This is a genomic window from Bradyrhizobium iriomotense (genome assembly GCF_018129405.1).
In the GTDB taxonomy this organism is placed as follows: Bacteria; Pseudomonadota; Alphaproteobacteria; order Rhizobiales; family Xanthobacteraceae; genus Bradyrhizobium; species Bradyrhizobium iriomotense_B.
The window spans coordinates 57672-173014 of record NZ_JAFCLP010000001.1; the positions used below are offsets into that span (position 1 = coordinate 57672).

General features: G+C 64.6%; 98 protein-coding genes (1 of these 98 only partly in view). 29 read left to right on the forward strand and 69 right to left on the reverse strand.

Annotated features, from left to right (window positions below; genetic code table 11):
- Nucleotides 1-4514, reverse strand: partial view of an LEPR-XLL domain-containing protein gene (locus JQ592_RS00185; RefSeq protein ID WP_211400916.1) — the beginning only. 23980 nt of this gene lie to the left of the window's left edge; only the first 4514 of its 28494 coding nucleotides appear in the window; the start codon lies at nucleotides 4512-4514; the stop codon falls past the left edge of the window.
- Between the two features lie 1043 nt (nucleotides 4515-5557).
- Complete coding sequence (locus JQ592_RS00190; protein WP_211400917.1) at nucleotides 5558-5917, reverse strand: helix-turn-helix domain-containing protein; 360 nt, start codon at nucleotides 5915-5917, stop codon at nucleotides 5558-5560.
- Between the two features lie 510 nt (nucleotides 5918-6427).
- Here JQ592_RS00190 and JQ592_RS00195 point away from each other — a divergent pair.
- The gene (locus tag JQ592_RS00195; RefSeq protein WP_433996383.1) at nucleotides 6428-7057 is read left to right on the forward strand and encodes a hypothetical protein; all 630 of its coding nucleotides are present in this window, start codon (nucleotides 6428-6430) and stop codon (nucleotides 7055-7057) included.
- A 206-nt stretch (nucleotides 7058-7263) separates the two neighbouring features.
- Here the strand turns inward: JQ592_RS00195 and JQ592_RS00200 are convergent, their stop codons facing one another.
- Both JQ592_RS00200 and JQ592_RS00205 read right to left on the reverse strand, forming a co-directional pair.
- The gene (locus JQ592_RS00200) at nucleotides 7264-8622 is read right to left on the reverse strand and encodes an HlyD family type I secretion periplasmic adaptor subunit (RefSeq protein ID WP_211400918.1); all 1359 of its coding nucleotides are present in this window, start codon (nucleotides 8620-8622) and stop codon (nucleotides 7264-7266) included.
- 9 nt (nucleotides 8623-8631) lie between these two features.
- On the reverse strand, nucleotides 8632-10344 hold the full coding sequence (locus tag JQ592_RS00205) for a type I secretion system permease/ATPase (protein WP_211400919.1): 1713 nt from the start codon (nucleotides 10342-10344) through the stop codon (nucleotides 8632-8634).
- 981 nt (nucleotides 10345-11325) lie between these two features.
- Here JQ592_RS00205 and JQ592_RS00210 point away from each other — a divergent pair.
- Nucleotides 11326-13695 carry a S8 family serine peptidase gene (locus tag JQ592_RS00210; protein WP_211400920.1) on the forward strand — a complete coding sequence of 790 codons (2370 nt, stop codon included), beginning with the start codon at nucleotides 11326-11328 and terminating at the stop codon, nucleotides 13693-13695.
- 99 nt (nucleotides 13696-13794) lie between these two features.
- On the opposite strand, the gene JQ592_RS00215 is transcribed toward JQ592_RS00210, so the two are convergent.
- The 3 genes from JQ592_RS00215 to JQ592_RS00225 all read right to left on the reverse strand — a co-directional run bounded on the left by JQ592_RS00215 (nucleotide 13795) and on the right by JQ592_RS00225 (nucleotide 18020).
- The gene (locus tag JQ592_RS00215; protein ID WP_211400921.1) at nucleotides 13795-16815 is read right to left on the reverse strand and encodes an SdrD B-like domain-containing protein; all 3021 of its coding nucleotides are present in this window, start codon (nucleotides 16813-16815) and stop codon (nucleotides 13795-13797) included.
- A gap of 329 nt (nucleotides 16816-17144) precedes the next feature.
- Nucleotides 17145-17501: a hypothetical protein gene (locus tag JQ592_RS00220; RefSeq protein WP_211400922.1), complete on the reverse strand. Its 357-nt coding sequence runs from the start codon at nucleotides 17499-17501 to the stop codon at nucleotides 17145-17147.
- Between the two features lie 66 nt (nucleotides 17502-17567).
- On the reverse strand, nucleotides 17568-18020 hold the full coding sequence (locus tag JQ592_RS00225; protein WP_211400923.1) for a hypothetical protein: 453 nt from the start codon (nucleotides 18018-18020) through the stop codon (nucleotides 17568-17570).
- A 229-nt stretch (nucleotides 18021-18249) separates the two neighbouring features.
- On the opposite strand from JQ592_RS00225, the gene JQ592_RS00230 reads away from it, so the two are divergent.
- Nucleotides 18250-18699, forward strand: a complete 450-nt coding sequence (locus JQ592_RS00230) for a hypothetical protein (protein ID WP_211400924.1) — start codon at nucleotides 18250-18252, stop codon at nucleotides 18697-18699.
- 31 nt (nucleotides 18700-18730) lie between these two features.
- Here the strand turns inward: JQ592_RS00230 and JQ592_RS00235 are convergent, their stop codons facing one another.
- Nucleotides 18731-18949 carry a hypothetical protein gene (locus JQ592_RS00235; RefSeq protein ID WP_183241653.1) on the reverse strand — a complete coding sequence of 73 codons (219 nt, stop codon included), beginning with the start codon at nucleotides 18947-18949 and terminating at the stop codon, nucleotides 18731-18733.
- A gap of 50 nt (nucleotides 18950-18999) precedes the next feature.
- A complete protein-coding gene (locus JQ592_RS00240) occupies nucleotides 19000-19275 on the reverse strand; it encodes a hypothetical protein (protein WP_211400925.1) in 276 nt (91 codons plus the stop codon).
- A gap of 649 nt (nucleotides 19276-19924) precedes the next feature.
- On the opposite strand from JQ592_RS00240, the gene JQ592_RS00245 reads away from it, so the two are divergent.
- Nucleotides 19925-20446 (forward strand): ParB N-terminal domain-containing protein, encoded by a 522-nt coding sequence (locus JQ592_RS00245; RefSeq protein WP_211400926.1) that lies wholly within the window; start codon nucleotides 19925-19927, stop codon nucleotides 20444-20446.
- Between the two features lie 154 nt (nucleotides 20447-20600).
- Entirely contained in the window at nucleotides 20601-21224 is a 624-nt protein-coding gene (locus JQ592_RS00250) for a hypothetical protein (protein WP_211400927.1), read from the forward strand.
- Between the two features lie 16 nt (nucleotides 21225-21240).
- Here JQ592_RS00250 and JQ592_RS00255 read toward each other — a convergent pair whose 3' ends face one another.
- Both JQ592_RS00255 and JQ592_RS00260 read right to left on the reverse strand, forming a co-directional pair.
- Nucleotides 21241-22266 carry a glycoside hydrolase family 5 protein gene (locus tag JQ592_RS00255; RefSeq protein ID WP_211400928.1) on the reverse strand — a complete coding sequence of 342 codons (1026 nt, stop codon included), beginning with the start codon at nucleotides 22264-22266 and terminating at the stop codon, nucleotides 21241-21243.
- 18 nt (nucleotides 22267-22284) lie between these two features.
- On the reverse strand, nucleotides 22285-23571 hold the full coding sequence (locus tag JQ592_RS00260) for an O-antigen ligase family protein (protein ID WP_211400929.1): 1287 nt from the start codon (nucleotides 23569-23571) through the stop codon (nucleotides 22285-22287).
- A 229-nt stretch (nucleotides 23572-23800) separates the two neighbouring features.
- On the opposite strand from JQ592_RS00260, the gene JQ592_RS00265 reads away from it, so the two are divergent.
- The gene (locus JQ592_RS00265) at nucleotides 23801-24937 is read left to right on the forward strand and encodes a GNAT family N-acetyltransferase (RefSeq protein ID WP_211400930.1); all 1137 of its coding nucleotides are present in this window, start codon (nucleotides 23801-23803) and stop codon (nucleotides 24935-24937) included.
- Between the two features lie 20 nt (nucleotides 24938-24957).
- Here the strand turns inward: JQ592_RS00265 and JQ592_RS00270 are convergent, their stop codons facing one another.
- Entirely contained in the window at nucleotides 24958-26181 is a 1224-nt protein-coding gene (locus tag JQ592_RS00270) for an FAD-dependent oxidoreductase (RefSeq protein WP_211401724.1), read from the reverse strand.
- A 434-nt stretch (nucleotides 26182-26615) separates the two neighbouring features.
- Here JQ592_RS00270 and JQ592_RS00275 point away from each other — a divergent pair, with 434 nt between their 5' ends.
- Nucleotides 26616-27962 carry a lipopolysaccharide biosynthesis protein gene (locus tag JQ592_RS00275; RefSeq protein WP_211400931.1) on the forward strand — a complete coding sequence of 449 codons (1347 nt, stop codon included), beginning with the start codon at nucleotides 26616-26618 and terminating at the stop codon, nucleotides 27960-27962.
- Between the two features lie 7 nt (nucleotides 27963-27969).
- Here JQ592_RS00275 and JQ592_RS00280 read toward each other — a convergent pair whose 3' ends face one another.
- Nucleotides 27970-30066: a GumC family protein gene (locus JQ592_RS00280; protein ID WP_211400932.1), complete on the reverse strand. Its 2097-nt coding sequence runs from the start codon at nucleotides 30064-30066 to the stop codon at nucleotides 27970-27972.
- Between the two features lie 278 nt (nucleotides 30067-30344).
- Between JQ592_RS00280 and JQ592_RS00285 the strand changes: the two genes are divergently transcribed.
- The 3 genes from JQ592_RS00285 to JQ592_RS00295 all read left to right on the forward strand — a co-directional run bounded on the left by JQ592_RS00285 (nucleotide 30345) and on the right by JQ592_RS00295 (nucleotide 34084).
- Nucleotides 30345-31535, forward strand: a complete 1191-nt coding sequence (locus JQ592_RS00285) for a glycosyltransferase family 4 protein (RefSeq protein ID WP_211400933.1) — start codon at nucleotides 30345-30347, stop codon at nucleotides 31533-31535.
- A 29-nt stretch (nucleotides 31536-31564) separates the two neighbouring features.
- The gene (locus JQ592_RS00290; RefSeq protein WP_211400934.1) at nucleotides 31565-33100 is read left to right on the forward strand and encodes a glucosamine inositolphosphorylceramide transferase family protein; all 1536 of its coding nucleotides are present in this window, start codon (nucleotides 31565-31567) and stop codon (nucleotides 33098-33100) included.
- Nucleotides 33101-33223: 123 nt separating this feature from the next.
- Nucleotides 33224-34084 (forward strand): alpha/beta hydrolase, encoded by an 861-nt coding sequence (locus tag JQ592_RS00295; protein ID WP_211400935.1) that lies wholly within the window; start codon nucleotides 33224-33226, stop codon nucleotides 34082-34084.
- Between the two features lie 128 nt (nucleotides 34085-34212).
- Here JQ592_RS00295 and JQ592_RS00300 read toward each other — a convergent pair whose 3' ends face one another.
- From JQ592_RS00300 to JQ592_RS00345, 10 genes are all read right to left on the reverse strand, one after another.
- Nucleotides 34213-34524, reverse strand: a complete 312-nt coding sequence (locus JQ592_RS00300) for a Rieske (2Fe-2S) protein (RefSeq protein WP_433996384.1) — start codon at nucleotides 34522-34524, stop codon at nucleotides 34213-34215.
- Nucleotides 34517-35221, reverse strand: a complete 705-nt coding sequence (locus tag JQ592_RS00305; protein ID WP_211400937.1) for an ABC transporter ATP-binding protein — start codon at nucleotides 35219-35221, stop codon at nucleotides 34517-34519. The genes JQ592_RS00300 and JQ592_RS00305 overlap by 8 nt, the downstream gene beginning before the upstream one ends.
- Complete coding sequence (locus JQ592_RS00310) at nucleotides 35214-35996, reverse strand: ABC transporter ATP-binding protein (RefSeq protein WP_211400938.1); 783 nt, start codon at nucleotides 35994-35996, stop codon at nucleotides 35214-35216. Before JQ592_RS00310 ends, JQ592_RS00305 begins: the two co-directional genes overlap by 8 nt.
- Complete coding sequence (locus JQ592_RS00315; protein ID WP_211400939.1) at nucleotides 35996-37042, reverse strand: branched-chain amino acid ABC transporter permease; 1047 nt, start codon at nucleotides 37040-37042, stop codon at nucleotides 35996-35998. Before JQ592_RS00315 ends, JQ592_RS00310 begins: the two co-directional genes overlap by 1 nt.
- On the reverse strand, nucleotides 37039-37911 hold the full coding sequence (locus JQ592_RS00320) for a branched-chain amino acid ABC transporter permease (protein WP_211400940.1): 873 nt from the start codon (nucleotides 37909-37911) through the stop codon (nucleotides 37039-37041). Before JQ592_RS00320 ends, JQ592_RS00315 begins: the two co-directional genes overlap by 4 nt.
- Before the next feature lie 310 nt (nucleotides 37912-38221).
- A complete protein-coding gene (locus JQ592_RS00325; RefSeq protein ID WP_211400941.1) occupies nucleotides 38222-39376 on the reverse strand; it encodes an ABC transporter substrate-binding protein in 1155 nt (384 codons plus the stop codon).
- Between the two features lie 77 nt (nucleotides 39377-39453).
- Complete coding sequence (locus JQ592_RS00330) at nucleotides 39454-40638, reverse strand: xanthine dehydrogenase family Fe-S subunit (RefSeq protein WP_211400942.1); 1185 nt, start codon at nucleotides 40636-40638, stop codon at nucleotides 39454-39456.
- The gene (locus JQ592_RS00335) at nucleotides 40635-41471 is read right to left on the reverse strand and encodes an FAD binding domain-containing protein (RefSeq protein ID WP_211400943.1); all 837 of its coding nucleotides are present in this window, start codon (nucleotides 41469-41471) and stop codon (nucleotides 40635-40637) included. Before JQ592_RS00335 ends, JQ592_RS00330 begins: the two co-directional genes overlap by 4 nt.
- Entirely contained in the window at nucleotides 41468-43861 is a 2394-nt protein-coding gene (locus JQ592_RS00340) for a xanthine dehydrogenase family protein molybdopterin-binding subunit (RefSeq protein ID WP_211400944.1), read from the reverse strand. Before JQ592_RS00340 ends, JQ592_RS00335 begins: the two co-directional genes overlap by 4 nt.
- Nucleotides 43862-43870: 9 nt before the next feature.
- A complete protein-coding gene (locus tag JQ592_RS00345; RefSeq protein ID WP_211400945.1) occupies nucleotides 43871-45148 on the reverse strand; it encodes an amidohydrolase/deacetylase family metallohydrolase in 1278 nt (425 codons plus the stop codon).
- Nucleotides 45149-45332: 184 nt separating this feature from the next.
- On the opposite strand from JQ592_RS00345, the gene JQ592_RS00350 reads away from it, so the two are divergent.
- From JQ592_RS00350 to JQ592_RS00360, 3 genes are all read left to right on the forward strand, one after another.
- A complete protein-coding gene (locus tag JQ592_RS00350) occupies nucleotides 45333-45827 on the forward strand; it encodes a MarR family winged helix-turn-helix transcriptional regulator (protein WP_246820071.1) in 495 nt (164 codons plus the stop codon).
- A 266-nt stretch (nucleotides 45828-46093) separates the two neighbouring features.
- Complete coding sequence (locus JQ592_RS00355; protein WP_211400946.1) at nucleotides 46094-47512, forward strand: cytosine permease; 1419 nt, start codon at nucleotides 46094-46096, stop codon at nucleotides 47510-47512.
- A 4-nt stretch (nucleotides 47513-47516) separates the two neighbouring features.
- Nucleotides 47517-48455, forward strand: a complete 939-nt coding sequence (locus JQ592_RS00360; RefSeq protein ID WP_211400947.1) for an acetamidase/formamidase family protein — start codon at nucleotides 47517-47519, stop codon at nucleotides 48453-48455.
- 28 nt (nucleotides 48456-48483) lie between these two features.
- Here JQ592_RS00360 and JQ592_RS00365 read toward each other — a convergent pair whose 3' ends face one another.
- The 13 genes from JQ592_RS00365 to hydA all read right to left on the reverse strand — a co-directional run bounded on the left by JQ592_RS00365 (nucleotide 48484) and on the right by hydA (nucleotide 64069).
- Nucleotides 48484-49467: an ABC transporter ATP-binding protein gene (locus JQ592_RS00365; RefSeq protein ID WP_211400948.1), complete on the reverse strand. Its 984-nt coding sequence runs from the start codon at nucleotides 49465-49467 to the stop codon at nucleotides 48484-48486.
- Nucleotides 49464-50453 (reverse strand): ABC transporter ATP-binding protein, encoded by a 990-nt coding sequence (locus JQ592_RS00370; protein WP_211400949.1) that lies wholly within the window; start codon nucleotides 50451-50453, stop codon nucleotides 49464-49466. The genes JQ592_RS00365 and JQ592_RS00370 overlap by 4 nt, the downstream gene beginning before the upstream one ends.
- An 18-nt stretch (nucleotides 50454-50471) precedes the next feature.
- Entirely contained in the window at nucleotides 50472-51395 is a 924-nt protein-coding gene (locus JQ592_RS00375; protein ID WP_211400950.1) for an ABC transporter permease, read from the reverse strand.
- Complete coding sequence (locus tag JQ592_RS00380) at nucleotides 51392-52333, reverse strand: ABC transporter permease (protein ID WP_211400951.1); 942 nt, start codon at nucleotides 52331-52333, stop codon at nucleotides 51392-51394. Before JQ592_RS00380 ends, JQ592_RS00375 begins: the two co-directional genes overlap by 4 nt.
- A gap of 17 nt (nucleotides 52334-52350) precedes the next feature.
- Nucleotides 52351-53955 (reverse strand): ABC transporter substrate-binding protein, encoded by a 1605-nt coding sequence (locus tag JQ592_RS00385; RefSeq protein WP_211400952.1) that lies wholly within the window; start codon nucleotides 53953-53955, stop codon nucleotides 52351-52353.
- Between the two features lie 155 nt (nucleotides 53956-54110).
- On the reverse strand, nucleotides 54111-55781 hold the full coding sequence (gene nikE, locus JQ592_RS00390; protein ID WP_211400953.1) for a nickel ABC transporter ATP-binding protein NikE: 1671 nt from the start codon (nucleotides 55779-55781) through the stop codon (nucleotides 54111-54113).
- Nucleotides 55778-56626: an ABC transporter permease gene (locus tag JQ592_RS00395; protein ID WP_211400954.1), complete on the reverse strand. Its 849-nt coding sequence runs from the start codon at nucleotides 56624-56626 to the stop codon at nucleotides 55778-55780. The genes nikE and JQ592_RS00395 overlap by 4 nt, the downstream gene beginning before the upstream one ends.
- Nucleotides 56623-57654: an ABC transporter permease gene (locus tag JQ592_RS00400; RefSeq protein WP_211400955.1), complete on the reverse strand. Its 1032-nt coding sequence runs from the start codon at nucleotides 57652-57654 to the stop codon at nucleotides 56623-56625. Before JQ592_RS00400 ends, JQ592_RS00395 begins: the two co-directional genes overlap by 4 nt.
- Before the next feature lie 31 nt (nucleotides 57655-57685).
- Nucleotides 57686-59305 carry an ABC transporter substrate-binding protein gene (locus JQ592_RS00405; protein ID WP_211400956.1) on the reverse strand — a complete coding sequence of 540 codons (1620 nt, stop codon included), beginning with the start codon at nucleotides 59303-59305 and terminating at the stop codon, nucleotides 57686-57688.
- Nucleotides 59306-59424: 119 nt separating this feature from the next.
- Nucleotides 59425-60861 carry an NAD(P)-binding domain-containing protein gene (locus tag JQ592_RS00410; RefSeq protein WP_211400957.1) on the reverse strand — a complete coding sequence of 479 codons (1437 nt, stop codon included), beginning with the start codon at nucleotides 60859-60861 and terminating at the stop codon, nucleotides 59425-59427.
- On the reverse strand, nucleotides 60858-61607 hold the full coding sequence (locus JQ592_RS00415) for an SDR family oxidoreductase (RefSeq protein ID WP_211400958.1): 750 nt from the start codon (nucleotides 61605-61607) through the stop codon (nucleotides 60858-60860). The genes JQ592_RS00410 and JQ592_RS00415 overlap by 4 nt, the downstream gene beginning before the upstream one ends.
- Nucleotide 61608: 1 nt before the next feature.
- Nucleotides 61609-62583 carry an NAD-dependent epimerase/dehydratase family protein gene (locus JQ592_RS00420; protein WP_211400959.1) on the reverse strand — a complete coding sequence of 325 codons (975 nt, stop codon included), beginning with the start codon at nucleotides 62581-62583 and terminating at the stop codon, nucleotides 61609-61611.
- Nucleotides 62584-62599: 16 nt separating this feature from the next.
- Nucleotides 62600-64069 carry a dihydropyrimidinase gene (hydA, locus tag JQ592_RS00425; RefSeq protein ID WP_211400960.1) on the reverse strand — a complete coding sequence of 490 codons (1470 nt, stop codon included), beginning with the start codon at nucleotides 64067-64069 and terminating at the stop codon, nucleotides 62600-62602.
- A 56-nt stretch (nucleotides 64070-64125) separates the two neighbouring features.
- Here hydA and JQ592_RS00430 point away from each other — a divergent pair, with 56 nt between their 5' ends.
- The gene (locus JQ592_RS00430) at nucleotides 64126-64788 is read left to right on the forward strand and encodes an aspartate/glutamate racemase family protein (protein WP_211400961.1); all 663 of its coding nucleotides are present in this window, start codon (nucleotides 64126-64128) and stop codon (nucleotides 64786-64788) included.
- Here JQ592_RS00430 and JQ592_RS00435 read toward each other — a convergent pair.
- The 13 genes from JQ592_RS00435 to JQ592_RS00495 all read right to left on the reverse strand — a co-directional run bounded on the left by JQ592_RS00435 (nucleotide 64785) and on the right by JQ592_RS00495 (nucleotide 80448).
- Nucleotides 64785-65444, reverse strand: a complete 660-nt coding sequence (locus tag JQ592_RS00435) for a flavin reductase family protein (RefSeq protein WP_211400962.1) — start codon at nucleotides 65442-65444, stop codon at nucleotides 64785-64787. The two genes, JQ592_RS00430 and JQ592_RS00435, sit on opposite strands and share 4 nt — an antisense overlap.
- Before the next feature lie 5 nt (nucleotides 65445-65449).
- Nucleotides 65450-66382 (reverse strand): N-carbamoyl-D-amino-acid hydrolase, encoded by a 933-nt coding sequence (locus JQ592_RS00440; RefSeq protein WP_211400963.1) that lies wholly within the window; start codon nucleotides 66380-66382, stop codon nucleotides 65450-65452.
- A 103-nt stretch (nucleotides 66383-66485) separates the two neighbouring features.
- On the reverse strand, nucleotides 66486-68168 hold the full coding sequence (locus tag JQ592_RS00445) for a long-chain-fatty-acid--CoA ligase (protein WP_211400964.1): 1683 nt from the start codon (nucleotides 68166-68168) through the stop codon (nucleotides 66486-66488).
- Nucleotides 68165-69460, reverse strand: coding sequence for an aminotransferase class III-fold pyridoxal phosphate-dependent enzyme (locus JQ592_RS00450; RefSeq protein ID WP_211400965.1), 1296 nt, complete (start codon nucleotides 69458-69460; stop codon nucleotides 68165-68167). Before JQ592_RS00450 ends, JQ592_RS00445 begins: the two co-directional genes overlap by 4 nt.
- An 11-nt stretch (nucleotides 69461-69471) precedes the next feature.
- Nucleotides 69472-71052: a hydantoinase B/oxoprolinase family protein gene (locus tag JQ592_RS00455; protein ID WP_211400966.1), complete on the reverse strand. Its 1581-nt coding sequence runs from the start codon at nucleotides 71050-71052 to the stop codon at nucleotides 69472-69474.
- On the reverse strand, nucleotides 71049-73058 hold the full coding sequence (locus JQ592_RS00460) for a hydantoinase/oxoprolinase family protein (RefSeq protein WP_211400967.1): 2010 nt from the start codon (nucleotides 73056-73058) through the stop codon (nucleotides 71049-71051). The genes JQ592_RS00455 and JQ592_RS00460 overlap by 4 nt, the downstream gene beginning before the upstream one ends.
- Before the next feature lie 426 nt (nucleotides 73059-73484).
- Nucleotides 73485-75077 (reverse strand): PLP-dependent aminotransferase family protein, encoded by a 1593-nt coding sequence (locus JQ592_RS00465; RefSeq protein ID WP_246820072.1) that lies wholly within the window; start codon nucleotides 75075-75077, stop codon nucleotides 73485-73487.
- A 4-nt stretch (nucleotides 75078-75081) separates the two neighbouring features.
- On the reverse strand, nucleotides 75082-75612 hold the full coding sequence (locus JQ592_RS00470; protein ID WP_211400968.1) for a flavin reductase: 531 nt from the start codon (nucleotides 75610-75612) through the stop codon (nucleotides 75082-75084).
- Between the two features lie 8 nt (nucleotides 75613-75620).
- On the reverse strand, nucleotides 75621-76874 hold the full coding sequence (locus JQ592_RS00475) for a Zn-dependent hydrolase (RefSeq protein ID WP_211400969.1): 1254 nt from the start codon (nucleotides 76872-76874) through the stop codon (nucleotides 75621-75623).
- 3 nt (nucleotides 76875-76877) lie between these two features.
- Complete coding sequence (locus JQ592_RS00480; RefSeq protein WP_211400970.1) at nucleotides 76878-77759, reverse strand: alpha/beta fold hydrolase; 882 nt, start codon at nucleotides 77757-77759, stop codon at nucleotides 76878-76880.
- A gap of 11 nt (nucleotides 77760-77770) precedes the next feature.
- Nucleotides 77771-78916: a pyridoxal phosphate-dependent aminotransferase gene (locus JQ592_RS00485; protein ID WP_211400971.1), complete on the reverse strand. Its 1146-nt coding sequence runs from the start codon at nucleotides 78914-78916 to the stop codon at nucleotides 77771-77773.
- A gap of 7 nt (nucleotides 78917-78923) precedes the next feature.
- Nucleotides 78924-79703, reverse strand: a complete 780-nt coding sequence (locus JQ592_RS00490; RefSeq protein WP_211400972.1) for an SDR family oxidoreductase — start codon at nucleotides 79701-79703, stop codon at nucleotides 78924-78926.
- A 67-nt stretch (nucleotides 79704-79770) separates the two neighbouring features.
- On the reverse strand, nucleotides 79771-80448 hold the full coding sequence (locus tag JQ592_RS00495; protein ID WP_211400973.1) for a GntR family transcriptional regulator: 678 nt from the start codon (nucleotides 80446-80448) through the stop codon (nucleotides 79771-79773).
- 263 nt (nucleotides 80449-80711) lie between these two features.
- Between JQ592_RS00495 and JQ592_RS00500 the strand changes: the two genes are divergently transcribed.
- Genes JQ592_RS00500 through JQ592_RS00525 form a run of 6 tightly spaced genes read left to right on the forward strand, consistent with a single transcriptional unit; the run spans nucleotide 80712 to nucleotide 86279 of the window.
- Nucleotides 80712-81575: an ABC transporter ATP-binding protein gene (locus JQ592_RS00500; protein WP_211400974.1), complete on the forward strand. Its 864-nt coding sequence runs from the start codon at nucleotides 80712-80714 to the stop codon at nucleotides 81573-81575.
- Nucleotides 81572-82363: a class II aldolase/adducin family protein gene (locus JQ592_RS00505; protein ID WP_211400975.1), complete on the forward strand. Its 792-nt coding sequence runs from the start codon at nucleotides 81572-81574 to the stop codon at nucleotides 82361-82363. The genes JQ592_RS00500 and JQ592_RS00505 overlap by 4 nt, the downstream gene beginning before the upstream one ends.
- Nucleotides 82364-82386: 23 nt before the next feature.
- Nucleotides 82387-83403, forward strand: a complete 1017-nt coding sequence (locus JQ592_RS00510; RefSeq protein WP_211400976.1) for an ABC transporter substrate-binding protein — start codon at nucleotides 82387-82389, stop codon at nucleotides 83401-83403.
- Entirely contained in the window at nucleotides 83400-84215 is an 816-nt protein-coding gene (locus tag JQ592_RS00515; protein ID WP_211400977.1) for an ABC transporter permease, read from the forward strand. The genes JQ592_RS00510 and JQ592_RS00515 overlap by 4 nt, the downstream gene beginning before the upstream one ends.
- Nucleotides 84212-84970: an ABC transporter permease gene (locus JQ592_RS00520; RefSeq protein WP_211400978.1), complete on the forward strand. Its 759-nt coding sequence runs from the start codon at nucleotides 84212-84214 to the stop codon at nucleotides 84968-84970. The genes JQ592_RS00515 and JQ592_RS00520 overlap by 4 nt, the downstream gene beginning before the upstream one ends.
- Nucleotides 84971-84974: 4 nt before the next feature.
- On the forward strand, nucleotides 84975-86279 hold the full coding sequence (locus JQ592_RS00525; RefSeq protein ID WP_211400979.1) for an LLM class flavin-dependent oxidoreductase: 1305 nt from the start codon (nucleotides 84975-84977) through the stop codon (nucleotides 86277-86279).
- On the opposite strand, the gene JQ592_RS00530 is transcribed toward JQ592_RS00525, so the two are convergent.
- From JQ592_RS00530 to dapA, 11 genes are all read right to left on the reverse strand, one after another.
- Nucleotides 86276-87202, reverse strand: a complete 927-nt coding sequence (locus tag JQ592_RS00530; protein ID WP_211400980.1) for a dihydrodipicolinate synthase family protein — start codon at nucleotides 87200-87202, stop codon at nucleotides 86276-86278. The genes JQ592_RS00525 and JQ592_RS00530 overlap by 4 nt on opposite strands.
- 9 nt (nucleotides 87203-87211) lie before the next feature.
- Nucleotides 87212-88000 carry an amino acid ABC transporter ATP-binding protein gene (locus JQ592_RS00535; RefSeq protein ID WP_283816061.1) on the reverse strand — a complete coding sequence of 263 codons (789 nt, stop codon included), beginning with the start codon at nucleotides 87998-88000 and terminating at the stop codon, nucleotides 87212-87214.
- Nucleotides 87997-88728: an amino acid ABC transporter permease gene (locus JQ592_RS00540; RefSeq protein WP_211400981.1), complete on the reverse strand. Its 732-nt coding sequence runs from the start codon at nucleotides 88726-88728 to the stop codon at nucleotides 87997-87999. The genes JQ592_RS00535 and JQ592_RS00540 overlap by 4 nt, the downstream gene beginning before the upstream one ends.
- A 19-nt stretch (nucleotides 88729-88747) precedes the next feature.
- Nucleotides 88748-89584, reverse strand: coding sequence for an ABC transporter substrate-binding protein (locus JQ592_RS00545; RefSeq protein WP_211400982.1), 837 nt, complete (start codon nucleotides 89582-89584; stop codon nucleotides 88748-88750).
- 122 nt (nucleotides 89585-89706) lie between these two features.
- A complete protein-coding gene (locus JQ592_RS00550) occupies nucleotides 89707-90009 on the reverse strand; it encodes a DUF4286 family protein (RefSeq protein WP_246820073.1) in 303 nt (100 codons plus the stop codon).
- An 11-nt stretch (nucleotides 90010-90020) separates the two neighbouring features.
- On the reverse strand, nucleotides 90021-90974 hold the full coding sequence (locus JQ592_RS00555; protein WP_211400984.1) for a dihydrodipicolinate synthase family protein: 954 nt from the start codon (nucleotides 90972-90974) through the stop codon (nucleotides 90021-90023).
- The gene (locus JQ592_RS00560; protein ID WP_011086090.1) at nucleotides 90971-91402 is read right to left on the reverse strand and encodes a MaoC family dehydratase; all 432 of its coding nucleotides are present in this window, start codon (nucleotides 91400-91402) and stop codon (nucleotides 90971-90973) included. The genes JQ592_RS00555 and JQ592_RS00560 overlap by 4 nt, the downstream gene beginning before the upstream one ends.
- 3 nt (nucleotides 91403-91405) lie before the next feature.
- Nucleotides 91406-91813 (reverse strand): MaoC/PaaZ C-terminal domain-containing protein, encoded by a 408-nt coding sequence (locus tag JQ592_RS00565; RefSeq protein WP_211400985.1) that lies wholly within the window; start codon nucleotides 91811-91813, stop codon nucleotides 91406-91408.
- Between the two features lie 11 nt (nucleotides 91814-91824).
- Nucleotides 91825-92988 (reverse strand): acyl-CoA dehydrogenase family protein, encoded by a 1164-nt coding sequence (locus tag JQ592_RS00570; RefSeq protein ID WP_211400986.1) that lies wholly within the window; start codon nucleotides 92986-92988, stop codon nucleotides 91825-91827.
- On the reverse strand, nucleotides 92985-94175 hold the full coding sequence (locus tag JQ592_RS00575) for a CaiB/BaiF CoA transferase family protein (RefSeq protein ID WP_211400987.1): 1191 nt from the start codon (nucleotides 94173-94175) through the stop codon (nucleotides 92985-92987). The genes JQ592_RS00570 and JQ592_RS00575 overlap by 4 nt, the downstream gene beginning before the upstream one ends.
- 14 nt (nucleotides 94176-94189) lie before the next feature.
- A complete protein-coding gene (dapA, locus tag JQ592_RS00580; RefSeq protein WP_211401728.1) occupies nucleotides 94190-95098 on the reverse strand; it encodes a 4-hydroxy-tetrahydrodipicolinate synthase in 909 nt (302 codons plus the stop codon).
- Nucleotides 95099-95282: 184 nt separating this feature from the next.
- Here dapA and JQ592_RS00585 point away from each other — a divergent pair, with 184 nt between their 5' ends.
- The 6 genes from JQ592_RS00585 (at nucleotide 95283) to JQ592_RS00610 (ending at nucleotide 100894) form a co-directional block, all read left to right on the forward strand.
- Nucleotides 95283-96365 carry a LacI family DNA-binding transcriptional regulator gene (locus JQ592_RS00585; protein ID WP_211400988.1) on the forward strand — a complete coding sequence of 361 codons (1083 nt, stop codon included), beginning with the start codon at nucleotides 95283-95285 and terminating at the stop codon, nucleotides 96363-96365.
- Between the two features lie 3 nt (nucleotides 96366-96368).
- Nucleotides 96369-96737, forward strand: a complete 369-nt coding sequence (locus JQ592_RS00590; protein WP_211400989.1) for a tautomerase family protein — start codon at nucleotides 96369-96371, stop codon at nucleotides 96735-96737.
- Nucleotides 96738-96752: 15 nt separating this feature from the next.
- Nucleotides 96753-97895 carry an acyl-CoA dehydrogenase family protein gene (locus JQ592_RS00595; RefSeq protein WP_211400990.1) on the forward strand — a complete coding sequence of 381 codons (1143 nt, stop codon included), beginning with the start codon at nucleotides 96753-96755 and terminating at the stop codon, nucleotides 97893-97895.
- A gap of 16 nt (nucleotides 97896-97911) precedes the next feature.
- Nucleotides 97912-99495, forward strand: a complete 1584-nt coding sequence (locus tag JQ592_RS00600; RefSeq protein WP_211400991.1) for an acyl CoA:acetate/3-ketoacid CoA transferase — start codon at nucleotides 97912-97914, stop codon at nucleotides 99493-99495.
- A gap of 9 nt (nucleotides 99496-99504) precedes the next feature.
- Nucleotides 99505-99987 carry a MaoC family dehydratase gene (locus JQ592_RS00605; protein WP_211400992.1) on the forward strand — a complete coding sequence of 161 codons (483 nt, stop codon included), beginning with the start codon at nucleotides 99505-99507 and terminating at the stop codon, nucleotides 99985-99987.
- Nucleotides 99988-100057: 70 nt separating this feature from the next.
- On the forward strand, nucleotides 100058-100894 hold the full coding sequence (locus tag JQ592_RS00610; protein WP_211400993.1) for an ABC transporter substrate-binding protein: 837 nt from the start codon (nucleotides 100058-100060) through the stop codon (nucleotides 100892-100894).
- A gap of 213 nt (nucleotides 100895-101107) precedes the next feature.
- Here JQ592_RS00610 and JQ592_RS00615 read toward each other — a convergent pair whose 3' ends face one another.
- The 9 genes from JQ592_RS00615 to JQ592_RS00655 form a co-directional block, all read right to left on the reverse strand.
- Nucleotides 101108-102439 carry an MFS transporter gene (locus JQ592_RS00615; protein ID WP_211400994.1) on the reverse strand — a complete coding sequence of 444 codons (1332 nt, stop codon included), beginning with the start codon at nucleotides 102437-102439 and terminating at the stop codon, nucleotides 101108-101110.
- Nucleotides 102440-102511: 72 nt separating this feature from the next.
- Nucleotides 102512-103318 (reverse strand): enoyl-CoA hydratase/isomerase family protein, encoded by an 807-nt coding sequence (locus JQ592_RS00620; RefSeq protein ID WP_211400995.1) that lies wholly within the window; start codon nucleotides 103316-103318, stop codon nucleotides 102512-102514.
- Nucleotides 103319-103348: 30 nt separating this feature from the next.
- Nucleotides 103349-104893, reverse strand: coding sequence for an AMP-binding protein (locus tag JQ592_RS00625; RefSeq protein WP_211400996.1), 1545 nt, complete (start codon nucleotides 104891-104893; stop codon nucleotides 103349-103351).
- Nucleotides 104886-105404, reverse strand: coding sequence for a (2Fe-2S)-binding protein (locus JQ592_RS00630; RefSeq protein WP_211400997.1), 519 nt, complete (start codon nucleotides 105402-105404; stop codon nucleotides 104886-104888). The genes JQ592_RS00625 and JQ592_RS00630 overlap by 8 nt, the downstream gene beginning before the upstream one ends.
- On the reverse strand, nucleotides 105401-106216 hold the full coding sequence (locus tag JQ592_RS00635; protein ID WP_211400998.1) for an FAD binding domain-containing protein: 816 nt from the start codon (nucleotides 106214-106216) through the stop codon (nucleotides 105401-105403). Before JQ592_RS00635 ends, JQ592_RS00630 begins: the two co-directional genes overlap by 4 nt.
- Nucleotides 106213-109212, reverse strand: a complete 3000-nt coding sequence (locus JQ592_RS00640; protein WP_211400999.1) for a xanthine dehydrogenase family protein molybdopterin-binding subunit — start codon at nucleotides 109210-109212, stop codon at nucleotides 106213-106215. Before JQ592_RS00640 ends, JQ592_RS00635 begins: the two co-directional genes overlap by 4 nt.
- A gap of 143 nt (nucleotides 109213-109355) precedes the next feature.
- A complete protein-coding gene (locus JQ592_RS00645) occupies nucleotides 109356-110195 on the reverse strand; it encodes a helix-turn-helix transcriptional regulator (protein ID WP_211401000.1) in 840 nt (279 codons plus the stop codon).
- Nucleotides 110196-110319: 124 nt separating this feature from the next.
- The gene (locus JQ592_RS00650; RefSeq protein ID WP_211401001.1) at nucleotides 110320-111741 is read right to left on the reverse strand and encodes a UbiD family decarboxylase; all 1422 of its coding nucleotides are present in this window, start codon (nucleotides 111739-111741) and stop codon (nucleotides 110320-110322) included.
- 28 nt (nucleotides 111742-111769) lie between these two features.
- Complete coding sequence (locus tag JQ592_RS00655; protein WP_211401002.1) at nucleotides 111770-112390, reverse strand: UbiX family flavin prenyltransferase; 621 nt, start codon at nucleotides 112388-112390, stop codon at nucleotides 111770-111772.
- Between the two features lie 176 nt (nucleotides 112391-112566).
- Between JQ592_RS00655 and JQ592_RS00660 the strand changes: the two genes are divergently transcribed.
- From JQ592_RS00660 to JQ592_RS00670, 3 genes are all read left to right on the forward strand, one after another.
- Nucleotides 112567-113529 (forward strand): LysR family transcriptional regulator, encoded by a 963-nt coding sequence (locus tag JQ592_RS00660; protein WP_211401729.1) that lies wholly within the window; start codon nucleotides 112567-112569, stop codon nucleotides 113527-113529.
- Nucleotides 113530-113634: 105 nt separating this feature from the next.
- Nucleotides 113635-114453, forward strand: coding sequence for an AraC family transcriptional regulator (locus JQ592_RS00665; protein WP_211401003.1), 819 nt, complete (start codon nucleotides 113635-113637; stop codon nucleotides 114451-114453).
- A 105-nt stretch (nucleotides 114454-114558) separates the two neighbouring features.
- Nucleotides 114559-115245: an O-methyltransferase gene (locus tag JQ592_RS00670; protein ID WP_211401004.1), complete on the forward strand. Its 687-nt coding sequence runs from the start codon at nucleotides 114559-114561 to the stop codon at nucleotides 115243-115245.
- Nucleotides 115246-115343: the final 98 nt, after the last annotated feature.

Here is a 115343-nt window from a genome sequence, read left to right on the forward strand (position 1 = left end):
CCGGACTCGGAACTTGCGGAGGAATTGCCGCTATTGGTGTTATTGCTGGCGGACTCCATCGACCGGTTGCCGCCGTTGTTCTGCGTATTCGAATTGTTGTTGGTGCTGCTGTTGGCCTGAGAATCCGCGTCGTCGCCGGAGGAGTCGCCTCCGCCCGCGCTGGCGTGCGCTTCCAGCGAGTCGACGATCGTCAGGTCCGCGATGAGAGAGACGGCTCCGCCCGTCGAGTGAAGACTGCGGGCCACGTGCGCCTTGTTGTCATCGGTGACGTAATTTACGCCGACCGAGGCGCCGACCGCGGCATCGTCGCCTTCCGCCTTCGAACTCACCTTGGTCTCGATGATGTTCGAGTGCGTGGCAGTCACGCTGTCGAGACCCGCGGTGTTCAACGTGGCGCCGGTACCGATCTCGGCTGTCGTGTCCGCATCGGAGATGGCCACCGCGATCGCCGCGCCGACGCCCGTGCCTCCCTTGGCACCATTGCTCGCTTCAGTCGAGGTGCGGTGCCGGCCGGTGGCTGCGACATCGAGACTATCGGCGGTTCCGCCGCTGATGTCGGCGCCATTGGTGATCTGTGCCGTGGTGTCGTTGAAGTTCATATTGAGCGCAAAGGATGCGCCCACGCCGACGCTGTCGGCGACGGCGCCATCACCCGCGGGGAGCGCCTTGGCCGTGTCGTCGGACGTCGATTGCGCGTGCACGATCACCGCGCCGATTCCCGGACCACCGTCCGCACCGTCGGCCAGCACAACGTCACCCGTAACTTCCGCCAGGGTCACAACGGCAGCACGATTGATCGCGGCGGATCCGGCAACGCCGACATTGTCACTCCCGGCGCCCGAGACCGAGCTCGCATATATGCTGTGCGTGGCTTCGGTCAGCGTGTCGTCGTGGGTGGCGTCATCGTCCGACGTCAGCTTGATCGCCTTGCCCGCCAGGGCATCGTCGCGTGAGGCGGCCAGCTGGACATGGGTGTCGTCCAGCGCGATGACGTAATAAGTATGTCCGTCCGTCAGCCCGCCGATCGGACTGCCGGCGCCCTTGTGATAGGCGACCTCGTCACCGGTCCTCAGGCCGTGCGCGTCGTTCGTCTGGATGACGCGCATGTTGTTCGGGTCAGGGTCAAATCGAACCTTGCTGCTATCCAGGGGGTTCTCGATTTCGCCGACCAGCGGCACGTCGATGTAAGTGCCGAAGCTATGGTCGCTCCCCGCGCCAGGCCCTGTCAGATCCGCAAGTCCAGTTGCACCGCCCAGCTTTGCATCAACTTCATTGTCGTACAGCTTTATCTTGCCGCCACCTGCGTCAAATACGAAATACTCCTTGCCGTCGACCAGGCCGCCGACCTCGGTGCCGCCACTGCCTTTGTGATACTTGACCTTCTGACCTGTCGTTAAGCCGTGGCCGGTTCCAAGGAAGATCGTATCGTCGGACTCGTCCACGATCTTGATCGTGCCCGTCTGGAGATCGATCGCGCGATCGAGCATCAGGGCCTCGACCACCAATCCGTCGGCGGCCGACACCGTTGCTGCGACCCGCGCCGTGTTCTTGGCGTCGACGGAGTTGACCGACACGGCGGCGCCGACCGCGGCCGAGCCGCCTTCGGCCGCCCTGCCGTCCGCCTCCGCAGAGCCGTTGATATTGCTTCCGGACCTGACCGTCAGCGCACCGCCGGACGAAATCGTCACGCCGGCCGGAAGCTCGGATCGCGCTTCACTATCCACGATGTTGATGGCAATCGCCGCCGCGACCGCGATGCTGTCGCCGCCGCTATTGCTGCTCGATGATGTCTTGGCTTCTGCCTTTTTGTCGGTTCCCGAACCTGTCGCACCGCTCTTGCTGGCGCGATCATTGGCGGCACCGCGCTTACTGTCGCCCTTGGCCTGCGCGTCCTCGCCGTCATCATTGGCGCCGCTCGCACTCGCCTTGGCGAAAGTGCTCGTCTTTCCAATCGAACCGGAAATGAACGCTGCCGAACCCGTCGCCGCGATATCTCGCAGCGTGGTCGCAATCACGGTGTCCTTTTCATAGGCAAACGCAAGTGACGCGCCCACCGCCGCGGTGCTTCCGGCCGCTTCGCCGTCGGCGAGCGTCGTGACTGAACCGATGTGCAAGGCGGTTGCCGATAGAGCGCCCGATATGGTCAGTTGGGCGCCCGTGCCGATGCGCGCTTCGGTGTCGTAGGTCGCGACCGAGACCGCAGCGATCGGCGTGACGGCCGTCCCGCCAGTCGTGCCGCCCTTGGCGTCCGTTTCCATCACATGCTTGGATTCCGCATCCAAGGTCAGATTCTTGGCATTGGTCAGCGTCGCGCCGTCCGTCAGCAGGGCATTCGTATCGTTATCGGCAACGTTGATCGCCACCGAAGCCCCGACGCCCGTCGCGTCGCCGCTGCCGTCGACCGTCGCCTTCGCCACGGCCGTACTCGTCGTGCTCGATTCCGCCATGAGAATGACGTTGGCGCCGTTAACCTGCACCGCGCCATCAACCTTGGCGTATACGTTGAGGACCGCGACATTGAGCGCCAGCGATCCGGCAACGCCGAGGTTGCTTCCTCCGCCCGCACCGGAAGTCGACTCCGCCTCGACCTTGCTATCCGGTATGAGGGCGGTGACATTAACGTCAGTACCATCCACGTTGGCCGTGCCGCCGAGCAGCGCAGTCACCGTCGGTGTCACCACATTGATCGCGACGGCAGCACCCACCGCTGTCGCTCCCGAATCGGTTTTGCTCGAGCCGTCCGCGGTGGTGACGACCTCGACCTTGCCGCTGGCAGTAAGATCGAGATTGCCGGCCGAAGCCGCGACCGACCCGCCCGTGATGCTGGCCGTGGTGTCCCCGGTGAGCACCGACACGGCCACTGCGGCCGCGAAGGTCACGTTGCCTTCGTCTGTACTCGCCTTGTCGCTCGTGTCTCCATCGTCATTGGGATCAGCGAGTCGCTTTTCGGATTCGTTGCCCGCGTTCTCAGTAGCGCCCCCCGCGGTTGCCCTGGCCAGCGTGGTGGCAGTACGATCGCTAGTGGCGGAGATCGCGATGCCGGCCGCATCGATGGTGCCGTTCGTGACGCTTGCCGTCGTGTCTCCGGTGAACAGCGTGAAGGCGACAGTGGCACCCGCATCGCCCAGCGAGCCATCGGCCGTCGTGGTCGCATTTATGGTGTTTGTCGCTTTCAACTCCACAGTTCCGACCGCGTCGATATCGCCGCCGGAGACCGTCAATGACGGATCGCTGTGCAGTATGGTGGTGGCGATCACCGCGTCGGAATCTGGGCTGGAGGACCCCTTCGGCACGATGGTGTTGCTCACCGTGATGTCCGACTTTGCCTCCGCGGTCAGATTTCCGGTAAGGTTGATGTCGGCGGTGTCACCAATCTTGATCTCAGGTGTATTGAACACCGTGACGACGACTGCCGCTACAGTGGCTCCAGGATCGCTGGCGGTCGCGGTGATATCGGTATGAATCTTGGCCTCGAGATTGGCATCCTTTGCCGTAATGGATGCCGTGCCTTTTACGTCGACGAGCGCGCCCGATATGCTGAGCACGGCGGTGCCGGAGAAGCTGCCGCTGAAGTACGTGTCGCCATTCTCGACGAAAGTGGCGTCGGAATGGGCCAGCAATGCCACAGTGCCGCCCACCGCGGTGAGGCTCGAACTATCGAGCGTGACCTCGCTTTTCGCATCGGCCAGCAATCCCTGGAACAATCCGCCCGTGCTCTTCGCATCGGCCTTCAAGGTGATGTTGGTCGCGTTGATGGCCGAGCCGTTGTCGATGGTGACCTTCGAGTCCGACACGAGCTCAAACGAGCCGCCTGCATTCGTGATCTGCAGACCGCTCGCGTCGTTGACGATATCCGACGAGCTGTGGAGCGAAAAATCATGGCCGGTGAATGTGCCGCCGTTGCCGGTCATCACGACCTGGTCGTTGGCGAGCGGAAGCGGAAGCGTAACGCCTATCAGCGAGCCGATGTCGATATCCTTGCCGCCAGCGAAGTCGACGTTGATCTTGTTACCGGCAAACTTCGTGTTGAGTACGGAGAAGCTGTCGGTGTCGATCGTGACCTTGTCGCCGACGAAATCGATCAGGCTGAGTTTGTCGTTGAACACGCCGAGATCGTCGCGCTTAATGTTGACGCTCAGATCGCCGATTGTCGTGATCTGTTTCGAAGCAGCAATCCCCGTGTCACCGGCCCCATCCAACCCAGTCCCGTGGAGGTTCCAAAACACGTCGCCATTGCCGTTAGCCTCGGCTTTGAGCACGAAGGTTGTTGACGTCAGAGTCGCAACATAGCTGCTGATGTCACTCGCATTGGTGACACCACCCGGGACGCTGCCGGGAGCACCATAGGTCAAATCCGCCGACAGCAGCAGACGCGGCTCTATCGCTTCCAGCGTGAAGTTCTGCCGCCGTGGCTTTGCCGCCGAACTCGCGGCACTGCCCATGCGGCGGCGCCTTCTACTGTCCCGCCCGGGAATGATCTCGCGAATGACCTTATTGAGGAGGGTCTCGAACACGGAGCGCTTGTGAGCTTCCTTGTTCCAACGCCAGGCTATACCCATCGGAATGCCCCATCAAAGAATGGACCGAACGGCGAGCAGCAAATTCGCGTACGCAAAGGCGGCTCAAGCGCTACGCGCTTGAGGAGAAAGGCTAGTGGTGTGCGCCGGGGAGAGATCGAGTGTCCGTGCCGTCGACAGTACGCGACAGAGGACGAGCAAAATTCCAAATGCTTAAGGTGCTAAAATTTTTATTCATTGCATCGCCTCCTTCGAATGACGAGTTGGCGGCTTAAACGAAATTTACGCGCAGCTTAAATCGGCTTTAACTACGAAAGTATGACACGGCCTCAGATTGGCTACAAGCGCTTTACTCCTCGCAGTTTATCGACAACTCGCTGAAATAAATTCCGGTTGAATCACGACCGAGGTTACAACCCGACACACTTGACGACGATCAGTTCCACCCGGGAGGCGTTTGCCTCCTCAATAACTTAAGCGCGGAGCCCGGCTGAAATTTTGCCCGAATATGCAACTCCACCTTATGTAGCCTGAGGTTGCAAATGATGCTTATGCCACGAAACGAAAGCATGCGTTGCGTCAGGGCAGCTCCGATACTGCGCTGCCTCGCCGTTTTTTTATCGAGCGTGAGAGACCGGGAATCTTTTTGGCCGGTCGTGCGGCGTCCCGGATGCCACTGCACCCAGGGCACCACGCCGCGACGTTCAGGCGTTACAGACCCATCAGCGAAGAGCTGCGCATTTGCGCTGGATGATGCTGCAAGTTGAACGCTGCCTCGCCAAACTCGGCCGAGGAATGCTCGTCGAAGCGCGAACGTGACGTCGGTGACGTCGGTGACGGACGGGCGACAGCGACCTTTGGACCGGCAAACGCCGCATCAAAAATTGCCGGACTCACGGAGCCGTCTGGCGCAAGCGAGTCACCCGCGTTAATTGCAGCCTGGCCGATTTTCGCGGGTTTTAACACGAAGATGGGTAAAGGAGCTTGGCGCGGCTCGCCAATATTCCATGCGGAGATACGGCGCGCTTCGCCTTCCAGATCTACCGATCGCCAGCCGAAGTGATCCGGACGTGGAAGCCTTTCGCCTCAATGGCGCGGATGAGCTGTTCGAGACTCATCTCGTCCGGCCGCATCGAGAGCTGGTCCGAGGGACCTTGATCCTGAGTATTCACAATGTGAACACCGTCCTCGAGAAACTCGGCGCTGACGTTAAGTACCTTTGCCACGGCCTTTATGGTGGCGGGCTTGGGCACCCTGCCGCGCTTCTCCCAATGCCAAATCGCAGGCGGAGTCACGTCAATCCGTCGAGCCAGCTCCGTGATGGTCATCGACCGCTCTTCCCGCAGCTGTTTCAAGCGCGAACCGAAACTGGCAATCGTCTTGTTCTTGAATTTAGGCACCTGTAAATTCCATTTGCATGCGTGGGAATCAGCGTTAACGACAATGGGTAGCCGAGATTACGGCCCCGTTCGTTTTCAAGTCAATCATCGATCCATCGGTTTTCGCCTTCCGAAACCGGTGCGGCTCGTCGCAATCCCGTGCAATCGGTCAGCCCAACTGCCCTCTTCGGTTTCGTTCAGCCGGCCAGGCATGCAAGGGCCGAGCCACAACTGGAAAGACAATCTCGCTCAGCGTCATGCGTTCCTAACTCCATGGCTCGACGCTGGCGTGACAGGTGACCGCGGCTGCGGACGGCGGCTCCGCCGAGGGAAAGGGCGCCTGCCAGTCGGTTAAAGCCCTGTAATGCCTCGGCGGCGTTAAGTAAACAGGCAAGGCAGCCCCCACCGGCCCCTTCGCTCGATTGATCCGTGGTCGCTCCAATGTCACTATGAGCCGGATTGAGGCGGGGTAAGAGTTTGGCCGGACGGGCTTTTCTGCGGCGCGGGACACAGCCCGGCAGAGGGGATTGCGTGACCATTTGGCGGCGTTTTTTATGTTGGTTGCGGCCCGGGCTGTTGCTGTCGACCGGGGCGCTTTTTGCCCTTGCGGCGCCTTGCGTGGCGCAGACGGCGGGGACCCGTCCGGCAGCAGAGCAAAGTCCGGACGCTCCCAAGCGCATCGAGCATCGTCAGCCTCTCATCGACATCCTTGCACACATGTCAGGCAAGTGCACGACCCTCAAGATTGCGGGTCGCAGCTACGCCTGCAAGGCCGTTGCCTACGCTCATAACGAAGCCGGGCGTGTGAGCTTCGCGGTGGCTATCGACGATCCGGCGGACGACGGCCACGTCGTGTCTTTCTCCGGTGAGAAGGGAAGGCGTTTCGACGACAATTCCTACGAGCTTCCGATCGATCGGATGCTCTTGAATTCCAGGCATCGGCCGAAGGTCCATGGGCTGCCGGTACCCTCGGAGGAGGCATCGACCGGCATCTGCCGCCAGTTCGGCAACTTTGCCGCGCGGCGGGTCTCGAGTGTCACCTGTACCGCAACGGACTCTCGCGGACAGAGCTACGAACTGCTGTTCGTGTCGGACGGCTCTCCCATCGGCGTTCGACGCGTGAGGCAGTCAGCAGCGTCGATCGACGACCCGTTTAAATAGTCCGACAGCTAAATAGTCCTACAGCGACGCGGGCAGGTTTTCTGCGCTGCCCTTGGGCGCCAAGATTTGCGCCGGTGCCACGCCAAGCGCGTTCAATGGCAATTCGGAGAATTGCCCCCGAGCCGGGCACACGCATCCGAATTGGAAGCCCGCCACCGGGCCACGGCTCGCGGGCTGCGTCCCTGCCCTTCCGACCGCGCTGCATCCTATTTCTGGCGGAAGGACTGATTGAAGGACATGATCAACGGGCCGACGAGATATTCAAATGCCGTGCGCTGGACAGTCGGGATCATGACGGTCGCCGGCATTCCCGGATAGAGCTTGATGTTCGGCATAGCCGCAAGCTCGTCCTGATCAATTCGCACGAAGGCCGTGTAGTACGGGTTGTTGCTCTTGGGGTCGGTCAGACGATCTGCCGAGACCTGGATGACGTCACCATGAATGATCGGCACGATCCGCTGCTTGTAAGCCGTGAGGTGAACTTCCGCACGCGTGTTGGGATGCACGTCGCTGATGTCCTCGACCGCCACTTGCGCTTCGATTGTCAGCCCATCCTGCTCCGGGACAATGTCCAGGATCTTGTCGCCGCGCTGGATGACGCCGCCGACTGAAAAGACGTTGAGGCCGACCACCTGGCCGCTATAGGGAGCTCGGATCTCCATGCGCCCCAGGACCGCTTTGGCATTCATGGCTTTGGGGATGACCTCCAGGATCTTCGCTTGCGTGTCACGAAGGTCCTTGGTCACGTCGGTCATTCGATCATTATCGAGCTGCGCCATTTGCTGCTCTTGCTCGGCAATTGCCTGGCGGGCTTTGGCGATGTTGGCGTTGGAATCGGCGATCTGACCTTCGAGGCCGTAGGCGGTACGCTCCAGCTGCAGAATGCGCGGGCGCGCGATCAGGCCCCGCTCGACCAGAGGCGCGATATCCTTTGCCTCACTGTGAACGGAATTGATCTGGTCGGTAAATGATTTCACTTGCGCCTGGGCGCCGACGATCTGCGAGCCGAGCTGGTTGATCTTCTCGCGAATGACGCTGCGCTGTCCCTCCAGCGCGGCCCGGCGGCTCTCGAACTGGCTGACCTGCCCGTTCCAGACGCTCTTGAGGTAGGGATCTTCGGAACGCGCCTTCAGATCCGACGGCATCACGAGCTCGGAGCCATGATCGAGCTCGGTGAGGAGCCGAACCTCCGTGGCACGAAGCACGGCCCATTGCTGCGTCAGCACTTCGTATTCGGCGCGCGCCTGGGTCTCGTCCAGCACGATCAGGAGGTCACCGGAGCGGACCTTGTCGCCCTCCCTGACCCGCAGCTCCTTCACGATGCCGCCGTCAAGGTGCTGGACGCTCTTGCGATTGCCCTCGACCTTGACGACCGCGTTTGCCACGACGGCGCCGTTGAGCGGCGCGGTCAGCGCCCACGCACCAATCCCGCCGAAGAATACGGCAACAATGACCCAGCCGGCGAGAGCGATGCGCCTGATCGAGTCGCTGGGCGGCCCAGCGGAAAGACCGGCCCGGCTGCCAACAGCGGCGAGATTCTTGGGTGTTCCATCGAGAATGGCCATTGGGCGAGCCTAGCTGCTGGAGCCTTGCACGGCGTGCACGGGCACAGGACGGGTCAGCCGGGCCATGATCTCGGCACGAGGCCCGAACATCTCGGCGACGCCATCTCTGAGAACGAGAATCTTGTCGACGACCCCGATGGTCGCCGGCCGATGCGAGACAATGACGACCGTCGTCCCGCTCTTTTTCAGTTGCACGATACAATCTGCCAGAGCGACATCACCTTCGGCATCGAGGTTCGAGCTCGGCTCATCGAGCACGACGAGGCTTGGGCTGCCATAGACGGCGCGGGCCAGACCGATCCGCTGGCGGAAGCCGCCGGACAAAATAGCGCCGCCTTCTCCGACCTGGGTGTCGTAACCGTGCGGAAGCCTCAGGATCATTTCGTGCACGCCGGCGAGCTGGGCGGCGAGGATGACGTCCCTGTCGCTGCCCTCATCGAAGCGGCCGATATTGGCGGCGATCGTATCCGAGAACAGCTCGATATCCTGAGGCAGGTAGCCGACATGGTCGCCGATCGCCCGCTTGACCCAGGTCGCGACATCGGCGCCGTCCAGCCGCACGGCGCCCGCCGAGGGTGTCAGCACGCCAACAAGCTGGCGCGACAGGGTCGATTTCCCGGCCCCGGATGGTCCGATGACCCCGAGCACCTCTCCTGCCTCGACGGCAAAGGTGATGCCGCGCAGAATGGCCTTGGAGCTCCCCAAAGGAGCGAAGGTGAGCGCCTCCACCGAAACTTGCCCCTTGGGCCTGGGCAGCGTCAGGCCGGCATCGAGAAGAGGATGCGCCGTCAGCAGCTCGCGGATGCGCAGGAACGCAGCACGCGCCGACACGAGACTGCGCCACGATCCCACGATCTGCTCGACCGGCTGCAGCGCGCGGCCTAGCAGAATGCTGGCCGCGAACATCGAACCGACCGTCGTGACCCGCTCGATCACGAGATATGCGCCCAGTCCCAGGATCAGCGATTGCATGGCGAGACGCAGAAAACGGATCAGGCTCTGGATCGCGGCGGCGCGGTCGCTTGCGGCCACCTGGCGCTCGAGCATCCGGTCGCGATCCCGGCTCCAGCGTCGCAGCAGACCGCCGGTCATGCCCATGGCACGCACGACCTCGGTGTTGCGCAGGCTCATTTCGGTGAAGCTGTAGCTGCGCGCGGCGGCCTCGTTCGATTCCGTGAGCGGCAGCTTCACCAGCCACTCGCTCAGCAGCGCCATCAGCACCAGGATGACCGAACACCCCAGCGCAAAGGCCCCCAGGAACGGATGAAGGACGAAGATCACCGCGATGTAGATAGGAGCCCAGGGCAGATCGAAGATGGCGTGGATGCCGGTCCCGGTGACGAACTGGCGAAACGTATCGAAATCGCGGAGCGCCTGGCTGCGGGCGCCGCCTGCGCTCGCCGAACGATCGATGATTGCCGTCATCACCCGCGAGGCGATCTTCCGGTCAAGGCGGATGCTGGCGCGGGTCAGCACCCTCGCGCGAACTGCGTCGAGGCCGGCCAGCGCCATGAACGCCAGCAGCAGCGCGATCGTGAGCATCAACAACGTGATCTCGCTGGCGCTCGAGATCACGCGGTCGTAAACCTGCAGCATGTAGAGCGGGCCGGCGAGGTAAAGCAGGTTAATGGCAAGGCTGAAGATGCCGGCCGTCACGAAATAGCCCCGGCATGTCTGCAGGAGCCGCCGGAGCTCGTCCGGCCTCTTAAAAGGCGCGCTCACACAATCCGGCGGATGCCCCCGCCCCCTCTAATCAAAAATGACCGCCGGAGTGACAACGCCCGGCCGAATTAAAGACCTACTGGCAGCCGTTACAAATCTTGTCTAATCGAGCACAATGTTTAGCACAGCCGCCGGGCGCGCGAAATAATACTCGCTGGAAGGTAAAGGTGCCCGTAGAGCTACGGGCCCTTGCGCGTTTTACGATATTTATCTTGACTGACGCACGGCTAAATGCGGCGGGTGAAGGGGGCACCAGCGGGAAGTCCGACCAAGAACCCAAACAGCGGACATGGGTTCGCATTCCCGCGGCGCAACATGCCCGAGCTCAGGCTGGAAATTCCCTTTCCCGGAGGAAAGGGCCCAGGGAAGTCCGAGCGGCCGGCCGGCACCCGCAGCCCCTGTGCGGAGAAAGTGCGCACGGGGTGGTTCACAGGTGAAACCGGCATCCCGGTCTTCCCTGCGCGGATGGTTTTAACGGTGTCCTTCGCGCTCTCCCCCGGGGACACGAGTTCCATTGCCCCCGTCGCCACGGGCCGGGATGGCAATGGACATACGCCAATCCGCAATTTCGGCAACTCAGAATATTTTGACAATACGAATTCTTCGGCGCATTGCGCGCCTGCCATCGCACAGCATATGCACGCAACCGCCAAGCGCATCGGATCCGACGCCCCGCGGCCCGACCTCATCATCGCGCGCGGAAACGAGGCTCCGTCACAAACGGATTCAAGTCATCGTCATCCTGTCACGTCCCGGACGATCCTACCGCCTCGAAACGGCTCGGCCTAACGGGCATAAAATCAGATTTATGCGCCGTTAAAGAGATTGCGAAACTTGGATTGCCGCCGTCAGCGCTCTGGAACCGCTGATCCCAGTTTAACGGCTCAATTTACCCGCCTTTAATTTGCCCCGTCGTCCGATCTCCGCACCAACGCGCGACACGACGCGCTCTTTCTTCCGTCGCACAGGCAAGGAGATTCAATGGCCAAGCGGGGCGTGAATGATCAGTACGGGATTTTCTCTGAAGCGAATGCAAATGCTCTGGAATGGGAATTCATCGGACTGAACATCGCCTCGGCAAACGCCGGATCGATGGACACTCCGGCGGTGGCCCAGGTGGAGCGCCACGCTGCTCAGCCAGACGTTTCGGTCCCGGATGGTAACGCGCCCGAGAGCTTCGCCGCGAAAAAGGGCGGAGGCGGAACAACGGGCGGGAGCAGCAAGGGCGGCGGAAGCACATCGAGCGGCGGCAGCACGACAACGTCTACCTCGGCGCCGGACGTCTATCCGACCATTCCCATCACGTGGCACGCACTTGCCCCGCCCACCGGAGATACGGCGCTTCCGACGGATCCTTACTTCGCCAATTGGCAGTGGGGACTCACGAACCCGACGACCGGAATTAACGTCGTTTCCGCCTGGACAAACTATACCGGTGCCGGCGTAAAGATCGGGATCGTTGACGATGGTGTCGACTACAACCATTCGGACTTGAATTCACGCTACCTCTTGGGCCTCGACTACGACGCGACAAATGGCGGCGCAGACGCCTACGGCACGGCCGCCGATGGTCACGGCACTACGGTCGCAGGCGTCCTTGCTGCAGCCCATAACGGATATGGCATCGCGGGCATTGCGTACAATTCCGGAATCGCAGGATTCAGGATTAGTTACTCGAGCGGAGGCGCGAGTCAGATAGCCGATGCGTTCAACCACCTGGTTGCGAGTGGCATGGACATCGCGAACGCCAGTTGGGGCTACTCCACCGCTTTCCAGGACAACTTCGGCACCGGCTCCGCCGCCAGAACCGCCATTCAGGCCGGCGTTACCAGCGGCCGCAACGGCCTGGGGACGGAGTTTGTGTTTGCGGCTGGCAATTCGAGAGGCTCCGGTGACGACGTCAACTATCACAACTACCAGAACAGTCCGTACGTCATTACGGTAGCTGCGATCGACTACGATGGGCATTTCGCATCATTCAGCACGCCTGGCGCGGCCTTGCTCGTCGCGGCTCCGGGAGTCGGCAATACGACCGACGATAGAACAGGCTCGGCCGGCTATTCGACTGGGGACCTTACGTCAGCTTCGGGCACATCGTATGCCGCGCCGACCGTCGCCGGAGTGATTGCATTGATGCTGCAGAGCAATCCGGACCTCGGCTATCGCGACGTCATGGAGATTCTGGCATACTCGGCAAAGAATACCGATCCAACGAGCGCCGGCTGGCAGACAAATGGAGCCCACGACTGGAACGGGGGCGGACTGCATTTCTCGCAGGATTATGGCTTCGGGTTGGTTGATGCCACGGCGGCCGTGCGCTTGGCCGAGAGCTGGCAGAAGCAATCGACTTACGCAAACTTGTCCATACAAAGCTCAAGCCATCTCGACAACGCAAGGATTCCCGACGGGAGTGGCAGCCTTCAAAGCACCATAACCCTCGCCTCGTCCGAGCGTCTCGACAAGGTCGTGGTTGACCTCAACATCAGCCATCCTCATGTGAGCGATCTCACCGTCACACTGACGTCCCCGAGTGGAACGACTGCCACCCTCATTAACCATCCGGCAAACGGCACTGGCGGCGGCATCGTGTTCGAAACGACCGCGAACACATTCTGGGGAGAGGATGCAAAAGGAAATTGGACGCTTAGCGTCACCGATAACGTCACCGGAAACGCCGGGACGCTCAACAGCTGGACCTTGACAGCCTTGGGCGATGCACCGTCGACTCCAGCTACGTACATCTACACCGACGAGTTTGCGACCTCGAGCGGATCATCACGTTACGTTCTCAACGATAGCAGCAGCATGGTCACCATCAATACCGCCGCCGTGACGACGGGCTCCTATCTCGACCTGCATGCGGGTGCTGTTGATTCGGTCGCCGGGAAATCTCTCCAGCTCGGAGCAAGCACGATCATAAAGAATGTCTGGGCCGGCGACGGCAACGACATCATCATCGGCAATGACCTCGGCAATATCATCCAGGCTGCACGCGGCAGCGACACGGTCGTCGCCGGCAAAGGTGCGGATACCATCTACGGTGGACCCGGGAACGATATATTCGCCTACAACGCATTCTCTTCGGCTACGGATACGATCTGCGACTTCCAACCGGGAAGCGATGGCCTCGATCTATCTAGGCTCCTTGCCTCACTCGGCTATGCAGGAACGGATCCGCTTGCCGACCATTGGCTGGTTCTAGAGCAGACCTCCAGGGGCACAGATTTCGTGATTGATCCCCACAATGGCCAGGCTCCGGCGACGGTGGTTAGCGTCCTGAGCATCGCGCCAGCCGAGCTCCGTGCGGGCATCGATTACTGGACAACAGCTCACACGGGATTGCTCGTCTGACATTCGAAGCTCGCCCGACGGCACCGTGGCGTCGTCGAGCGATCGAAAACGAGAGAGGGGCCCGAACAGGGCCCCTCGTCATTGCCAAATCCGATGAGCCTAGGCGGCGGCGGATTGCAACATCATCTGGTATTGATGTTGTTGATCCGAGCAGAAATCGCCATCGAAAGCATAGAACACGCCGTTGATGGAGCCATCATTGTTGTACGAGTCGAGCGCAGTATGGATGACGCTGCCAGCAAGGATTTCATATCCATCGCCGACGTTGTGATTGGTGTCGATTCCCTTCTGCCAATCCGCGCTGTTCGCTTTGACCGCCGGGTTCCCCAACTCCGTGGCCGTCAATGTACCATCGTGATTCTTGTCGAAGTTCTGCAGCCATAGGATCGCCTGATCCAGATAATGCTCCGGACTGTTCGGATCACTGGGGTCGCCGCCGGGATTTCCTGCCAACAAGTTCAATTCAGTGGCAATCGCGTCCCGCGCCAGGTTCCAGCTCGTATCGTTCTTCGGCGCTCCGCTCAAATTGATGAACTTCAGCGCATCGCTGAGAGTGATCTTCAGATACGGCCCGGAGTCACCTGCCGTCGACCCGTCGCCATTGTCGTCGCCCAGTAGAATATAGGGATTGGCGATCAGGGCCTTGCCCGGTCCGGCTCCATCCGCATCGTTGTAACCCAGGAGCTCGCCGTCGGGGAAACAAGGATCGCCCGCATGGGCTTCGTTTCCGATGATGCCATCCCAGTACGTGCCGCCATTGGTCGGGTTCTGCCAGAACCCGGGCGTACGTACACCGGGACCTTCGATGAGATGGTTGCCGAAGTTGAGCACCTCGGTTTCGCCGAGATCACCGTGCTGGTCGACGCCGCTCTGCGCGGTGAAACTGGTCGTACCGTTGTAAGTTTGGGTCCACCCGTTCTGCTGCTGCTCATAGACATAGTATGAGCCCGGTCCCAGATCGCTGAACACATAGTGACCATCAGCATCCGTCGTCGCCGTGGCGAGGACGCCGTTAGCGAAGTTGTTGTCATCGTCGAGATAGATCGTCCACCCCTGAATTCCGAGTTCACCCGCACCCAAATCCCAATGGCCATCACCGTTGAGATCGGCGAACTTGTAGCCGGAGACGTCGATGTTCTCGAAGTTGCCGAAGTTCAGCGGCTCGGTCTGCCCGAGATCGCCGTGCTGGTCCACCCCGCTCTGCGCCGTGAAGCTGGTTGCGCCGTTGTAGGTGTTGGTCCAGCCGGTCTCGGACTTCTCGTAGACGTAATAGGTGCCGGGCCCGAGGTCGTTGAAGTGATACTGACCCGTCGCGTCCGTCGTCGTCGTGGCGAGCACGCCGTTGCCGAAATTGTTGTCGTTGTCGAGATAGACCGTCCAGTTCGCCTTGACCGGCTCGCTCCCATCCCAGCTGCCGTTGCCGTCGGTGTCGACGAACTTGTAGCCGGAGACGTCGATGTTCTCGAAGTTGCCGAAATCCAATCCAGTAGTGATGTCATGATCGGTTATGCTCACCGCGTAACCGTACTGGCTCAGCGTATCCGCCACGCCGTCGCCGAGCGGGTTAACCAGCGTCATGCCGGCTGACGGGGTCAGCGACCACCCCGCCTGGTTTCCCTCGACGATGATGTAGTTGCCGGTAGCAAGGTCAGTGAATGAATATGCACCGCTTCCAGTGGTCGGCCCGCTGCTGGCGACCAGCGTGTCGGCAGCATCGAGCGTCCCCGTGATTCCGTTATCCTTGTAAAGGTAGAAGGTCCAGCCAGACAGCGGGGCGTCCGTGGGATCCTTGACGCCATCACCGCCGGCGTCTTCATACTTCACACCGGAAAGCACAAAGGTCGGCTCGGGCGGCAGCTGGATGTCGGCGCCCTTTATCTGGTTGTCCTGCGAGCCCAGCGACGTCCCATCGATCGAACGCAGGTTGAAGTGGTAGGGACCCCCGCTGATCGCAGACGAGCCGAGATTGGTGCCCCAGCCTGCGTCGCCCTCGCCGAGGGCAAGATGCCCGGCGAGCTCGACCATGATTTGCGTGTTCGTCGTAACGGTGCCCGCAAAATCAATAAGGAGCTGATAGTTGTTATCAGAATCTCCTGTATCGCCGCCGTTCGCGACGGAGTGACTTAGCGTGAGAGTGGCTGATGTGATCGCCTGATTGGAATAGACGCGTATGGTGCGATTACCATAAAGCGATTCATAGGCGTCAATCCTGTCTTGCGTTGAGCCATCCTTGCTGATGAAGGGATCGTCGGGAACGACCACGTCTATGTAGTAGACAAATCCGTCCGTGCCCGGGGACCTCAGTTCGACGACAGTATCATCCAGCGTATTCGGAGGACCGATCGCACCATCGCTCGCCTCGGCGAGCGTAAGATTGTATTCCGTGCCGACATGGAGGCTGTTCTGGTTGGGATCGACCTGAGTATTGTCGAACGGCACGCCATAGTCGTTCGCCTCGGCGATAGCCTGATCCCAGGACGTCAGCCAGTCATAGGCGTGGACGCCACCCTTGGTGGCCTGGGTCGAGAAGTTGAGCGTGATGTTTCCATCGTTGCCGCTGTCGGTAAACCCGGTGAGCACCACGCGCTGCATCACCGACATGCCCTCGTAGTAGACCGAGTTGCTTTGCTGAATGATGCTGTTGATCCAGTCGATGTCGCCCGTACCGCCCGGCTCGCCGTTGTTGTTGGCTGCCTGCTTGAAGTCTACGATGAGTTGGTCCGTGAAGCTTGTGGTCGCGATTCCCGCCGCCGCCGGATCGCTCGCAGTGAGAAGGAAACTCTGGCCAAATGCGTCGTCGTTGACGTACCAGGATGTGATGATGCTTCCATTGATCGCACCGTCAAGATCGCCGGCCCCGCCGTCGACCACGATCCAGGGCGTGCTGCCGCTCAAAGGCGTTCCCATATCGTCGTCCAACGTTCCCCAGACTCCGTCGAGCCCTGGACCTGAGGAATGGAGGACGCTGAACTGCACAGCACCGCCGAGAGTGACGTTGGTCGCCGTGATAAGCGCTGTAGATCCTGGCGAGTAGTCGGCGAGGTTGGTCGAGACAGTAAGGAGTGAATCGCTGGAAAGTACGTACGTTCCGCTGGCCGGATCCCAAACGTATGTCGCCATGATCAATTCTCCAAAAAAGTCGCAAAAAATCCTAGAAGCCGCTCGGCCAGAGGTCGGTTCGCAATCGTCAGCTGCGCAATAACAATAAAAAAGCCGGCTCACGCGCACACGCGTGCCGGCCTACGCAACGTCCCGAATACTAAAACTAATCAAAACAGCCTCTGCCCAAAACGAGCCCAGTCGGGAAATTTAAGCAACTATTTACAATTAACGCAACCTTTAGTCGGTAAATTGATGCTGACCAACTTGGCCAACACCGGGAAATCTCGGCAATCACCGTTCCCGGAGGTGGAAAAATACCTCTCGATGGAGCCGGATGAGCGGAAGGATCAGCCTGCCTTCAGCTCGGCACCGGCCGGCGGAGCCATCGCCACAGCCCTCGACTGCGCCGCGCCGTGCAGCTCCCACGCGCGCTGCATCCGCTCGGGTTGCGTTTCCTTCAGCAGCCTTCCCCAGGCTGCGCTGAAGGCCCTGATCGCCGTATCCCTGTCCTGGGCGGCGCCCCTCGCCCATGCCGGAAGTCCCATGGGGATCAGAACGAACCACTCCCACGAACGATCGGGCTCGCTCACATCGGGCGCGTGCCGGATCCTGCCGATCTCGCGGCCTTGCGACCAGACCGCGAAGTGATCGGCGATCTCGGGCCATTTCGGACGAATGCTGAGGGTGATCGCGTTATTTATCATCGTAAATTCTTGCAATAACGGAGTTTAAATGACGCGGGGCCAACGCTCCACGGGGTGACATCTGGTTTAACTCTTGGGGGTCGCCCGCTGCGCCAGCAATGCATCGGCGCTCTTGGTGAGCCCGCCGGCCAACTGTTTCGCAGCGTCCGGCGAGAACGCGTAACCGGCCTGCCCTTCCAGCCGGTGATTGAGGATGAAGAGCACAAGACCGCGGCCGCTGGTGTCCGCGGAAATCGTGCAGTTCTTGGGGATCTCGAACCTCACCTCGCCGGCCTTGCCGGTCGCGCCCGGTTTGGTCAGCGCTGCGGCTTCAGCACTGGGGGCGGCTGCTTCGGAGGCAAGCGCCGGTCCCCCGCCATTCGACGCCGCCGGCTGCGCATCGCCTCGCACCCTTGTCAGCGCCGCGATCAGATCATCGACGCAGTCACTGGCGAATCTCAGCTCCAGTGCACCGGTATATTTGCCCGTGGTCTGGACGATGAATTCCTTCTTGTCATCCGACATGGTGGCGGAACTCACCGCCGCAATCCTGATCGCCATTAGTGCAATGCCCCGAAATATGGTCGGGGGCTCGTCGGCCCCTCTTGCCCAACTATGTGCCGATTATACCGCCCAGGGCGACCTGGGACAGCACCTCCGCTGGTCACCCAAAGATCCAGGCGATGGATTGACCTTGACGCATCCGCCTTGCCGCTTCCACGCGAGCGACCTAGGATAAAGCCATGTTACGGTCAATTCGCATTGCAACATGATGAATATCAATCCCGCGCCCCGGATCATTACAGAGTTGCGGCCGAAGTACGAGATCAAGATCGACCTCGACGAACGATGCTTCCTGTTTCCGGCCGGCAAATCGGTCAGCCAGCTGCTGCTGCTGTCGGACGGCCATACCATCCTCATCGACGCCGTGTTTCCGTTCAACCAGGCGCGCACGCCACCGCGGCTCGTAGCGCTCGATCTCGACGATGCCAGGGAGTTCGGGCGGCGGCTGGTCGAAGCGGTCCATACGGCGCGCACCCAGCTGGTGGGCACGAACGGCATCAGGATATCCATCAACGTGATCGCCAACGGATATCACCTCCAGTTTGGCGACATGAACGCCGCGACCGAATTGTTTCTCGGCACCGGCTGCATCTGGCGGGTCTGCCAGGGTCTGCTCCGCATCGTCGACCTGATCGCGCCGATCGAGTCCAACTGAAGCGGTGCCGGCGCGGGCGGCGACGGCCGCTTCAGGACGCCGTCTCGACCAGCGGCTCCAGATAGCTGCGATGCAGCGTTTGCGGATGCTTGTGTCCGTCCAGAATGACCCGCAGCGCGTTCTTGGTGTGGGCAAAGCCGATGACCCGTCCCGTCCTCCCGTCCAGACGCTTGCTATGCTTGCCGAGGGACTTCACCCGGAAGCGGCTGCCGATCGCAAGATCGAGCAAGAGCGCGTCGTTTTCATTCATGGCGATCAACTCTTCATCAAATGTCTCTAGGACAGGATCACCCGGTCGACCTACAGGCTACGCTTCTCCACGAGGCTGCTGCAAAGCCGGCGATCATCCTCCGACATGCCGGGCGGCGCCTCCCCAGATTTGAAATAGGCCAGGATATGCGCGAGACGGGCAGCGTGCTCGACGGCGCCTCGCCTTTTCGCACGCTGCCAGGCAGTGCGCTGGTGCCCACTCATGGCGAGCTTTGTGGCCGTCTGCACCTCCATGGACAACACCGAGATCAGCGTGCTGCGATCGACATCAATGAGCGAATTCAACAAGGCCTCTACGTCACGCATTCAGTTCAGTCCACCACCCGCATATCGCCGATCCGGGATTGCAACCGGAGCGGACGGCAACTCCGCCGTCGCGTCGCGCTCGAATTGAAAGGATTGGTGCCGCAGGCCGTTCGGCAAAAACCTGTCGGTGTGGTTCAAGACGCCACCGTAAATAGTTAAAAATGAATTAAATCAATTTTGATTACCATTCCGAAGTTCCCGCGAAAAGTAGGGACGAACGTCCTGCGCGAGTTTTCAGCACCGTAATTAATCCGGACCGCGGGCGGCGAAAAACCCGGCGCAAATCCGCGTCATGCAATTGAAAAAGCTTCTGAATTCCAATCCACACAGCAAGTTTTGTCGTTTATCCGAACACGACCTCCGCCATCGAAAAGGAACCGGATTAAACCGAACCAGACGGTTTCTACAACTTGGCGTTCAGACTGCCGCGAGCACTCTCGGTCCCGGATCGCTGAAGCGCACCGCACGTCCGACAAGAACTTTCAGCCACCGTCGGCACGCCTGCATCAAGGCGCTATTCCCCAGTCTCCCGTGCGCCATGCACAAGGCGAATGGAAACTGGTTGCTTCACGCGCCCGCCCGCTCCTAGGATGGCTGCCCCCCCTCGCCTCGCCGCGCGGCGCCGGGATCAAGTGCCGGAGCAGAAGCCATGCCCAAAGCGGAAAACCTGCCGATCGACAAAATTCGCGTTCCGCCCAAGAGCAGAAAGACGCTCGACCCCGGACTCGTTCAAAAGATCGCGGAAAGCATCCTGGAGATCGGACAGCAAGTTCCTATTTCCGTTCGCCCCGAAGATGATCAGTTCGTTCTGGTCGACGGACTGCATCGGCTCGAGGCCTGCAAGGCCCTTGGTGAAATGTCCGTCATTGCTGTCGCGGTCGCAGCGGAGAGTCCTCAGCACCGAAAGCTGCTGTCCGACAGCACCGAACTGGAAGCCGAGCGCAACAAGATGGCCCGATTGAAGCAACTGCGACTCGAGAGGGAGACCGCCGAAGCAATCGCGGCTGCGCCGGCGAAACCCGGCTTGAACCGGCACCCGGAACGAAACGCTGGGGCCAAACCGACCGCATCATCGACGCGAACCAGCAGGACGGCAGCAGCATTGGCGCCGCGACCGAAAACGCTGTCGCAATGGATCGCTCAACAGAAAAGCGACGGTGGCCGTTATTGACCCTTCGGCCCGAGCGGCGCCATTTCCAGCGTGCTACCGGGGACTAGCAAATTCAAACGATTGGACATACCCTTTGGGTGCATTAGCTGAACGAGGGCAGCGCGCTACATTGAGAATCATCGAGCGGGCGTAGAGTGCGACCACGACGGATGCAATGAACGACAGCCAGAACACCTCTTGGCCTGCCATCATAGGAGACGTGCAAGCCGATTATCCCGAGCATTTCGACTGGGGCGCGCTGGCGGCGTTGCGGACGAAGTCGGTACCGGCTGCCGCGACCGACGCGGCCGATGCCTCTTCGGGGCGCAGCGGCGCATTTCGGGCTGGCCGGACCTCTGCTCAAACCGTGCCGGCCGTCGTTAAGCCGGATTTTCAGCCTAGCATTGAACCAACATCCTTACCGGTCGAACCCGCCACCGCAGCGGCAGGCGCGACCGATCCCGCGCCCGAGGCTCGTGCTACGCAGAGTGACGCCGGCCCGCTCTCAGGACCGCTTGCATCAGAGGACTCCATTGCAATCGGCCAAGGTCCATTGCCTCTCGTGACAATATGTCGGCCGCCACTCCCCTTGCCGGAAGACGGCATTTTGCGGTTGCGATTTTCCGATGTCGGTGAACCAAGCGAACCGGGCGAACACCGCTCGCACTACGGACTTGTCGCAATTACACGAAGTGATCTCGCTGTCTGGAAGGCGTTTCCGGACGCGGTCTTCACGGTCATACAACCGTCGCCCTACTCGAACGCGACGATCTTCCGACTTGGGACTTTCGAGGTTTGACCGACCAGCAGTCTCGCTAACGCGAGGGCGGGATCAGCGCCCGCAGGATGTCCGGCTTCCAGGCCTGGCGCGCGCTGTCGAAGGCCGCGAAATCATGGTCGAACTGCCAATAGGCCCATGACCAGCCTAGCCTGTCGGCGCTTCTCGCGACGTACGACAGGTATCGCGTGCGACTATCGGACGGCGCGCGCTCGTACACGCCGAACTCACCGAGATAAGCCGGGCGCTTCTCCTTCTCAGCCCAGAGGCTCATCTTCCTGAAATCGGCCGCCGCCTTCGCTTCGTCGTCCTGCGAGCCCCAATCCAGCGGACCGATCCGCGAAAACGTCGGAGACCACGGCGCCCCCTGATGCGTAAACCGCAGGGGCGCATAATAGTGAAAGGTGACGATGAGATTCCGGTCGTCTGCCGGCAGAACCAGCTCGTCGACGGGATTGTCATCGGTGTTGAGAACGGCGGCAATGACCGGCCGCGCGGGATTGGTGCGACGGATGATGCCGAGGCATTCGTTGAGCAGCGAATTCCACTCGGCCGACGTCATCTGTCCGCCCGGCTCGTTCAAGACCTCGAAGACAAGCTTCGGATACTTCCCGGTATAGCGCTCGGCGATCTGCCGCCAGAACGCCTTCAGCTTTTCCGCGCATCCAGCCACGTCGCTCTGGCAGACATGGGTATCGTGCTCGTCGAGAACGGGAATGAGATTGCGCGCGAGGACCTCCTCGATGACGGCATCGAGCCGCCTCAGGACGATCTCGTCCAGGACATTCCCCGGACCCATGAACTTGAAGCCGAAGAAATTGATCCTGACATGCGCGAACCCAGCCTTCTTGATGACCGTCAGATTGTCCAGGCGGAACGGGGCGTTCTGACCGCCTTCCCAGATCCCGTCATAGCCGAGAATGTTGATGCCGCGCCCCAGTTTCGGCACGCCATAGGAAGCACCCTGCGCGGTGGCGAGAGATGACGAGCAGAGCGCCGCGAGGAAGAAGAAAGCTGCCGCGAGATTGCGACTCTTCGGCCAGCGAGCACGGATGACGGTCATCTGCTTCCATTCCAGAGACTAGAAATCTGTCTGTCGTACCGGTCTGCATGTCGCAAAGAAGAACCCGACCAGCAGCACCGACGTGAACATCGTCGAGCGAAGGAATGTCGTTTCCGTGAAATTGGTCTGGAAGCTCAGGACGACAAATCCGATGATGAGGGCGCAGTGCGACCGATCGATCGACTGGGCGGAAATGAGATGCAGAACCTTGTTCGAGAACAGAAGGACGCTTGCCGTGAAGAGCATATAGCCCAGAAAGCCCGTTTCCATCAGGATCGCGATATAGCCGCTGTGATAGTTGTCGAGCACCCAGCCATGGTTCTGCTCAAAATAGTCGTAGATCGACGGAATCGTCCAGAAGCCGTTGATCCCGAAGCCGAGCAACGGCGCGTCGTCGAAATGGCTTATGGCGTAGTGCCAGATGAAGGTTCGCTCGGTGAAATCGATACTCGCGTCACCGATGTGGATCGCGTCATATCCGGTCGTGTAGAAATAGAGGAACAGCGCGCCGGCTGCCAGGCACATGACGAATGGCAGGACCGCATAGAGCCTCATGCAGGTGACAGACCACATCGAGGTCACCAGCAGTGCGCAGGCGGCCAGGGCGACGGCACCGGCGCCTCGCGATTCCGAGGCAAGCACGCATGTCGACGCCAGAAGGAATGTCGCGAGGAACGCCGGCCAGCTCTGCCCCCTCATCTTCAGGTAGCAGGCAAAGAACATCAGATAGGCGCCGACGAAGCCAAGCGTCTGCTTCGATTCATAGATGCCCTGCCATTGACCGCTGTGCATCCAGCTGCGGTCGATCCCGATGTCGGGAACAGCGACCGCAAAGAAGGCCGATGCGGCGACCAGGACGAAGAGTCCAAGGGCCGTGGCTCCTACAATCTCATCGATGTCGATGCGCGTGACGAGACAGAATGCGCCGAAGGTCGTCATCGCAAGCGCCGCACTCTTCATCAGCGCCGCGACGTTCAGGCTGGACCAGAACACGGAGATGACGGCGAAACCGTAGAATGCGACCAGCACGATCAAATCGGGATTGAACTGCAAGCGCAGGCGCGGCCGCACGAATGCGCTCGCATAGATCAAGACGCCCCACATCAGGATCGCGACGGCCTGCTGCAGATAAGTCAACTCCGCCGGCAGCAGCCCGCTGTTGAGGGTGCCCATCGACGCAACGACGTTGATGGTGATCGAACAGCGGATTGCGGCCCTGGCAATCTTCTCGATGCCAACGCTGCGCGTCTGCCAGATCGCGCTCTCGGGTAACCCGGAGTCCGCATCGGTCTGTAGGCTGGCCATGAGCCGACCTTCCTTCAACACGGTTAATTGTTCGCTAGCGCAGGTTGATCGCCATTGTCCGAGCGCCGACGACCGCGAGACGTTAAGAATTCCGTAACGATACGAACCGGGCTCGATGCGTTAATGCAAATCGTACCGCCTCGGTATCTCGATTGTCACTCCCCTGCTATAAAACCTCGGTTCCGGCTCGATCGACCATTCCCGAGTGACATGATTTCCCTGGTCACGCATGACGACGTCTAGCAATACGTTCGATATCGCCGTCGAGCCGGCATTCGACTTTCTCGCTCCGGAATATGCAGAGCTGTTCGACGGTTCGGCCGCCACCGCCTTCCAGCATCCGCTCTGGCTGCACAGTCTCTACACCAGGCTCGCATCCCATGCCGGCGCGACCCCGCTGGCCGTCGTGGCTCGTCGCCGTGCGACCGGCGCCCTTGCGATGGTGCTGCCCTTGCTGCGGGTCCGGCGCGGCCCGATACGAACCGTCGAATTCGCGGACCTGCGCGTCTCCGACTATCTGGCGCCCGTTTGCAGCCCGCAGGTGTTTTCCGAGTTACTCAGAGATGCAGACGCATGCGCGGAGATCCGGCATCTCGTCCGCCCCTTCGATCTGCTCCGCATGACCAAGCTGCCGGACGGGCGGCTTCCGATCGAGAGCCTCCTGGACGCGCCCCGTCGGGTGGCGATGGACAGCAATGCCTATGCGACCGTTCTCGTCGCGCCATTCGAGCAATGGCGGGCCAGCGCGATGGATCGCTCCTACCAGAAGGAGCTCGCGAAGAAATATCGTCAGCTCCAGAAGAAAGGCGCGCTGAGCTTCTCATGCTGCGATGACAGCGCCTCGGTCCTGAACGCTCTGGACGTGATGCGGAAATTCCGCGGCCCGCGCTTCCAGTCGCAGGGTGATGGGGACCTGCTCCAGCGCCCCGAATATTACGACTTCTATTCCGACGTGGCGGTTCGCGGCCTCGGCTCCTTCGTGCGGCTCTATGCCATGAAGATGGATGGCGAGGTGATCGCCGCCGTGCTTGGATTGCACCACCGCGACAGCTTCCTCGTCATCATGAGCGCCTTCGACATCGCCGGCTACAAGAGCCAGTCGCTGGGCGCGCTGATGTTCGAGCAGGTGGCGAGGGATTGCATCGAGCGCGGGGATCAGATGCTCGACTTCACAATTGGCGACGAGCCGTACAAGAAACTGTTCGGCGCGCAGCCTTCGCCAATGTGGACCGTCACCCAGGCCGGCAGCACTGTGGGCGCCATATCGTTGTTCGCCCTGAAGCAGGCCCCCTGGCTCAAGCTGGCCGCCAAGCGAATGTCGGAGTTCAGGCTTCTGCCGACCCGCAGCACGACCCCCACGCGCTGAGGCGCCGAGAGGTTCGGCTCTCAGGCGCGCAGCGCGCTTCGCACTTGCGCGAGCCAACCTGGCTGCATCTGATCGACCCGATGGGTGATACTGCGCCGCAGGAAATGCAGGCGCCGCCGCACGTCCCAGCTGAGGTCGTTGCGGGATGTCAGCGCCTGCCGAAAGCGCGCCATCTTCAGCGACTGCTGGTCCGCCGCGATCTTGTCGGGATCGGAGTAGAACTGCGATACCTTCTCCGTGCCCATGCCCGCAGTTGCGAGCCAGCGCGGCGCATATACGGTGCAAAGACGCTCGACGTCGATCAGCAGGCGCGCGACGCCGGTGCCGGCTGCTGGACAGTTGGTCTGGAACGCGTCGCCGATGAGCACGATTCCGGGCTGGAGATGTCCTTCGACGACGGACAGGTCCATCACCCAGTTCTGGACCCGGTCCGTCACGCAGAAGTCGCCGAGGAAGTTCTGCAATCCCGGCAGCAACCGCAAGAGCGTTGCTTCCGTGTCCCGACGCAGGTCACGCATGACCGGATCGGTCGGATCGCGGAACATGAAGAGATTTGCCCGCATGCCCGCGCGCACCGGAAACAGGCTGAGATAATCGACGCCGTCCGCTGTACGCTCGCCATAGCAGGTCAGCGCCTCGAAATCGAACGGCGCGCCATCGCGGCGGGCGATGGTGAAGCCGAACGAGACCGAATGGCGCTCCGCCAGCACGCGCCGCCTGATGCCGAGCTTGTAGCCGAGCGCTCCCGCCATGCCCGTGGCCAGAACGACAAGGCGCGCATCGATGCGCCGTCCGGAAGCGAGCTCGAGATGCTGGACGTCGTCGCCAGAGGTGACCGTGGCGACCTCGTCGACGATCAGACTTGAGGAATCAGGTAACTGGCTGCGCGCCATGGCAACGAGATCGGCATAGGGAAGCCCGTAAGCCCGGCCGACGGTGACATCGATCACCTTGCCTTCCCTGACATTGAGCACGCGGTCATAGCGGCAACCGGCGCTCGCGAGACCATCGATGAAACCGAGTCTGCGGAACAATTCCAGCTGATGGCCGCCGATCTTCTCCACCCGAAACTCGTCCGGAGGGACCGCACGCTTGTCGACCAGAGCGACACGATGCCCTGCCCGCGCGAGGACGGACGCCGCGAGCGATCCCGCAAGGCCGCCGCCGACGATCGCGATGTCCGCAGCGATCGTCGAAGTCTCCGCTGCCGCGATCGGCTCGGTCACGGTGCTATCCGCCGTCATGGTCCAGGCTCCCACAGTTAACGGTGGTTCCACGTGCAATTATCCCGCCTGATGTCGCATCGCAGGGCCAAACGCGATCATTTCCGGAGATCGAGGTTAACGGATCACCGAGATGATCCGTCCCGGCACGGCCCTTGCTCGGGATGATCCACGAAACCCGACCTTCAATCCTGTCACGGTTCAACACATGACCGTTTTTCGTCAGATCAGCAGCCATCGCGCGGTGACGCGGCATCACGTCGCTTTCGATTGCAGCCGGTCTCTGCTCTATCTGGGACAAAGGGGACGCAGATGTTTCACCGTGAAGCAGCAGCCGGCACCGGTCGCGGAAGCGAGGATTCCGCAAGCCGCGCATTAACACTCGCGGTTTCCTGGCATGCTAGGCTCTCATCACTCTCGCAACGGGCATTTTCGGGGGACGCCCCGTATCTTCAATGATCGCATCCATTGTTCAGTTTCTGCGGCGTGACGTAACGCGCGGTGTCGTCGGGACCATCCTCCTCAAGGTTGGTAGCGGCGCGCTTGCATTTGCGTTGTTCTCGCTGGCGGCACGAACGATGTCGCCGGACGGGTTCGGGATCTTTGCGACCTGGCTCTCGGTTGCCCAGATCGCGGCGGTCGTGGGCTTGGTCGGGCAGGAATCGCTCCTGGTGCGCTTCCTGAACGAGTACCAGGTGCAAGATCGCCCCGATCTGACCAAGGGCGTGTTGCTATCGAGCTTGAAGATCTCGTCCCTCGCGATGCTGATTGCGATCGGCGCGACAGCGATCATAGCGAGCATGAGAGGCGATGGGTGGCTGCTGATCGTTGCGGTGTCCGCCTACACCGCCGTGAGCGCAGGAGTGATGCTCGGCAGCCAGGTCGCACGTTCGCTGGTCAGTATTCTCATGGGAGAAGGAAACCGGGAATTCTTCTGGCGGGTCGGCGTTGTCCTGTTTCTGCTCGCCGTGTTGTTCGGCCACGGGCAGCTCGATCCTGCCGAACTGATCGCGGTGATGACGATTGCGATGTCGATTGGTCTGGTGACGCAGATCGTTGCAGTTGCACGTGCACTGCCGGATTTCCGCGGCACGGTGGCGCGGTCCGAGACGTCACGCTGGAGATCGAGCGCGCTTCATTTCTGGGTCGCGTCCATCCTGGAGGCGGCAAACCAGTATTTCGACGTCATCCTGGTCTACTGGATGCTCGATCCGGCAACCGCCGGAATCTATTTCGCCGCCTCGCGCCTCGCCAACATCTTCGCCATGCTGTCGGCTGCGCTGTACAGTTTCGGCGCGCGCCGCCTTCCTTCGCTGTACTTCAGCAAGAACCACCAGGAGTTCGAGCGGACGTTACAGCTGATGGCGGAAGTGACCGCGCTTTGCGTGGTCAGCGGACTGCTCCTGATCTGGGTCGGCGGCCCCCATCTTCTCAATCTGTTCGGACCTCATTTCGCGGCACAGCACTGGGTCCTGATCGTGCTCGCGATCGGAACGGCTTTCCAGGCGGCGGGCGGTCCATCTGCGGCGATCCTGCAGCTGACCGGCCACGAGCGCATCTATGTCCCCGTCGTCGCTGCCAACGTAGCGCTGCGGCTGGTCGGATTCCTCGTCCTGATTCCCTGGCTCGGCGTGCTTGGCGCTGCGATCTCGGCAACCGCCTCGCTGGCGCTCGCGACCATCGCGCTCAACATCCTCTGCCGGCGGCGAACCGGCGTGGATCCTTCCATTCTCGCGCTGTTGCGCTTCTCGGCATGGAAGCGCCGCGCCTATGCGGTCCGCGCTGCCGAGCCCGGCGAGTAGGTGCCGGTCAACCGGCGAGGCCTAGCACTTCGCCCCGACGCTGCGCCGACGCCGGATCGGCCGGCACATGGTTGACGACGATCCCGGTCGGCACGCCACCGAAGCGGGAGAGCGCGGCAATTGCCCGGCGCATGGCGGCTGAATCGACCGCGTCTTCGCGCGCGACCAGAATGACGAGATCAGCATGCGCGGCGAGCGCCGCCGCCTCCGGTTGCAGGGCCAGCGAGGTTGCATGGACGACGATCAGATCGAACTCGGAACGAATATCGTCCGCGGGCAACGGCTCGGGCCGATTGCTCGCGCCCAGAAGTGCACTGACGCTGCGGAAGTTCGCGATGCTCACACCGTCGGCCTGTCCCTTGGCAAGACCGGCCCCGGCACCACCGAGGTCCGGCTCGACCCGGATCAGGACACTCAGCTTGCCCCTGTTCACCGCCCACCGGTTCAGCGAGCGGGCGACGGTGTTGCCGCCGGCGCGCTTGCCGACCGACATCACGAGCACGACCTTGCCCCGGGCTCCCGGCAGCTTCTCCAGCCTGTCGAGCACCGGACGCAGATGCGGACCGAGATCGAGCTCGGCCGTCGTAGACACCGGACCTTGCCAGATGTTTCTGGGCGCATCGCCAGGCAACAGGTCGGGAATGCGGGCCCACAGCGGCGGGCGCGGCCATGCCGCCGGCTGGCGCGGCGTCGGATCTGGAGCGGGATCCTCTTCAGCTGCCTTGTCCGATCCGCGCGCCGTCGCGGCAACGACCGCCGTCGATGTCAATAGCGAGCCGATCGCGAGAGCGGCGAGCAGCAAAGGCAGCGGCGGAAGGGTCGAGCGCAGCGGCGGAATGGCGGGCGAAGCCACCTTGGTCTGGGAGCTCTGCAGGAGACGCTGCTCGTTCGTCGTCTTGGAGCGCGACAGGAACTGTTCGTAGATGTTCCTGTTGGCCTCAGCGTCGCGCTGCAGCTCCTGGAGCTTCACCAGCGCCTGACCGTCGGCGAGGAGCTGCGATTCAGCCGCCTTCATCTGGCTTTCGAGCGCCTTCTGCTGGTCGCGCTGGGACTCGTATTCCGACTTTGCGGTGTCGATGCCCTTGGCCCGCTCGACCTCGATCTGCCTGTTGAGATCGTTCAGCTGGCTGTACGACATCACGAGATCGGGATGGCGATCGCCGAGCACCGCGCGCTTCTGCGCAATCTGGTCGTTGAGGGCCGAGCGCTGGGCGCGCAGCGCGCTGAGGAGATCCTGCTTGGCGGGAGCCTCGACATTCGCCTTCACGTCGCGCTGCGCCTGTTCGTAGCGGGCTTTTGCTTCTTCGGTCCGGGCGCGCGCGGCGGCGACCTGCTGCGACAGCTCGGTCACGCGCAATTGCTGGGTCGTGGAATCCTTGCCGGCATTGACGATCCTGTGCTCGAGCTTGAATGCGGCGACAGCATCCTCCGACGCCTTCAACCGGTCGTTCAACGTCTTGAGCCGGCTGCTCAGCCAGTCGGCAGCTTCATCAGTCGCCTCGGTTCGGATGCTTTTCTGGCTCGCGACGAACGCCTCGGCGATCGCATTGGCATAATAGGCCGCCCGCTCCGACCGGTTCGAGGTGAAGCGGATGGCGATGACATAGGTGAGCCCGCGCCTGGAAATATCGAGACGGTTGCGGAATCGCTCGAGCAGGCGCGCGGGGTCGGTGTGTCCCCCGGAAATGTCCTCGTCATCGCGAACCTTGAGCTGCTCGATCAGCGGCTTGAGGAAGCCGTCGGACTTCGCCACTTCGACCAGGCTCTGCAACGCGGCGCTATCCTGCCCGATGCCGGGCAGAACGTCCTGGTCCGCAGTCACGCGCTGCTCCCTGGGATCGACGACGACCAGCGCGGTCGCGGCAAATCGAACCGGGATCACCAGAAGAACGACAACGCCGAGAGCGAAGATCGCCAGCGCCAGCGTCAGGATGCGGCGAGCATTGTCGCGAAGGAAGGAGAACGCGCCTGCGGCCGTGAGCACGCCGCCAAGGCGCGCGGCCGTTCCGCGAGGCTTATCGTTCGATGCGGTCCGGGACTGCCACGACGCGGCGACACCGGTCGATCCGGAACTTGTCGGGTCTGCGCGGCGACCGAACGTCATGGACTTTACTCGGATTCAACTGGCGAACACTGTTCAGTGGCCTGCTCCACCGTAAATATCTATGGTTAATCGGCGGTTACCCGCCGCTCGCGCGACCGTCACCAATTGGTTAACGCGCTCGCGCCACGCCGCGTCCGAACCAGTGGAATTCCCGTGTGATTGATGCCGTTCCGGCGGCGCGCGCATTAACTCCGTTTGTTGCTAGTCGGTGTCCGCCCGGTGCTCGCATGATAGGTACGGGTTAAGAAGGTGAATGTTTCATTAGCGGGTCGGGATTCGTGCTCCATTACCAACCAGGCGCAGAACTGGGCGACGCACCGAAGCTGCCGTCCACCGCAGCAGCACTCGCAAGACCAGACAGCGGCGCAACCATGCCGCACGTGCTCCTCGTCCAGACCCAGGCCGAGAACGCCGGTGCGCAGGAGATCTCCAGGCTGCTTGGCGCCGGCCTCTCTGCGCGCGGCTACCGCGTCACCAACCTGTTCTTCTTCCGCAAATCGGAGTCCTTCGACGAGCCGCCGGATACGCTCTATTGCGCATCGCGCCGGCCTGGCAATCCGCTGGCGCTGCTGCGGATGCTGTGGACGCTCGGCCGTCATATCAGGACCACCAGGCCCGATGCGGTCCTGACCTTCCAGCATTTCGGCAACGTCATCGGCGCAGGGACATCGCGCCTCGTCTGCCGCGCACCTGTCGTCGCCAACCAGGTCTCGTCCGCGCTGTCGATGAGCTGGCCCGTGCGCACGGCCGACATCGTCATGGGCAGCCTCGGCTTCTTCGACCGCATCACCCTCAACTCGCAGGACATGGAGCGCGAATATTCGCGCTACCCCGCGGCCTATCGCTCGCGGATGGTGCATGTCCCGCACGGCTTCGACGACAAGGCCCTCACTCTGTCGAAGGAAGCCGCGCGAGCGAACTTCAATCTGCCGCAGGACAGCACCCTGCTCGGCTGCGCCGCGCGGCTGCACCCTCACAAGCGGCTCGATGCGGCGATACGTCTGTTGCCGGACCAGCCGTCCTGGCACCTTGCACTGGCCGGCCAGGGCGCTGACGAGGCCCGGCTGCGGCAGCTGGCGGATGATCTGAAGGTGTCGGACCGGCTGCATCTGCTCGGCGAAATCACGCCGCGCCGGATGGCGGACTTCCTCGCCTGTCTCGACGTCTTCGTGTTTCCGACACAGGCCGAGACCTTCGGTCTCGCAGCCGTCGAGGCCGCGAACGCCGGCGTTCCCTCCGTCGTCACCGATCTTCCCGTGCTGCGCGAGGTGTTGTCCTTCGAAGGAAAACCGACGGCGCTGTTCGTCGATGCCTCCGATCATGCGAAGCTGTCGGCGGCTGTCTCGAAACTCCTGACCGACCAACCCTTGCGCGACGAGCTGCGACAAAACGCCATGGGCCTGAGGTCGCGCTATTCGGTAGACGCCATGGTGGAGGAATACGTTCGCATTCTCGGCCAAGTCATTTGACCTGACAGGTTGGAATAGATGGGCTCGACATGATCATCGAGTTTCGCTGTGAAATTGAGCATGCGCGGCGGTGGATGGACCGCGAGACGCTGTCGATCGACGGACGCGATGTGCCGGTTCAAGTCGCATGGACGGCAACGGCGGAGCCGCGGCCCGCAGGTCTCGACATGCTGTTCGAGCTCGAACGCATTGTGTTGCACAAGGGCAAACACAGCGGCGCCGACAAGCTGAAGGTCATTCCGGAACGGACGCAGGCGCGCGCCGGTACAGCGGACGTGATCGTCGATTTCACCAGCGCTGCACGAGACCCGAACTGCCCTGCCCGGCTGTATCTCCGCCCGCGGTTCAATGGAGTCACCGGCGAGAACGCTGCGCTGACCGCCATTCTCGCCGGCGAACTGCCCGTCATCGAGATCGTCAACGAGGTCGACGGAGCAACCGTTGATCGCGGCCATCCCTCCGGAGAAATTGCCGCCGGCCTCAGCGGCGCGCTTGAAACGGTCATGGCGCGCACCCTGACCATGGTGGCGGCTATCCTGTCGGGACGGCCGCGGATTGTGCCGCAGCTTGCGCATCCCGCCACGACGACAAGCCAGCGCGGCCCTATCGGCTACGTCGCACGCGGCCTCGCGGTGTCGATCGCCAAGGAGATCTATCGCCTCTGCTGCTACGCCCCGCACTGGCACATCGGCTGGCGCTTCAACGACAATGCAGGCGTCTGGCAGACCGGAGATCTGTCCGGGCCGGTCTGGAATGTGCTCGGCGATCCCGGAAACCATTTTTACGCCGATCCATTTCCCATCACCTGGCGCGGACGGACATTCGTCTTCTTCGAGGATCTCGATCACCGCGTCGGCAAGGGAATCATCTCGGCCATCGAGTTCGGTGACACCGGGCCAATCGGCGAGGTCGTGCCGGTGCTCGAAGAGCCCTGGCATCTCTCATACCCCTTCCTGATCGAGGACGACGGCGAGTTGTGGATGATCCCGGAGAGCTCGCTCAACGGTGATGTCGCCCTCTACAAATGCGTCCGGTTTCCGGACAAGTGGGAGCGGCACGCGACGCTGCTGTCCGGCCTCGAGCTCGCCGATGCGACGATCACGCGGCACAACGGTCTCTGCTATCTGTTCGGCGCCTGGCGCGACGGCACCGGCGGCTATTCGGATTCGCTTGCGATCTACTACGCCGAGCATCTGCTCGGCCCCTGGCTGCCGCATGCCAGCAACCCTGTTATGATCGATCGCGCCAGCGCGCGACCGGCGGGGAACTTCGTCACCATCGGCGACAGGCTGTGGCGGCCGGTCCAAAACTGCGCCGACGGATACGGCGCGGCCCTCGCCCTGGCGGAAATCGTCGAACTGTCGCCGACGACGTTCAGGCAGATCGTCCGCCACTCCCTCAAGCCCGGACCGTTATGGCCCGGACGGAAGCTGCACACCCTGAACCGCTGCGGCCGCCTCGAGGTAATCGACGGATCGCGCGTTCAGCCCAAGATGCGTGCCTTCACGCGTCAATTTCCGTCGGCTGTCCTGCCGCCGCGAACAAGCCCGTCGACCGCCTGCTGAGCGGGGTCCCGTCACGGGCGCATTCCTCGCCTGAGCGCGAGCGATGTTCAATTCGAGCGGGATTCGTGGCAGACAGGAGAGAGCGACGCCGATCACAATCACGACCGGCCACTCGGAGACTCCATGGTCAACACCACAAGCTCGACGCATCGGCCGCTCGACCCCCGCAGCAAATGGGCCGAACTGTCCCAGGCCGAACGCAGCGCCGCCTATGACAACAACGCCGCGGTCAAGAACAGCCCGGCCCTGATCGCCGAGCGCAACGAGGCATCCGGCCGGCTGCGGGGCACGCTGAAGTCCCATCTCGATTTGCCCTACGGCGAGCGGGCGAACAACAAGATCGATCTCTACCCGGCCGCAAAGCCCGATGCGCCCTGCCTGGTGTTCGTGCACGGCGGCTATTGGCAGCGCAATTCGCGCGAGCTGTTCGCCATGCTGGTCGAAGGCGTCGCCGCGCATGGCTGGTCGGTTGCGATTCCCGGCTATTCGCTGGCGCCCGAGGTGTCCCTCACCGACATCGTCGCCGAGATTCCGCGGGCGCTCGACTGGCTCGCCGCGCACGGCGCGTCCCATGGCGTTGCCGGGCCGGTCATCCTGTCAGGCTGGTCCGCCGGCGCCCATCTGGTCGCGATGGCGCTGAACCATCCGCGCGTCCATGCCGGGCTCGCGCTCTCGGGCGTCTACGATCTCGCGCCGATCCGCGATACCGGGCTCAACACCGCGCTCAAGCTGACCGACGCGGAGATCGCCACGCTTTCGCCGCTTCGCCTGCCGGTGACGCAGAAGCGGCTCGACATCGCCTATGGCAGCAGCGAACTGCCAGCGCTGGTGTGCGATTCAATCGACTTCCACGAGAAGCGCGCGGCGGCGGGAGCGCCGGGCAGGCTCATTCCGATCGAGGGCGCCGACCATTTCACCATTCTCGAGGCGCTGCGGCGGGCCGATGGCGTCCTGGTGGAGGCAGCGCGCAGGCTGCTGGACTAAAAAAGTTCGAAAACAACCCCATGCACAGTAGAACGCCCTTGTTTTCACAGGTGAATTCACGCCGCGCGTGGCTTTGACCCGTCGGGCAAAACAGGGGCATAATGTCATCATCGCCCCGGTTGCCGCTGCTACGCCTCAATCCAGATTTGCCCGCCCGCGATCCGCACCGGATGGAGCCGCAACGGCGGGCTCGGCCATCCCGCAGTGATCGCTCCATCGCACAAATCGAACGATGCCGCATGACGCGGGCAATGGAGCCGCCCCGCCGTCACCTGCCCCAGAGCGAGATCCGCCTGTTCGTGCGGACACGCACGTTCGCAGGCAACAACGTTGCCCTCGTTCCAGATCACGAGCAGGTCGCGTCCGGCGACGCGGACGATCGTCTCCGCCTTCAGGCGATCGAGATCGCAGACCGCAATCCACCCGGCCTCATCATCCACCGAGATAGGCCTTGCGCACATGCTCGTTCTCGATCAGCTCGGTGCCGGCGCCTGACAGCACGATGCGGCCGTTCTCGAGCAGATAGGCATGGTCGCACATCTCGAGCGCGGCGAAGGCGTTCTGCTCGACCAGCAGCACCGTGGTGCCGGCATCGCGGATGCCGCGGATGATCGCAAAGGTGCGCTCGACGATGTTGGGCGCGAGCCCGAGCGATGGCTCGTCGAACATGATCAGCCGCGGCCGCGACATCAGCGCGCGCCCAATCGCGAGCATCTGCTGCTCGCCGCCGGACAGCGTGCCCGCGGCCTGCCGACGCCGCTCGGCCAGCCGCGGAAATTCCGCGTAGATGCGCTCGCGGTCGGCCGCGATCTGGCCCGAACCACGACGGAGATAAGCCCCCATGTCGAGATTTTCCTCGACGCTCATATGCGGAAACACGCGCCGCCCTTCCGGACAATGCGCGATCCCGCTCGACAGCACGCGCTGCGGCCTCGCGCCGGTGATGTCGATGCCCTCGAACTTCATCTGGCCGGAGCGCGGCGGCACCAGGCCAGAAATCGCGCGCAGCGTCGTGCTCTTGCCGGCGCCATTGGCGCCGATCAGGGCGACGAGCTGCCCGGCCTTCACGTCGAGCGAGATGCCGCGCAGCGCGGTGACGCCGCCATAGCCGCAGACCATGTCGCGGATCTCAAGCACGTCCCGCTCCATGTCCGAGATAGGCTTCGATCACGGCGGGATCGTTGCGGATCACGTCCGGCGTTCCCTCCGCGATGATACGGCCATAGTTGAGCACCACGATGCGGTCCGAAACCGTCATCACCATCGGCATGTCGTGCTCGACCAGCAGGATCGTGATGCCGCGGTCGCGTATGCCACGGATCAACTCGACGAAGCGGTGCGTTTCCGAGGCGTTCATGCCGGAGACGGGCTCGTCGAGCAGCAGCATCGACGGCTCGGCCGCGAGCGCCAGCGCAACGCCGACCAGACGCTGCTCGCCATAGGAGAGCGAGCCGGCCGCATCGTGCGCGCGGCGTTCGAGACCGACCCATTCGAGCAGCTCGCTCGCCCTCTGCCGCAGCCTGCGCTCCGAGGCGCGCGCGCCCGGCAGACCGAGGATGGCGTCGAGCAGCCGGACCCGGCCCTGGCGATGCAGGCCGATCAGGAGGTTGTCGTAGACGGTGTCATTGGGGAATACGCTGGTGCGCTGGAAGGTGCGGATCAGGCCGAGATCGGCGATCTCGTGCGGCTTCAATCCGGTGAGGGTCGTGCCCTGATAGGTGACGCGGCCCGCGCTCGGCGTCAGGAAGCCGGTCATGACGTTGAAGGCGGTGGTCTTGCCGGCACCGTTCGGCCCGATCAGGCTGACGATCTCGCCCTCGCCGACCGTAAAGCTCATGTCGGAGATCGCGACCAGCCCGCCGAAGCGGACGGCGACCTGATCGATTGTCATGGCAATGCTGCGCGCCGTCATCACGCCGGCTCCTTGGCGCCGGTTTCAGTGAGCGCGACCGGCGCCAGCGCCGGCGCTCCGCTGCGCCGCCGACCCAACCGCTGCGCAAGCGACGGCACGATGCCGCGCGGCAGCACGAACAGGATCGCGATCAGCACGCCGCCGTAGGCGATCCATTGCGCTTCCGGCGCCATCACCGGACGCAGCGCGACCGGCAGCAGCCCGAAGATCAGGCCGCCGACGACGGGCCCCGCCAGCGAGCCCTTGCCGCCGCTGATGACCATGATCACCATGGTGACGGTGTTGATGAAGGCGAACACTTCAGGATCGATGATCCGGATGTAATGCGCATAGAGGCTGCCGGCGGCACCGGCGATCGCGGCCGAGATCACCGCGGCAATCGTCAACGTCCTGGTCACGTCGATGCCGACGGAGACGGCCAGCGTCTCGTTCTCCATCAGCCCGCGCATGGCGCGACCGAAATGCGAATGAACGAGGCGCGCGATCAGGAGATAGGCGATGAGCGCGACGACCAGAACGAGATAGTAGTTGTGGAATTTCGTGCGCAGCGTCAGCTCGCCGAAGCCGGGCAGCGGCAATGCAAGGGAGGGAATGTTGGTCAGCGCCAGCGGGCCCTGCGTCAGCTCGACCCAGTTCAGCGCGACCAGTCGGACCACCTCGGCAAAGGAGATCGTCACGATGACGAAATAGGCGCCGCGGACACGGAACGAGAGCAGCCCGACGAAATAGCCGCACAATCCCGCGACCAGAATCGCCAGGACAAAACCAACGATGGGCGGCCAGGGCGTGTGAACCAGGCGGAAGTCGCCGGGCAGGCCGATGTCGAAGCCGAGCGATGTCAGCGCGCTGACATAGGCGCCGATGCCGAAGAAGGCGATATGGCCGAGGCTGAGCTGGCCGGTGAAGCCGAGCAGCAGGTTGAGGCTCATCGCACCGATGACGAAGATTCCGGTCGTGATCAGGGCGTTGAGCAGATAGGGATCGCGCAGCCAGAGCGGCACCGAGGCAAGCGCTGCGACCGCAAGGATGGTGATGATTGTCTTCATCCGACGCGCTCCGCACGCGCGAACAGTCCGGTCGGCTTGAAGATCAGGACCGCGATGATGATCACGAAGCCCATGGCGTCGCGGTAGCCGGACGAGACGTAGCCGGCGCCGAGCTCCTCGGCGAGCGCCAGGATGAAGCCGCCGATCACCGCGCCGGTGATGTTGCCGAGACCACCGAGGATGACGATGGCGAAGGCCTTCACCGCGGCGAGATCGCCCATCTGCGGGAAAATGACGTAGACCGGGCCGAGCAGTGCGCCGGCGGCGGCGGCCAGGCTGGAGCCGATCGCGAAGGTCGAGGTGTAGATCATGTCGACATTGACGCCCATCAGCGAGGCCGTGTCGTGGTCCTGGAACGTCGCCCGCATCGCGCGGCCGAGGCTGGTCTTGTTGATCAGGAGATACGTCACCAGGATCAACATTGCCGCCGCAGCGAGCACGAACAGGCGCAGCCAGGAGACGGATACCGGACCGAGCACCAGCGGCGCTTCAGGGAATGGCGTCGTCACCGATTTGGCGACACCGCCCCAGATCCACAGCGTGCCCGACTGCATCGCGATCCAGGCGCCGATCATCACCAGCATGGTGGTATCGATGTCGGAGCCGCGCAGCGGACGCAGCAAGGTCAGCTCGATCGCCGCTCCCAGCAACCATCCCGCCAGTACGGACACGGGCAATGCCAAGAAGAAGTTCAGCCCGAGCTGCTGCACCACGATGAACATGATGTAGGCGCCGAACGTGTAGAGCACGCCATGGGTGAAGTTCACGACGTTCATGATGCCGAAGATCAGGGTCAGCCCGATGCCCAGCAGCGCATAGGTGCCGCCGAGCACGAGCATGTTGACCAGATGCTGGAGGAATTCGCTCAAGGCCGTTCCCGAATGTGTCGTAGCAAGGTAGCGCTATCGCATATGACAGAAGGCATCCGGACGAGTTCGGCCTGCATGGTTCGCCCGGCGATGCGGAGCATCGTCCGGAGAGCCCGCTTTGGCGGGCTCCTCACCATGAGGGTCTGATATCTCGCCGCAAAACGCGACCTCATCCTGAGGGCCCGCCATAAGGCGGGCGTCTCGAAGGATGGGCCGCAGGCAAGCTGTCCACCACGTCTTTCTCATATGAGATAGCCCTACGTAGTGAGGCGAGAGCGACGATGCCGCCCTCGCCCGGGATTGATCGATGCTAAAGCGTCTTCATCTCGACCTTGCCGTCGTTGATCTCGATGAGATAGACGTTCGGCTGGCTCTGCCCGCTCTCCTTGCCCTCGGGGCCGGACTTGCGGAAGACGATGTCGCCGTTCAGGCCCTTGATGTTGATGTTCCAGAGCGCAGCCTTGATCGCAGCAGGCTCGGCCTTGCCGGCCTTCTCGATCGCCGCAGCAGCCGTGCGGATGCCGTCATAACCGCGAAAACTCTCGGTGCAGCCGGCGAACTCGAAGCCGCGCTTCTTCCATTCCGTGATGAAATAGTTGGTGGCTTCCGGGTTCGGCGTCTTGTCCGGGAACCAGGGCAGGAACGTCGTCAGATGCATGGTGCCGTTGGCGGCAGCGCCCGCCTGGGCGACGATCTGGTCCGGGTTCTGCGAGCCACCGGTGGTGATGATGCGCTTCTTCAGGCCCAGCGCAGCGGCCTGCTTGAAGATCAGCGTGAGCTGGTCGACGGCGGTCGTGACGATCACCGTCTCCGAATCCGAGCTCTTGATCTTGGAGAGCTGGGCGCTCATGTCCTGCGCGCCCTGGTCCATGGTCTCGACGAGACCGATGGTGATGCCCTTGTCCTTCATCATCTTGCTGAAGTCCTCGGCGGTGCCGCGGCCCCAGTCGTTGTTGATGACGAGGAAGTCGACCTTCTTGAGCGCGAGCTTGTCGACGATGCCCTTGAACGCGGCCGCCTCGACTGCCGAGGGCGGCGAGATGCGGAAGATGAAGGGATTGCCCGTCGTCGTGATCTTGCCGGACGACGAGGTCTCCACCACCATCGGGGTCTCGTATTCCATCAGCTTCGGCATCACCGCGAGGGTCAGGCTCGAGCCCCAGGCGCCCATCAGCACCGGCACCTTGTCGCTGGTGATGAGCTTCTCGGCGACGGCGGCAGCTTCCGTCGGGTTGCTCTTGTTGTCCTCGATCACGAGCTCGATCTTCTTGCCGAGGATGCCGCCCTTGGCGTTGATCTCGTCGGCAGCGATCCTGGCGCCGTTGACGACATAGGTGCCGGAGGCCGCGAATGCGCCGGTGAGCGGCTCGTTGACGCCGATCTTGATGGTCTGCGCGCCCGCGGCGCCGCCGAACAAGGCCGTCGCCAGCGCGATTGTCCTGACTAGTCCGAGTGCTCGTGTCATGTTGTCTCTCCAAATCCCACGCTGTTGATGTCTAGGCAGTCCAGGCTTCGTCACTTCCCGATGGGCGAGCACACCAATCACCCCGTCCCGCTCCGGCGGCCAAGCATGCGGGCGATCCGTGCGCGCAAAACGTCTGATGCAATCGACCAGAAACTGAGCTCCGCCGGCGCGCCCGGCTCTGACGGCCGGCCGGACATGTGGCGATCGAGATTTGCGGCAAAGTCCGCAACCAGGCGCTTTGCGAGATCGCGCACCAGGCCGGGCCGGCCGACCTGGGCGAGCATTCCCGTGAGCGTGTAGCCGATCGACAGTTCGACCGCGGTCGCCGCGCCGCCTTCAAGCGGCAGCAGGCGGTAACGGATCTCCCCTTGCGTCGCCGAATGGCTGCGCTGGTCGGTACCGATGCCGACGATGCGCCCCGAGAGTGTCGCGGGATCGCGCTCGACGCGCGCGGCGCCCTCGAAGGCTGCGGCAATCGGCCCGAGCCTGACGCGGATCAAACCCTCCACGCGCTCCGGGCTTGGCGGCGATTTCAGCGATACGCCGGGAAGGCAGGCCGCGATGCCTGCGATATCCTCGAACATCGCGAACACCTCTGCCGGTGGTTGCGCCAGCGTGAAGCGCTGGTCGAGCACGGTTGCCGGCACGAAGTCAGGGATGCTGCCTGGCGCGGCACTCTCTGATGCCGGAGCCAACGCCTGCTGCACAGGCCGCTCGCTGCGGCTAGCTGCAGCGCGCCCCGACCCGACGGGGCCGAGACTGGTTCGTCCGCCACCTGTCTGCGGCGCAATGCTGCGCGCGCGCCTCGCCTCGATCACGGACTGCACCGCCCGCACGATGCCGACATAGCCGGTGCAGCGGCAGAGATTGCCGCTGAGGCCGACGCGAATGCGCCGCTCGTCGGCATCGGGTAGACGCAGCACGAGGTCGCGCGCCGAGACCAGCATGCCGGGCGTGCAATAGCCGCACTGAAGCGCATGCTCCCGGGTGAAGGCGGCGCGCAACTCGGTCGTGATCTCGTCCTCGTCGAGGCCCTCGATCGTGGTGATGTCTGCACCCTCGCAGGCCGCGGCATAGGTGATGCAGGAGCGCGCCGGCACGCCGTCGAGCAGCACGGTGCAGGCGCCGCAGACGCCGTGCTCGCAACCGAGATGCGTGCCGGTGAGGTCGAGCTTGTCGCGGACGAAATCGGCAAGGCTGGTGCGCGGCTCGGCCGAAAGCTCCACCGCGCGGCGATTGACCTGAAGCGCAATCGTATTCATGCCGCAGCCTCCTGAACGGCACGCTTCAACACGCTGACATGGATATGGCGCTGCGCGACGTCGTCGATGCCGGCTTTTGCAAGCAACGCGTCAGCGACACGGACATCGAAGCGCTGCTTGTAATCGGCGGCGATCCGTCCGCCGAACAGCTCGGCGGCGTCGGTCACGACGATCGGCGCCGTGTCGATCGCGCCGATGACGACGCGCGCCGAGGCAGCAACGGGATCGATCAGCACCGCACCGATGGCATGGGCGAACTCGCCGGTTTTGCGGCAGCTCTTGGCATAGCCCCAATGCGCCGAGGCCGCGCGCGCCGGGACGTGGACCGCCTCGACGATCTCGCCGGCATGCAGCGCGCATTCGAGGGCACCGACCACAAACGCTTCGACGGCCATCGATCGCGCACCGGCAAGGCTGCGCAGCGTCACCCGCGCGCCCAACGCCGCGAGCGCCGAGATCCAGTCCGCCGCGGGATCGGCGTGGCTGAGCGAGCCGCCGATGGTGCCGCGGTTGCGCACGGCACGATAGGCAATGTTGGCGGCCACGCCGCGCATGGCGCCGCGAGTCACGTCGGCCGCGCGCCCGTCCTCGATGTCGGCGTGCGTGACCAGGGCGCCGAGCACGAGATCGCCGCCGGACATCTCGGCGCGCTTGAGCTCGGCGAGGCCGGAAATGTCGACGATCAGCTCCGGCTGCACCAGCCGCAGATTGAGCATCGGGCCGAGCGACTGGCCGCCGGCGATGATTTTTGCCGACCCGTTGCTCGCCGCCAGCATCGATAGCGCTGCATGGAGATCGCGCGGGCGCTCATAAGCGAAGGGCGCCGGTTTCATGCCGCGCTCCTCTCAGTCGCGCGCGCGGCCAGCACCGCCGCGACGATCCGATGCGGCGTGATCGGAGACTGCATCAGCTCGACGCCGAGCGGGCGCAGCGCGTCGTTGACGGCGTTGGCGATCGCTGCCGGCGGGGCGATCGCACCGCCCTCGCCGATGCCCTTCACGCCGAACTGCGTGTAGGGCGACGGCGTCTCCATGTGGTCGAGTCGCGCGGCCGGGACCTCGGTCGGCCCGGGCAGCAGGTAGTCGGCGAGCGTCGTCGCCAGCGGCTGGCCGGAGGCATCGAACGGCATTTCCTCATAGAGCGCGGTGCCGATGCCTTGCGCGAGGCCGCCATAGATCTGGCCGTCGACGACCAGCGGATTGACCAGCACGCCGCCATCCTCGACGATCACATAGTCAAGAATCTCCACCTCGCCGAGATCAGGATCGACCGCCACGACAGCCGCATGCGCGGCGTAGCTGAAGGTGCCGCTGTCGCGCACGGGCTTGTAGCCTTGCGTCACTTCCAACCCGCCGGGATCGACATCGGCCGGCAAATCCTGCGGGCGGCGATACCAGGTGTGGGCGATCGCCTTCAGGCTGACACTGCCGTTGACGCCGCGCACCTCGCCATTCTGCAACACCACGGAGGCCGGATCGTGCTGCAACAGTTTTGCGCCGATGCGCCGGGCGCGTTCGCCGAGCTCGCGGCAGGCGGTCGCGACCGCACCGCCCGCCATCACCATCGAGCGCGAGCCCCAGGTGCCGGTCGAATAGGGCGTCATCGCGGTGTCGCCGAGCATGATGCGGATGTGTGCGACGTCGACGCCGAGGATTTCGTGCGCGACCTGGGCGAGCGTGGTCTCCATGCCCTGCCCGTGCGAATGCACGCCGACACGGAGTTCGAGGCCGCCGTCCGGCGTCAGGCGGGCCGAGGCCTGCTCATGGCCCGGCACCATCGGAATGCCCCAGCCGGAATAGACCGAGGTGCCGTGTGCGGCCTGCTCGCAATAGATGGAGACGCCGACGCCGATGCGGCGGCCGTCCGCCTCGCCCTGCTTTTGCTTCTCGCGGATGGCGTCGATGTCGATCGCAGCGAGCGCGCGGCGCATCGCTTCCGGATAATCGCCGCTGTCGAAATGCTTCTTGGTGACGTTGTCGAACGGCATCTGCTCGGGACGCACCAGATTGCGCAGCCGGACCTCGCCGGGCTCGAGGCCGGCCTCGGCCGCGACGAGATCGAGCATCAGCTCCAGCGCAAAGCAGACGCCGGTGCGCGCGACACCGCGATAGGGCAGGATCGGGCATTTGTTGGTGGCGACCGAGAAGGTGCGGCAGCGATAGGCCGGCATCTTGTACGGGCCGGGCAGGATGCTCGCGACCTGCGCGGCTTCAAGGCAGGCCGAGAACGGATAGGATGAGTAGGCGCCGGAATCCACGGTCGCCTCGCAATCGATGCCGCGTAAGGTGCCGTCGCTGTCGGCATAGACCGTGATTTTGTAGTGGTGCTCGCGGCAATTGGAGCTGGCGACGAGGTGCTCGCGGCGATCTTCGAGCCAGCGCACCGGATGGCCGCGTTGCATGGTCAGCCAGGACAGGCAGACCTCTTCGGGCAGCAGAATGCCCTTGTGGCCAAAGCCGCCGCCGACATCGGGCGAGATCACGCGGATCTGGCCCTCCTCCATGCCGAGGCATTCGGCAAGGCCGCTGCGGGTGATGTGCGGCATCTGCGCCGCCGAATGCAGCGTCAGCTGGTCGAGCCGGGAATCGAAGGTTGCGACCACGCCACGGCCTTCCAGCGGCGACATGCATTGCCGCGCGGTCGAGATCTCGCGCGTCACCTTGATCGGCGCGTCGAGTGCCGCGGAGATGTCGACCTCGTAGTTGGTTTCGAGGAAGACGTTGTCGCCCCAATGCTCATGCACCAGCGCCGTATCAGGCTCGCGCGCCTTCAGCATGTCGGTGATGGCGGGCAGCTCTTCCAGATCGAGCATGACGGACGCCGCGATGTCCTCGGCCTCGGCGCGCGTCGGCGCGAGGCACATCGCGACGAGCTCGCCGACCTGGCGCACCTTGCCGGTCGCGAGCACCGGCTGCTCGGAAATCTTGAAGCCGGGCAGCCCTGACACCGCGCGGATCGGCTTGATGCCGACGAGATCGGCCGCCGTGAAGACGCGATCGCGATAACGCTCGGGCACATGAATGCCGCGGATGCGTGCATGCGCCAGCGGGCTGCGCACGAAGGCGACGTCCTTGAGGCCGGCGAGCCTGACGTCGCCGACATATAGACCGCGGCCGCGCATCAGGCGGTCGTCCTCCTTGCGCGGCAGCCGTGCGCCCACGCCCTGCCCGGACTTGCTAGACGGAAATTCTCGCTCGTTGCGCAACTCCGCGCCCTCCTTCACCGCCGGGCCTTACGCCGCGACGGCTTGCGGCAGGATCGGCGCGACCGCGTCGAAGCGCGTGCCGGCACGCAGGCAGAAGGCCGGCTGCAGCAGACGCTCGGCAATCACCTCGTTCTTCTCGTTGTCCTTGAGGACGAAGCGGCCGTTCTTCTCCGCGAGCACGGAGACGTCAGCGTCCATGCCGACCTTGAGCGCGCCGATCTCCCCGCTGCGGCCGAGCATCTTGGCGGGATTGGAGGTGACCATCGGCACCACCTGCTCGAGCGTCAGGCCAAGCGCCATCATCGAGCTCATGGCCTGCACCAGGCTGAACTTGGCCTGGCCAGCGAAGGGATGGTTCTCGTCGTCCTCGTGCTGATCGGGCGTTCCGGCCGGCGCGGGCACATGGGTGTTGTAACCGTGGATGTCGGCGCCCAGCGTGGTCGGAATGATGCCGGCGGCGATCGCCTTCTTCGCGAGCCGATAGGAGAAGTGGCTGCCGTGGCCGACATCGACCTTGAGGCCGCGGTCGAGCGCGGCCTGGATCACCGGATGCACCTCGCCCTCGCGGTTGACGAAGCCGCCGGGATGGCGCGTGAAGGGATGAGCGAGAATGTCGCCCTCGCGCAAGAGCGGGATCACGCGGGTGAGGATGGTGTCGGCATCCTCGCCATTGGCGCCGCTCTCGGGCAGGCCCCAGAGCTGGCCGAAATGCACATAGACCGGCAGATCGGCACGCTTGCCGATCTCCGCCGCCATCTCGATGACGCGAATGCCCCAGCGCGCGAAGCCGCCGATCTCGGCATGGGCCTTGATGCCGCGCACGAGATCGAGATTGGCCGTCGCCGCCTTCACCGTCGCGTCGATGTCGACGCCATCGGGGCTGTAGAGCTGCGGATAAAAGTGTCCCTCGAGCCCGCCGACGAGGTAGGCGGAGATAAACGCATAGACGCGCGAGGCCGCAGGCTCCGCGATGAAATGGCGAAAGCCCGGCAGCGTCATGCAGGATGGACCGCCCTGGTCGACCAGCGTCGTCACGCCCGACTGCACGCCGACCATGTCGGGGTTCATGCCGAAGCGTCCCGAGACATATTGATAGACATGCGCGTGGGTATCGATCAGCCCGGGCAGCACGAGCTTGCCACTGACGTCGACGACTTCCTTCGCGCTGGTCGGCAGGATGTCCGCAGCGACCGCTGCGATCTTGCCGCCCCGGATGGCGACATCCTTGACGCCGTCCACGCCCGAAGCGGGGCAGATCACGCGACCGCCTCGCAGCAGAAGGTCGAAGCTGGCAGTGACGGACATGGCGCTCTCCTTGGATCTCGCGCAGGCGGTTGCCCCGCTCGCTGATTACGAAGTGTGCTTCGCATTTGAATACGAAGTATGCTTCGTATTTTGACAAAAGCAAGCATCATGCCATGATCGGGTGGTGGCGGGCTCGCTCGAATCGAGCTAAGCGCGGCAGGGATTTGGGTTGGGAGAGCGTGCATTGCGGCAAGCCAGGAAAAGTCGCAGCGGGGGCAAGCACCGCCCCTGGCCATTGTCCGAGCGACCCGGCTATCTGATCCGGCGGCTGCACCAGATTCACGTCGCGCTGTTTCAGGACGCCTGCGGTGAATTCGAGGTCACGCCGCTGCAATACAGCCTGCTCTCGGCGCTGGCGGTGCGCGAAACCGCCGATCAGACCACTTTGGCGGCCGATATCGCCCTGGATCGGACCACGACGACCGGCGCGTTGAAGCGGCTCGCCGCACGGAACCTGGTCGAGCGCGCGGTGAACAAGGACGATCGCCGGGCGCGATTGTGCCGATTGACGCCGGCGGGCGCCGCGCTTCTGGTCAAGATCGAGGGCGCGGCACGGGGGGCGCATCGTGCAACGCTCGGCGATTTGAGCGAGCGGGAACAGGCGCTCTTCATCGAGATGATGCAGCGCATCGTGGCCCGCAATCCAAGTCGCGACAGCTCCGCTGCCCTATTCGACTAGGCGCAGTTGCTGCGCTTTTGAGTTGAGCTGCTCAATTTATCATCGTACCGCTGCTTGGCCGTGCAACGTCCACCGCTTCTCGCCGGCAAGTCGGGCGTGCCGCGGCGCGCCGGCACCAGACGTCAGCCCGCACTTGAAAACGCAGGTGCATCCGGCGCGAGCCACGCTGCGTCCGGCATCAGTGCGCGCCCTGCCCGGCTGCCTCACAACCAATGGCACGATTTATGCTGCGATGATGCGAAGCGTGCTTCGTATTGGGGGATGTCATGACGGATTCCGAACTTCGCGCTGATATTCACAGCATCGAGCCAATTCCTGATGCGGACCGGGATTCCACCGGCCCTCAGCAGATGTGGATCTGGGCGGGCGCCAACATCGCGCCGGTGAACTGGGCGCTCGGCGCGCTCGGCATCATCCTCAAGCTCGGCCTGATGGAGACGATCGCGGTCATCGTGCTCGGCAACATCGTGGGCTGCGCAATCTTCGCGACCTTCACGGTGATGGGACACAAGACCGGCGTCAACCAGATGGTGCTGAGCCGGTCCGCCTTTGGCGTTCGCGGCGCCTACCTGCCGAGCATCCTGATGTTCCTGATGACGCTGGGCTGGATCGGTGTGAACACCTATTTCCCGGTGAAGGTCTCGATGGGCATCCTCGGCCAGTTCGGCGTGCCCGACACCTGGCTGATCGAGATCGTCGTCATCACGCTGGTGATGGCGGTGCAGGTGCTGATCGGGATCTACGGCTTCTACGCGATCCGCACCTTCGAGAAGTACACGGTGCCGCCGACCATCGCCATCATGGTGCTGATGAGCGTGCTGGCCTGGACGCGCCCCGGCGTCGTCAATTGGAGCCTGACGACCTCGCTGCCGCCCGGTGCGCACATGGCGATGCTGACCTTGCTGATGACCGCGATCGGCGTCGGCTGGGGCATCTCCTGGGTGACCTGGGCCTCCGACTATTCGCGCTTCGTGCCGCGCAGCACGCCGTCGAAATCCGTGTTCTGGTACAGCTATGTCGGCATGTTCGTGCCGACGGTCTGGCTCGGCATCCTCGGCGCAACCATCGCCTCGACGACGCTGGACACCGATCCCGCCAAGATGGTCAGCGCGGTGTTCGGCGGCCCGGTCAGCATCCTCGTGCTGCTGATGGTGCTGCACGGCCCGATCGCCACCAACATCCTCAACGTCTATTCGGCGACATTGGCGGCGCTGAGTGCGGGGCTGAAATTCTCGCGCTTCTGGCTCACCGTCATCACTGGCGTCGCCGGCTATCTGGTCACGCTCTACTTCATCTTCGCGCCGTCATTTGCGAAAGCGTTCGACAACTGGATGATCAGCCTGCTCTTGTGGATGAGCCCGTGGGCCGGCGTGGTGCTCGCGGACTTCTTCATCAAGCGCAAGGGCGAGATCGACGTCGCCGAGCTCTACCGCTCGCCGGAGACCAGCGCCTATGGCGACATCAACTGGGCCGGCATGATCGCGTTCTTCGCCGGCCTCGTCGCGGGCTGGCTGGTGGAGGACGGCCTCGTCGGCGCGCTGCAGGGACCGATCTCGATCAACTTCCTGGGCGGTGCCGATCTGAGCTGGCTGTTCGGGATTGGCGTGGCGGGCCTCGTTTATCTCGGGCTCGGCAAGTTCGCGACCTCGCCCTCCTCGATCGTTGCGAGCAGCGCAGGCAGGTAGCGGCATGGACCACGTCCTGCGCTCCACACCCGGAAACGTCCATTGGGGACTCTGGGACGGACGATTGAAGCCGGTGCTCCGGATCGCATCCGGAGACCGGGTCTCGATCGAGACGCTGTCGGGCGAGCCGGACGATCTGCCCGATCCCTCGCTCGGCTATGAGGTCGTGCCCGGCCAAGCGGAGGTGTTGGCAAGTGCCTTCCGTGGACCGGGCCCGCACCTTCTCACCGGGCCAATCCACATCGAGAGTGTTGAACCCGGCGATGTGCTGGAAGTGCGCGTCCTCAGCATCGAGCTGCGCTGTAATTGGGGCTGGAATCTGCAGGTGCCGACGCTCGGCACGCTGCCGGAAGATTTTCCCGAGTTCCGCCGCATCCACATTCCGCTGGACCGCGCGCGCAACGTCGCAAAACTTCCCTGGGGCCAGGAGCTGCCGCTCTCCCCCTTCTTCGGCAATTTTGGCGTGGCGCCGCCGCCATCATGGGGCCGGCTGTCCTCGAAGGAGCCGCGCGCCTTCGGCGGCAACATGGACAACAAGGAGCTGGGCGCCGGCAGCACGCTATATTTTCCGGTGTTCGTACCGGGCGCGCTGTTCTCCGCGGGCGACGGCCACGCGCTGCAGGGAGACGGGGAAGTCTGCCTGACCGCGATCGAGGCTGCGCTCACCGGCACCTTCGAATTCCACGTCAGGCGCGATCTTCGTCTCACCTCGCCGCGCGCCGAGACGGCGTCCGACTGGATCACCATGGGCTTCGACGAAGACCTCGACGATGCCGCCAAGGCGGCGCTGCGCCACATGATCGCGCTGATCCGGGAGAAAAGCGGCCTCGGCGCGCAGGATGCCTATACGCTCTGCTCGATCGCCGCCGACCTCCGCGTCACGCAGCTCGTCGACGGCAACAAGGGCATTCACTGCGTGCTGGCCAAATCCCGCATGCCGTGACGCGAGCCCGGCCAACGGCCGCCGCGCCTCAACCCGCCGGCAATGCATCGAGGTGGCACGCCACCCACCGCTCGTCTCCGGCCGCCCGGAGTGTCGGCTCCTCGGTGCGGCAGCGGTCGAACACGAACGGGCAGCGGGTGTGGAAGCGGCATCCCTTCGGCGGATTGATCGGGCTCGGCACGTCGCCGCCGAGGATGATCGGATTGCGCTGGGCGCCGGGCTCAGGCAGCGGCACGGCCGAAAGCAGCGCCTTGGTGTAGGGATGCCTCGGCGCGGCAAAGATCTCGCGGCGCGGCGCCACCTCGACGATCTTGCCGAGATACATCACCGCGACCCGATGGGTCATGTGCTCGACGATGGCGAGGTCATGGCTGATGAACAGCAGCGCCAGGCCGAATTTCTGCTGAAGGTCCTGGAGCAGATTGACGACCTGCGCCTTGACCGAGACGTCGAGCGCCGAGACCGCTTCGTCGCACACGATCAGCTCGGGCTCGGCCGCGAGTGCCCGCGCGATGCCGATACGCTGGCGCTGGCCGCCGGAGAATTCGTGCGGACGGCGGTTCAAGGCCTCGCGCGGCAGGCGCACGGTGTCCATCAGCTCCGTGACGCGAACCTCGAGATCCTCCTTGGATTTGGCGAGGCCAAAATTGCGGATCGGCTCGGCCAGGATGTCGCGCACGCGCATGCGCGGGTTGAGGCTCGAGAACGGATCCTGGAACACGACCTGCACGCGCCGGCGCATCTGGCGCATCGTGCTCGGATGCGCGTCGTCGATGCGCTGACCGTCGAGAATGACCTGGCCCGAGGTGATCTCGAACAGGCGCAGGATGGCGCGGCCAACCGTCGATTTGCCGCAGCCGGACTCGCCGACCAGCGACAGTGTCTCGCCGCGCGCGATCTCGAACGACACGCCGTCGACCGCATAGACGAATTCGGTTTGCCGCCCGAACAGGCCCTTGTTGATCGGAAAATGCTTCTTGAGGTCGTTGACCTGGAGCAGCGGAGGACTCATGCCGCGATGGCTCCCTTGGCGGCGTAATGACAGGCGGCGATGTGGCGCGGGCCCTTCTCTTCCAGCCCCGGCGCATATTGGCGGCAGAGATCGGTCGCGAGCGCGCAGCGCCCGGCAAAGACGCAGCCGGTGATCGGCTTGCGCAGATCCGGCACCTGCCCCGGAATCTCGGCGAGCCGGGTCGCCGTGCCCGCGAGCGAGGAGCCCAGCTTCGGCACCGCGCCCAGAAGGCCTTGCGTATAGGGATGACGCGGCGAGCGGAACAGTTCCGCGACCGGCGCCTCCTCGACCTTGCGGCCGGCATACATCACCATGACTCGCTCTGCGATCTCGGCGACGACGCCGAGATCGTGGGTGATCAGGATGATGGCCGCGCCGACCCGGCGCTTGAGATCCAGCATCAGCTTGAGGATCTGCGCCTGGATGGTCACGTCGAGCGCCGTGGTCGGCTCGTCCGCGATCAGCAGTTTTGGATTGCAGGCCAGCGCCACCGCGATCATCACGCGCTGGCGCATGCCGCCGGAGAGCTGGTGCGGATATTCGCGCACGCGCCGCTTCGGCTCGGGAATGCCGACCAGCGTCAGCATCTCGATCGCATGTGTTTCGGCGGCCTGCTTGTCCAGGCCCTGATGGATCATCAAGGTCTCGCGGATCTGGCGGCCGACGGTCAGCACCGGATTGAGGCTGGTCATCGGTTCCTGGAAGATCATCGAGATATCGTTGCCGCGGATCGCGCGCATCTCGCGATCGGACAGCTTCAGCAGGTCCTTGCCGGCAAAGCGGATGCTGCCTGCGATCCTGCCGGGCGGCTCCGGGACCAGCCGCATCAGCGACATCGAGGTCACCGACTTGCCGCAGCCGGACTCGCCGACGATGGCGAGCGTCTCGCCCTCGTTGACATGGAAGGACACGCCGTCGACCGCGCGGTTGATGCCACCGGGGGTGCGGAAATGGGTCTGGAGGTTCTCGACTTCGAGCAATGCCATGCGATCAGCCTCTTGACATCACAGGCTCTTGGCCATGCGCGGATCGAGCGCATCGCGAAGGCCGTCGCCGAGCAGGTTCACCGCCAGCACGGTGACGGACAGGAAGACCGCCGGAAAGAACACGATGTAGGGCTTGACCTGCCACAGCGCGCGGCCCTCGGCCATGATGTTGCCCCAGGACGGGATGGTGGGCGGCGTGCCGGCACCGATGAAGGACAGGATCGCTTCCGTGATCATGGCGCTGGCGCAGATATAGGTCGCCTGCACCAGCATCGGCGCAACCGTGTTGGGCAGGATGTGGCGCAGGATGATCATCGGCGTGCGCGTGCCGCAGGCGACCGCCGCGTCGACATAGGGCTGCTCGCGCAGCGACAGCACGACGCTGCGCACGAGGCGCGAGACGCGCGGGATCTCGGCGATGGTGATCGCCAGGATGACGTTGCCGACGCTGCCGCGCGTCAAGGCCATCAGCGCGATCGCCAGCAGGATCGGCGGGATCGACATCAATCCATCCATGAAGCGCATCAAGATGCCGTCAGCCCAGCGGATGAAACCCGAGATCATGCCAATCGCAAGACCCGCTGCGGAGGCGAAGATCGCAACCGACAGGCCGACCGTGAGCGAGACCCGCGCGCCGAACAGCACGCGCGAATAGACGTCGCGGCCGAGCACGTCGGTGCCGAACCAGAAATCAGCCGACGGCGCGCGCGTCCGCTTGGCGGGCGCAAGCGCGGTCGGATCGACGGTGCCGAGATAGGGCGCGAGGATCGCGATCAGCACCAGGGTCAGCAGCAGCGCGCCGCCGATCGCAACCGTCGGATGGCCGCGCAACAGGCCGATGAAGCCGCGCCGGATCTTGACCGGCCGGAGGATGTCCGGCAGTTGCGGCGCAAGGATAAGGCCGGCGGGAAGCGATTGCGGATTGACGGTGGTGTCGGTCAATAGCGGATCCTCGGGTCAACGAGCGTATAGGTGACGTCGATCATCAGGTTGACGAGGACGTAGACGAAGCTGAACAGCAGCACGATGCCCTGGATGACGGGATAGTCGCGGCGCAGGATCGCATCGATCGTGAGCCGGCCGAGGCCGGGAATCGCGAACACGCTCTCGGTGACGACAGCACCGCCGATCAGCAGCGCGATGCCGATCCCGATCACGGTCACGATCGGCACCGCTGCGTTCTTCAGCGCATGAATGAACAGGATGCCGCCCTGCCCCAGGCCCTTGGCCTTGGCGGTGCGGATATAGTCCTGCTGCAAGACTTCGAGCATGGCGGCGCGGGTGATGCGCGCGACCAGCGCGATGTAGACGCAGCCGAGCGCGATCGCCGGCAGGATCAGGTTTTCCAGCCACGGCCAGAAACCCTGGGTCAGCGGCGTGTAGCCCTGCACCGGCAGCCATTCGAGCTCGAGCGCGAAGATGTAGGCGAGCATGTAGCCGACCACGAAGACGGGCAGCGAGAATCCGAACACCGCAAAGCCCATGATCACGCGGTCGATCAGGCTGCCGGCCTTCCACGCCGCCACCACGCCGAGCGGCACCGCCACCACGATCGTGAGCAGCAGCGTAACGATCATCAGCGACAGCGTCGGTCCGAGACGCTGCCCGATCATCGCCGAGACCGGCAGATTGGTGAAGATCGAGGTGCCGAGATCGCCGTGCAGGATGCGCCAGACCCAGCTTCCGAACTGGACCAGGAAGGGCCGGTCGAGGCCGAGGCTCTGGCGGATGCGCTCCACATCCTCCGGGCTTGCCTGATCACCCGCGATCACCACGGCCGGATCACCCGGCGCGATGTAAAGCAGGCTGAACACGAACAGCGCGACGATTGCCATGACCGGCAAGGTCGCGACGATGCGACGGAGGATGTAGGAGAGCATCTGGCCTCAACGCACGATCAAGCGGACTTCGACACGCCCCAGAACAAGGGCAACGGTCCCTTGGTAACGCCCGAGACGTTCTTGCGCCACGCAGTGTAGCTCAGGAAGAAGCCGGTCGGCGCGTAGACGACGTCATCGATCGCCGCCTTGTTGAGACGACCGATGGCAGCCTTCTCCTCGTCGAGGTTCTTGGCCTCGAACCACGACGTGACCTCCTTTTCGGTGCCTGCGCTGGTAGGCCAGCCGAACCACGCCTTGTCACCATTGGCGCGGATGGCGGTGTAGGGAGCCGGATTGACGCAATCCGCGCCTGCGTGCCAGGTGTGGAACATGTTCCAGCCGCCCTGTCCGGGCGGTGTCTTCTGCGCGCGGCGGGAGCCGACCGTGCCCCAATCGGTCGCCACGAAGTCGACATTCATGCCGAGCTTCTTGAGGAGGTCGGCGGTCACGTCGCCCATCGCCTTGGTGATCGGCTGGTCCTGCGCGACGAGACACGTTACCGGCTGGCCGGAATAGCCGCTCTCGGCGAGCAGCTTCTTGGCGGCGTCCAGATCGCGCTTGCCCTTCAGAATCTCGCCGCCCACTTCGGTGTAGAGCGGCGTATCCGGTGTGAAGTAGCCGGGCAGCGACTTCCACAGCGAATTGTCGTCGCCGACAATCGCGCGCATGTAGTCTTCCTGGCTCAGCGCCATCAGCACCGCACGCCGCGCCTTGACGTCGTTGAACGGCGGATAGAGGAAGTTCATGCGGAAGGAGCCGATATTGCCGAGAGGATCGCCGATATCGACGCTGATGTTCTTGTTCTTCTTCAGAACCGGAACGAGATCCGCGATCGGATTCTCCCACCAGTCGATCTCGCCGTTCTGCAATGCGGCTGCGGCGGTTGCCGGATCCGGCATGATCACCCACTCGACGCGATCGACCATCACCTGCTTGCCGCCGGCGAGCCAGGACGACTTCTCCTGCCGCGGCGAATAGTCCGCGAACTTCTCGAACACGGCCTTGGCGCCGGGGACCCACTCGCTCTTGGCGAACTTCAGCGGACCGGAGCCGACATATTCAGAAATCTGCTTGAACGGATCGGTCTGCGCGATGCGCTCGGGCATGATGAAGGCGCATGGCGAATTGTTCTTGCCCAGCGCGTAGAGCATTTTCGGGAAAGGCTGCTTCAACACCCATTTGAAGGTGCGGTCGTCGACGGCGGTGAGCTCCTGCTGAAGCGCCTTGATCATCAGGCCCATCGGATCGCGCGCCGACCAGCGGGTGAGGCTCGCGACGACGTCCTTGCTCAGCACCGGCGCGCCGTCATGGAATTTGAGGCCCGACCGCAGCTTGAACGTCCAGGTCGTGCCGTCATCGGTCACTTCCTCGGACTCGACCATCTGCCGCTGCGGCTGGAACGAAGAGTCGATGCCGTAGAGCGTGTCCCAGACCATCGCGGCCGCATTGCGCACGACATATTGGGTACCCCAGATCGGGTCGAAATTGGCGAGATTGGCTTGCGGCACGAAGCGCAGGGTGCGCGCTGCGGCGCCCTGGGCGATCGCCGGGGCCGAGAGGCCGCCCGTCAATGCCAGGCTGCCCGCGCCAGCCAGTCCCTTCAATACGGTCCTGCGATCCATGAAGTCCTCCCAGTAATGCCGTGATATCGGCCAATCGTTGGCCAAAGGCAGGTGAAACCGAAGCCCATTGGCTTGCAAATGGTATGCCAGTAAATGGGCCTTCACCAGCGGGATCTCATCGACTTTTTGGCTGGCCCAAGTTGACTTGCGTAGCCCTAAAGAGCAGCCGCGAGCACCTCGCCGGTCTCGATATGCGGGATCGCCTCGACCAGCTTGCGGGTGTAGTCGGTCTTCGGATTATCGAACAGCGCCCGGCTTTCCCCCTGCTCCACGATGCCACCATTGCGCAGCACGATGGTGCGGTCGCACAGCATGCGCACCACGTTGAGATCGTGACTGACGAACAGCAGCGCGATGTCGTTCTCGCGCCGAAGGCGATCGAGCAACTGCAGCACAACCGCCTGCACCGAGACGTCGAGCGCAGCGGTCGGCTCGTCCAGCACGAGCAGCCGCGGCCGGCAGGCGATGGCGCGGGCAATGCCGACGCGGGCCTTCTGGCCGCCGGAGAGCTGGTGCGGGAAACGCGGCAAGAGGTCGAGCGGCAAGCCCACCCGCTCGGCGCATTCCTCGACACGCTTGCGTAGCGCATCGCCCGCCCGCTGGCCGTCGAGCCGCATCAGGGGATGGGCGATACAGTCGAAGGCCGAATAACGCGGGTTGAGGCTTTCGTTCGGGTCCTGGAACACCATCTGGATGTCTTTGCGAAAGCGCGAGCGATGGAAGTCGCGCGAGGCGACATGTCCGATCGACTGCCCGTCGAACACGATGTCGCCTTCGCTCGGATCGATCAGGCGGCAGATCATGCGCGAGGTCGTGCTCTTGCCGGAACCGGATTCGCCGACCAGACCGACGCTCTCGCCGCCGGCCATCGTCATCGAGAAGTCCGCGACGGCCGCAGAGCCCTGGTCGAAACGCTTCGCGAGCTTGCGCACTTCCAGCAGCGGCGGTGTGCCGTGTGCGGGCTCCTGCCTCGGTTTGCTGACAACGGTCGCGTAACGCTCCCGCTCCTCCTCCGTCACGAGATCCTCGATCCGGGACGTCGCGGTCGGCGATGCCGCCACCAGGCGCCTCGTATACGCGTGCTGCGGCGCGTTGAAGAGTATCTTGGGGCTCGCCTCCTCGACGATGCGGCCACGCTCCATCACCGCGATACGGCGGCAATAACGCGCGGCGAGGCCGAGATCATGCGTGATCAGGATCGTCGCCATGCCGCGCGCGGCGGCGATGTCCGCGAGCAGATCCATCACCACCTTCTGCGTGGTGACGTCGAGGCCGGTGGTCGGCTCGTCCGCGATCAGGAGCGCGGGATTGCAGGAGATCGCGATCGCGATCATGACGCGCTGGCACATGCCGCCGGAGAGTTCGTGCGGATAGGCATTCATCCGCGCTTCGGGATCGCGGATCTGGACCGCGCGCAGCAGGTCGAGCGCCTCGGCGCGCGCGGCGTCCTTCGATATCCGCTTGTGGGTGAGGATCGCGTCCGCGATCTGCAAACCGATCGCCCGGATCGGATTCAGCGCCGCCCGCGGGTTCTGGAAGATCATCGACATCGCGGCGCCCTGGAGGTGACGGAGGTCGTCGCCCCGGAGCTTCGTTACGTCCTGCCCGCGAAACAGGATCTTGCCGCCGGTGACGCGGCCGGCGGCATCGAGCAGCCGCGTCGTCGCAAAGCCGGTCACCGACTTGCCCGAGCCGCTCTCGCCGACAAGGCCGAGCATCTCGCCGGCCCCGACCGTGAGCGTAACGCCGCGCACGGCCTCGACCACACCGCGCCGCGTCGAGAACGCGACGTGGAGGTCGTCAATCCTGAGCAGTTCCTCGCTCATGTGCGCATGCGGGGATCGAGAATATCCCGCATCCCGTCCCCGAGCAGATTGAAGCACAGCACAGCCATCATCAGCGCGAGGCCCGGAAAGGCCACCAGCCACCACCGCCCCGTGGAGATGAAGCGCGCGCCCTCCGCGACCATGATGCCCCATTCCGGTGTCGGCGGCTTGACGCCGAGGCCAATGAAGGACAGGCCGGCGGCATTGAGAATAGCCCAGCCGAGATTGAGCGAGATCTGCACCGCCATCGCCGGCAGGATGTTCGGCAGCAGGAAGCGCAGCACCACGGAAAAATGACTCTCGCCGCAGGCGCGTGCGGCCTCGACCCAGCCGACATTCCGCCGGACGTTCACCTCGGCGCGCGCGAAGCGGATGTAGAAGGGAAGATTGATGATCGCGGTTGCGATCACGATGTTCTCGATGCGGTTGCCGAGGGCGGCCACCATCGCCATCGCCAGCACGAACAGCGGAAAGGCCATCATCACGTCGACGAAGCGGCCGACCGCGCGATCGAGCCGGCCGCCGGCATAGCCGCAGAACGAACCGACGACGGCGCCGATCACGAAGGAGATGCCGACCGCGGAGACGGCGATGGCCAGATCGAGCCGCGCGGCGATGATGAGACGGCTGAACACATCGCGCCCGAGCTGGTCGGTGCCGGCGAGATGCGCCGCGCTCGGCGGCAGCAGCGCCTCCGAGACGTTGGAGACCACGGGATCATAGGGCACGATCCAGGGCCCGAAGATCGCAAGCAGGACGAACAGCGTCACTCCGGCCGCGGCCACCGCCGTGAGCGGGTTGCCGCGCAAGATCCAGACCGAATGGCGAAGGGTGGCGCTGGTCATTCGATCGACACCCTGGGATCAGCGATGCCATAGCAGATATCGACCACGAGATTGACCAGCACGAACAGGCTCGCCATCAACAGCACGAAGCCTTGCACCGGCGCGTAGTCGGACGACAGCAGCGCATCGAGCGCGTAGGAGGCAACGCCCGGCCAGGAGAACACTTTCTCGACCAGCACATTGGCACCCAGCATGGTCGAGAACACGATGCCGGCAATGGTGATGACGGGCAGGATCGCATTCCGTAGCGCGTAGGTGACGACGACCTTGCGCCAGGACAATCCGACCGAGCGCGCGGTGCGCACGAAATCGCTGCCGAGCGACACCAGCATCGAGGCGCGCGTGATCCGCGCCAGCGGCGCGATCACGAACAGCGCCATGCTCACCGCCGGCAGGATCAACTGCCTGCAGGCCGCCCACCAGCCCTCAAGGTCTCCGGCCAGCAGGAAATCGATCGACAAGAAGCCGGTGCGCTGCGGCGGCAGCGAGGTGAAGACGTCTATCCGCCCGGTGGGATCAGGCGCAAGCCCGAGCAGATAGTAGAAGACGTAGATCAAGAGCAGCCCGGAGACGAAGGTCGGCACGCAGACACCGAGCGCGCAGAACAACCGCACGCCGTGATCGACGACCGACCCCGGCCGCAAGGCCGCGATCACACCGAGCGGCACCGCCGCGATCAGCGCGATCAGCAGCGCGGTGAAGGTGAGCTCCAGCGACGCCGGCAGCCGCTCGCGCAAATCCTTCAGCACCGGCTGCCCCGTCATCATGGAGCGGCCGAGATTGCCGTGACCGATGTCGGAGAGATAGAACACGAGCTGCTCCGGCACCGATTTGTCGAGCCCCATCTGCTTGCGGATCAGCTCGATCTCCTCCTTGCCCGCATTGGGCCCCGAGGCGAAGAACACCGCGGGGTCTCCCGGCAGGACCCGCATCAGCAGGAAGGTGAAGACCAGCACACCGAACAATGCCGGCAGCGACGACAGCAGCCGCCTGCCCGCCCGCACCATCGTTGCACCAAGACCGGTCATGACCTTTCAGAGCCTCTTTCGTCTGGCGATATCACTTGCGGCTGACGTCGCGATAGTCGACCTGGCGGTGGAACTCGTAGGTGTAGCCTTCGACCGACGACGCCATCACGGCGTCCTGGTTCGGCTGCCACAGCGGGATCTGCGGCATCTCGCTGAAGTGGATGGCGTTGAGCTTGCGGCCGTCCTCCTCGTACTTGGCCTTATCCGGCTCGAAGCGGGCCTCCTGCGCGATGGCGGCGAGCTCGGCATTGTTGATCGAGCTGTAGTTCCAGCGCTGATTGCCGGTGTAGAAGTTGCGGTAGAAATAGTCTGTCGAGGGCAGCCAGGCGACGATGCCCTCGGTGAAGAACGGCAGCTTCTTCTCGTTGATCTGCGTCGACATCTGCGCATCCGGCAGCTTCTGGATGTCGACCTTGATGCCGATCTTGCCGAGCGACTCCTTCACCAGAGCTGCCATCGGCTCGGCGGTCGAGGCCTGGCCGACATTGAAGCTGAAGGTGGTCGAGAAGCCTTCCGGGAGCCCGGCGGCCTTGAGATATTCCCTCGCCTTGTCGAGATCGATCTTCACCGGCGCCTGGAACGGATAGATGCCGGTCGCCGGCTTGCCATCCGGCCAGGTCGCGCCGAACAGCGGCGCGCCGCGGCCGAACAAGGCGGCCTTGAACATGTCCTCATAGGGCAGCGCAAAGGCGATGGCGCGGCGGACATTGACGTTGTCGAAGGGCGGGATCTGGTTGTTCATCGAGACGAAGGTGATCGCATTGTACTGCGGCGTCGAGACCACCTTGAGCTTGCCCTTGGCCTCCAGCGACTGCACGTCGCTGGCCTGGAGATCGAGCACGAGATCGGCATCGCCGCGCTCGACGAGGTTGGCGCGGGTCGCAGGCTCCGGCACCGACTGCACGATGACGCGCTTGAAGAAAGCCGGCTTGTTGGCCGAGCCGCGATTCCAGGCCTCGTCGCGCTTGAGGATCACCTGCTCGCCCGGCTTGAAAGTCTCGACCACATAGGCACCGCTGCCGGCGGTGTGCTCCTTGAGCCAGGCCGTGGCCCACGGATCATCGGCCGTCGCGTGCTCCTTTGCCACTTTCGAGTTGATGATCATCGGATAGACGGTGGCGAGATTGGGAAGCGCGAGCTTGTCCGGTTTTGGCAGCGTCACCTCGATGGTGAGGGGATCGATCACCTTGAACTGATCGGCCGACGTGAGGGAGCCCGTGAGCAGTTGCGCCTTGCCGAGGATCGGCGCGGTGACGCAGCGATCGAGCGACCACTTCACGTCCTCGGCAGTGACGGGCGAGCCGTCCTGGAATTTTGCATCCTTGCGCAGGCGGAAGGTGATCTTCAGACCGTCGGGGCTGACCTCATAGGATTCGGCGAGCTCGCCCGTAATCGTGTCGAGATCGAACACCCATTTGCCGTTGAGCTGCTTCCGGCCGAACGCGACCAGGCGGTCGTACGTGCTCATGCTCAATGCGAAAGACTCGCGGGTCGAGCCGGGGATGTTGGGATCGAGCGTGTTGACGGATGCGCCCGTCACATAGCGCAAGGTCTCCGCCCTGGTCTGCGCTTGCGACGGCGCGGTGGCGATGAGCAACAGCGCAGCGGTAGCGAGGACTGAGGTCGCCGGCCTGAAAGACACAAAACGCATTGGTTTTTCCCTGAATTTCGAACAAGAACGCCAGCAAGGCAGGTTAAGAAAGAAGCAAGTTGCGCGCCAGTCTCATCGGGCGTTTTTGCGGACGCTTCGTCGCGGCGGCGCATGGATGATCACAGCGATTCCTCCGCCTTTCGCGCCGGCCGCGTGACCACGGCCTGCGGCACGTCATAGGCGCTGAGCGAGGCCCAGTGATGCGCGATATCGGCGCGGAACAGGCCGCGCGTCAGGCCGTGAACCAGCTTTGGAACGGCGGTCGTCATCGCGTTGATCGACGATCCGGACGGACCGAAGCTCATGGTGGAGGCGATGGCGAAGAGATGTATGTCGGAGATCCAGGGCGTCTTTCCGGGCATCCGCTCGGTGAAGGCGTAATCATCGGCAAGGTATGGGAAGCGGCCGAGCCGTTCGTTGCGCTCGTTTTCCGGCGGATGATAGCGATCGGCCCAGGTGGCGATGTTGCCGGCAAATCTGGAGAGCTCACCGCGCCCGGCAAAGTCCATGTCGATGCCAGTGCCGCAGATGATGAAATCGGCGGAGATGGTTCCGCGTGGCGTCAGCAATTCAACGCCTTTGCCGGTCTCGCGCGCGGCTTCGACCGGCGCGCCCTCGTGCAATGTGAAATTGGCGTGACGCGCGCAGCGATCGTAAGTCGGTTGCGGAAATCCCTCGCGCATCTCGAGGATCTTGCGCATGAAGCGCCAGCGCCAGGCATCGTCGAGATCGCTGAGATGACGCAGGAACCCGCGAAAGGTGAGCCAGCGATAGGGCTGGATCACCTGGATCTGCGCGCGGCGGCACAGCAGGTGCACCTCGGCGGCCCCCGCCTCCAGCGCGGTCGCCGCATTGTCGAAGGCGGATGCGCCGGCGCCGATCACGGCGACACGCTTGCCGCGCAGGCGTTCGAAATCGATGTCGTCGGCCACGGTTGCAACGGAGCTCGCCGGCAGTTGCGCTAGCTGCTCTGGGATCACCCAACCGCCCACACCCTCCTGCCCTGTCGCCAGCACGATCTTGCGGGCGTAGAGCGTCTCGACCTCGCCGGCACGCTTCACGCGCGCGGCGAGCAGGCCGTCAGATGCAGGCGCGATCTCCAGCAGCTCACAAGCGTTGCGCACCGGCAAGCCGATCGTGCGCCGCAGCCAGAGCAGATACTCCGCCCAATGGCCGCGCTCGATCAGGCCGAGCTGCTGCCAGCTGTCCTTGCCGAAGCGGGCCTCGTGCCAGGACTGGTAAGTCAGGCTCGGGATATCGAGATCGGGGCCCGTGTAGTCCTTCGGGCTGCGCAGCGTCGGCATGCGGGCATAGGTGAGCCACGGGCCTTCCTTCCCCTCCGCGGCCTTGTCGAGCAGCAGGATGTTGCTGACGCGGGAGCGCATCAGGCCGAAACCGATGGCGATGCCGGATTGGCCGGCACCGATGATGAGGACATCCAGCGCCGGCTTGCCATCCGGCCCCACCTTGGGTTCGAGCCACGCGGCGCCGGGATGCGCGATCATCGCGAGATCGGCGCGAATATCGGCTTCGAGCTGGGTGAGTGCCTCACTCATGCCGCGAGCCAGCCCCCGTCGACCACCATCACCGTACCCGTCGTGAACGAAGAGGCATCGCTGGCGAGATGCAGCGCGGTCTGCGCGATCTCTTCCGCCGCGCCGAACCGCTTCATGGCGTGGCGGTTGCGGGAGGCTTCGCGTACCTCGTCCGAATTGGCGTGACGGGCAAAGCTGCGGCGAAGCATCGGCGTATCGATCGCGCCCGGCGCAATCGCGTTGACGCGAATGCCGTCCGTTGCGAAATCCACCGCCATCGTCCGCGTCAGGCTGACGATCGCGCCCTTGGCGGCGATATAGGCGCTGTTGCCCTTGCCGCCGGCCATCGCCAGCTGCGAGGCCAGCGTGATGATCGAGCCGCTCTGCTGCCGCTGCATCTGCGGCACGGCGGCCCGCGCCCACAGCCAGGTGCCGCCGACATTGGTGCGGAACACGGCGTCCCAGTCTTCAAGGCTTGTGGTCAGCACCGTGCCGCCGCAGGAGAAGCCGGCCGCCGTCATCAGGATGTCGAGCCGGCCGTGCCGCGCCACGACATCGCCGACGACGGCTTCTGCGAAGCCGGCATCACCGACGTCACCGACATGTGTCGTTGCCTCGCCGACCAGGCTCAGCGTCTCCTCAAGACCAGCGGCATCGCGATCGACTAGCGCAAGACGGGCGCCCTCCTCCGCAAACAGTTTTGCGCTGGCGCGGCCAATGCCCGAGCCCGCGCCGGTGATGATGGCGGTGCGCCCCTGCAGCCGCATGTCAGATTCCCTCCCTGTGCTGCATCCACCAGGCGCTCATTGCGGCGGCGGACTCGGCGCAACCGAACCGCGCGCGCCAGCCGAACTCGTCGGCCATCCGCGCGACCGACATCGGCGCCCGATCCCCACCGTGGAGCTTGATGAAGGTCTTCTCTCCCGAAGACGCGAGCCGACAATCCAGCCCGGGATGCAGCGCCGCAAAGGCCTCGCCCCATTGCAGCGCCGACCAGGCCGTGCCGCTGGAGATGTTGTAGAGCCGGTGGCGCGGCCGCTCGGCTTCGATCAGCACCGCCACCGCTTCGGCCGCGTCCGGCGCATAGGTCCAGTCCTTCATGCCAGGGGCAGGCATGATCGCCGGCTCGCCGCGCGCAAACGCCGCCAGAATCTGGAACTGGAGGCTCGGCGTATCGCGCACCGCGCCGGGCCGCTCCCACGGACCGAACACGGCACTTAGGCGCACGCTCAGGAAATCGCCGCCAAAAAGTTCGGCATGCCGTGCCACCGATCGTTCCGAGGTGAACTTGCTGATGGCGTAGAACGAGACGGGATCGCAGGGCGTTTCCTCGTCCAGGACCTCGAACCGCGCGCCCGATGCGCCGTAAGCCGATGCCGACGACAGATTGACGACCCGGCGAACACCATGGCGGATCGCCGCAAGCAAAATGGGGATCTGCGCCATCACGTTGATCTCGAGAACGCGCGCGGGCGATGCCCGCTCGAGCTCTTCGCCCGCCGTAACCGCCGCGCCCAGCACGATCGCATCGCAGCCCTTTGCGATAAGGGCGTCGATGGTGTCTGCGTCGGTGATATCGCCCTGCACCGCTTTAAGCCGTGCGCCATAGTCAGCAAGAGATCGCTGCGCAGCCGAAGGCAACGGCGCACGATCATGCAGCGTCACCTCGTGCCCACGCGCGAGCAGCACCTCGGCAAGATTGAGGCCGACAAAGCCGGTGCCGCCGAAGACGACGATCTTCATCGCGCGCGATCCACCATCACAGCAGTTTTGCTCCGAAATTCCGTTCCGGGTCCATGTCGGCGACGAGCCGGCCGGTGGGCTTCGCCGCCTCGCCGCCGCTGCGCGCCAGGAATTTTCCGCTGCCGGCGCTCGCGAGACATTTGTTGCCGTCGATGATCACGCGGCCGCGCGAGAGCACCGACACGGGCCAGCCTTTCAGCTTGCGGCCCGCGAACGGCGTGTAGCCGGTGAGGTCATGCATCATCTCGTCCGCGATGGTGACCTCGCGGTTGGGATCCCAGATCGCGATATCGGCATCGGCCCCGACCGCGATCGAGCCCTTGCGCGGATGCAGATTGTAGATTTTTGCGGGCGCCGTCGCGGTCAGCTCGACGAATTTTTCGAGGCCAAGCCGGCCCTTCGACACCATCGCATCGAACAGCAGCGGCAGCCGCAGCTCCAGTCCCGGCAGGCCGTTGGCGACCTGCTTGAAGCTCGGATTGGGACCGGCGCGCAGCTTGCCGGTCTCGTCATAGCGATACGGCGCATGATCCGACGAGATGGTCTGGAGATCGCCGAGCGAGAGCGCCTGCCACAGCGCTTCCTGGTCGGCATGCGTGCGCGGCGGCGGACTGCACATCCACTTGGCGCCCTCAGATCCGGGCTTGTCGAGATCATTGGCGGTCAGGAACAGATATTGCGGACAGGTCTCGGCGAAGACCTTGAGCCCCTGCCCGCGGGAGTCGCGGATCACCTTGGCGCCTTCGGCGGTCGAGACATGGAAGATCATGATCGGCTGGTCGATCAGCGCCGCCATGCCGATCAGCCGGGTAAAGGCTTCCGCCTCCGAGACGCGGGCGTGACTGACGGCATGGTATTTCGGCATGGTGTAGCCGCGCGAAAGCAGCCGCTTCACCATCCAGGCGATGATGCCGTGGTTCTCGGCATGGGCGCACAGCATCGCGCCGGACTGCCGCGCGGCGAGCAGGATGTCGAGCAAGGGCTCGTCATCGACCTTGAGGCGGTCATAAGTCATGAAGGTCTTGATCGACGCATGCCCCTGTTTCACCAGCGCCGGGATGTGCTCCTCGACCGTCTCCTTGGTCGCATCCGCAATGATCATGTGAAAGGCGTAGTCGATCACCGCGCCCTTCTTTGCCAGCGCGTGATAGTCCTCCACCACCTGCGGCAGCTTCATGCCGACATGCTGGGCGGCGAACGGGATCACCGTGGTGGTGCCGCCGAAGGCCGCGGAAACGGTCGCGCTCTCGAACGTGTCGGCGTTCATGATGCCGGCGGCCGACAGCTGCTCGATATGGGCGTGGCTGTCGACGCCGCCGGGCAGCACCAGCTTGCCGCGCGCATCGATCTCGCGCTTGGCCGCCGGAAGGCCCTTACCGATGGCTGCGATGGTCTCGCCGGAGATGGCGACGTCGGCCTCGAACACATCGGTCGTGGTGGCGACGCGGCCGCCGCGGATGATCAGATCGTAAGCGGGTTCAGTCATGAGGCACTCCGTGATAGGCTCAAGGCACGCACTTGTAATTTCGCAGGAAGACCATCATGTCCCGGCCGCGCATTCTCGTCATCAACCCGAACTCCAACCAAAAGGTCACGCAAGGGCTGGAGGATGCGTTGAAGCCGCTCGGTTTCGAGAGCGGGCCGGAGGTGGTCTGCCAGACGCTGGCCGAAGGTCCGTTCGGCATCGAAAGTCAGGCCGACGTCGACAGCGTTGCAATGCCGCTGCGAAAGCTGGTCGAAAGCGACAACAGCTCGGCTGCCTTCGTCATTGCCTGCTACAGCGATCCCGGCCTTCAGGTCTGCCGCGAAGGCACCGACCGGCCCGTGTTCGGCATTGCCGAGTGCGGCGTGCTGACGGCGCTTTCGCGCGCGGAGACCTTCGGTGTGATTGCGATCGCGCAGCGCTCGATCCCGCGTCACATGCGCTATCTCAGGCAGATGGGGCTGACCGAGCGCCTCGCCGGCGAGCGGCCGCTGAACATGAGCGTCGCCGAAACCGCCTCGGGCGAAGGCACGTTGGCCAAAATGATCGAGATCGGCCGCGCGCTGCGCGATGAGGACGGCGCCCGCGCCATCGTGATGGGCTGCGCCGGCATGGCGCGCCACCGCCGTCCACTGGAAGACGCGCTGCGCATTCCCGTGATCGACCCGACACAGGCGGCCGTCACCATGGCGCTGGGTACGGTGCAGTTCTCGGCTCACTAGGCGTCCTTCAGCTCTTTGGTGTCCTGACGCGCGAGCCATTGCGCATGGCTCTCGCGTGTCAAAGCAAACGTGTCCCGCTGCGTGGTGTAGAGATTGCCGAACATGCGGCCGATCGGCCGGTAGGCCTCGAGATCGACATACATGTTGGCGGTGTCGACAAGGCCCTCGCGGGCGTGCACCCTGAGCACCTCGCCGACCAGGAGCTCGCGATCCGGCGAGAAATTCAGCACGACATGGCGCCGGCATTCCAGCGCAAAGGGCGCGGCGGCGAGGCGCGGCACTTTCACATCGATCGAGGGCAGCGTCGCAAGCCCCGTCGCGGCGACCTCGCTGTCCCCGGAGGGAAAATCGACCGCGCAGTCGTTCATCGCGACCGACAGCGCCTCGTCCACCATGTGCACGACGAACTCGCCGTCGCGATGGATGTTACGGGTGGTGTCCTTCGGCGAGTGATCCGGCTTGTGCTGGAGCCCGAGCACGATCAGCGCGGGGTTTTCCGAGAACACGTTGAAGAAGCTGAACGGTGCGGCATTCACCGCACCGTTCTCGTCCAGCGTCGTCACCAGCGCAATCGGCCGCGGCACCACCACGCCGCAGAGCAGCTTGTAGCGATCGCGCGGATCGAGCTCACGCAGTGATATGCCTTTGTCAGCCATCGGCGTCACTTCTCCGGCGGCGGCACCGCGCCGGTCTGGCTGGTGATCAGGCCGTAATGCTCGATGCGGCGATGCCGGGCAAAATCGAAGATCGTGGTCTTGCCGAAGGTGGTGGCATCGAGGTCGCAGGCGTGGACCAGAACCTCATCGTCTTCGGTCTTGGCCTCGGCGACGATCTCGCCATTGGGATCGACGATCAGGCTGCCGCCGAACAGCGGGTGGCCGTCCTCATTGCCGGCCTTGCCGACGGCGACCACCCAGGTCGCATTCTGATAGGCGCCCGCCTGCACGGAGAGACGGTTATGGAATAGGCGCTTCTCGACGCCCTCCTCGCTCTTCTCTGCATTCACGGACGGCGTGTTGTAGCCGATCAGCACCATCTCGACGCCCTGCAGGCCCATGACGCGATAGGTCTCGGGCCAGCGCCTGTCATTGCAGATCGCCATGCCGATGATGCCGCCGAGCTCGCGCCAGACGTTGAAGCCGAGATCGCCCGGCTCGAAATAGCGCTTCTCCAGGTGCTGATGCGAGCGCTTGGTGTCGTATTCGACATGGCCGGGCAGATGCACCTTGCGATATTTGCCGACGATCTTGCCGGACTTGTCGGTCAGGATCGCGGTGTTGAAATGATGACCGTCCGGCGTCAGCTCGGCATAGCCGAAATTCATCGCCATGCCGTGCTGTGCCGCGCGCTCGAACAGCGGTTTCGTCGCCGCGTTCGGCATCTCGCGCTCGAACCAGATGTCGAACTCGGAACGGTCCTCGACATACCAGCGCGGAAAGAACGTCGTCAGCGCCAGCTCGGGATAGACGATCAGGTCGGCGCCCTTGCTCTTGGCCTCGTCCATCAGCGCGATCATACGCTTGACCACGGCCTCGCGGCTGTCGGCTTTCTGGATCGGGCCCATCTGGGCGGCGGCGACATTGACGATGCGCATCAGCAAATTCCTGGTGATCTCTCGGGGGAAGCGGCAGCTCTAGGGATGTTCCGGCGCTTGCAGCATAACGCAGCCTCGCACCGCTTTTCCAGCCAAGCACCTTTCATGCCGTCCGCCCCCATTCGGCGTCCTGCAAGAGCCGCCAGTTGATCTTGTTGCTGGCGGTGCGCGGCAGGGACTCGACGAAGACGACGGCGCGCGGCGCCTTGTAGCTCGCCATCGCGCCGCGCGCCCAGCCGACGATGTCGTCGGCCGAAATCGTCGCGCGCGCGGCTTCATCCAGCACCACCAGCGCCTTGACGGTCTCGCCGCGATAGCCGTCCGGCGCCGAGACGATGCAGCACTCGCGGATGGCGCGGTTCTGGTACATCGCCGCCTCAACCTCGGCCGGCCACACCTTGAAGCCGCTGACATTGATCATCCGCTTCAGTCGGTCCACGGCGAAGAAATAGCCTTCGGCATCGCGATAGCCGAGATCGCCCGTGCGCAGGAACCGCTTGCCGTCCCGCTCGATGAAGGCCTCGGCATCCGCCTCCGGCCTGTTCCAGTAACCTTGCAGCACCTGCGGCCCGTGCACGACGATCTCGCCGACCACGTTGTCGTCGAGCTCGATCAGGCTTTCGGGATCAATGATCCTTGCGTCGGTCTCGTGCACGGCGATGCCGAGGCACTGCCGCTTCGGCGCGGCCATCGGATTGAGATGCGTCGGCGACATCGTCTCGGTCATGCCGTAGCCCTCGACGAAATCGAGGCCGAAGCGGCCTTTCAGCCGTTCAGCGACGGCCGTCGGCATCGCCGCGCCACCGCCGGTCAACACCTTGAGCTTCGCAAAGCAGCTGTCGCGGAAGCTGGCGCTTGCGAGCACATCCACGATCATGGTCGGCGCGGCGTTCCAGAACGTGACGCCATGGGTCTCGAACAGGTCGGGGAGCAGATCCTTGTCCCAGCGCGCCATCAGCAGCAGCGTGGCACCGCTGACGATGGCGGCATTCATCGAACCCTGCATGCCCGCGACATGGAACAGTGGCATGAAGCCGGTCATCACGTCGCCGCCGTCGAGCCCGTACCACCGCGCCTGCAACACGGCGGTGAACAGCGCGCTGCGATGGGTATGCATGCAGGCCTTGGGCTTGCCTGTTGTCCCCGAGGTATAGGGCAGGATCATCAGATCGTCCGGCCCAGTCTCCATCGCACCCGGCTGCAGGCCTTGCGCGATCGCGAACGACCAGGCGTGCCAGCCCGGCAGCGCCGGTACCTCGAACGGCGCTTCGGTCACACATGACGGCAGCGTGTAAGGTGTCGCGGCCGGAACCTCGTCGCGGTACTGCGCAACGACAGCATGCGTGATGGCCTCACCCACCAGCGGAGCAAACACATCGCTCAGCTCGCTGCCGATGATCGCGACCCCAGCGCCGCTGTCCGCGGCGAGATACGCGATCTCGGCGGTCTTGTTCATGGGATTGACCGGCACGATCACGGCGTCCGCCCGCATCACCGCATAATAGGCGATGACATATTGCGGCGAGTTCTGCAGCGCGATCATGACGCGGTCGCCGCGCTTGATGCCGCAAACGCCTTGCAGGAAGCCGGCCATGGCATCGACACGGTCGCGCAACTCGGCGTAACTCAGGCTCGCGCCGTAAAACACCGTCGCCGGGTGCGAAGGCCTTGCATGCGCGGCCCGCGCCAGCGCGTCGTACAGCGTCCCCTCCGGCATCGCGAGATGCCAGGGCTCATCCGCCGGCCAGGCCGGCGAGCGGCGAGGTGCTGCGTGGTCGGCGGTCACCCGTGCTCCCTGTCGGCGATGTCGAGGCCGTGGTCGAGCGCGTCGAGCAGCAGCGTAGCCTCGCGCTCGGAGATCACCAGCGGCGGCGCCAGAAACAGTGAGGTCTGCTCGCCGCTGGTCCCGATCACCGCGCCGGCCTCCAGCGCGCGCTCCGCGACGCGCGAGGCGATCGGCACCTCCGTGGTGTCGGCATGCCAGGTGCGCCAATCCGGACCGTAGAGCTCCACCGTCCAGTGCAGCCCCTGCCCGGCAACGCGCTGCACGCTCGGATGCTTTTGCGCGATCGCGAGCAGGCGGCGGGTGAACAGCTTCTCCAGATTCTGCACGTGCTCCAGAATCCTGTCGTCGGCAACGACCTTCAGGTAGGCGCTGACGGCGGCCATGCTGATGGGATGGCCGCGCAGCGTGCCGTAGTTCTGCCAGCTCGTGCCCTTGAGCCGCTCGACGATGTCCTTGGACACAACGACTGCAGCCACCGCCGCCGCGCCGCCGCCGAGCGACTTGCCCAGCGTCACGATATCGGGCCGGCTTTGCGCGCCCTGGAACGCGAACCAGCGCCCAGCACGGCCCGCGCCGGTGACGACCTCGTCGGCGATCCAGTACGAGCCCGCCTGCCGCGCATAGCGCGCCACCTCGTCCTGATAGGCGCCGTCGTAATAGATGCCGCCCTGGGTGTAATCGATGATCGTTGCTGCCGTGTCCGCGAGCAGGCGCGTGGCATCGGCGAGATATTCGCTCGGCGGGGTATTGTTGGCCGGCGCGCCATAGATCGCGCCATCCGGCGCCGGCAAGATCCGCACCGGCGCCATCGGTGCGGGGAGTTTCGAGCCGCCGGCATGCACCGCAAGTCCGCCATGCCATTGCGGCTGCACGGTCATGCTGCGCGACAAGCCGGTGATGCCGTGATAGGCGCGCTCGCGCGTCGCCAGTGCGGAACGCTGCGTCAGCGCCTGGCAGAGCGACAACGCCATGTCGTTGGCCTCGCTGCCGCTGATGCAGAAGCGCACCGCGCCAACCCAATCCTCCTCGCCTTTGAACGCGGTGGCCATCAGGTCGTCGGCGGCCCGCTCGCGGCCGACCCAGGTCCACCCCTCGTTCACGACAGGCGTATCCGCCGCGCGGCGGATCGCCTCGACCATCGCAGGATGCCGATGGCCGAGACCGCCGCCGGTGTTGCTGCCGTCGATCAGCTTGCGGCCGTCCGCCAGATGAAAGTAGACGCCCTCGCCGCCGACCACCGCCATCGGCGCGCTATCACCCGCATTCAGTCCGGTTCGCAACAATCTGCTCATCGCGGATCCCCTCACTTCGCCGCAGCGGCGCCGTAACCGCCGCCGCCGCACATCTCGATCGTGACGAGATCGTCTTGCTGCAACACCAGGTTCGACTTGCCGTCGATGGCGACGTTGGCACCCTGCCGGACCAGCGAAATGCGGCAGGCCTTGCCGGGATAGCCGCCCTGCATGCCCCAGGGCGCCATCACCATGCGCTCGATGCAGGTGGTCAGGTGCATCGAGGGTGCGAGGATGCGATAGGTGCGGACCGAGCCGTCACCACCGCGATGCGCCCCCGCGCCGCCGGACTGCCGGCGAATGGCCTGTTGCTCGAGCCGGATTGCGTAATTCGCCTCGATCACTTCGACCGGCGTGTTCGAGGTGTTGGACAGATGCACCCGCGTCGCGGAGGTGCCGGCCCGGTCATGCCGCGCGCCTTCGCCGCCGCCATGGACCTCGTAAAGCATCTTCCAGGACCCGTTCGGCCGCGGCTCGGCAAAGAACAGCACGCCTGCGGTGGTCGCGCCGCCAGCCGACAGACGCTCGGGAATCGTGTCCTGCATCGCGCGAAAAATCGCGTCCACGATGCGCATGGACGTCTCGTGGTTGCCGGCGGCAACCGATGCGGTCCAGCCCGGCTCGAGGATCGAGCCCGGACGCGTGATGATGGTCAGCGGCCGCAGCGCGCCAGCGTTCTGCTGCATGTCGCGTCCGCTCATGATGCGCGCCGCATAGGCGACAGCCGAGCGCGCCATGAACGGCGTCGTGTTGCAGAAATTCGAGACGCGGTCGCAGCTTCCGGAGAGATCGAAAGTCGCCTCGTCGCCGCGAATCGTGATCTCCACATGGATGCGCGCGGGCGCATTGTTCGCGCTGCCGTCGTCGAGGTAATCCTCGCCCTCATAGACGCCATCGGGAAGGTCGCGCAGCGCCTCTCGCATCTCGATCTCGGAGAGGTCGTGCAGGCGCGACTGCGTCGCCATGAAGACGGCCTTGCCATGCTCGCGGCAGAGCTCGATGATACGCTTCTCGCCGGCCTTCGTCGCGGCGATCTGCGCGAGAAGATCGCCCTCGCAGGACTCGGCATCGCGAACGTTGGCCTTGAGCAGCTGCACGATTGGCGTGTTGAGGCCGGCTGCAGTTGCGATCAGCACCGGTGGAATGCGCAACGCCTCCTGGAACGTATCGACCGCCTTGGCAAAATAGCTGCCGGGCCACGTGCCGCCGATATCGGGCCAGTGCGCGAGGCTGACCGCGAAGGCCACGATCTCGCCGTTGACGAAGACGGGCCGCACGACCTTGACGTCGTTGAGGTGATTGCCGCCGAGCGCGCCGACATTATAGATCACCACATCGCCATCGTTCAGGTTTTCGCGCGGCATCACCTTCAACAGTTCAGGGATGGTGTAAGCCATCGCGCCGAGATGGATCGGGATGTCGCGGCCCTGCCCGACCAGGCCGCCGTGGCCATCGGTGATCGCGGACGACAGGTCGCCCGCTTCGCGCAAGAGCGGCGAGCGCGCCGAGCGCGTCATCACCAGGCTCATCTCTTCGGCCGCGGCGGAAAGCCCGTGCCTGATGACCTCGACGACGAACGGATCGAGCTTCATGCCGCCCTCCGCGCCAGGAACAGATTGCCGGCGACATCTGGCCTTGCCTGCCAGCCCGGCGGCACCACCACCGTTGACCATGCGTCTTCGATGATGGCCGGACCGCTGACGGTCTCCGTGAGCGAAGCGCGGTCGATGATTGCTGTCGCGATCTCGTGGAAGCCGTCGAACGAGCAGATCCGCTTGCCTGACGACACCGCCCGCACCGCCGTCGCCGGCCGGCTGACGACGGTCGTCGACGGGCGGCGGGCCTGCACCCGAACGGACTCGATGACGCAGGGCTCGCCGGTCGCATAGCCGAAGAGCTCGTTGTGCCGCGCCAGAAAGTCCGTCTTGAGATTGACGACATCCAGCGGCAAGGCGAACGGCACCGGGATGGCATCGTTCTGGGCCGCATAGCGCATCAAGGCCACCAGCTCGACCTGGATCTCCGCCTTCGCAACGCCATTGGCGATCAGCGGCGCGGATGCATCGTCAATCAACGTCCCGATCCGCTCCGACACACGCGCAAGATCGATGCCGTCGAGGGCGGCGCGCAACGTCTGCTGCTGGAGGAAACTGAAGTCGGCAGTGAGGCAGCCAAGCGCGGAGAATGCACTCGACGCGCTCGGGACGACCACCTCTGCAATCCCGTAGAGATCGGCGAGACCCGCGGCGTGCATCGGGCCGCCGCCGCCGAAGGCAAGCAGCGTGCAGTCGCGTCCGTCGATGCCGCGCTCGACCGTGACGCGCCGGAGCGCACGGGCCATGGTTGCGTTCGCGACCTTGATGATGCCGAGCGCTGTTTGGGTGAGGTTCAATCCGAGCGCGCGGGCAATCGGTTCGATGACGCGCTTTGCGGCCTCGATGTCGATGCCGATGCGGTCACCAAGTTTCGTTTCGGGATTGAGATAGCCGAGCACCGCATTCGCGTCGGTGATGGTAGGCTCGGTGCCGCCGCGGCCATAGCAGGCCGGCCCCGGCTCGGAGCCGGCGCTCTCCGGGCCGACGGTGAGGCCGCCGGGACCGTAGCGGACGATCGATCCGCCGCCCGCGCCGATCGAATGCACCGCCAGCATCGGCTGGCGCAACGGCTTGTCGCCGAGCATGCGGCCGTCGGTCATCTCGGCCTGGCCGTCGACGATCAGGCAGACGTCGGTCGTGGTGCCGCCCATGTCGAAGGTCAGCATGCGCGAGGTGCCGAGCTGCCGCGCGATGCTGACGGACGCGGAGACGCCGGCGGCAGGCCCTGACATCGCCATCACCAAAGGTCGCCGCTTCACCGCGGAAATCGGGACCATGGCGCCGGCGGAATGAAACACCTGCAGGCCGGGACCGATTGGCAGCCGCTGCTCCAGCTCGCTGAGATATTCCACCGCGATCGGCATCGCCGCCGCGTTGAACACGGTTGCCGAAGTCCGCTCGTATTCGCGCGCCTCGGGATTGACCTCGTGCGAGAGCGAGACATGGGCGACGACGTCCTTGAGCCGCTCGCCCAGCATCTTTTCATGTACCGGATTGGCATAGGCGTGAAGGAGAGCAACCGCGACGCTCTGCACGCCGGTCTGCTTCAGCCAAGTAACCAGACGCTCGATCTCGGCTTCGTCCAGCGCCTTCAGCACCTGGCCTTCATGATCGAGGCGCTCGGCGAGCCCAAAGCATCGTTCAGGCGGCACCAAGGGCGGCGATTTCGGCGGAATGTCGAGCCGGTAGAGATCGCGGCGGCGATAGCGCGCGATCTCCAGCACATCGGCAAAGCCTTCGGTCGCGACCAGCGCCACCTTCGGCAACCGGCCCTCGACGATCGCGTTGGTGACGCGCGTGGTGCCGTGGACGAAGCGCTTGACCTCGCTCTTGCGCAGGCCCACGGCCTCGATGGCCTCCAGCATCGCCTGGACGGGCGCGTCGGGGCGCGACGGCACCTTCGCGATCCGCGCTTCAGCGGTATCGCGCCTGATCGCGATGATGTCGGTGAAGGTGCCACCGATATCGGTGCCGACCTCCCAGTGATTGTCGGAGTAGCTCATGTGCACAGTCAGCTACGCGTCATGCCCGAACCGGACGCCGGGTCCTTCCCGTCCATCGCAACGTCCAATGCCAAACCGAGAGCGCTCATCATGCATCCCCTCTCATGCCACCATGAGCGAGCGTGCGACAGAGCGATGGGCGCGGGCTAGGGCCAGAGTTGTCGCAAACCGCTAGACCAGTGCGCGACCTCAGCCGCGCACCGCGCCACCTGCTGCACGTTTTGGTGCAGCGCTGCCCGCACTGACGGCACGCGAGCGCGGACCGTTCCACGCGGCAAAAGTGCAGCGCACCACGGATTTCTCCGCGCAAATTGCGATGTCCGCTGCACTGCAATCCAAACGCTTCAAATCGTCTGTCTAATTTGCAGGCGATCGACCGGCACCGCCGGATGTCCGGTTGCCTATGAGCTATGCATGGCGGTCGGCTCAGCCTCTCTTTATTGTACGAACAGTATGAGAGGAGATTGCCGCCTCGGATGCTGCGTTGCGGGAGCCGCTGCCGATGCAAGCCGCGATTCTCGCCAGCAGCGGCGAGGCATCCTCGACGCGCAGCCGCCCATAGCCGAACACCAGGCCCTGTCGGGTCGGCTGCGCCAGAAAATTCTGCGACAATGGCTGCACATGGATGCCGGCCTGCTTCAGGCTTGCAGCCGCCTCGCGGTCGCTCATCCGGGCTTGCATCGCCTCGGTGAACAGCGCGACGAGATGCAGCCCGGTGACGGCGGAGGACACGGTCAGGTCATCCGGCATCTGCGCTGCGATCGCCTCGATCAGTGCCTTACGCCTGCTCGCATAGACCCGCCGCATCGCGCGCAGATGCCGCAGCAGGTGCCCTTCCCGCATGAACTCGGCCAGAGCGAGCTGTCCGATGCCGGAGGTGTGCACGTCGATCCGCGCGCGGCCCTTGGAAAATCCTGCGATGAAATGCCTGTTGGCAACGATGTAGCCGAGCCGCAGGTTCGGCATCATGATCTTGGAGAAGGTGCCGAAATAGATCACCCGCCCCTCGCGATCGAGCGAGCGCAAGGAGGCGATCATGCTGTCCTGGTGCCTGAACTCCGAATTGTAATCGTCCTCGATCACCCAGACGTCGTTTCTGTTGGCCCAGTCGAGCAGCTCGAGGCGCCGCTCCAGGTGCATGCTGACGCCGAGCGGGTATTGATGCGACGGCGTGACCACGATCAGCCGCGCGCCCGGCGCGCGCCGGATTCCTTCGGAGACGACGAGGCCCTTGTCATCGACGGGAATAGGAACCAGCTTCGCGCCGGCAGCCGTGAGCGCCCAGCGCGCCTCGACGAAGCCGGGCTCCTCGACCCAGACCTCATCGCCGGGATCGAGGATCATCCGGCTGCAGAAATCCAGAGCGCCCGATGTGCCTGACGTGACCACGACCTCGTCCGGCGAACATACGAGCCCGCGGACCGAGCCGAGGAAGTTCGCGATCTCGCTGCGCAGACGCGGATGACCTTCGGCGGGAAGATCGAGGCACTCCTGCTCCCTCGGATTTTGCCAGGTCTGGCGCAGCAGGCGCGACCATTCCCTAAAGGGGAACGTCGAGATATCAGGCGCGCCGGGTGCGAACACGGACGGCCAATTGGTCTCGTAATCCAGGCCAAGCAGTGATTGCCAGCGCTTCGACGTGTGGGCGGGCGCAGCCCCGGGCGGCGCAACCGGCGGCGGCTCCGCGTGCGACGTTGCGACGGACGCCACCATGACGCTGCCGCGTGGCGTCGATTCCAGATAGCCCTCGGCGTAAAGCAGATCCCACGCGGTCAGCACCACAGTGCGCGAGCAGCCCAATTCCCGCGCGATCTCGCGCGAGCCCAGAAATTGCGTTCCCGCCGGGAAGACGCCGCGCAGAATGCAATCCCGGATGTGGGCCGCGATCTGCAAATGCAGCGGCACGGCCGACGTCCGGTCGATATGCATTCCCGCAAGGGAGACGCGCTTGCTCGGGTGACGATCTCTGTCCATCACGTGGAGGCGGCTGTTGAAACGGCCGGCGATGGCCGCCAGCATCCCCTCAGGATGGGCCAGAAGCGGATTCCGGTCCAGTCTCGGCTGGAGAGGTCACCCCGATCGTGTGATAGGCGCGGCCGAAATAGATCAGATTGTCGGTGCAGCCGGATCTTTGCAGCGCGACGACGCGGCAGAACAGAACATCATGGGTGCCGACATTGACGACATCCGCAATCCGGCAGTCGAACGCGGCGGCACAGTCGGCCAGCACCGGCGCGCCGGTCGCGAGCGTCGACCAATCCGCGGCGGCAAACCGCTCTTCTGCAGGCACCTTGCCGCCGAACAGGCGGGACAGTTGCTCGTGGCGTGCCGAGAGCACGTTGACGCACACGACTTTGTTGCGCGTCACGCTGGCATAGGCGGAGGAGCCGCGGTTGATGCAGACCAGAAGCGTCGGCGGATCATCGGTCACGCTGCAGATCGCCGATGCCGTAAATCCGGCGCGGCCCGCAGCGCCGTCGGTCGTGACGATGTTGACGGCCGCGCCGAGACAGGCCATCGCATCACGGTAGTCCCGAGGGGCCACATCCTGCATCGATGTCTTCACCCCTCGATTGCAGGCGCAAAGGCGAGTTCGCGCAGCACCTGTGCCAGCACGAACGCTCCCGCGGCGACATGATCGGGCTCGGCCCATTCGTGCTCGGCATGGCTCACCCCGTCGCGGCACGGGATGAAGATCATCGCGGCCGGACAGACTTTTGCGAGATGACGGGCATCGTGTCCCGCGGCAGAGAGGATCGCCATGGCGGAATGCCCCTGCTCACGCGCTGCCTTCGCGATGCTCGCGCGCAGGCGCGAATCGAAGACGTTCGACGGCGCATCCACCAGCGGCGTCACCGTAACAGAGCACGGCGGGGCCTTCTCCTGGCAAAGAGTTTTGATGCGCGCGCCCGCGGCATCGAGCACCGCATTGTCAGGATGGCGCAGATCGATGCTGAAGCTGACGCGCGACGGCACCACCGACGGCGCGTTCGGCGAGACCGTAACCCGGCCAATGGTGAACTTGATGTCGGCATCGATGGTGCCGATCTCGGCATGGAGCGCCGTCGCGACCTGCGCAAAAGCCGCGAGCGCATCCCGCCGCTCCGACTGCGCCAGCGTACCGGCGTGGCCCTCGGCGCCCTCGACCACGACCTGAAAGGTCTTCTTGCCCTGGATCCCGGTGACGACGCCGATCGTGCAGCCGGCCGCCTCCAGCAGCGGTCCCTGCTCGATGTGCAATTCGAGATAGGCCCCGGCCGCAAAGCCGAGCGGACGGTGCGGTAGATCGGGGAAAGCCTGGTGGAGGCGGTCGAGCGCCTCGCCGACGCTGATACCCTGTGCATCGCGCGCGGCGCGGATCGCGTCCATGCCGCGCTCCCCGGTGAAGGCCTCCGAGCCCATCATGCCCGGGGCGAAGCGCGAGCCTTCCTCGTTCATCCAGGCGACGACAATGAGATCGCGCGCAGGCTTGTCGCTTTGCTCGGCGAGCGAGACGACCGCTTCGAGTGCGGCCATCACGCCGGCCGCACCGTCGAACTTCCCGCCGGTCGGCTGGCTATCGAGATGACTGCCCAGCAGCAGCGGCGGCGCGGCGCGATCGCGGCCCACCAGGGTCAGGAACAGGTTTGCCGCCGCATCCGTCGACGGCGTCAATCCCGCTTCGCGCGCCCAGCCGATGACGCGACGCCAGGCCGCGATCTCGCCGTCGCTCAGCGCCTGGCGGTTGACCCCGCCGGCCGGCGTCGCGCCGATCTCGGCGAGCGCCATCAAGCGGGTCCAGAGCCGGTCGGCGTTGATCAGTCGCTCGCTCGTCATCGATTACTTCGTGCGCATGATCTGGCCCGGCAGCGCGCGCGGATCGCGCGGCAGCCAGCGCCCGGCTTCGACCTGGGCGATGAATTCGGCGAGCAGCGCATTGAACGCCGCAGGCTCTTCGAGATTGAGCGTGTGGCCGGTCTTGGGGAAGACCGAGAGGCCGCAGGCGGGAATGGTCTTCTTCAGGAAGATGCCGGGCTGGAGGCAATGATCGTCCTCGTCGCCGACGATAACCAGCGTCGGCACCATCATCTTTTTCAAACCGTCTTCGAGGTCGTAGAACGACGGCCGCCGCGCCTGCACGCCGCGCATGGTGTTGGCAGCGCCGCGATCGGAATGGGTGGCGAGGCGATCGGCGAATTCCCGCCAGCCGCGCGGATCCTTGTTCTGGAACTGCACCCGGCTCGCGCCGAGCGCATAGATCTTCGAGAATTCCTTGGCGCCCTGCTTCTCGAAATTGTCGGCGACCTCGAGCGAGACTCCGCGAAAATACTCCTCGAACTCCTTCTCGCAGCCATAACCGGCCCCGGCCACAGTGAGCGACAGCGCGCGCTCCGGCGTACGCAGGCCGAAATGCACCGTGCAGAACCCGCCCATGGAGAGGCCGACGATGTGTGCCTTCTCGATTCCGAGCGCATCGAGCACGGCGACCGCATCATCCGCGGCGATCGCCTGCGAATAAGCCTCCACGCTGTCGGGCACGTCCGACGGCGGATAGCCGCGCGCGGCGTAGCTGATGCAGCGGTGGCGCCGGCTGAAATAGCGCAGCTGCGGCTCCCAGCTTGCGTGATTGCCGCCGAATTCATGGATGAAGAGGATCGGCGTGCCCTCGCCGGCCTCTTCCACATGCAGCTTCACGCCGTCCTTCGCTGTGATCATGGTCATCGGCTTCGTCCCTAGAATTGCGGCGGCAGGTCGTTGAGCGTGCGCGCCTGCGCAACCATCTCCGGCAACAGCGTGCAGAGTTTTTCGACCCAGCCTTGCGGCACGGAGGTGCTGATCTTCACGAAACGGTCGCCAAAACGCTGGGTGTGATAGGTACCCTGGCGGATCATGATGCCCTGGCGGCGATAGCACTCGACCAGCGCTTCGGGGCGGATGCCCGCCGCGATGGTCTCCAGCACCAGGAAGTTGCCGTGCGAGGGCATGATCGGCAGCGCCAGCCCGTCGATTGCGGCTGCCGCCTCCTGGATCATCGCCTTGTTGGCACGGTCGGTGCTGCGGACCTTCTTCATCCATCCGGCCTTGACCGATAGCCCTGCTTGCGCGGCGCGCTGCGCGATGACGCTGGCACCGAGCACGCTGGTGGAGGTCTGCGCCAGTTCCTCGAACAGCTCGGGCGCGGCGACGAGCGCCCCAATCCGCAGGCCTGCAAGCCCGAGCCATTTCGAGAAACTGGTCGAGACCACCGAGCCTTTCGGGGCCACGTGAAGCGCCGGCGTGTGGCCGTCGGCGAAATCGCGATAGGTGCAGTCGTGCACCAGCAGCGCGCCGCAATCGCGCGCGATCGCGGCAAAACTCTCGATCTCCTCGCGCGTGTAGCGGATGCCGAGCGGATTGTTGGGGTCGACGAGATAGATGATCGCGGTGCGCTCATCGACATTCGCCTTCAAGGCTTCAGGCGTCAGGCGGTAGTTGCAGGCAGGATCGTAGATCGGGATCTCGATCACCTCGGCGCCCTGCTGGCGCGCGAACAGGCACGGCCATTTCCAGGTCGGATCGGTGGTCACCAGCGTGGTGCCGGGCTTGCAGCGCGCGCGGCAGATCATCGCCAGCGCGTTGACGCCGCCTTCGGTCACCAGCGCTTCCGCACTAGGCGTGCCGAGATCGGCGACGATCGCTGCGCGCAGCGCCTCGAAGCCGAGCGGCGGGGCATAGGCGTTGAACTCGCCGGCCTCGATCGAGCGCAGCATCGCCTCGCGCACGGCGGGGTGGCTCTCGATATGGTTGGTGTTCTGGCCGAGCCAGAAAAGTCCCGGCGTCGCCGAGAGCTCGTCGAAATAGCGGTTGCGGACCAGCGCGGCGGATTGAGGCTTCGACATCGACGCCTCAGATCACCGAGCCGCGCGCGGCGATGCCGCCGTCGATCGTCACCACCGTGCCGGTGATGTAGCCGGACCGCGGCGAGGACAGGAAGGCGACGAGATCGGCGACCTCTTCCGATGTCGCGGGCCGTTTGCCCGGATATTTGTCGAACAGCTCCTCCCAGCGGCTTTCGTCGCCGAGCATGTCGATCGCCTTGCGCTTCATGATCTTGAGCATGCGGTCGGTGGCAACCGGTCCCGGATTGACCGCGACGACGCGCACGCCGTGGTCGAGGCTGCGGCCGCCGAGCGCCTTGGTGAAGGACATCAGCGCCGCATTGCCGGTCGAGCCGGCGATGTAGCTCGCGTCCCAGTTCTCGCCGGAATTGCCGATGATGTTGATGATGACGCCGTCCTTGCCCTTCATCCGCGGATAATAAAGGCGCGACAGCGTGATGTAGCCGAACACCTTGAGATCGAAACCGCGACGCCAGGCGGCGTCGTCGAGGATTTCCAGCGAGCCGGCCGGGATGTCGCCGGCATTGTTGATGAGGATGTCGATGTCGCCGACTTCGGCCGCCAGCTTCTCCATCGCGGACGTGCTCGACAGGTCGAGCGCATGGATCGTGATCTTCACGCCATGGCGGGCTTCGAGCGCCTTCTTGGCCTCGAGCATGGCTTCACCGTTGCGGGCGGCGAGATGCAGATGACACCCTTCCGCGGCGAAGAGCTCGGCCACCGCCAGTCCAATTCCTTTCGACGCGCCGGTGATGAGGGCGGTCTTGTTCGTCAGCTTCAGGTCCACTCCGGGTCTCCAGGATGCAAGCTAGATATACAAGGTCTAGCAATTTGCATACCAAGCGGCCGGAAGATCATTCGAAGGCGGCGAGGAAGTCCAGCAGGTTGTCGCCAAGCAGGTTGACGTGGTCGCGCATGGCGCTGTGCGCCCGCTCCGGATCATGAGCCAGGATCGCCTGCATGATGGCCTCGTGCTCGCGGATGGTGTCGGCGATCCGGTTCGGCATGCGCGTCACCCGGCGGCGATACGCCGCCACCTGGTTGCGCAGCTTGCGGGTCTGCTCGGCCAGGAAGGCGTTGCGCGAGGCTTCATAGATCGCTTCGTGGAATTCCTGGTTGATGTCGTAGAAAACGTCGATGTCGCCGGTTTCACCTGCCGCCACAAGCCGCTGGTGAATCTCGCCAATTTCAGCTCCCCAGGCCTGGGAAACACGCCGTGCGGCGAGCCGCGCACAGAGCCCCTCCAGCTCCGCCATGACCTGGAACATCTCGATCAGCGCCTGCGCCTTGATGCTGCGGACGGTCGCCCCTTGCCGGCCGCGCAGCTCGACCAGATTGTTGGCGGCCATCAGGCGGAAGGCCTCCCGCACCGGCGTGCGCGAGACGCCGAAGCGCTGCGCGATCTCCTGCTCGTCGAGCCGGCTGCCCGGCTCGAGATGCCCCGCCGCAATGGCCCCTTCGAGCTTCAGGCGCAGGCTTTCGGCGAGCGTCATGCCCGGGCTGGCCGGCAAGGCTTCATGCCCATTTTTCACGCGCCTGCCTCCGGCGTGTGCACCAATATCCGCCATCATGTTTCTCCGATATCAATATACGTATACAAAATGGCACCAATCTTCCAGTGAACCGACCGATTTTCTCGCGGAGACGCGCGCAGCTCCGAGGTATCCACCTTCGAACTCGCAAATCTTATGCCTGATTTGCCGGGAAATCACACTGGCACACGAGTTGCTAAGAGATTTCGACGCGGCCCGCTTTCGTATGCGAATGGCCGCCGCCATTATACAAGGACATCCCGGTGCAGGCTGCCCGCCTCCCCCATCCCGGACCGGCCACCGAAGCCCCGCAGGCGCAACCGAAGCCTGAGCCGCTGCTCGAACTGCGTGCGATCAACAAGACCTTCGGTCCCGTCGCGGCGCTGTCGGGACTTGAGGCGAGCGTTGCCCCCGGCGAGTTCGTCACCGTCGTCGGCCCCAGCGGCTGCGGCAAGAGCACCCTCTTCAACATCGTCGCTGGTCTCGAAGAGCCCGATGCCGGCGGCATCCTGCGCTTCGAGGGCAAGAGCTGCCATTCCGCCGACCTGCTCGGCCGCGTCTCCTTCATGCCGCAGCGCGACCTGCTGTTTCCCTGGCGCAACGTGGTGGACAACGCCATCCTCGCCCTCGAGGTCGAGGGCATGCCGCGCGATCAGGCGCGCGCCAAGGCGCTGAAGATGCTGCCCGAGTTCGGCCTCGCCGGCTTCGAGAAGCAATATCCCAATCAATTGTCCGGCGGCATGCGCCAGCGCGTCGCTTTGATGCGCACCTTTCTGTTCGAGCGCGACCTGATGCTGCTCGACGAGCCGTTCGGCGCGCTCGATGCGCTGACGCGGGCGATGATGCAGCGCTGGCTGCTCGATGTCTGGCAGAAATACCGCCGCACCATCCTCTTCATCACCCATGACGTCGACGAGGCGATCTTCCTCGGTGACCGCGTGCTGGTCATGACCGCCCGTCCCGGCTCGGTGAAGCTCGAACAGGTCGTCGAGCTGCCCCGCCCGCGCCGCCCCGAGATCGTCACCTCCCCCGAATTCGTCCGCCTCAAGCGCACCTTGCTCGATGCGATCGAGGAGGAAAGCATGAAATCGTTCCAGTCCTCCATCGCGCAGGAGAAGCCGCAATGAACGCGATGCCAGCCAGAGAACCGCAAGCCGCGCCGCGCGGGATCGATCCTGCCGAGTGGGATGCCCGGATCAAGCTTGCGGCCTGCTATCGCATGGTCGCCAAGCTCGGTATGGACGACCTGATCTACAATCACATCTCACTTCGCGTTCCGGGCCACGAGAATCAGTTCCTGATCAACCCGTACGGCCTGCTGTTCGACGAGATCACGGCGTCGAGCCTCGTCAAGATCGACACTGAGGGTAACAAGCTCGACGACACGCCTCATGCGGTGAACGTTGCGGCCTTCGTGATCCATGCGGCGATCCACACCTCGAACCACGATGCGGCCTGCGTGCTGCACACCCATTCCGACGCCAGCGTTGCGGTCTCCGGGCAGGAGAAGGGCCTGCTGCCGCTCAGCCAGTTCGCGATGCGCTTCTACGAGCGCCAGGCCTTCCACGATTACGAAGGCGTCGCCATCGACCTCGACGAGCAGACGCGCCTCGTGCGTGATCTCGGTCCGCACAAGGTGATGCTGATGCGCAATCACGGCATCCTCACCGTCGGCCGGACGCCGGGCGAAGCCTTCATGCTGCTCTATTATTTCGAGCGCGCCGCGCGGATCCAGCTTCAGATGCAGGCGGCGGCCGCGGCCGGCGCTACGCTGGTGATGCCGCCGCACGAGGTCTGCGAGAAGGCCGCGCGCCAGTTCTGGGAATTGCAGGGCGACATCCTCGTGCCCGGCGAACGCGAATGGCCGGCCTTGATGCGCCAGCTCGATCGCACCGATCCGTCTTACCGCAATTGATTTTCACCGCCTGGAGTATGACCATGTTGAGCCGACGCCACGCCTTCTCCGTCCTCTCCGCCATCGCACTGGCGACCGGCTCGCTCGTCACGGCCGCGCCCGCAGCCGAGCCGCAGAAGGCGAGCCTGCGCCTGAAATGGCTGCCGCAGGCCCAGTTCGCCGGCTTCTACGTCGCGGCGGCCAAGGGCTATTACAAGGCCGAGGGTATCGACCTCACCATCAATCCCGGCGGGCCCAACCTGCTCACCGAGAACCTGGTCGCGACCGGCGCCGACACGTTCGGCCTGTCCGGCGGCACCGACAGCGTGTTCGCCGCGCGCGACAAGGGACTGCCGATCGTCTGCATCGGCGTGTCGCACCAGATCACGCCCTTCATCTTCGTCACCCGCAAGGACGGGCCGGTGAAGACGATCCAGGACTTCAAGGGCAAGACCGTCACCACCTGGTTCACCGGCGCCAACCACGTGCTCAACGGCATGCTGGCCAAGGAAGGCATCAAGCCGGATGAATTGAAGATCCAGCCGCAGCAGGTGTCGGTGACGCCTTTCGTCGACGGCAGCGTCGACGTGGTCACGGCGACCTATTACAATGAGTTCTACACCATTCAGTCGCGCATGCCGAAGGACAGCCTGAAGACCTTCGTCGCCGAGGATTACGGCATCACCTTCCCGCGCGACACGCTGATCGTCGCCGAGGCGACCGCCAAGGAGAAGCCGGAGCTCGTCAAGGCGTTCCTGCGCGCTTCGCTGAAGGGCTGGAAGGACGCCTTCTCCGATCCCAAGGGCGCCGTCGACACTGTGATGGCCACAGCCCCGACGCTCGACCGCGCGCAGCAGGAGTTCATGCTCACCGAGGTGAAGCGCCTGATGACATCAGGCGCGGCGGCGAAGAACGGCCTGTTCTGGATCGACGCCGACGCAGTCAAGACCGCCCACGACTTCTTCCTGAAGTATGGCGTGATCTCCAAGCCGGTCGATCTTGCCGCCGCCTATGACGCAAGCTTCATCCAGAGCGTCCCCGTGGCGGACCGGCTGCCGTGAGCGGCCCTGCCGCGACATCGCTCAGTGAGGCCGCCGCCGCGACGCGGTCGATCACGCTGCCGGATTCGCTGCGCAAGCTGATCCGGCTCCTGCTCGGTCTCGCCATTGCGGCAGTGATCTGGGAAGGCGCGGTGGTACTGTTCGGCATCCGTCCCTACTACCTTCCGCGCCTCAGTACGATTCTGCTGGCGATGGCGGCAACGCCTCGGGCCTATGTCGACGGTTTCCTGCGCACGCTTGCGGAGACGCTGATTGGCTTTGCGTCCGGCGGCGCCTTCGGCGTGCTCATGGGTATCGTGTTCTTCCGCGTCCGCGCGCTGCGCGAGATGATCTTTCCGATCTTCGTGGTGTCGCAGACCATTCCGGTCATCGCCTTCGGCGCGCTGGTGGTGCTGTGGTTCGGCAACACGCTGCTAGCCAAGGCGATCATCGCGTTCTATCTGACCTTCTTCCCGGTGACGGTGAACACGCTGCTGGGCCTCGAGACGGTCGATCCCAAACAGGTCGCGCTGATGCGCAGCTTCGGCGCTTCCAACCGCCAGCTCCTGCTGCGCCTGCAGCTTCCGACCGCGCTGCCACAGATCTTCGTCGCGTTGCGGCTCGCAGCATCTTTGAGCCTCGTCGGCGCCATCGTGGGCGAATGGTTCGGCGACACCACCGGGCTCGGCGTGCTGCTGCTCCAGGCCATGTTCACCGAGAACGTCGTCGCGATCTGGGGCGCCCTGCTCGCCGCGGCCCTGCTCGGCACCGGCTTCTATGCGGTGGTCGCCGCGGTAGAGCGGCATCTCGTGTTCTGGAGCGCCGAGCAATGAACCGGGCGCTCGCCTTTCCCTCGTTCGCCGTGCAGCGCGGCGTTCTCGGCGCCGTCATCCTGATCGCGTGCTGGGAAGGCGTCGCGCGCGGGCTGCATCTGCCGGCCTATGTTCTGCCCGCGGTCAGCGACATCGTCGCGGGTCTCTGGTCCAAGCGCGCGATACTCATCGACGCCGCCGGCTACACACTGCTCGAAGCACTGGCCGGCTACGGGCTCGGCTGCCTGATCGGCATCGGCCTCGCCGTCGCCATCGCGCTGGTGCCGGCGCTTCGCAGCGCGATCCTGCCGCTTGCAACCGCGATCAATTCGGTGCCGGTGGTCGGCTATTCGCCATTGATCCTGCTCTGGTTCGGCATCGGCGTCAGCTCGAAGATCGTGATGGTGGCGATGGCGGTGAGCTTCACCATCCTGCTGTCGATGCTGGCCGGGCTCGACCGCGTCGATCGCCGCGCCGTCGACCTCATGAAGAGTTTTGGCGCGAGCCGCCTCAGCGTGCTCTGGCGCCTGCGCCTGCCGACCGCCTTGCCGCTGCTGCTCGCGGGCATGCGCGTCTCCACGGTCCGCAGCGTGATTGTGGCGATCGTCACCGAGATGTTAGGGGCCCATGGCGGGCTCGGCTGGGTGATCTACCAGGCCGTGCTTCAGATCGACTTCGTTCAGGTCTGGTCGGCGATCTTCGTCGCTTCGGCGGCGAGCCTCGCCTTCTTCGGCCTGATCGGCTTCCTCGAGCGAAAGATCCTGTTCTGGACATGACGCCATGAAACGACAGATGCATCTCGGATTGTTCATCCTCGGCACCGGCAGCCATGTCGCGGGATGGCGCTATCCCGGCGCGGTCGACAGTTTTCAGGATTTTGCTGCGATCCAGCAGATCGGCCGCACCGCCGAGCGCGGCAAGTTCGACCTGATCTTCATGGGCGACAATCTCTATGCCGATGCCGCCGCCCATCCCTCCTACACGCTGCGGCTCGAGCCGCTGACGATGCTGGCGGCGCTTTCGACCTCGACCAGCCATATCGGCCTCGGCGCCACCGTCTCAACCACCTACAGCGATCCGTTCTCGGTCGCACGCGTGTTTGCTTCGCTCGATCACATCTCGAACGGTCGCGCGGCGTGGAACGCCGTGACGACGGCCAATCCGGCGACCGCGGCGAATTTCGGCACAACGCACCCCGACCATGCCCGCCGCTACGAGATGGCGGGTGAGTTCCTCGACGTGGTCAAGGGTCTGTGGGACGGCTGGGCGGATGATGCCATCGTCGCCGATCGCGCCAGCGGCCTCTACATCGATCCGGCAAAGCTGCGTCCGATCGACCATGACGGCGCGTTCTTCAAGGTGAAGGGCCCGCTCAACATCGGTCGCAGTCCGCAAGGCCAGCCCGTTGTGCTCCAGGCCGGCGGCTCCGAAGCCGGACAGGCGCTCGCCGCACGCACCGCCGACATCGTATTCTCGGTGGTGCAGGACATCGAGGAGGCCAAGGCCGGTTACACCTCGCTGAAGACGCGCCTGCCGGCTTTCGGGCGCAGGGCCGAGGACGTCACGGTGCTGCCGGGCGTCATGCCCGTGGTCGGCCGCACCGACAAGGAGGCGTTCGAGAAGCTCAACACGCTCCAGAGCTTTGTCAGCGGCAGCAACGCGCTCGCCATCCTGTCCGATCGGTTCGGGCGCGACATGTCGGCTTACGATCTCGACGGACCGATCCCGGACATCGCGCCGTCCGACAGCTATCATAGCTTCGCCAGCGTCATGCTCGCCAAGGGCCGCCGCGAGAACATGACGCTGCGCGATCTCTACAATCTCACCGCCGCTGCCCGCGGCCATTGGGTGCTGTGCGGCTCGGCCGAACGCATCGCCGACACACTCCAGCTCTGGTTCGAGGAACATGCCGCCGACGGCTTCAACGTAATGCCGCCTTATTTCCACGAGGGTTTTGAGGACTTTGTCGAGCTCGTCGTGCCGATCCTGCAGGAGCGCGGGCTTTTCCGTGCCGATTATGAGGGCACGGCATTGCGCGATCATCTCGGCCTCGCGCGGCCGGCCAATCCGTACTTCGCGGCTTAGAGCGCGCCGGCAGTTCGCAGTGCCTGCTCGAGCGCCTTTAGCTCGCCCGGCGTAGCCGGCGGTTGCGGCGGCCGCGCCGCGTCGCATGACAGGCGTCCGAGCAGCCTCAGGCAGGCCTTGAGCCGCACGGTCGCCCGTCCACCCGGCGCATCGCGATAGATCGCGACCGCCAGCGGATAGAGCTTCTCATGCGCGACGCGCGCCCGCTCCCAATCGCCGGCCTCCGCCGCAGTCCAGAGGCTCACCACGAGCTCCGGCGCCACGCAGGCAAGGCTGACCTGGCTGCCGGCCGAGCCGATGAGATAGCTCGTCAGCAGGTGCTCGTCGCCGGAGCCGAGTACGACGAACTCCGGCCGCAGCTTGCGGATCAGCCGCAGATTCTGTTCGTAGGCCGCAACCTCCCAGCTGCCTTCCTTCACCGCAACGAAACGGGGATCGGCGACAAGCCGCGTAAGCAGCGACGGGGCGTAGGCCATGGCTCCCGCGCCGACGGGCGCGGCGTAGAGCATCAGCGGGACTGTCGTTGCATCGCGGATATGGCGGTGATGCTCGATCACGCATTCATCGGCATGGCCGAGCGCCCAGCTGTTCGGCGGAAACACCAGCAGCCCATCCGCGCCGGCCTGCTCCAGCGCAGCCGCCTCGCGCACGGCCTCGAGGCTCGATTCGTGGTTGACCCCGGAGACGATCAGGCAGTCCTTCGCGTGCTGACGCGCCAGCTCCACCACCCGCCGCTTCTCGGCCAGCGACAGCACAAAATTCTCACCGGCGTGGCCGTTGACGAGGAGCCCATTGATGCCGGGCGTAGACGCCACCGAGGTGAGATGGCTTGCGAGCTGCGCCTCGTCGATCTCGAAATCGGGCGTCATCGGCACGATGGTGGCGGCGTGAATGCCGCGCAGGCGGTCGTTGAATGTCCGCATCTTGGCCGATCAATGAATGATCTGGTCGAGGAACGTCCGCGCCCGCTCGGACTTCGGATGCTTGAAGAACTCTTCCGGCGCGGCCTGCTCGACCACCTTGCCCTCGTTCATGAACACGATGCGGTCGGCGACTTCGCGGGCAAAGCCCATCTCGTGGGTGACGCAAAGCATGGTCATGCCCTCCTCCGCGAGCTTCTTCATGGTCTCCAGCACCTCCTTGACCATCTCGGGGTCGAGCGCCGAGGTCGGCTCGTCGAACAGCATGATCTTGGGACGCATGCACAGCGCCCGCGCGATCGCGACGCGCTGCTGCTGGCCGCCCGAGAGCTGTCCGGGGAATTTCTCGGCCTGGTCCGGAATCCGAACCTTCGTGAGGAAATGCATGGCGAGGTCCTTGGCCTCCGCCTCGCTCATGCCGTTCGCGGTCATCGGTGCCAGAGTGCAGTTCTCCAGCACCGTCATGTGCGGGAACAGATTAAAACTCTGGAACACCATGCCGGTGTCGCGCCTGACCGCATCGATGTTCTTGCGCTGATGGTCGAGCTCGACGCCGTTGACGTAGATCAGGCCCTCGTCGTGCTTCTCGATGTGGTTGATGCAGCGGATGAGCGTCGACTTGCCCGAGCCGGAGGGACCGCAGACCACGATCTTCTCGCCCTTGGCGACCTTGAGATCGATCTGGTCGAGCGCGGTAAAGTCGCCATAGTGCTTGTAGACGGCCTCCATGCGAACCGCAGGAATCTCGCGGAGCGGCGACTGCGTCATCGCGCCTTCCATATTCATCGACATCTCGCTCATGCCCGGGCCTCCACGCTCGCCTGTGCGACCGGCGCCCTCGCTGCGACCCGCCTTGTTTTCGCGGCGCTCGACCGGCCGAAATGCTTTTCCAGCCGGCGCTGAACCGCATCCCAGACCGAGGTCAGGATCAGGTAATACGCCGTCGCAGCCGCATAGACTTCGAGAATTTGAAAGTGCTCCTGCATCAGCATGTCGCTGCGGCGCATGAGCTCCTCGACCGAGATCACGGAGGCAAGCGAAGTCGCCTTCAAGAGCGAGTTGATGGAGTTGCCGAGCGGCGGGATCATCAACCGGAACGCCTGCGGCAGGGTCACGCGGCGGAACGTCACCCAGGGCGACAGGCTGAGCGCCCAGGCGGCCTCGCGCTGCCCCGCCGACACCGCCATGAAGCCGCTGCGCACGATCTCGGCGAGATAGGCCGCCTCGTTGAGGATCAGCCCGACGAGCGCGCAGGTGATCACGCTGAACTTGATGCCCAGCTGCGGCAAGCCGCTGTAGATCACCACCAGCTGGATCAGCAGCGGCGTGCCGCGGAAGAACCAGATGTAGAAGCGCGCGGCACCCGCGAGCACCGGATTGGACGACATGCGCAGCAACGCGATGCCCATGCCGAGGATCAATCCGCCGACAACCGCCGCCACCGTCAAGCCGATGGTGACGAGCACTCCCTTCATCAGGAAGTAATTGAAGAAGTAGCTGACGGCGGCCGTCGGACTGAAATGGCTCATCGGCTCGTCTCCGTAGGTATCAGGCCGGACCGGGGCCGGCGATCGCAAGCGGCTGGTCGGCCGGCATGGCGGTCAGGCCGAACTTGTCGAACAGCGCCTGATAAAAGCCGTCAGCCCGCATCGCGTTGAGCGCCTTGACGACGGTATCGGCGACTGTCTTGTTGCGGAAACCAAGCGTGGTCCTGGCCGTGCCGAGCCCGCTCAGGACTTCCTTCACGCGGCCACGGCCGACGAGATCGCGCGCCACGCTGTCGACCAGCAGCGCATTGTCAACCTGACCCGCGAGCAGCGCGCTGACGACGTTGGTCGCGGTCGGGAACGTCCGCATCTCGACGGCCGCGCCACCTTTCGCCACGCTCGCATCGCTGAGTTTCTTGAGCCAGTTCATCTGGTAGCTGCTGACCTCGACCGCGGATGATTTTCCGATCAGATCGCTTTCGGTAGCAATTTTTGTGCCGCTGTCAGGAGCCACCACGACCGAGATGGCCTGAATGGCGTACGGCACCATGTACATCAGCTTCGACCGTTCCTCGGTCCAGAACATGCCGGTGTTGACACCGTCGATGCGCGCTGCGCCCAAGGCAGGAATCATCGCCGGAAAATCCATCCGGACGAGTTCGACGGGAAGACACAACCGCTTGCCGAGCTCGGCGGCGAGCTCGACGTTGAGGCCCTGCAGCTGACCGTCCTTGTCGACGAACTGCTGCGGCGGATTGGTCGGGTTGATGGAGAGCTGCAATTTGCCGGGCGCAATCAGATTGTCATCGGTGATTGCGGGCGTACAGGCGGCATGCACCGCCGTGGATGCGAGAACGAGCGCGGCGGCCGCACTCAAGCGAAACAGTGTCGAGACCATGGATACCTCCAGTAAGACGCCAATGACCGATGCAGTTCCTCGCCCGGGATTCCCCCTTGATGTTTCTTGGATGCGGCCGGCCGGATCTCGCGACATGGCAGGCAGCATCGTCTTCGATCTGCTCAAGCCGGTCCCGACATCGGCCTGAGCTGGATGCGCATGAAATTCTTCACCAGGGATTCGAACGGACCAAAACCCTTCACCTTCAAAAACTCCGGCGTCTCGAACGCCCACCGCCCCGCGACTTCGTACATCGCGGCGTATTTCGGTCCGTCGCCGACCGAGACGAAGCGCTTGGCCGAGAGCCAGCCGGGACAGGCGAGCAGATCAGGGAAATGCTTCTGCTCGTACCAGGCGTTGAACGCAGCCTCGTGCTCGGGATCGATGTCGACTCGCACGATATGGATGAAGGCTTCGTCCGGCATCGGATCGCCCCTCATGCCAGACGGATATCGCCGGCCGCGCGCGCCGCGCCGACCGTCGTTGCAATGGCATCGCACAGCGCCGGCAGAACCGGCAGCAGCGGCGGCCGCGGATCGGCGTTGCGGATCAGGCCGAGCGCCTTCAGCCCGACCTTCATGCGGGTGTGCATGTCCATGATCGGCGCAGGTCCGTAGATCGCGCGCACGATCGGATAGAGCCGCTCGTTGACGGCGCGCATCGCCTTGAGGTCGTCGGCGAGCGAGGCCTGCCAGAGCGCTGCGAACAGATGCGGTGCGAGGCTGACGAGGCCGGACAGAATGCCGTCGCCGCCGACGGCGAGCTGCGGCAGGAACCAGTGGAAGTTCGACGGCAGGATCGCGACGGAAGGATCGGCCTGCTTCACCGCCCGCCGGTTCTCGTCATAGGCCAGCATGGTATCGCTGCCTTCCTTGACGGCGATGACGCTGTCGAGCGCGGCGATTTTCGCGAGGGTCTCCGGCGAATAGCCGAAGCCGGACGCCAGCGGATATTGGAAGATCGACACGGGAATTCCGATTGCGGAGCTGACCGCCTGCACGAAAGCCACCGGCGCGCGCGAGGTCGCCGAGGCGCCGCCGCCGAGCGGCGCGGGCGGAAACAACACGGCGCAATCGGCGCCGGAAGCTTCCGCGAGCTGCGCCTGATGGATCGCTTCCGCCGTCGAATGCGCGATGATACCTGAAAGCAGCGGCTTGGCGCCGATCTGCCGGCGCGTCCGCTCGATCACGGCCTGACGCTCATCGTCCGAGAGCGATCCGCCCTCACCCGCGTGGCCATTGACGAACACGGCCGCGATGCCGTCCGGGCAGGCGCAATAGTCGAGCACGCGGGCATAGCCGTCCCAGTCGATCGAGCTGTCGTCCCTGAAGGGCAGCACGGTCGCGACCGTGACGCCGCGCAGATCCGGTTTCTTCATCGCCTTGCTCATGACGGTTTTCGCCGCGGGAATTTCAGGCTCGCGCGTGCCTTCAGCACTTCGAGGCCGCCCTCGTTGCGCGCGCTGGCTTCCCAGATGATGGTGCGGGTCTCGTCGTGCTGCTCGGCGATCCAGACGTCGAAGGTGAGCGTGTCGCCGTAGAACACGGGGCCGGTGAACCAGAAGCGGTCCTCCACCGACACGCCGATGGTGCCGACCAGCTCAGAGGTGAGAATGCTGGTGCAAAGGCCCGCAACCATGATCCCCGGCGCCAGCCGGCGGCCAAAGCGCGTCGCGCCGGCATAGACCTCGTCGACATGGACGGGGCCGAAATCGCCGGTCGCGGCGATATAGAGCGCGCCATCAGCCTCGGTGATGGTCTTGCTCAGGCTGACCCTGTCATTCACCTTGAGATCGTCGAAGGACTTTGGCTCGTACATGGCTCAGGCCTTGGCGAAGGGAACCAGCGTTGCGGTGCCGTCCACCACGGTGGCGCCCGAGGGCGACAGCGTGCAGGTGACGCGGCAGACCGCATCATCGCCGGCGACCGAAACGATCTCGGCCCTGGCCTCGACAGACTCGCCAACGATCACGGGCGCAGCGAAACTCAGTGCGATGCTGCCGATCCGCCGCGTCGGTCCGCCGAGCTGGCTGAGGCACGTGGTGGCAAGACCGCCGACCGCGAGCTCGAACGCCACCATGTTGGACGCGCCCGCTCTCTTCGCACGGACGGCATCGACATAGAGACCGCCGAGATTGCCGCTGATGCCGGTGAACATCGCCTGCTCGGCCACCGTCATGGTCTTGCGGAAGGCGAAGGCTGCGCCGGGCTTGAGAGGTGCGTGAGACATCGATCGCTTCCCTAGAGCTGCAGGCCGTTCTTGATGGTGCTGCGCGCAACCAGCATGCGGTGAATCTCGGAGGTACCGTCATAGATGCGGGTGACGCGGGCGTCGCGATACATTCGCTCCAGCGGCAGGTCCTTGCTGAACCCCATGCCGCCGAACACCTGGATGGCGCGGTCGACCACGCGGCCCTGCATCTCGGACGCCGCGACCTTGATCATCGAGACCTTGTCGCGCGCATCCTTGCCCTGATCGATGTCCCAGGCCGCGTTCATCACCATCATCTTCACGCCAAAAATCTCCGTGGCGGAATCGGCGATCAGCTTCTGCACCATCTGGAAGTCGCCGATGAGCTGGCCGAACTGGCGCCGCTCGCCGGCGTGCTTGCGCATCATCTCGAGCGCGCGCTGCGCCATCCCGACGGCGCGCGCGCCGATATGGGCGAGCCGGATCTGCAGCACGCTCTGCATGATCAGCTTGAAGCCGCCGCCGACCTCGCCGAGCACGGCCGCCTTCGGAATGCGGCAGTCCTCGAAGCTCAGCTCGGCATGGCCATAGCCGCGATGGCCCATCATCGGCTGGGTGCGCGCGACCTTGAAGCCGGGCGTGCCGCGGTCGACCAGGAACAGCGTGATGCCGCCGCGGGCGCGCTTCTCCTTGTCGGTCAGCGCCATCAGGATCACATAGTCGGCGATGTCGCCGTCGCTGATGAAATGCTTGGTGCCGTTGAGCACCCATTCGTCGCCGTCGAGATGCGCCGTGGTGCTGATCGACGCCGCGTCGGAGCCGGCGCCCGGCTCGGTGATCGCCATGGCGCAGATCTTGTCGCCCTTCACGGTCGGCAGCAGGTAGCGCTCGACCTGATCGCCCTTGCAGGCCATCAGCATCGGATAGACCTGGCCGAACACGCGGCGGATCAGCGCGTCCGACGTCTTGCCGAACTCTTCCTCGACCAGGCAATGCTCGACGCAAGTTAGGCCGCCGCCGCCGACATCCGCCGGCATGTTCATGGCGTAGAGGCCGAGCTTCTGCGCCTTGGTCTTGGTGACGGCCAGCGCGTCGGCCGGCACTTTGGCCGTCTGCTCGACGACGTCTTCGAGCGGCTGCACCTCCGTCTCGACGAAACGGCGGACGGTGTCGACCAAGAGGCGCGTCTCTTCGGGGACAGAAAAATCGATCATGGCGCCACTCCGACGGCTTTGCCCGCGACCATCGCCTCGATCTCCGCGGCGCCGTAGCCGATCTCGCCGAGCACCTCGCGCGTCTGCGCACCGAGCCGCTGCGGCACCAGCCGCACCTCCGGCGTCCGGCCGTCATAGCGTGCGGGATGCGCGACCATGCGGATCGGCGCGCCCCCTGCACTCTCGGCGCTCTTGAACACGCCGAGATGCCCAAGCTGGGGATCGGTCTCGAGGTCGCGATAATCCTGCACCGGCGCGTGCCAGATGCGCGCGGCTTCCAGCCCGAGCAACCATTCCGCCGTCGACTTCTGTTTCAGGCGTGCCGCCACGATCAGCGTGATCTCCTCGCGCTTCGAAAAACTGTCGGTGTCGCCGAACTGCTTCAGCGCTTCGCTGTCGAGCGCGACCGCGAGCGCCTTGGGCGACGCCATGGAGATCGCGAGATGGCCGTCGGCCGTCGCGTGAATGCCGTAAGGCCCGGGGCTGAACCAGGCCGCGATGCCGGCGGGAGCGCGCGGCGTCGGCGACGGCGCGCCGTTGAGCCAGGCGGTCAGCGGCTCGACCTGGAGATCGAGAGCGGCCTGATAGAGGTTGACCTCGACGAGCTGCCCCTTGCCGGTCTTCGTCCGCGCAAACAGCGCCGCGAGAATGCTCATGGCGTAGAGCGAGGCGGCATGCTGATCGACGATGACAGCGCCGACCGCCGTCGGCTCGCCATCCGCCCGCCCCGTCCGCATCGCAAGACCCGACATCGCCTGGAGCAGGAGATCCTGGCCGGGCCGATCCTTGTACGGCCCCTCCGATCCGAAGCCGGTTGCCACCGCATAGATCAGACCGGGATTGATCGCCTTGAGCGTGTCGTAACCGAGACCGAGCTTGGCCATCGTGCCCGGGCGAAAGTTCTCCATCACGACATCGGCGGTCGCGACCAGCTTCTTCACCGCGGCGATGCCGTCGGGATTCTTGAGATCGACGGCGAGGCTGCGCTTGTTGCGGCCGGTCGCCAGATGATTGACGCTGTCGCCTGCGACGAAATGATTGGCGACCGCCCAGTTGCGCTGAAACGCACCCTCGATCGGCTCGACCGCGATGACGTCGGCGCCGAGATCGGCCAGCGTCTGGGCCGCCAGCGGGCCCGCGAGATAGTGATTGAAGCTGAGGATCTTGACGCCGTCGAGCAGGTTCATCCGTTCACCTCAGTCTAGGCGGCCGCAACCGGCGCACCGCGCCACGCGAGATCGAATGTCTTGACCAGGGCACGCGCGGCCGCATCCTGCGCAGCCGGCAGCGGCAGGCGCGGCGGGCGCGGATTGCCGGCTGCAAAGCCCATATGACCGAGCAGCGCCTTGCTGCCGGCGACATAGGCCTGGCCGCCGACGAATTCGATCACCGGCAGATATTTCAGATACAGCTCGCGCGCTTCCCTGATCGCGCCGTGGTCGGCGACGAGGCTGAAGATGCGGGCCATCTCCGCCGGGACCACGTTGGAGGCCACGGCCACCCAACCCTGCGCGCCCTCGACGAAGGATTCGAAGCCGAGGATGCCGCCGAACACCGTCATCCTGTCGCCGCAGAGACGGATGATGTCGCGCACGCGCGTCACCTCGAGCGTCGACTCCTTGATATAGAGACAGTTGTCGATCTCGGCGATCCGCGCCACCAGCTGCGGCTTGAGATCGACATTGGCGGTTGCCGGATTGTTGTAGACCATGATCGGCAGCGCGATCGCATCGGCAACCGTCTTGTAGTGATGGACGAGCTCGTCGCCGGTCGGCGTCGAATAGAACGGCGGGATGATCATCACGCCGTCGGCGCCCAGTTTTTCGGCACGGCGACTGAGGCGCACCACCTCGCGCGTATCCTCCGCGCCGGTGCCGATCAGCACGGGGACGCGGCCCGCGGCCTGGCGAATGACAACTTCGGCAACCAGCGCCTTCTCGTCATCGTCCATGGACAGGAATTCGCCGGTCGAGCCGAGCGGGATCAACCCGTGAATGCCCTGCGCGATCTGCCAGTCGACGAAGGCGCGCAAGGCCGCGACATCGACCTCGCCCGCTGCCGTGAACGGGGTGATCATGACGGTGTAGGTGCCGCGGAACGTCTTCATCAGGGAACTGCCGGGTGCTCGGGTGGATTCAGGCGATGGGTGCCGCCTGCGGAAAATCCGCACGCCTTATGCAATCGTTTGCATAAATGGCTCTGCATTGGGCAACACCATCCATTTTTTGAGCTTGATCAGCGTGGAATAAGCTCTTAGCGTTTCTGCAATCGTTTGCAGTCTATCGGCAGGTTTGATGAGCGTCACGCTCAAAGATGTGGCACAGGCGGCCCGCGTTTCAGTCAGCACTGCTTCCCGAGCGCTGACGGGAACCGGCCTGACCAGCGAGCGTACACAGCAGCGCCTGGTGCGCATCGCGCGCGAGCTCGGCTATCGGCCGAACCCGATCGCGCGCGGATTGAAGACGGGGCAGTCGCGGCTCGTTGCACTTCTCGTCCACAATCTCACCAACGCCTCGTTCCAGGTGATGGCCGAAGTGGTGCAGGCGCGCCTGAAGGCGCTGGGTTATCAGATGCTTCTGTGCATCGGCGGCGACGATCCGCAGCAGGAGAGCGACACCCTCACCACGCTGGTCGACCACCGCATCGACGGGCTGATCGTGGTGCCCACGGGCAAGAACGGCCCGCAGCTCAAGGCGCTCTCCAAGGACGTGCCCATCGTCTGCCTGGTGCGGCGCGATGACGCGACCGATCTCGAGACCGTGCTCGCCGACGATCCGCAAGGCGCTTATCTGGGCACGCGTCACCTGATCGAGCTCGGGCACAAGCGCATCGGGCTGATCGTCGGCCGCCAGGACACCACGTCCGGCCGCGAACGCCTCTCCGGCTATGTCCGCGCGCTGCGCGAGGCCGGCATCGCCAGGGACGACACATTGATTCATGCCGGCCATTTCGAGCCCGAGACCGGCGCGACGTGTGCCCGCAAGCTGCTCGACCTCCCCCGTCCGCCGAGCGCGATCTTCGTTGCCAATCACGAGGCGACGCTCGGCGTGCTGCGTGTCACCGCGGAGCGGAACATCGCCATTCCCGACGATCTCTCGCTGCTCTGTTATGAAGACATGCCGTGGTTCGAATGGCATCGCCCTGCCATCAGCATCGTCGACAACGGCGCACGCGATCTTGCCAATCTCGCCGTCGACCGGCTGCTGCATCGCATGGACAAGGGCAATGGCAATGACGGCGTGCGCGAATATCGCGTCGGCGCCCGGCTGATCAAGCGCGACTCCTGCCGCCAGATCGACGCCCAGGTCCCCGCGAAATCCGCGAAGTCCAAATCGTCTTCATCCAAATCATCTGCGGCCAAATCCGCGAAGGTCTGATCGATGCCCTATGTCGAAGTGCTCGCCCCGCAAGCTCCATCCCAGCGCAAGGCCGCGCTGACGCGGTCCGTGACCGACGGCCTGATGTCGGCCTTCGGCGTCACCGCCGATACCGTCACGCTCTATTTCCTGAACATTGCGCCCGACGACTACGCCCACGCCGGCGTGATGGGGCCACAGGACGTCGGCCAGCGCATCCTGCTCAAGGTCCACGCCTTCCGCCGCAGCGAGGCCGAGCGGCGCGCCGCCGCCATCGCGCTGACCCGTGCCGTGTGTAGCGCCTATGGCGTGCCGGGCGACGACGTCGCGGTCTATTTCATCGACCGCGACCGTAGCGAGGTCTCCCACGATTCCAGGCTCGCCAGCGACTGACGGGAGCAGCAAGCCATGGATCGCTTCTACAGCCAAGACCAGAAAGCCCTGCGCGAGACCGCCCGCCGCTTCGCCGAAGCCGAGATCCTGCCGCGCGCCGCCGCGATCGATCGCGAGGACCGCTTCGACCGCGCGCTCTACAAGGGCATGGCCGATCTCGGCCTGTTCGGCATCTGCCTGCGCGAGGGCGCCGGCGGCGCCGGCCTCGATGCGGTCGCGGCCTGCATCGCGATGGAGGAGCTGGCGCGCTGCTCCGGCGCGGTCGCCAACGCCTTCGCGATCCCCGTCGAGGCCGTGCTGTTCTTCGACCACCACGGCACCGAGGCGCACAAGGCGCTGATCCCGAAAATTCTCAGCGGCGACATCATTCCAGCCACCGCCGTCTCCGAGCCCGATCACGGATCCGATGTCGCAGGCATCCGCACCAACGCTGTGCGCGAGGGCAATGGCTGGCTGCTGAACGGCACCAAGGCCTGGGTGACGCTCGGCGGCGTCGCCGACCGCATCATGGTGTTCGCACGCACCGGTGCAGACGCGGGCCATCGTTCCATCTCCTGCCTGCTCGTCGACGGCGCCCTGCCCGGCATCGCCCGCGGCAAGAACGAGGAGCTGCTCGGCATGCACGGCCTCGACGACTGCCAGATCACCTTCTCCGACGTGCGTCTGCCGTCGGACAGCGTGATGGGGCCGGAGAACCAGGCCTTCAAGATGGCGATGAGCAATTTCAACTTCAGCCGGCTGATGATGGCCTCGATGGCGCTCGGCATGGCGCAGGCGGCGTTCGAGGACGCCACCGGCTATGCCAAGGACCGCAAGCAGTTCGGCCAGGCCATCATCGGCTACCAGGCGGTGCAGTTCATGCTCGCGGACATGTCGACCGACATCGCCGCCGCGCGCCTGCTGATCCACCACGCCGCGCGCCTGCACGATGCCGGTGAGCCCATTGCCAAGGAAGCGGCGCAGGCAAAGCTATTCACGACCGACATGGCGATGAAGCACGTCTCCAACGCGCTGCAGATTCACGGCGGCAACGGCTATTCGCGCGAGTATCGCATCGAGCGGATCTTCCGCGACGTCCGCCTCGCCCAGATCTACGAGGGCACCAACCAGATCCAGCGGCTGATCATCGCCCGCCAGGTCGAGAAGGAGGCCGCGTGATGCGGGAAGCGCGCTCATGCTGAGCATCATCACAGCGGCAGAGGCCGCAGGCTTGATCCGCGATGCCGACACTCTGATCGTCGGCGGCAATGGCGGCACCGGCGCAGCCGAAGCCATCCTCGATGCGCTGGAGCAGCGTTTCATCAGCGGCCAGGGCCCTCACAATCTGACACTGATCAACATCACCGGCGTCGGCGCCGTCACCGAGAAGGGCCTCTGCCATCTCGCCCATGAAGGCCTGATCGCGCGCGTGATCGGCGGCAATTTCGGCCTGCAGGTGCCGTTCATGCGCCTCGTCCGCGACGAGCTGATCGACGCCTATAATTTTCCGCAAGGCGTGATGAGCCAGCTCTGCCGCGCCATGGCGGCAAAGCATCCCGGCGTGCTGACCCATGTCGGCCTCAACACCTATATGGACCCGCGCCAGGACGGCGGGCGCATGAACAAGCGCACCACCGCGCCGCTGGTCGATCTGCTCGAACTGCACGGCCAGTCCTGGCTGCTCTACCGCGTCCCTGCCCCGCCCGATGTCGCCATCATCCGCGGCACTTCCGCGGACGAGGACGGCTATATCAGCATGGAGCACGAGGGCACGACGCGCGAGGATCTCTCGATCGCGCAGGCCGTGCATAATGCCGGCGGCACCGTGATCTGCCAGGTCAAGCGCATCGTGAAGCGCGGCTCGATCCATCCGCAGATGGTGAAGATCCCGGGCTTCCTGATCGACCACGTCGTGCTCGAGCCCGAGCAGATGCAAACCTACGGCACCGCCTACGATCCCGCACGCTGCGGCGAGACGCGGGTGCCGGTGGCGATGATCACGCCGGATCCGCTGACCGAGCGCCGGGTGATCGCCCGCCGCGCCGCCTTCGAATTGCGCCCGCGCGACGTCGTCAATCTCGGCGTCGGCATCTCCGCGATGATCCCCAATGTCGCGGCCGAGGAAGGCATTTCCGACCTGATCACGCTGACGGTGGAATCCGGCGTCGTCGGCGGCGTGCCCGGCCATGCCCGCGAATTCGGCACCGCGATCAACCCGCGCGTCATCCTCGACCAGGCCTATCAGTTCGACTTCTACGATGGCGGCGGCCTCTCCTGCGCCTTCCTCTCCTTCGCGGAGGTGGACGTATCAGGCAACGTCAACGTCACGCGCTTCGGCGAGCGCCGCGACGGCTCCGGCGGCTTCATCGACATCACCCAGAACGCCAAGCGGCTCATCTTCAGCGGCACCATGACCGGCGGCAAGTTCGATATCGGTGTCGAGAACGGCCGCCTCGCGATCCGGCGCGACGGCGCCTTCCGCAAATTCGTCCCGCAAGTCGGCCAGATCAGCTTCAGCGCCTCGCTTGCCGCGCAACGCGGCCAGCATGTCAGCTACATCACCGAGCGCGCCGTGTTCGAGCTGGAGAACGGACACGTGACGCTGACCGAGATCGCGCCGGGCGTACGGCTGGAGGAAGACATCTTCGCCCATATGGGCTTCCGCCCACGCATCAGCCCGCAGCTGAAGGACATGGACCCGCGCATCTTCCGCTCCGGCCCGATGGGGATTGCGCAAGCTTTCAACGCCCTGCCCGCGCGGCCGCGCAAAGTCGCCTGAGGGACCACCATGGACACGAGCGGCCCGATCAATCTCCGTTACGAAGATATCGCGCTCGGTGCGGAGTTCGAGACCGCCGTGCACACGGTGACGGAAGCTGATATCGCGGCCTTCGCCGACGTCACGCGCGATCATCATCCGCTCCATGTCGATGGCGCCTATGCGCGCTTGCGCGGCTTTCCTGCTGTGATCGGCCACGGGCTGTACGGCCTGTCGCTCATGGAAGGGCTGAAGTCGGAGCTGAAGCTGTATGAAGAGACGTCTGTCGCCTCGCTCGGCTGGGACGAAGTGAAATTCAAGGGGCCCATCGTCGCCGGCGATACCTTGCGTGTCCGCTTCCGCTTCGTCGAGAAGCGGCCGACCAAGAACCCCGCGCGCGGCATCGTCGTCGAGACGCTCGACCTCCTCAACCAGCGCGACGAGGTGGTGACCGCGGCGCGCCACATCTCGCTGATCCTGACCCGGCAAGCCGATGCTGCGGCAGCCACATGACGAGACAATGAAGAAGACGCGGACCGGAGAACGGCTCCTCTGCCACCCACGATTTGATCGGAGTATTCAGATGCGATTTCCAAAAACCTTCTCCGCCCTCGTCCTTCTGGTCGGCCTGACGCAGGCCGCCGGTGCCCAGACCTGCACGCCGAAGATTCCGGCGTCGAGCCTGATCGAGGCGCCGAAATGGCAGATGTCGATCAACCCGACGCTGCCGCCGCAGCAATTCGTCGACGACAAGGGCGAGCTGCAGGGCCTCAATGTCGAGCTCGCCCGCGAGATCGCCAAGCGCATCTGCGTCGAGCCGGTGTTCCTGCGCATGGACTTCCCGCCGATGATCCCGGCGCTGCGCTCTGGCCGCTTCGATGCCATCAACACCGGCCTGTTCTGGACCGAGGAACGCTCCAAGATGCTCTACCTCGTGCCTTATGCGCAGCAGGCGATCAGCATCTACACCGACCCCTCCTCCAACCTGAAGCTGGAGAAGTTCGAGGACCTCGCCGGCCGCGTGGTGGGCGTTGAATCGGCGACCTACACTGAGCGCAAGGCGCGTGAGTTCAGCACCGCGATGGAGGCCAAGGGCCTGAAGCCGATCGAGCTGCGCACCTTCACCACCGTCACCGCCACCTCGGCGGCGCTGCGCGCCGGCCAGCTGGAGGCCGCGCTCAACATCAACGAGACCGCCAACTCGCTCGAGCAAAAGGGCATCGCAAAGATCTGGGTCCGCGACATCGCCGGCACCGACATCACGTTTGCCTTTCGTGACAAGCTGCTCGCCCAGGCCGTCGCCGATGCCCTCACCGCAATCCGCGCCGATGGCACCTATGACAAGCTGTTCGACAAGTTCGGCATGACCAAGCTGAAGGCGACGACGTTTGCCATTCGTGGGGATGGACCGACGAATTGAGGAAGCCGCATTTGCGCGTCTCGTAGCCCGGGTGAGCGAAGCGATACCCGGGACAACAGCGGCAGCGTTCCCGGATATCGCTACGCTCATCCGGGCTACCGGGGGCCGAAGGCAATGGCACGGACAACGGTGCCGTAGGGTGGGTTAGCGCAAGGCTTTGCGGCCGGTCGAGCGAGCCGGCGCGGCGGTGATGCAGCCGCGCCGGCGCTAGGCTCAGCGGAAGTTGCCCTTGGTCTCGGGGATCACGACCGCGCCGATCAGGTAGATCACGAACACGCCGACCGCGAAGTAAGCCAGCGACATCGGAATCTCCGCGGGGCTCGCGCTGACCAGCGAGACGAAGGTCGGCATCATGCCGCCCAGCGCAAAGCCGATGTTCCAGGACAGGCCCGTGCCGCTCGCGCGCAGCGCGGTCGGGAAGCGCTCGTTGAGGAAGATCAGCACCGGCGCGTAACCGGCATTGCCGATGAAAGCGATGGCGAGTGCAAGGAGCGTGATCTGCGTCGTGTCCTTGGTGGCGGCAAGGTTGAGATAGCAGAGCGGCAGCAGCACCGCCGCCAGCGCGCCGATCAGCAGGAACGTCTTCTTGCGGCCGATCCAGTCGCTCATCGCGCCGACCAGCACGGCCGAGAAGAACGCCGAGACGCTCGCACCCATCAGGATCAGCGACGAGGTCTGGTTCGGGACCGCGTTGATGACTTTGAGGAAGCTCGGCAGATAGCCGGAGGTGAGATAGTAGCCGGCGCCGCCACCGAAGGTGATGAGAAGGTTGACCAGCAGAACGCCGCGATATTCGCCGGAGAACACGTCCTTGACCGGCGCCTTCGAGACCTTCGCCTGCTTGTTGCCCTGCTGGCGCTTGAGCTCCTTGAAGTACGGCGATTCCTCGAGGTTGCGGAAGATGAACCAGCCGAGCAGCGAGCTCAGCAGCCCCGAGAAGAACATGAAGCGCCAGCCCCACACCGCGAAGGCCTCGCCGGGGAACACCGAGGACGTGATCAGGAAGATGAAGGACGCGAGCAGCGCGCCGATGCCGGCGCCGCCGCCGCCAACCAGTCCCGACATCGCACCGCGCCATTGCGGCGGCACGGACTCGGTACCGATCGTGTGGGTCGAGGCCACGACGCCGCCGACGAACACGCCCTGCACCAGCCGCAGGATCAGGAACACGATCGGCGCGATGATTCCGACCTGCGCAATGGTCGGCAGCAGGCCGAACGCCGCCGTGCTGAGGCCGACGCCGATGATGGCGATCAGCATGGCCTGCTTGCGGCCGTGCACGTCGGCATAATGGCCGAACACCGCCGAACCCAGCGGCCGCATCAGCAGCGTGACGGCGAACGAGCCGTAGACCGCCGCCAGCGACAGCGCCGCATTGCTCGACGGAAAGAACAGCGCACCGACGACCGGCGCCACGTAGAGCAGAATGAACAAATCGAACAGATCCAGCGCCCATCCGAGCACCGATGCGATGATCGCATTGACCATCTGCTTGTTATCCGCCGATGCTTCTGCACCCGCGACCGGCATATCCATCTCAGCCATGTTGTTTTACCTCCCCCGTTTGAGTAGCGCCGCGGCTCGCGCCATTGCGAACCGCGGCAGTTCAGTCGCGTGTCAGCGGCCGACGAATTTCGGCGGACGCTTGGCGTTGAAGGCCTCGACGCCCTCCTTGAAGTCTTCCGACTGGCGCAGGCGGCTGTAGCAATGGCCTTCGAGCTCGATGGCGATCGCGAGCGTCGAGTCCTCGGTGTCGTTGAGGAGCTTCTTGGCGGTGCGCTGCGCCAGCGGCGAGAAGGTGCGGAGCTCGTCGACGAGCTTGTCGGTCGCCTTCTCCAGTTCGGCATCCGGCACGCATTCGGTGGCGATGCCCCATTCGTACGCCTGCTTGGCCGAGATGCGCTTGGAGCGCATCACGATATCCTTGGTGCGGGTGATGCCGACCATCTTCTGCAGGCGGGCCGAGCCGCCCGAGCCCGGGATCTGGCCGAGCTTCTGCTCCGGCAGCGCGTATTGCGTCGTCTCCGACGCGATGCGGAAGTCGCAGGCCAGCGACAGCTCGAAGCCGACGCCGAAGCAATAGCCGCGATTGGCGACGATCACGGGCTTGGCGCAGCGCGCGGGCGCAGCGATGTTCCAGGCGAGCTTGGAGACATGCTCGGGGCTCGCCTCCATGAAGCCGCCGATATTGCCGCCGCTGGAGAAATGCTCGCCCTCGCCGCGCACCACGATGACGCGGACGCGCGGATCTTCGTCCAGCGTTTCGAAGGTCAGCCGGAGCTGGTCGCGCTGCGGCATCGCCACGACGTTGTAGGGCGGACGCCCTAAGATGATGTCGGCGCGCTCATGCGCCTCGTCGATCTCGACCTTGAACCCGTCGGGCTTGGCGAGCCGCGGATCGGCGAATGTGTAGAGTGACGGCATTTTGGCTTCCTTCTGTTGATGGGGTGATGATCAGGCGGCGTCCGATGGCGGCAGGCGCTCGGCCTCGTATTCGCCGGCGACGAGCAGTCGCCGCAGCAGCTTACCGACAGGCGATTTCGGGATCGCGTCGACGAAGACGTAGCGGCGCGGCCGCTTGAAATTGGCAAGGCCGGAGGTGCGGCAGAACTGCTCCAGCTCTCCTTCCGAGACGGCGCGGTTGCGCTTGACGAAAGCGGCGACGACCTTGCCCCACTTCTCATCAGTGACGCCGACCACCGCGACCTCGTCCACGGCGGGATGCAGCGACAGGCAGCTCTCGATCTCGACCGGCGAGACGTTCTCGCCGCCGGTGATGATCATGTCGTCGACGCGCCCGGTGACGAAGAGATCGCCGTCGGGATCGACGTAGCCGGTGTCGCCCGTAAAATACCAGCCCTCGCGCAGCGACTTGGCATCCGCTTCGGGGCGGCGCCAATAGCCTTCGAAGGCCTCGTCGCCGGCCAGCGTCGCGATGATCTCGCCTTCCTCGCCAACGGCGGCAAGCTCCGCAACCGAGCGCGCGCCGATGCGGACGACCTTGACGTGCTGGTTCAGCCCCGCCTTGCCGGCCGAGCCGGGCTTTCCCGCCGCGTTCTGGTCGATCGTAAAGGTGTAGATCTCGGAGCTGCCGTAGTGATTGACGAACAGTTCTGGCTTGAACGCCTCGTTCAGCTTCTTGAGCAGACCATCGGTCATCGACGCGCCGGCAAAGCCCAGCTTGCGCACGCTGGAAACGTCGGTTTTGGCGAACGCCTCGTGATGGACGAGGTCGTGATAGAGCGTCGGCACCAGATAAAGATTGGTGATCTCTTCCTGCTCGATCAGCGCCAGCGCCTGGCGGCTGTCATAGCGCGGCAGGCAGATGAAGCTGCCGCCGATCAGCGACATCGCCAGCAACGAGCGGACGCCCATGGTGTGGTAGAGCGGCATCACGCCGAGCGTGCGCTCGCCGCGGCCGTAGAGGTTTTGCGCGACATGGGCGACCGCCGCAGCGCGTTCGGCGCGATGCCGCCGCGGCACGCCCTTCGGGCGCGAGGTCGTGCCTGACGTATAGAGCATGATCGACCAGGCATCGGCGCCGACGCGCGGCTCGGCATCTAGCGCGCTGTTCCTGATCAGATCGGAAAAGCTCGTCGCATCGCCCGTGCCGGGATCGACGGAGACGCGCAGCAGCCTGCCTGAGAGCGCCGAGCCCTGCACGGCTTCTGCAGAGATGTCCTGGTAGAACACCGCGCAGGCTTCGGCGTTCTCGATGCAATAGTCGAGCTCGTTGGCCTTGGCGCGCCAGTTGATCGGCGTGATCACGAGGCCGGCGAACTGGCAGGCCCAGTGCAGCGTTGCCGCCTCCCAGCGGTTCTGCAGCAGCGTCACGACGTGATCGCCGGGCTTGAGGGCAAGACGGTCGAAGGAAGACACCAGCGCGGAGATCTTGTCGTACCATTGCCGGTAGGTCAGGCGGAGATCGCCATCGACCAGCGCGATCGCATGGGGATCGCGCGCGGCGCTGGCAACGAAGCTGCTGGCGAGATCAAGCATCTGACGTCTCTTTTTGGGATGAAGTGAGCTCGGCGGCGGCATCTAACGCTGCCTGGATGATCGGGGTGTAACCGGTGCAGCGGCAGATGTGCCCGCTGAGGAGATCGCGGATCTCCGCCTCGGTCGGCGCCGGGTTCTTGCCGAGATAGTGGTCGAGCGACATCAAAATGCCGGCGGTGCAGAAGCCGCATTGGAGCGCGTGGTTGCGACGAAACGCCTGTTGCAGCACGCCGAGCCGATCGGCTGACGGCGCGAGCCCTTCGACGGTCTTCAGCTCGCAGCCATCGACCTGCGCCGCGAGCGTCAGGCAGGACCGTGTCAGCATGCCGTCGACGACGACCGTGCAGGCGCCGCAGACGCCGTGCTCACAGCCCACATGGGTGCCGGTGGCGCCAAGTTGGTGGCGTAGGAAATCGGACAGCAGCATACGCGGTTCGGCCTCGCCCTCGGCGGGCTTGCCATTGAGCGTGAAACGAATTGCATGGCGGCGATCGGCCTTGAGACGCGTCATTGCAGTACCTCGCCGATCAGACCGCGGCCGATCATGCGCACGAGGTCGCGGCGGTAGCGCGCCGTGGCGTGGACGTCGTCACGGGCGCCGAGCTCGTAGGCAAAAGCATTGAGAGCATCGTCGAGTGCGCTGCCCTCCAGCCGCGGCCAGTCGCGCGCGGTCGGAACGTCGGCGACGCCGCCAACGGCAAGGCAAACGCCGGTCGGCGTCTTCATCGCCGCGCAGGCGACGATGGCAAAGTCGCCGTGCCGGCGCGCGACCTCGCGGAAGGCGACGCGGCTGTCGCGGACGATCGGCAGCGAGAGGCCCTCGATCAGTTCGTCGTCCGCGCGCGCCGTCAGCATCATGCCAGCGAAGAAGTCCCTGGCCGCGACGCGGCGACGACGCCTGGCGTTGCGCAACAACACCTCGCCCCCGAGCGCGACCAGCGCGAGCGGCATCTCGGCGCTGGGATCGGCATGGGCGAGCGAGCCGCAAATGGTGCCGCGGCTGCGGGTCTGCATGTGGCCGACCCAGGGCAGCGCCAGCGCCACCAGCGGCAGCGTATCGGCAAGATCAGGCCATGCCAGGAGATCGGCCTGGCGCACGCCGGCGCCGATGACAACAGTATCGCCCGTCCGCTCGATTTGCCGCAGCTCCCCGATCCGCATGATGTCGATCAGCAGCTTCGGCTTGGCGAGGCGCATGTTGAGCATCGCCATCAGCGACTGCCCGCCCGCAAGCACACGGGCATCGCCGCCTTGCTGCGCCAGTCCTTCGAGGACGTCACTGATGCTCTCGGCGCGGAGATAGTCGAATGCGGGCGGCTTCATCGGCGCCCCCCGAACAGGCTGGCCAGCTTCGCCAACACGGCGAACAGCGAGAAGCCTCCACCCGGAGCACCACCGCCGGCCTTGCGGGCCAGCGCGGTGAAGAACTGGCCGATGATCACGCGCGTCGCGCCATCGAGCAGGCGGCCGCCGATGCTTGCGACCTTGCCGCCGATCGCAGCGTCATAGCTGTAGGCCAGTTTCGTTCCGCCGCTGCCGTCGGGAGCAAGGGTGATGCGTCCCTCGGCGCTGCCGAAGCCGAGCGCGCCGGTGGCGCCGCCGCGCAAGGTGACGGCACGTGGCGGATCGAGATCGAACAGCTCCACATCGGCGCGATAGCGCCCCGTGACGGGACCGATGCCGAGCGTCACGTCGGCGCGGAAGTGCGTGTCGGCGATCTTGTCGACGCGCTGGCAGCCGGGGATCACAGACTGGAGCGTGGCCGGATCGAGCAGCATCGCCCAGACCTGCTCCGGCGCGCCCTTCACCACAGCCTGCCCTTCGCCACGCAGCCGCCGGTCGCCGTCGCGCACGGGTGCAGCACTCACCCCACCTGCCGGAGGCGGCGGCTCGGTGCCGCGCACGAGCTCCGCAAGTCGCGCCGGCACCAGCGGCAGCGTGATATCGGCGACGCCAAGCGCATCCGCAACCGCATTGGCGAGGCACACCGGCGTCGACATGCAATTGCCTTCGCCGACGCCCTTGGCGCCGAGCGGCGTGAACGGCGACGGCGTCTCCATGTGGAAGATCTCGGGCTCCGGCACCTCGGTGGCGGTCGGCAGCAGATAGTCGGCGAGTGTTCCCGTCAGGAAACTGCCGTCATCGGCGTAGGCATATTCCTCGTAAAGCGCGGCCCCGAGCGCCTGGGCAAAGCCGCCGCGGATCTGGCCGTTGACCATGCCCGGATGCAAAATGGTGCCGCAATCGTGCATGGTGATGTAGCGGTCGATCCGCGTCTCCAGCGTCGTCGGATCGATCTCGACGCCGCAGAAATCGAAGATGAAGCCGTGGCAGAGCGAGGAGTTGATGCGGTCCTCATCGTCGGGCGGCGTCAGCTCCGGCGGGGTCCAGAACACGGTCTCGCGGATGGTCTGGCCGGCATCGTCAGGCAGCGAGCCCGGCGACCAGTGGCTGAGCGCGGCGACGCGCGAGAACGCGATCCGATTCTCCGGATTGTGTTTTGAGGCAACGAAGCCCTTCGCAAACACGATGTCGGCGGCCTCGACGTTCAGCTGGCTCGCCGCGATGCGCGCGAGACGCCCGGCGATGCGCTCCGCCGCGATCTTCGCCGTGCCCGCCACCACCGCGGCAAAGCGGCTGGCGTAATTGCCCGAAGCGATCGACCAGGCATCCTTGGCGGTGTCGATCTCGGTGTTGACGCGGATGTCCTTCGGCTGAAGGCCGAACACATCGGCAACGACCTGCGACAGCACGGTGCGATGGCCCTGCCCCTGCGGCACCGAGGCGACGTGAACCGTGACGCTGCCGACGGGATCGAGCCCGACGGTCGCGGTCGCCTGCGCGCCGTTCTTCGGCCCGGCCTTGCGACGCTCGGCCGCCGTCAGCACGGTCGTGATATAGCCCATGTTGGAGACGCTGGGCTCGACCACCGCGGTGAAGCCGATGCCGTAGAGGCGCCCCTGCGCCCGCGCCTCGTCGCGCTTCGCAGTCAGTTCCGCAAGTCTGCCCTGCTCGACGGCGCGCGCGATCGCTGCCTGGTAATTGCCGGAATCCAAGAGCGCGCCCGTCGCAGTACGATAGGGAAACGCATTCGCCTCGATCAGATTGCGCTTGATGACATCGAGCGGATCGAGACCGAGTCCGATCGCGATCCGCTGCACCAGCCGCTCCAGCGCGAAATAGACCTGCGGGCCGCCAAAACCGCGATTGAGGCCGGTCGGCGTCTTGTTGGTGACGACGACACGGTTGCGGATCTTGACGTGGCTTATGTCGTAGGCGCCGGTCAGGTTGCCGTGCATGCGGTAGAGCGTCGCCGGCTCGGGCGCGCGAAGATGAGCGCCGCAATCCTCGACCTGGTCCCAGTCGAGCGCGAGGATCTTTCCGTCGGCCGCGACCGCCGCCGCCAGCGTCGTCGCGCGGTTGGTCGCCGACACCGACGCGGTGAGATGCTCGAGCCGGTCCTCGATCCATTTGACCGGCCGTCCCGTGATGCGCGCCGCAGCGGCGATCAGCACGATATAGGGAAACACGCCCTGCTTGACGCCAAAGCTGCCGCCGGAATCCGGCGGCGTGCGCAGCCGTAAGCGATTGCCCGGCACTTTCAGCGCACGTGCGATCACCGTGTGGATGCTGAACGGGCCCTGGAAATTGGCGAGCACCTCATAGGCATCCTCGCCGGCATCGTGCGAGGCGACGACGCCGTAGGTCTCAATCGGCGTACAGGAGTTGCGGGGATAGCGGATGTCGATGGAGAGGCGATGCGGTGCGTCCGCAAAGGCTTTTTCGGGTTCGCCGTACCGGAATGAGCGATCGCTGGCAAGATTACCGGGGAAGCCGTCATGCAGCACAGGGGCATCAGGTGCGATTGCGCCAAGCGGATCGACCACGGCGCCGCGCGGGCGGTACTCGACATTGATCAGCTCCGCCGCATCCTCGGCACGCGCACGATCAGTCGCGACCACGACAGCGACCGGCTCGCCGACATAGCGCACGCGGTCCATCGCGATCGGCCAGCACTCGACCGGCGCCTTCACGCCAACGACGAGGCTGGTGGTGACGGCTCTGACATCGCTGCCGATCAGAACCGCGGCGACGCCCGGCAGGCGCTTTGCAGCTTCAGTGTCAATCGAGAGAATATCGGCATGCGCGTGCGGCGAGCGCAAAATCGTCGCGTGCAGCGTGCCGGGCTGGACGCCGAGATCGTCGATGAAGCGGCCGCGGCCAGAGAGCAGCGCGGCGTCCTCGACGCGCTCGATCGAACGCCCGACCCACGGCTCATCGCCACGTCCCGGATTTGCGGATTTGACCGCCTGCAACATGTCCCGGCATACCTCCCGACGCGTTCTTTGACGCGACGGTGACACTTGTCAGGACAGGGGCTGCGCGGGCCATACCGCCCGCTCTCACGACTTACCAAATCGTCTCATTCGAGCGCGTGCGGCGCAATATCGGCCCGCGAGACTCAACCAGCGAGACGCGAGACGTTGCGAAACTCGCGCGGGCTGACGCCGGCATGATCACGGAAGAAGCGCGTGAAATGCGCGGGCTCCGGGAAACCAAAACGCTCGCTGAGCTCGCCGAGCGGCGTGTCCTCGCGCATGACGGCATCGAGCGCGCGCTCCATGCGGACGACGTTGAGATAGATTTTTGGCGAGACACCGAGCGAGGTCTCGAACAGGCGGAAGAACTGCGCGCGTGACAGGCCTGCACCCTTCACGAACTGATCGACGCTGCCATAGGAATCCTGCACGCGCATCGCATCCATCGCCCGGCGGATGCGCCAGTCGCAGCTCACCGCGCTCATGCCGCGGATCGAGGTCGAAAAGCTGCGCCAGGGCGTGAAGCGCTCGATCACGGCGATCATCAGGTCCGACAGCGTCTGCTCATGGGTCCGCACCGCGTCCGGATTCGCCATCATTTCGGCCGCCAGATGCAGCGTGAGCTGGCGGATGCGCGGCGAGACTTCACCCGAGGGCCGCTCGAAAAAGCCGGGCGCGCCGCTCGCGGCCCATCCGGGCCGGAACTCCTTCAGCCATTCCGGCTCGATATAGAGCGCCATGATGAGCGTCCGCGGACGATTGACGTCATGCACATAGGCATGCGGCTTCCAGCCGTCGACCAGCACGGCGGCGGTATCCGTCAGCGGCGTGACCTGGTCGCCGACCAAGAACTGCGTATCGGCACCCTCGACCTTGAGCAGGACGTGGCAATGATGATGGGCGTGGCGGACCAGCGAACGGTCCATGTCGAGCAGAGCGACCCTGCCAAAAGCGCCGTGAGCGATGCGCAGGGCCGTCGACATCAGTTCCTTCCTCCCAGCATTGCGCTGCAAAATGATTGGCTTGTTGGCGCGGCACTATAAGCAGCACCCGCTTCATATTCCAACGGCGCAAACCGACGCAAGTTACCTTCTCGCGGCAATCCGCTCATGTCCGCGCCTCCGTCAGAAGGCGCTCGACCGCAGCGCTCGGATCGGCCTGCAAGGCCGTGGCGAGATCGACCTCCTCCTCGCCCTTGACGCGAATACGCTTGAAGGCGAGCTCGGGCGCGCTGACCGGCGCCGTCGCATCCAGCCCCATCTTGGCGCTGATGCCATTATCGGTGGTCGGATCGAGTTTTGAGCCGAGCGCGCCCGACACAACCATGAGATCGCGATCGGCCTGGAAGCGTGTTGCCACCGCCCATTCGATCTCCTCGGACGAGGAGATGTCGACATCCTTGTCCACCACGACCACCTGCTTGATGTCGTAATGCGCGCCGAAGGCGCACATCATGATGTTCTTGGGCTCGCCGTCATTGGCCTTGTCGATCTTGATCGCGAGATGGTAGCGGCAGGTGCCGCCGCGCGTCAGGCGAACGTCGAGCACGCCAGGGAAGCTGCGGCGCAGATGCTGGAGCAGCGTTGCTTCGCGCGGCACGCCGCCGAGGATCAGATGTTCGAAACCGCCGCCGACGATGGTGTGGAAGATCGGCGCCTTGCGATGCGTGATCGCATCGACCTCGATCACCTCGCGGTTGGCGCGCGGACCGTAATATTGAGGAAATTCGCCGAACGGCCCCTCCGGCTCGCGCACGCCTTGCAGAATGCGCCCCTCGATCACGATCTCCGCATGGGCGGGAACGCGGACCGAATTGGTGCGGCACTTCACGACATCGACGGGCGAGCCGAGCAGCGCACCGGCGATTGCCATCTCGTCCTCGTCGAGCGCCGCGATCGCCTGCGAGGCCAGCATCAACGCCGGATGCGCGCCGATCACGATCGCGATCTCCAGCGCCTGGCCGAGCTCTTCGGCGAGGCGATAATAAGAGAATGTATGCCGCGGCAGCAGCAAGACTCCGATGCGATTCTTGCCAGAGATCTGGCAGCGGTGAATCGAAACGTTCTGCACGCCGTTCCTGGGATTGCGCGCGATCAATAGCCCGGCGGTGATGTAGGGGCCGCTGTCGCGCTCATTGTGCTTGGGCACCGGAAGCTGGCGCAGCAGATCGACGTCGTCATGGACGACCTCCTGCACCGGCCCGCTCGCCACCTCATGCGTCGGCAGCGGATTGCTCGCGGCAGCCAGGAACCGCGGCAGCAACTGGTCCTCAGTGACGCCGATCGAATCTGCGACCCAGTCGCGGCCGGCAAAGAGGTTCGCGACCACAGGGATCGCGTGCCCGTCGGGGCGCGGAAACAACACCGCGCTGTCGCGCTCCAATCGCTTGGCGATGGCAGCGAGCTCGTCCGCCAGCGCAACGCCCTCGCGCGCGACGGCGAGCTTGCCGCGTTCAGCGAGATAAGCGAGCCAGCCGCGCAGATCGGCTTGCGCCTTCGCAGCTATTCTGGCCGGAGTTTCCATTTGCATGTAACGGGTCTTTCCTTAAGTCTTCAAATCAGGGCGCGATCTTGCGCAGCGACGGCGAGCGGCGCTTGAGCGCCTCGTCCTCGCCCCAGCGGCGCACGACGCCGATATCGATGTCGAAGAGGTCGAGCACGCGGCCGACGGTGTGCTCGACCATGTCGTCGAGGTCTTCCGGCTTGGCGTAGAAGGCCGGCACGGGCGGCGCGATGATCGCGCCCATCTCCGAGAGTGCCGTCATCGTCCGGAGGTGCCCGGTGTGCAGCGGGGTCTCACGCACCATCAGCACCAGGCGCCGGCGCTCCTTGAGCACGACGTCGGCAGCCCGGGTCAGCAGTGTCGTGGTCACGCCCGAGGCGATCTCGGACATCGAGCGCATCGAGCAAGGTGCCACGATCATCCCGGCGGTGCGGAACGAGCCGCTCGAGATTGCGGAGGCCATGTCGTCGATCGCGTGGTTGACATTGGCGAGCGCCCTCACCTCCGCGATCTTGAGGTCGGTCTCGTAGGCAAAGGTCTGCTCGGCGGTCTTCGATATCACCAGATGGGTCTCGACGCCGGCATTGCGCAGCAGCTGCAGCAGGCGCACGCCATAGGTGACGCCCGAGGCGCCGGAAATGCCGATGATCATCCGCTTGGGGCTGGCGTCATGCATGTCTTTGGTTTCGCTCCCGTAGATCACGCGCCCTGCGAGGTCCACGTGCATCCGCGGCAAGGCTAGGCGATCATATCCATCATCACAAATAATGATTGATTATACAATTGATCATCTGAAATGATGGCTCGCGAGGGGATCAGCGACCGAAGGACACGCCCGTGGAACTCAGGCAGATGCAATATTTCCTGTGCCTGGCGGAGGAAAAGAACGTCACCCGCGCCGCGCGCCAGCTCAACATCGTGCAGCCGGCGCTGAGCATGCAGATCGCCAAGCTCGAGGCCGAGCTCGGCCAGAAGCTGTTCGACCGCAGCGTCCAGGGCATGACGCTGACCAGCGCCGGCGAGGCGCTGGTGCGGCTGACGGCGCCGATCGTGCGCGACGCCGAGTATGCACGGCAGGAGATGGCGCAGCTCGGCGGGCGCATCTCGGGCCGCGTCTCGGTCGGCCTCATCACCTCGGTGGCGCAAAGCACCATGGCGAGGTCGTCAGCGACTGTCGCCAGCCGCTATCCCGAGATCACGCTGTCGGTCTGCGAGGGTTACACCGAGACGCTGGTCGACTGGGTCAATACCGGCCAGCTGGATTTCGCGCTGATCAACGTGCCGCGCCGCAAGACGCCGCTGGCCGCGCATCACGTCATGGACGAGGAGATGGTGTTTGCCTGCCGAAAGGACGGCCCGATCAAGCCGCCTGCAAAACTGCGTTTCGACCACATCGCCAATTTCGATCTGGTGCTGCCGTCGAAGCGGCACGGCCTGCGCCTGATCCTCGACGAGCATGCCGCCGCAATCGGCATCGACCTGCGGCCACGGCTCGAGCTCGACACCCTCCCCGCCCTCTGCGACGTGATTGCGACCACCGATTTCGCGACGGTGCTGCCGACCATCGCGCTCCGGCAATCGCTGGCAAGCGGCACCATCCGGGCGCATCGCTTCGATGCGCAGAGGATCGTGCGCTCGATCGCCTGGGTGCATCACCCGCGGCGCGCCGTGTCGGTCGCAGCCAAAGCCGTGCTCGACGTCATCAGCCAGGATCTGGCGCAGGCAGCGGCCATTGCGAGCGGGTTGGTGGAGCCTGCCTCGCGTGGCGCGACCTCACCTTCCCGCAAACGTCCAAAGCGGCGAAAGGCGAGCTGATTAGAACCGATCGAGATTCAGGCCAGCAGCGTTGAAAGTCGCAATGGCTGGCCAGATATTGGTTAGGTCCAGTCCATCGCATCCGGATCGATCGTTCGCCCCACCATGCCCTTCTTCCGGCTCAACGACGGCGATCTTCGCCCCGACGACACCATCGATTTCAATCCGGAGGACGTGCCGCGTCCCATCGCGGCGTTCGGCGGCGAGATCGTCACGAAGGGTACGGAGGTTGCGATGCACGCGCATCGCAAGGACGAGCTTGTCCTGTCCTTGCGCGGCGTCGTCAGGCTGGAAGCCGGGCAAGGCATCTGGATCGTGCCGCCGCGCTGCGCAGTATGGATTCCCGGCGATGTTCCACACAGCGTGACCGTCGCCGGAAATGTCGAGGTCCATTGCCTATTCCTCGAACCGGATGCCGCACCGACGCTGCCCCGGCAATGCTGCACGCTGACAATCTCACCGCTGCTGGAGCGCCTGCTGGTGCATGCCACGCACATGCCGGCACTGTACGATCTCGACGGCGCCGACGGCCGCATCGCCACAGTCCTGCTGGACCAGCTCTCGGCGGCGCCCGTCGAGGAGCTGCGCTTCCCCATGCCTGTAGACGCCAGGCTGCGCCGGATCGCCAGCGCGATGATGGAGGATCCCTCAGATCGCGCGACGATCGACGATTGGGGCCGGCGCATCGCCGTCGCGCCACGCACCCTCACCCGCATCCTGCAACGGGAGACCGGAATGAGTTTTGGCCGCTGGCGCCAGCAGCTCCACATCCTCATCGCGCTTCAGCGCCTCGATCAGGGCGCTTCGGTCCAGGCCGTTGCGCTCGATCTCGGCTATGAGGGCGCGAGCGCTTTCGTCACCATGTTCCGCAAGGCGCTGGGCAAGCCGCCGGCGCGATATCTGGCCGAGCGCCGCGCATACTGACCGGAAATCGCAATCGATTGTCCCGTTCGCGGAATGCGGCCCGAGGGACGATTTCGTATCCAGGCTCCGAAGCGCCGATGGGCGCATTGCAAGGGAGCTGGATACATGGATTCACTCAGCACCGGCGTCGTCGCGGACGTCCTTCATCGTCTTCATCAGGAAGCGGAGATCGCCGATGCACCGCTGATGCAGGCCTTCGTGAATGAGGGCACGAGCCGCGAAGAGATGATCAGCCAGGCCATCGCGGCCGAGAGCCGCGATCTCAATGAAGTCTACCAGCGATATGCGAACAACTTCCTGAGTGTGTCGCCGCGGTTCGGGCGCTTCCTCCACATGTGCGCTCGTGCCTGCAAGGCCAAGCGCATCGTCGAGTTCGGCTCCTCGATGGGGATTTCCGCGATCTACATGGCGGCAGCGCTGCGCGACATGGGCGGCGGCCGCCTGATCGGGACCGATCTCGAACCAGGCAAGATCGAGCGGGCACAGAACAACGTCGCGGCTGCGGGGCTGGCCGACCTCGTCGAGTTCAGGCTCGGCGATGCTCGCGAGACGCTCAGCTCCGGCGTCGGTGAGATCGACATGGTGATGCTCGACGGCGCCTTCACCCTGTATCTTCCCATTCTCAAATTGCTGGAGCCACACCTCAAGCCCGGCGCGCTCATCGTCGGCGAGAACGCGTTCGAGGAAGCCTCAGGCTATATCGACTACGTCAGAGATCCTCAAAATGGCTACCTCTCGCTGTCGCTGCCGTTCGATCCCGGGCGCGGCAACGAACTCACGATCAAGACCTGATGATCCGGGGAGGCAAGCCTTGAATAGACCCGGCCAAGCACCGGATATCTCCGAACCATCTCAGGTCCCGCAAGGCCGGGTCACACGGATGCTGCTGC

Excerpts from the sequence above, each read along its gene's own strand:
- JQ592_RS00200 (WP_211400918.1), bottom strand. The coding sequence starts at position 8,622 with ATGGCCATTCTCGATGGAACACCCAAGAATCTCGCCGCTGTTGGCAGC.
- JQ592_RS00210 (WP_211400920.1), top strand. The coding sequence starts at position 11,326 with ATGGCCAAGCGGGGCGTGAATGATCAGTACGGGATTTTCTCTGAAGCG.
- JQ592_RS00215 (WP_211400921.1), bottom strand. The coding sequence starts at position 16,815 with ATGGCGACATACGTTTGGGATCCGGCCAGCGGAACGTACGTACTTTCC.
- JQ592_RS00220 (WP_211400922.1), bottom strand. The coding sequence starts at position 17,501 with ATGATAAATAACGCGATCACCCTCAGCATTCGTCCGAAATGGCCCGAG.
- JQ592_RS00230 (WP_211400924.1), top strand. The coding sequence starts at position 18,250 with ATGATGAATATCAATCCCGCGCCCCGGATCATTACAGAGTTGCGGCCG.
- JQ592_RS00235 (WP_183241653.1), bottom strand. The coding sequence starts at position 18,949 with ATGAATGAAAACGACGCGCTCTTGCTCGATCTTGCGATCGGCAGCCGC.
- JQ592_RS00240 (WP_211400925.1), bottom strand. The coding sequence starts at position 19,275 with ATGCGTGACGTAGAGGCCTTGTTGAATTCGCTCATTGATGTCGATCGC.
- JQ592_RS00245 (WP_211400926.1), top strand. The coding sequence starts at position 19,925 with ATGCCCAAAGCGGAAAACCTGCCGATCGACAAAATTCGCGTTCCGCCC.
- JQ592_RS00250 (WP_211400927.1), top strand. The coding sequence starts at position 20,601 with ATGAACGACAGCCAGAACACCTCTTGGCCTGCCATCATAGGAGACGTG.
- JQ592_RS00255 (WP_211400928.1), bottom strand. The coding sequence starts at position 22,266 with ATGACCGTCATCCGTGCTCGCTGGCCGAAGAGTCGCAATCTCGCGGCA.
- JQ592_RS00260 (WP_211400929.1), bottom strand. The coding sequence starts at position 23,571 with ATGGCCAGCCTACAGACCGATGCGGACTCCGGGTTACCCGAGAGCGCG.
- JQ592_RS00265 (WP_211400930.1), top strand. The coding sequence starts at position 23,801 with ATGACGACGTCTAGCAATACGTTCGATATCGCCGTCGAGCCGGCATTC.
- JQ592_RS00270 (WP_211401724.1), bottom strand. The coding sequence starts at position 26,181 with ATGACGGCGGATAGCACCGTGACCGAGCCGATCGCGGCAGCGGAGACT.
- JQ592_RS00275 (WP_211400931.1), top strand. The coding sequence starts at position 26,616 with ATGATCGCATCCATTGTTCAGTTTCTGCGGCGTGACGTAACGCGCGGT.
- JQ592_RS00280 (WP_211400932.1), bottom strand. The coding sequence starts at position 30,066 with ATGACGTTCGGTCGCCGCGCAGACCCGACAAGTTCCGGATCGACCGGT.
- JQ592_RS00290 (WP_211400934.1), top strand. The coding sequence starts at position 31,565 with ATGATCATCGAGTTTCGCTGTGAAATTGAGCATGCGCGGCGGTGGATG.
- JQ592_RS00295 (WP_211400935.1), top strand. The coding sequence starts at position 33,224 with ATGGTCAACACCACAAGCTCGACGCATCGGCCGCTCGACCCCCGCAGC.
- JQ592_RS00310 (WP_211400938.1), bottom strand. The coding sequence starts at position 35,996 with ATGACGGCGCGCAGCATTGCCATGACAATCGATCAGGTCGCCGTCCGC.
- JQ592_RS00315 (WP_211400939.1), bottom strand. The coding sequence starts at position 37,042 with ATGAAGACAATCATCACCATCCTTGCGGTCGCAGCGCTTGCCTCGGTG.
- JQ592_RS00325 (WP_211400941.1), bottom strand. The coding sequence starts at position 39,376 with ATGACACGAGCACTCGGACTAGTCAGGACAATCGCGCTGGCGACGGCC.
- JQ592_RS00330 (WP_211400942.1), bottom strand. The coding sequence starts at position 40,638 with ATGAATACGATTGCGCTTCAGGTCAATCGCCGCGCGGTGGAGCTTTCG.
- JQ592_RS00335 (WP_211400943.1), bottom strand. The coding sequence starts at position 41,471 with ATGAAACCGGCGCCCTTCGCTTATGAGCGCCCGCGCGATCTCCATGCA.
- JQ592_RS00345 (WP_211400945.1), bottom strand. The coding sequence starts at position 45,148 with ATGTCCGTCACTGCCAGCTTCGACCTTCTGCTGCGAGGCGGTCGCGTG.
- JQ592_RS00355 (WP_211400946.1), top strand. The coding sequence starts at position 46,094 with ATGACGGATTCCGAACTTCGCGCTGATATTCACAGCATCGAGCCAATT.
- JQ592_RS00360 (WP_211400947.1), top strand. The coding sequence starts at position 47,517 with ATGGACCACGTCCTGCGCTCCACACCCGGAAACGTCCATTGGGGACTC.
- JQ592_RS00365 (WP_211400948.1), bottom strand. The coding sequence starts at position 49,467 with ATGAGTCCTCCGCTGCTCCAGGTCAACGACCTCAAGAAGCATTTTCCG.
- JQ592_RS00370 (WP_211400949.1), bottom strand. The coding sequence starts at position 50,453 with ATGGCATTGCTCGAAGTCGAGAACCTCCAGACCCATTTCCGCACCCCC.
- JQ592_RS00380 (WP_211400951.1), bottom strand. The coding sequence starts at position 52,333 with ATGCTCTCCTACATCCTCCGTCGCATCGTCGCGACCTTGCCGGTCATG.
- JQ592_RS00385 (WP_211400952.1), bottom strand. The coding sequence starts at position 53,955 with ATGGATCGCAGGACCGTATTGAAGGGACTGGCTGGCGCGGGCAGCCTG.
- nikE (WP_211400953.1), bottom strand. The coding sequence starts at position 55,781 with ATGAGCGAGGAACTGCTCAGGATTGACGACCTCCACGTCGCGTTCTCG.
- JQ592_RS00395 (WP_211400954.1), bottom strand. The coding sequence starts at position 56,626 with ATGACCAGCGCCACCCTTCGCCATTCGGTCTGGATCTTGCGCGGCAAC.
- JQ592_RS00400 (WP_211400955.1), bottom strand. The coding sequence starts at position 57,654 with ATGACCGGTCTTGGTGCAACGATGGTGCGGGCGGGCAGGCGGCTGCTG.
- JQ592_RS00405 (WP_211400956.1), bottom strand. The coding sequence starts at position 59,305 with ATGCGTTTTGTGTCTTTCAGGCCGGCGACCTCAGTCCTCGCTACCGCT.
- JQ592_RS00410 (WP_211400957.1), bottom strand. The coding sequence starts at position 60,861 with ATGAGTGAGGCACTCACCCAGCTCGAAGCCGATATTCGCGCCGATCTC.
- JQ592_RS00415 (WP_211400958.1), bottom strand. The coding sequence starts at position 61,607 with ATGCGGCTGCAGGGGCGCACCGCCATCATCACCGGCGCGGGCTCGGGC.
- JQ592_RS00420 (WP_211400959.1), bottom strand. The coding sequence starts at position 62,583 with ATGAAGATCGTCGTCTTCGGCGGCACCGGCTTTGTCGGCCTCAATCTT.
- hydA (WP_211400960.1), bottom strand. The coding sequence starts at position 64,069 with ATGACTGAACCCGCTTACGATCTGATCATCCGCGGCGGCCGCGTCGCC.
- JQ592_RS00430 (WP_211400961.1), top strand. The coding sequence starts at position 64,126 with ATGTCCCGGCCGCGCATTCTCGTCATCAACCCGAACTCCAACCAAAAG.
- JQ592_RS00435 (WP_211400962.1), bottom strand. The coding sequence starts at position 65,444 with ATGGCTGACAAAGGCATATCACTGCGTGAGCTCGATCCGCGCGATCGC.
- JQ592_RS00440 (WP_211400963.1), bottom strand. The coding sequence starts at position 66,382 with ATGCGCATCGTCAATGTCGCCGCCGCCCAGATGGGCCCGATCCAGAAA.
- JQ592_RS00450 (WP_211400965.1), bottom strand. The coding sequence starts at position 69,460 with ATGAGCAGATTGTTGCGAACCGGACTGAATGCGGGTGATAGCGCGCCG.
- JQ592_RS00455 (WP_211400966.1), bottom strand. The coding sequence starts at position 71,052 with ATGAAGCTCGATCCGTTCGTCGTCGAGGTCATCAGGCACGGGCTTTCC.
- JQ592_RS00460 (WP_211400967.1), bottom strand. The coding sequence starts at position 73,058 with ATGAGCTACTCCGACAATCACTGGGAGGTCGGCACCGATATCGGTGGC.
- JQ592_RS00465 (WP_246820072.1), bottom strand. The coding sequence starts at position 75,077 with ATGCTGGCGGCCATCGCCGGCCGTTTCAACAGCCGCCTCCACGTGATG.
- JQ592_RS00470 (WP_211400968.1), bottom strand. The coding sequence starts at position 75,612 with ATGCAGGATGTGGCCCCTCGGGACTACCGTGATGCGATGGCCTGTCTC.
- JQ592_RS00475 (WP_211400969.1), bottom strand. The coding sequence starts at position 76,874 with ATGACGAGCGAGCGACTGATCAACGCCGACCGGCTCTGGACCCGCTTG.
- JQ592_RS00480 (WP_211400970.1), bottom strand. The coding sequence starts at position 77,759 with ATGACCATGATCACAGCGAAGGACGGCGTGAAGCTGCATGTGGAAGAG.
- JQ592_RS00485 (WP_211400971.1), bottom strand. The coding sequence starts at position 78,916 with ATGTCGAAGCCTCAATCCGCCGCGCTGGTCCGCAACCGCTATTTCGAC.
- JQ592_RS00505 (WP_211400975.1), top strand. The coding sequence starts at position 81,572 with ATGAACGCGATGCCAGCCAGAGAACCGCAAGCCGCGCCGCGCGGGATC.
- JQ592_RS00510 (WP_211400976.1), top strand. The coding sequence starts at position 82,387 with ATGTTGAGCCGACGCCACGCCTTCTCCGTCCTCTCCGCCATCGCACTG.
- JQ592_RS00520 (WP_211400978.1), top strand. The coding sequence starts at position 84,212 with ATGAACCGGGCGCTCGCCTTTCCCTCGTTCGCCGTGCAGCGCGGCGTT.
- JQ592_RS00525 (WP_211400979.1), top strand. The coding sequence starts at position 84,975 with ATGAAACGACAGATGCATCTCGGATTGTTCATCCTCGGCACCGGCAGC.
- JQ592_RS00530 (WP_211400980.1), bottom strand. The coding sequence starts at position 87,202 with ATGCGGACATTCAACGACCGCCTGCGCGGCATTCACGCCGCCACCATC.
- JQ592_RS00535 (WP_283816061.1), bottom strand. The coding sequence starts at position 88,000 with ATGAGCGAGATGTCGATGAATATGGAAGGCGCGATGACGCAGTCGCCG.
- JQ592_RS00540 (WP_211400981.1), bottom strand. The coding sequence starts at position 88,728 with ATGAGCCATTTCAGTCCGACGGCCGCCGTCAGCTACTTCTTCAATTAC.
- JQ592_RS00545 (WP_211400982.1), bottom strand. The coding sequence starts at position 89,584 with ATGGTCTCGACACTGTTTCGCTTGAGTGCGGCCGCCGCGCTCGTTCTC.
- JQ592_RS00550 (WP_246820073.1), bottom strand. The coding sequence starts at position 90,009 with ATGCCGGACGAAGCCTTCATCCATATCGTGCGAGTCGACATCGATCCC.
- JQ592_RS00555 (WP_211400984.1), bottom strand. The coding sequence starts at position 90,974 with ATGAGCAAGGCGATGAAGAAACCGGATCTGCGCGGCGTCACGGTCGCG.
- JQ592_RS00560 (WP_011086090.1), bottom strand. The coding sequence starts at position 91,402 with ATGTACGAGCCAAAGTCCTTCGACGATCTCAAGGTGAATGACAGGGTC.
- JQ592_RS00565 (WP_211400985.1), bottom strand. The coding sequence starts at position 91,813 with ATGTCTCACGCACCTCTCAAGCCCGGCGCAGCCTTCGCCTTCCGCAAG.
- JQ592_RS00570 (WP_211400986.1), bottom strand. The coding sequence starts at position 92,988 with ATGATCGATTTTTCTGTCCCCGAAGAGACGCGCCTCTTGGTCGACACC.
- JQ592_RS00575 (WP_211400987.1), bottom strand. The coding sequence starts at position 94,175 with ATGAACCTGCTCGACGGCGTCAAGATCCTCAGCTTCAATCACTATCTC.
- JQ592_RS00585 (WP_211400988.1), top strand. The coding sequence starts at position 95,283 with ATGAGCGTCACGCTCAAAGATGTGGCACAGGCGGCCCGCGTTTCAGTC.
- JQ592_RS00590 (WP_211400989.1), top strand. The coding sequence starts at position 96,369 with ATGCCCTATGTCGAAGTGCTCGCCCCGCAAGCTCCATCCCAGCGCAAG.
- JQ592_RS00595 (WP_211400990.1), top strand. The coding sequence starts at position 96,753 with ATGGATCGCTTCTACAGCCAAGACCAGAAAGCCCTGCGCGAGACCGCC.
- JQ592_RS00600 (WP_211400991.1), top strand. The coding sequence starts at position 97,912 with ATGCTGAGCATCATCACAGCGGCAGAGGCCGCAGGCTTGATCCGCGAT.
- JQ592_RS00605 (WP_211400992.1), top strand. The coding sequence starts at position 99,505 with ATGGACACGAGCGGCCCGATCAATCTCCGTTACGAAGATATCGCGCTC.
- JQ592_RS00610 (WP_211400993.1), top strand. The coding sequence starts at position 100,058 with ATGCGATTTCCAAAAACCTTCTCCGCCCTCGTCCTTCTGGTCGGCCTG.
- JQ592_RS00615 (WP_211400994.1), bottom strand. The coding sequence starts at position 102,439 with ATGGCTGAGATGGATATGCCGGTCGCGGGTGCAGAAGCATCGGCGGAT.
- JQ592_RS00620 (WP_211400995.1), bottom strand. The coding sequence starts at position 103,318 with ATGCCGTCACTCTACACATTCGCCGATCCGCGGCTCGCCAAGCCCGAC.
- JQ592_RS00625 (WP_211400996.1), bottom strand. The coding sequence starts at position 104,893 with ATGCTTGATCTCGCCAGCAGCTTCGTTGCCAGCGCCGCGCGCGATCCC.
- JQ592_RS00630 (WP_211400997.1), bottom strand. The coding sequence starts at position 105,404 with ATGACGCGTCTCAAGGCCGATCGCCGCCATGCAATTCGTTTCACGCTC.
- JQ592_RS00635 (WP_211400998.1), bottom strand. The coding sequence starts at position 106,216 with ATGAAGCCGCCCGCATTCGACTATCTCCGCGCCGAGAGCATCAGTGAC.
- JQ592_RS00640 (WP_211400999.1), bottom strand. The coding sequence starts at position 109,212 with ATGTTGCAGGCGGTCAAATCCGCAAATCCGGGACGTGGCGATGAGCCG.
- JQ592_RS00645 (WP_211401000.1), bottom strand. The coding sequence starts at position 110,195 with ATGTCGACGGCCCTGCGCATCGCTCACGGCGCTTTTGGCAGGGTCGCT.
- JQ592_RS00650 (WP_211401001.1), bottom strand. The coding sequence starts at position 111,741 with ATGCAAATGGAAACTCCGGCCAGAATAGCTGCGAAGGCGCAAGCCGAT.
- JQ592_RS00655 (WP_211401002.1), bottom strand. The coding sequence starts at position 112,390 with ATGCATGACGCCAGCCCCAAGCGGATGATCATCGGCATTTCCGGCGCC.
- JQ592_RS00660 (WP_211401729.1), top strand. The coding sequence starts at position 112,567 with ATGCAATATTTCCTGTGCCTGGCGGAGGAAAAGAACGTCACCCGCGCC.
- JQ592_RS00665 (WP_211401003.1), top strand. The coding sequence starts at position 113,635 with ATGCCCTTCTTCCGGCTCAACGACGGCGATCTTCGCCCCGACGACACC.
- JQ592_RS00670 (WP_211401004.1), top strand. The coding sequence starts at position 114,559 with ATGGATTCACTCAGCACCGGCGTCGTCGCGGACGTCCTTCATCGTCTT.